This window comes from Pseudomonas sp. UMAB-08, assembly GCF_900095225.1.
GTDB lineage: Bacteria > Pseudomonadota > Gammaproteobacteria > Pseudomonadales > Pseudomonadaceae > Aquipseudomonas.
This window is the reverse complement of record NZ_LT607414.1, coordinates 620,451-715,926: the sequence shown is the minus strand read 5'-3', so window position 1 is coordinate 715,926 and position 95,476 is coordinate 620,451. Positions and strand designations below refer to the sequence as shown.

The following is a 95,476-nucleotide window of genomic DNA, read 5'->3' as shown; positions in this document are numbered from 1 at the left end:
GCCTTCGCGGCGGGTTTGGTTGTCAGGCTGCGACGTTCAGGTGGTTGCCGATGGGCTTGCTGCCGTCGGTTTCATAACGTTGGCTCAGCGCAGCGACCATCTTGCTCAACGCTTCGGCAGCGGCCGTTTTGGCGCTGGCGCTTTGCCCGGTGATGTCGGTGCTCAACGCAGAGGTCAGTTCGTCGAGGCTGACACTGCCGCTGCTGTCAGCATCAAGGTTACTGAACAACGTGCTGGCGTCAGACGTACTGGTGCTGGTACTGGTGGAAGAGCCCGTGGTACTGGAGTCTTGCTCGGCGGGTGGCGGTGGTGGCGCGGGCTGCAGGCTGGCGGTCAGCTCGTCAAGGCTGATAGTCCCATCCTTGTTGGTGTCCAGCGCCGAAAATACTTTTGAACTGTCAGCGCTGCTGCTGTCAGTGCTGCTCAAACCGGTACTCAGCTCATCACTGCTGACGGAACCATCGCCATTGCTGTCCAGGTAACTGAGCACTTTTTCAGCGACGTCCGTGGACGGCTCGGCGGGTGGCTGCGGTGGCTGGGCCATGGCCGACAGTTCGGTGGCGTCCAGGCTGCTATTGTCATTGCTATCGAGGCCGCTGAACGCTTTGCTCAGGCTGACCACTACGCCATCGTTGCTGTTCGACGACAGGGCTGAACTCAGTTCATCCTTACCGATACTGCCATCACCGTTAGTGTCCAGTTTGGCCAGCAATTCTTCCTGGAATTTCTTGCTGTTCGCGCTGGCCGTTGTGCTCGCGCTTGAGCTTGTATAGCTCGAATAACTGTTACTGACGCCACTGATCATCGGCTTGACTCCACAGGTTGTTTGGGCCGGTGGCAGTGCACCGGCTTATGAAGCCTCGGGGCGTCAAGTGTCGGGGGTATTCGGGATTTGTATCGAGGCTGACACGCACAGTCGGCGCGTCGGATTTTACCGGCGGGGCAGGTCGATGACGACGGTCAGGCCGCCCCCCTGAGTGTCTTCCAGGCGTAGGTCGCCGCCCATGCGCCGGGCGGCTTCGCGGGCGATGGTCATGCCCATGCCGATGCCGCCGGAGTTGCGATTACGTGAGCCTTCGACGCGATAGAACGGCTCGAATACCGCCTCGCGCAGACCAGCAGCGATCCCCGGTCCTTGATCGCTGACCCGCAGTTGCACCCGTTGTGGATGATCCTGAATGTCGACATGCGCGTGCCCCGCATAACGCAGGGCATTATCGATCAGGTTACCCAGGCATGAACGCAACGCCATCGGCTGCGCCATGAGCGGCTTGCACTGGCCGCTGCTGTGTACGTCATCGCCCTGATCCTGGGCGTTTTCGGTCAGGGATTCGACCAGTGCCTGCACATCGAAAAGCTGCAACGCCTCGCTATTACGCTGTTCGTGCAAGTAGGTCAGGGTGGCATCGAGCATGCCGATCATGTCGTCCAGGTCCTGGCTCATCTGCCCGTGCAGCTTCGGTTCATCAATCTGTTCGACGCGCAGTTTCAGGCGCGACAGTGGTGTGCGTAAGTCATGGGACATGGCCGCGAGCATGCGTCCGCGTTGCTGGACCTGTTCACGGATGCGCTGCTGCATCAAGTTGAACGTCTGCGCCGCCTGACGCGCCTCACGTGGGCCGCTGACTTCAAGGGGTTGGCTGTCGAGGTTCTCGCTCAAGCGCTCGGCGGCCTCGCTCAAGCGCTGGATCGGTCGGCTGAGGGCTTTGGCTCCATACCAGGCGGCGACCACCAGGGTAATTAATTGAAATATCAGCGGCACGACGGGGCCCCCGAACAAGGGTGGCCTTCCTGGTGGGCGCTGCATGGGGGGGTGTGAAGCGTCGAAACCGGGGGGCGGCTGACCGAACGCGTCTGGCATAGGGGGAGGCGGCGGGGGCGGTCCGTAATGCATGAACCACATGAACGCCAGCACATGCGCCAACAGGATCGCGAGCAACGCCCCGCCGAACAGACGGGCGAACAGTGTGTCGGCCGAGCGGATCAACCGATGTCCCTGGCGTCGAACAGATAACCTTCGCCGCGTACAGTTTTGATCAGTTGCGGCGCTCTCGGGTCGTCTCCGAGCTTCTGTCGCAGGCGCGATACCAGTAAATCGATGCTGCGGTCGAAAGCTTCTATGGTCCGGCCGCGTGCTGCATCCAGCAATTGCTCACGATTGAGCACACGCCGTGGGCGCTCAAGAAACACGCGCAGCAGGCGGAACTCGGCGTTGGACAGGGGCACCACCAGGCCATCGGGCGCGGTCAACTGGCGCATTACGCTGTTCAGGCGCCAGGCGTCGAAACGGATGTTGTTGCGCGGTTCGCTTCGGTCGTCGCGCACCCGGCGCAACACAGTCTGGATGCGTGCTACCAGCTCGCGGGGTTCGAAAGGCTTGGCCATGTAGTCGTCGGCACCCAGTTCCAGACCGATGATGCGGTCGGTGGGCTCGCAACGGGCGGTTAGCATCAAGATAGGAATGTCCGATGTACCGCGTAGCCAGCGGCACAGCGAGAGGCCGTCTTCACCGGGCAGCATCAGGTCCAGCACGACCACGTCGAAGGTTTCTTCGCCGAGCGCCTGGCGCATGGCGCTGCCATCGGTCACGCCACGGCAGTGGATGTTGAACCGGGCCAGGTAATCGCAAAGGAGTTCGCGTATGGGCACATCGTCGTCAACGATCAGGGCGCGGGTATTCCAGCGGCGCTCATCGGTCGGAGCGTTGTCGATACTGATAGGGGGGACTGCTTGCATGGTACGACTGTCGCCTGAGGGTGCCGCCATCACTGGCCGCGATTGAAGAACAACGCTGCCCGCCATGCTACTTCGCTCGCGCGCGCGGCGGAAGGCTGTTGTGTCCACGTGTCCGGCGGTTGTCTGGAATGTATCGGGTTTGATACAAGGCCCCTCGGTCCTCCTGACGCCCCCTGTAAATCCCACTCTTTACGCTTTCTTTATGCCCATCAGGGTTCGTCGATCTCGTTCCTTTACACCCTCCCTGCGGACAATGGCTGACACGCGGCAGTTGCCGTACGACGGAGAATTTCCATGAGCGTTCTGGACGGGGTGTCACTGCTGTTGGCAGCAGGGCTGTTCATTTACTTACTGGTGGCGCTGTTACGCGCCGGCCGGAATTAGGAGCCGCCATGCACAGTTATGACTATCTACTGATCCTGGCTTTTTTTGTGCTGGTGCTGCTGCCAGCGCCATGGCTGGGGCGTTTTTATTACCGGGTCATGGAGGGTGAGCGTACCTTTTTGAGTCCGGTATTGGGGCCGGTCGAGCGCATCTGTTATCGCCTGTCCGGCGTTGATCCGCAGACCGAACAGAGTTGGAAAACCTATGCCCTGGCCTTGCTCGCCTTCAACCTGGCGGGTTTCCTCCTGTTGTTCGCGATTCTGCTGTTCCAAGGCGCTCTGCCGCTCAACCCGCAGCAACTGCCGGGAATGGAGTGGTCGCTGGCGTTCAACACGGCAATGAGTTTTGTCACCAACACCAACTGGCAGAACTACAGCGGCGAAGCTTCGCTCAGCTACTTGAGTCAGATGGCTGGCTTGACCGTGCAGAACTTCGTCAGTGCCGCCACTGGCATCGCGGTGCTGGTCGCGTTTTGCCGTGGCATCAGCCGCCGTTCGACGCAACACCTTGGCAACTTCTGGGCCGACATGACACGCGCCACCCTCTATGGGCTGCTGCCGTTGTGTCTGGTGCTGGCATTGTTTTTGGTCTGGCAGGGCGTTCCGCAAACTTTCGCTCATTACGTTGACGCAGTGACTCTGCAAGGCGCCAATCAGAGCATCCCGTTGGGGCCGGCAGCCAGTCAGATCGCGATCAAGCAACTGGGCACCAACGGCGGTGGTTTCTTTGGAGTCAACTCGGCGCATCCGTTCGAGAACCCGACCGCCTGGAGCAATCTGTTCGAACTGGTATCGATCATCCTGATTCCGGTCGCGCTGGTGTTCACCTTCGGTAACTACGTTAAAGACATGCGTCAAAGCAAAGCCATTATTGCGTGCATGTTGACCCTGTTCTTGATCGGCGGTGCGACGGCGATGTGGGCTGAGTATCAACCGAATCCGACTCTGAACATCGTGTCGGTCGAACAAGCCGCACCGATGGAAGGCAAGGAAACCCGGTTCGGCACCAGCGGCACGGTGCTCTGGACTGCGACCACCACTGCGGCGTCCAACGGCTCGGTGAATGGCATGCACGACAGCCTTAACCCACTGACCGGGATGGTCGCGCTGGTCAACATGATGGTCGGCGAAGTGATCTTCGGCGGGGTCGGGGCGGGCCTGTACGGCATGTTGCTCAATGTGTTGATTGCGGTGTTTCTTGCCGGTTTGATGATTGGCCGCACACCTGAATACCTGGGCAAGAAGCTGCAAGCCCGGGAAGTGAAACTGTTGGTCGCGACCTTGCTGGTGATGCCCGTTGGTGTGTTGGTGTTCGGTGCTCTGGCGGCGAGCTTGCCGGGACCGATGGCGGCGGTGAGCAATCCCGGTCCGCATGGTTTCAGTCAGCTGCTGTACGCCTACACCTCAGCCACCGCCAATAACGGCTCGGCGTTCGGCGGTTTCAGCGCGAACACCTTGTTCCATAACTTGATGCTCAGCCTGTCGATGTTTCTCGGTCGCTTCGGCTACATCCTGCCGGTGCTGGCATTGGCGGGCAGTCTGGCGATGAAAAAGACCGCACCTCAGGGCCAGGACAGCTTTCCAACCCATGGCGTGCTGTTTGTGACCTTGCTGACCGTGACCATTTTGCTGGTCGGTGGTTTGACCTTCTTGCCGACCCTCGCGCTGGGGCCGATTGCCGAACACTTGAGCATGGGCTTCTGAGGAGCAGATCATGAATATGCCAATTCCTGTAACAAAGAACGTCGATAAAAGCCGCGCGACCGAACAGCCAGCGACAGCCATCTCGTCGCTGTGGCGCCCGGCACTGGTACAAGCGTTCGTCAAACTTGACCCGCGCCAGTTGCAACGCGCGCCAGTCATGCTGGTGGTCGAGCTGACCGCCATCTTCACGACTGTTCTGTGCCTGATTCCTGACCCGCAGGTGCCGACGTCGGTGGCGGTGCAGATCGCTCTTTGGCTGTGGTTCACCGTACTGTTCGCCAACTTTGCCGAAGCCCTGGCTGAAGGTCGCGGCAAGGCCCGCGCCGACAGCCTGAAAGCTGGCAGTGAAGGTCTGAAAGCGCGACGCAAGGACGAAAACGGAAGCTTTCACGTGGTCGATGCCAGCCGCTTGCGCAAGGGCGATGTGGTGCGGGTCGACGCGGGGGAAATGATCCCTGGCGACGGCGAGGTCATCGAAGGCATCGCGGCGGTCAACGAAGCCGCGATTACTGGCGAATCCGCGCCGGTGATTCGTGAGTCGGGCGGTGATCGTTCTGCGGTTACCGGCAACACGCGGCTGGTGTCCGACTGGTTGCTGGTGCGTATCACCGTCAACCCGGGTGAGTCGACGCTGGACCGCATGATTGCACTGGTGGAAGGTGCCAAACGGCAGAAAACCCCCAACGAAATTGCGTTGGATATTCTGCTGATCGGCCTGACCCTGATCTTTCTGTTGGTGGTGGTCACCCTGCAACCGTTCGCCCGCTTCGCCAATGGCAGCCTGCCGCTGGTGTTTCTGGTGGCGCTGCTGGTGACTCTGATTCCTACAACCATTGGCGGCCTGTTGTCGGCCATTGGTATTGCCGGGATGGACCGTCTGGTCAGGCTGAACGTGATTGCCAAATCAGGTCGTGCAGTGGAAGCCGCCGGTGACGTGCACGTGTTGCTGCTGGACAAGACCGGCACCATCACGTTCGGCAACCGTCGCTGCACCGCGATTCACCCCGCGCCGGGTGTCAGCGCCAAGGAGCTGGGTGAGGGCGCGTTGTTGGCCTCGCTGGCGGATGATACGGCTGAAGGCAAGTCGATTGTCGAATACCTGCGTGAGCTGCACCCGATGATCGAACCCAATGTAGCAACGCTGACACCGGTAGCGTTCAGTGCTGAAACCCGCTTGTCCGGGGTCGACTATCAAGGCCGGGTTTACCGTAAAGGCGCGGTGGATTCGCTGCTGGCGTTCATTGATGTCAAGCGCACGGACCTGATGCCAGCGCTGGTCCGGGAAGTCGAAAAAATCGCCAAAACCGGGGGCACGCCGCTGCTGGTGTGCGTGGACGGCAAGTTACTGGGCGTGATCCACCTCAAAGACGTGGTCAAACCGGGCATCCGCGAGCGGTTCGCTGAATTGCGCAAGCTGGGGATTCGCACGGTCATGGTGACCGGTGATAACCCGCTGACGGCGGCTGCGATTGCCGCTGAAGCCGGGGTCGATGACGTCTTGGCCGAAGCCACCCCAGAGAAAAAGCTGGAGCGTATTCGTCTGGAGCAGAACGACGGTCGTTTGGTCGCAATGTGTGGCGACGGTGCCAATGATGCCCCTGCCTTGGCGCAGGCTGACGTCGGGATGGCGATGAACGATGGCACTCAGGCGGCGCGCGAGGCGGCGAACATGGTCGATCTCGACAGCGACCCGACCAAGCTGCTGGATGTGGTGCAGATCGGCAAAGAATTGCTGGTGACACGCGGCGCCTTGACCACGTTCTCTATTGCCAACGACGTGGCCAAGTACTTCGCGATCCTGCCTGCGTTATTCGCGGCTATCTATCCGCAGTTGGGGGTGCTCAACGTCATGCACCTGGCCAGCCCGCAGAGCGCGATCCTCTCGGCCATTGTCTTCAATGCCCTGATCATCGTGGTCCTGATCCCGCTGGCATTGCGCGGCGTGCGCGTGCAGGCAGCCAGTGCGGCGCACCTGTTGCGTCGGAACCTGTTGATCTATGGCCTGGGCGGGATTGTTGTGCCGTTCGTGGGGATCAAGCTGATCGATATGCTGCTGACGGGCCTTCATCTGGTTTAAGCGAGCGACTGTCGTCGCGCTCGACAGGGCGCGACATTCACACTGATTGAGGATTCGATGATGTCGACTGTATTGCGTCCGGCCCTGAGCCTGATTGTGTTAATGACCTTGATCACCGGCGTGGCGTACCCGCTGGTGGTCACCGGTATTGCCCAAGTGGCGTTCCCTGATCAAGCCAATGGCAGCCTGTTGCGCGACGCCACTGGCAACGTGCGAGGTTCGGAACTGATCTCGCAGAATTTTACCGGTGATGGCTGGTTCCATTCGCGTCCCTCTGCCGGGGACTTTGCCACGGTGTCCAGTAGCGCCAGCAACCTCGGGCCGAGCAACCCGGCACTGGCCGCACGGGTCACAGAGGCTGTCGCCAGGGAACGGGTTGCGGGGCAGGGCGCGGTACCCCTGGCCTTGCTGACCACCTCTGGCAGCGGTCTTGATCCACACTTGCCACCTGCAGCCGTGGCCTATCAAATGGTGCGGGTGGCTGCTGCACGCAATCTGTCGGTAGAGACCCTGCAACGGTTGGTGGATGAAAACACCTATCGGCCACTGATTGGTCCACCCGTGGTAAACGTGTTGACCTTGAATCAAACCTTGAATGAGTTACCGTCTGCGCAATTGTGATGCGAGAACAAACTATGAGTAACGCTGGTCGAGCCGATGCACTGTTAGCTGATCTGCCCAAGGAGGGACGGGGGCGGCTCAAGGTGTTTCTCGGCGCCGCGCCGGGGGTGGGCAAGACTTACGCCATGCTCCAGGCAGCCCATGCACAGTTGCGCCAGGGCGTGCAGGTCGTGGCGGGGGTGGTGGAAACCCATGGCCGTGCCGAAACCGAAGCATTGCTCAGCGGTTTGCCACAACAACCGATGCTGCGTTCGGAATACCGTGGCGTCACCCTGGAGGAGATGGACCTGGACGGCCTGCTCAAGGCCGCACCGACACTGGTGCTGGTCGACGAGCTGGCGCACAGCAATGCTCCGGGCAGCCGCCACACCAAGCGTTGGCAAGACATTCAGGAATTGCTCGCGGCGGGGATCAACGTCTACACCACCGTCAACGTCCAGCATCTGGAAAGCCTTAATGATCAGGTGCGGGGCATCACCGGGGTGCTGGTCCGCGAAACATTGCCTGACTGGGTGTTGCAGGAAGCCTATGAACTGGTGCTGATCGACCTGCCTCCGCGTGAGCTACTGGAGCGGTTGCGTGACGGCAAGGTCTATGTGCCGGAGCAGGCCCGCGCCGCCATTGATGCGTTCTTCACCCAGACCAACCTGACGGCGTTGCGCGAGTTGGCGATGCAGACTGCGGCAGCTCAGGTCGATGATGACCTGGCCTTGGGTTACCGTCAGTTGGGTCAGGCCGCCCCCGCAGTACGCGGTCGACTGCTGGTTGGTATCGACGGTGATGCCCAGGCCGAGCGTCTGGTGCGACATGCCAGTCGCGTTGCGCAACGTCGGCATCTGCCCTGGAGCCTGGTGCATGTCGATAACGGCAAGGTCATCGATGAACAGGCCCGGATGCGCCTGCAAAATGCCCAACTACTGGCAGAGCGCCTTGGCGGCGAAGTGGTATTGCTGCGAGCAGGCGAAGTGGCAAGAACCCTGATCCAGCATGCAGCCGAGCGGCGTGCAAGTCTGGTGCTGGTGGGTCAATCGCGCCCGCGTTTGCGCAGACGGCTGTTTGGCGGTGGTCTGGCGACGCGCTTGCTGCGCGATGCCCATGGCCTGGAAATCAATGTACTCGACAGTGAGGCTCAGCACGATCAGCCGCGCTTGCATTCGACCCGCGCAGTCGCCTGGTTCGATTATGGTCTGGCATTGATTGCCACGGTTCTGGCCAGCGCCTTGGCCTGGGGGGTGGCGAGTGTGCTGGCGCTGCCGAACATCTCCTTGGTGTTCCTCGCGGCAGTGTTGCTGGTGGCGGTGCGCAGCAGTCTCGGTCCGGCGCTGGCCTGTGCGGCGTTGTCGTTCCTGGCCTACGACTTTCTCTTCATTCCACCGATATTCTCGTTCAGCATCCAGCGTGAAGAAGATGTGCTGACGCTGTTGTTCTTTCTCTTGATGGCGGCCTTGACCGGCAACCTGGCGGCCCGGCAGCGTCGGCAACTGCAGGCCTTGCGCGACACGCAGGAGGAAACCAGCGAACTGCTCGACCTGTCGCGCAAACTCACGGCCGCCACTGATCGTCAGGCGGTGTTGAGCGCCGCCGAGCAACATTTGAATGGCTGGAAAGAGCTACAGGTGTGCCTGCTCGATCGAGACGGGCAGGACGGCTGGAAGATCGAAGTCGGCAGCCCCTTGCAGCTTTCCGAGGCCGAACGCGCCGCAGCGGATTGGGCCTGGCAACACGATCAACCTGCTGGGTTGGGGACTGGCACTTTACCGCTGGGTCGTTGGTGGTGGTGGCCGTTGTCGATGGAAGAGGGGCCTTTGGCATTGCTCGGCGTCTGCCCACGTGAGGGGCAGCCATTTACCGACCAGCGTCGGCGCCTGCTGACCGCACTCAGCCAGCCGCTGGCGCAGGCGCTGGCCCGGGCGCAACTGGCTGATGAGCTGGAGGCTGCGCGTTTGCACGGTGAAACCGAACAGCTGCGCAGCGCTTTGTTGGCCTCGGTGTCCCACGACCTGCGCACCCCGTTGACCGCCATGCGCGGCGGGATCGACAGTTTGCTGGCATTGGGCGAGGCGATTTCGCTGGAAGACCGCCGCGAGTTGCTTGAAGGCACTCGTGACGAGGCCGAGCGTCTGGATCGTTATATCCAGAACTTGCTGGACATGACACGCCTGGGCCATGGCGCGTTGAAGCTGGCGCGGGATTGGGTGTCTCCTGGCGACATCGTCGGCAGCGCCCTCAACCGCTTGCGCACGGTGCTGGCGCCCTTGCAGGTCAGTACCCACGTGCCAGCGGAGTTGCCGCTGCTTTTCGTGCACGCCGCGTTGATCGAGCAGGCGCTGGTCAACGTGCTGGAAAATGCCGCACGTTTTTCGCCGTCGCAGGGTCGTTTGCGGGTGGAGGCTGGTGCCAGTGACAGCGAGTTGTTCTTCTCGGTAAGCGACGAAGGACCGGGAATTCCCGAAGCTGAGCGGGCGAAGATTTTCGATATGTTCTACACCGCTGCACGGGGTGACCGGGGTGGGCAGGGTACGGGCCTGGGCTTGGCGATCTGCCAGGGTATGGTGGGTGCTCACGGTGGAAGAATTACCGTCGCGGAAGGCATCGACGGGCGGGGTACCTGTATCACTTTGCACCTACCCCTGCAGACCCAGCCTGAAGCAGAAATAGAGCACGCGCGGTGATGGCGTCTTGGGTTACGCTTGTTTTTTATTGTGAAACGGCAAGGCAACCATGAGCCAGACCTCGACCATCCTGGTGATTGATGATGAGCCGCAGATACGCAAATTTCTGCGTATCAGCCTGGCCTCGCAAGGTTACAAAGTGCTTGAAGCCGGCAGCGGTACCGAAGGCTTGAGCCAGGCGGCGCTGAACAAACCGGACCTGCTGGTGCTTGACCTCGGCCTGCCGGACATGGACGGCCAGGACGTGCTGCGGGCGTTTCGTGAATGGTCGACAGTGCCGGTATTGGTGCTGTCGGTACGTGCGAGCGAGGGACAGAAAGTCCAGGCGCTGGACAACGGCGCCAACGATTACGTGACCAAACCGTTCGGTATTCAGGAGTTTCTGGCGCGGGTCCGCGCATTATTGCGTCAGGCGCCCAGCGGTGAGGCACAGGAAGCAGCGCTGACATTCGGCCCGCTGACGGTAGACCTTGCCTATCGGCGGGTGTTGCTCGACGGCGTTGAAGTGGGGCTGACCCGCAAGGAATACGCGGTGCTGGCGCAACTGGCCCGGTATCCAGGGCGAGTCATCACCCAGCAGCAGTTACTCAAGGATATCTGGGGCCCAACCCATGCCGAAGACAGCCACTACCTGCGCATCGTCGTCGGCCATCTGCGCCAGAAACTGGCCGACGACCCGACTAATCCGCGTTTCATCGTGACTGAAGCCGGGGTGGGGTATCGGTTGCGGGAGCGTTAAATCTGCGGTGTCTGCAAGGACCTTTCGCCAACACGTTGGCTGCTCCGGCCAGAATCTGACTCCGCACTCTGGAACTGCGCCCTGTAACAATGCACCCGAACCATAATCAAGCATCTTCGTAACTCGGCGGGTTCGAACATGCATAGCTCCCTCAAGATCGCTTCAACCTTGGGCAACGATCGATCCAGCGGATGGGCCCGCTCAATACCGGAACCCGGAAGCAATAATCCTGTGCAACCGGGCAACTCTCGGAAAGCCTCAATACCAGGCTTGTCGATACTGATGGGTGATCTGTTCTAGCACCTCCCGCTCGTCGGCATCGCGAAGGCTGATCAGCGACAGGCCTTGTCGGTGGTATTGATCGGGATCAGCAGGGGGATGCTCTTCAAGTGCATCCATCTGTGCCCTGACCTGCGACGTCGCGTGTTCGACTTGCACCGCATTTTCAGCACGCAAGCGGGCATTCCACAACCGGTCGTTCACGGCAAAATCGAGAAACGCTGGCCCGGCTTCACGCTCAAGAATCAAACGTCTGGCGTCGAGTATCGCTTGAGGCGCGACATTGCTCAGTCCCTCCCACACCATACGCAGCGGTTGGCCGGGTAATGCCAGATATGAAGCCAGCCCGATGCGATAAGCCAGACGTACCTCGGCCTGATCGACGTGAACGCCGGTGGAGGTCTGTCGCCTGATCTCCACGTCAGCAATGGACCGAACCTGATCAAGCCGGAACATGCTTCTGATCACACTGAACAGTCGTTCTGTCTGCTGCTCGGCGGGCACACCCAGCAAGGCCGTGTGGGCGTAAACCGCTACTTGCATGTCACTGAAAATCAGTCTGGCACCGTCCTGGCAGGTCTGGTCAGGACCGAATAATCGATCACTGGCCATGATTTCAAGCTGCCCGCGCAATGGCGTATCGTCGGCGGCCGCTTCCAGCACGGTCATCACATCGTTAGCCAACTCCTCATGAAATTGCTGAAAGTCTGCGGTTTCTCTTAACCTGTGCAGCAGGTTCATCAAATTCGGCGCGTCGCCTTGCGTGTGGACCCGTTCCCATGCCGAGCGAATTCGCGAGTTGAGTTCGGCTCGCCCCTCAACAATCCAGCTATCGACGCAGGGCGGTGTTGTGTCGAACTCGGCACCACCAATCGAATGTGAATGAGTCGTGAACGGGCTGCCCGTCGAGCTTTGGCGGTCGTTGCTGTGCGCAGAGGGCAGGGCACGAATCTCCTCGGGAAACTCGAACTCCAGGGTGTACCGGCGGCCATACCCGGCGTTCAGCCAGTAAGCACGCAACTCGTCGGTATTGATCGGGTTGCCAGCAGCGAAAATTGTCGTGTGGTGAAAAGGGTCGAGCACGTTGTCGAGAATAACCTCAGGCAGCGAGGTGATGAGATTGTCACTGACATCCAGCTCCCGCAAATTCAACGCATCCACCCAGTGCGGCCAGCGCGTCAGCCCTGTGTCCCCCAGCGTCAGCTCGCTAAGTCGCAAGCGGCTTGTGTCGGTGAACTCGCCGACCACGTTGCCACGCAGGTTGAGCGATGACAGCTGGGGGATATCCATCAACAGGTTCATGGCGGACTGATCGATGGCAAGACCCTGCCCCGCCACCGACAGACTGTACAAATGCTCCAGTACGGCCAAGGCAGTTGGCAGTTCTTGCAATCCGCCGTCAACTATTGCCAGTCGAGTAAGCCCGCTGAATTGGCGCAACAGGCTGTCGAGCTGTTCGACATCCCCCAACATCGCTCGCAACGTGAGGAAGCGGATCTGACTGTACTGCGAAGGCAGATCAGGCAAATCTGCAAGATGTGTGAGGTCCAGGGACTCCAACAACAAGATGTCGGGCCCTCGGGGGGCGTCATCGTCGCTGTAGCGCCACGCCTGACACAGCGCGTCGGCAAATGTCTGGCGAGTCTGGCGAGCTTGCTCACTGATCGGCACAGAGTGATTGCCTGACGGCACATTCGCAGGCATAGGCTCCACCCACGCGTCCAGCGCTGAATGCAAGGCCTGGTAGTCTTCAAGCCTGCGTTGCGTTGACAGGGTCAGCGTCTCCAGGTCCTCTCCGATCATCACAAACCAATCCACATGCGCCTGGACATTGGTGACCTCGGGAAACAGTGCAGTCATTGCATTGATCAGGTTTTGCTGAGGGTCCGCATGCCAGCCCGTTGCACCTCGACCTCGCCCACTCAGCAGATACCCCAGACGCCCGTCCGGCAGACGCGTCGGCATTTTAAACGCGGGCTTGGGTATCGATGGGGGAACGGCTGCTGGCGCATGGCTCAAGCGCGTCACGCCGTCGCGAGAACGGGCCGTGACCATTGCATCAATAAAAGAAGACGCTTTGATCGGCGGCACAAGCCCCGTTGACAATAAAGCAGCCCTGGACAATAACGCGGTCATGGCGACTGACTCCGCCACGCTGCTCAAATGCTCAAGTGCTTCAGTCATCTGGCCATGACTCCAGGCGTCAATGCCTTCAAATGTCTCCACCAGCCACTGACTGCCCGCCATGAGCAACATCGCCTCGCCCAGACCCGGTAAAACGATGCTTGCCAGGTTAAGCACGTCCATACCGTTTTCCAAAAAGCTCGCCAGCCGCTCCTTTCGCGACTTTTCGTTTTCATCACCGGTTGGCACTGCCAGGGCCCGTGCATCGTCCTTGATGCGCAGCATGTGCTGGAGATAAAAATAATCGGGCAGCTCACCTGCGATAGCGTTTTTTACTGCATTGAGATTAGCGCGCAGGTTTGGTTCACGCGCTTTGATCCTGGGTTTGATCAGGCCGCTGCTTCCCGGGATGGATCGTGTGACGTAGGGGTTCAGACAGTTTTCCAGACGGGCGAAAAACAGCGCCCTGCTGCGCAGCGGTATCAATTGCTTGAGATATTGGCGGTACTGCGGTGTTCTGGCGTTTTCCCGCAGTTGGTCCATGAACTCGCCGAAATGGGCGAACTCCTTCAGCGGCTCTGACGGCTGCGAAGGCATATAAACCACGCAAGCGTTTTGCCCGCGCCCCTGAAACACAAGCACGCCACGCAAACTGACCCCAAGCACCGTGAAGTACTGCAGCACGAAAGGTTTTCCACCCACTGTGGGCTTAACACCCGGCGTGTCCAGCGCCAAGATTGCGGTGTGAAAGGGCTTGGAAATCAACTCTTTCATGTAGGCGATATTTGCCTCCACTCGCAAGACGTCACGCTCGCGATTCACAAACAACGCTTTTACCTGCTCAAGATCAGGCTGCGACAGCTTGCTCTCCAGATAACGCTGGTAGCGCCCGCCCAAGTCTAGGCGTCGACACACCTCAATGAATTTTTTCGGGCTGACGCTCGCCGGTTCGACGCTCGGTAGATCCACCTCTCGCAATGCTGGATCGCGGTGATAGATCACCGAAGTCGATTCTTTCCCGGCCTCAATCGCTTCTTTCGCCTCAAAGTTTTGCAACGCTGCCTGCATCAGCGTTTGAACCCTTGATCGGTCAGGCGACCGACGTCCGTTCAATGATCCTTTTTTAAAACGTGCCTGAAAAAAACGGGCCTGTTCAGGATCCAGCCCCGGCCCAAACTCGTCGTCCAGCGCTTGGGTCAGCAGCGGTCGGGAGAACTCGAGCACACTCAGAACACCCGCTGAAAATTCGGCAAGCTGCGCCCGTGAAAGATGACTGGCCACCATGCTCTGCGTCAGAAGCCGCCGTTGCTGAGGGTGTGCTTTGATAAACCAGGGCGCGAGTCGTTCTTGAATGAATGCCTGATGAGGCTGTGGCTCCAGAGAGCGCATGGGCAATGTCCTTATTGCGTTGATTGAGCCGGTAGTCAATCAGGACACTGACGCAAAAAAGCTTAAATAGTTACCGTCGGCTGTCACGGCGATCACCTGGGATGCCGGGTTAATTGCGTGCAGGGTTAACATGCGCGGTCACGTCGTAGCCGAGCTCTGCATGACCATGACCCAGCACGCCCGGATAGAGCTGCACTCGTACCTGCAAACCGCACAGTGGTGGATTTCGCGCAGCGGCACGGCATTCAGATCACCTCATGCATGACGCTAGCCTACGGCGGAGTGCTGAAAGACCCGGTGCTCAGCCCTGGCAGCCTTGCGCCAAAGTCGGATTGATCGGCGGCGTCAGGCGCTTTTTATTCTGACCGGCGCAATTTTCTGTAGAGCCAACTTGTTGGAGAAGGGCTTGACATGGTCCATCTGATTCAACGATTACGTTCTTGTTCATACCGATCCAGCGTGTCCCGAGCGATCTCTCGCCCTAACGCGATCAGCTCCGGTGCTTTGTAGAACTCAAAGAACCGACACACGCGTTTGGGGACGTTGATCAGGATATCGGGCGGGTAACCGGCGATCTTGTACTGGGCCAGTGAGGTTTGCATAACCTCGAAACTCTGGTTGATCAAATCCAGCAAAGAGGCAGGGCCAACGTTGTCGATGATGAACGAACCACTGGCTGACTTCGGTGCCGGTCCAGCAGCGGGCTCGGCCTCCGGGGCTGCGGCGGGCTGCTGAGCTTGAGGGTCGGCGGCTTCCAGCCAAGGGTTGGGAAGCGTCGCAGAACTGGATTTGAGGCTGTCCTGTTCGAGTCGCAACACGTCGAGGTCCGTCGAGGGTTCGAGCTTGCGCCGGAACGGCAAGTGCGACCCCAACGAGTTGATCAGGTTGTCGAAACGCTTCTTCACCGCAGGCGCCCGTTCGATCACGGGTAGCTGATAGTGCTTCTGGTTGGTCGAGTTGAGGTTGACCGCAACAATCAGGTCACAGTGGCTCGAGACCACGGGCACGATGGGCAGCGGATTGAGCAGGCCGCCATCGACCAGCATCCGATTGCCCTGCATCACTGGCGTGAACAGGCTGGGGATCGCTGCAGAGGCACGCATGGCTTGGTGCAGGCAGCCTTCCTGAAACCAGATTTCTTGCTGATTGGTCAGGTCGGTGGCGACGGCGGTATAAGGAATTCGCAGGTCTTCGATATTGATTTCACCGACGATGTCACGAATCTGGCCGAACACTTTTTCCCCGCGAATCGCCCCCAGGCGGAAGCTGACATCCACCAGGCGCAGTACGTCGAGGTAATCCAGGCTTTCGATCCATTCACGGTATTCCTTGAGTTTGCCAGCGGCGTAGATACCGCCGACCACCGCACCCATGGAACAACCCGCTATGCAGGCGATGTCGTAACCGCGCCGTTCGAGCTCTTCAATGACCCCGATGTGTGCATAACCGCGTGCGCCACCAGACCCGAGCACCAGTGCTATTCGTTTGTTCATGTATGCTTTCCTGGTTGCAGTTGTTCCACCATACGCCCGAAGCGATCCCGCTGGAACTGGGTTACCCTTGCCAGCGCTTGGCCTGCGGCACTTTTTGCTGCCCGCACCGTCAAAGCCCGCACAATCGATTTTTATTTTTTTGAGGTAACACCGATGAAAGCCTGGATTTGCATACCATTGATTGCTTTGGTTCTCGCAGGTTGTGCCGGTAATAAAGCCGCGTATCGCGACAGCTGTGCGACCCAGATCGACGCCGCCTGGCACGAGCTGGACTTGGCCAAGGCTGAAGGCTTTGCCGGTACCGTCAGCTACTCCAAGGCACTGTCGCTGTTGACCGGGGCGAAAACCCAGCAGCAATTTGAAGCGTTCGAAGGCTGCGCCACTAAAGCCGAGAAAGCCCGTTTCTACATTCGTGAGTCTCGCGCCGGTCGCTAAACCACCTGCTAACCTCTCTACCAAAGCCATCGAGCGCTATCCGCGCTCGGTGGCTTTTGTGTTTAGGGTCTGGTTAAACAGGCCGGGCTGACCGTAAAGTGGCCACACATCTGGCATTGATTGCAGTGTTACCGCCACGACAGTCGTCTGGAGAAGCTTTTCGATGGTCAGAAAACTCGATGCGTGCCTCAACGCCGTGAATGAAGTGGTACTGGGCAAGGAAGCTCAGGTGCGTTTGGCCCTGACCTGTCTGTTGGGCGGTGGGCATTTGCTCATTGAGGATCTGCCGGGCATGGGCAAGACCACCCTTAGCCAAACCCTGGCCAAGGTGCTGGGGCTGAGCTTCCAGCGGATTCAATTCACGTCTGATTTGTTGCCCGGTGACATCCTCGGAACATCGGTCTTTGATCGGGAAACAGGGCAGTTTACCTTTCATCCAGGACCGATCTTCGCCGAACTGGTGTTGGCCGATGAAATCAACCGGGCCACGCCAAAAAGCCAGAGTGCATTGCTCGAAGCCATGGAGGAGGGCCAGGTGACTATCGAAGGCGCAACGCGGCCGTTGCCCGATCCTTTTTTTGTCATTGCCACACAGAATCCTTTCAGCCAAGGGGGCACTTTCGCCTTGCCTGAGTCGCAGCTGGATCGTTTTCTCATGCGTCTGTCTTTGGGGTATCCGGCCAGGGCTGCGGAGAAAGCCTTGTTGCAGGGCGAGCCCCGGCGTGATCTGTTGCCGCGCCTGCAAGCAATCCTCAACCATACTGAGTTGGCGGCCTTGCAAGCCGAAGCCCGGCAAGTGCGCGCCAGTGACGCGCTGGTCGACTATGTGCTGCGTCTGGTAGACGCCACCCGCAGCCAGCCACAGTTCGCTTGGGGCCTGTCGCCCCGCGCGAGTTTGGCGATTTTGGCGGCTGCGCGGGCCTGGGCCTTGTTGACAGGTCGTGACTATGTGATCCCTGAAGATGTTCAGGCGGTGCTGCCGTCAGTGATCAGTCACCGTTTACGCGAACGTTCCGATCCCACCGGGCATGGCGGCGGGGCCTTGGTTCAATGGTTATTGCGCGAGGTGCCGGTGCTTTGATCGAACAGCTCAAACCGTTTTGGCAGCGCTGGCTGGTGCGGCGGATTCCCCCAGCCTCGCGTGTTGAATTGAACCACCGCCGAATCTTCATCATGCCCACCCGCGCCGGAGCGATCTTTGCGCTGGTGCTGATCCTGATGCTGTTGGTCGCGATCAACTACCAAAACAGCCTGGCCTACGGTTTGACCTTCCTCCTGCTGTCGGTGGCGGTGCTGGCCATTCTGCACACGTACCGTAACCTCAGCGGCCTGGTCCTCAGCTCAGGTGCCGCCCGTTCGGTGTTCGTTGGCGAGCCTCTGTTGCTGCGCCTGCGCCTGGAAAGCATCGGCCAGCCGCATCAGGCGATTGCCGTGGGTTGGGATGTCAGTCAGTTGCAGGCATTCGATGTACCTGGCGCCGGACGGGTCGATGTTGAAGTCGGCCTGCCTGCCGTCGCGCGCGGTTGGCTGCGCGCGCCCCGGCTGCGGGTGGAAAGCGGCTTCCCGTTGGGCATTTTTTGCGCCTGGAGCTGGCTGGATCTGCAACAGTCGGTATTGATCTATCCACGGCCCTTGCCCGGCGCCATGCCGTTGCTGGTAGGGGCGCAACCCCATGCCGACGATCTGGGCCAGATAACGCAGGGCCCCGGCGTGGATGATTATCAAGGCCTGAAAGCGTATCAGCCGGGCGATTCACGGCGGCGCCTGCACTGGAAAGCCTACTCCCGCGGACAGGGCCTGCTGATCAAGGATTTTACTGACGTCAGCGGCCATGACTTGTGTCTGGACTTCATGGCCTTGGGCGGCGATATCGAAGAGCGCTTGTCGCGCCTTTGCTATTGGGTGCTGGAGTTATCCCAGCGTCACCAGCCTTTTGCATTGCGCCTGCCCGGTTTCCTCTTGGTGCCGGGCAGCGGCGATGAGCACCGAGAGGCCTGTCTGCAAGCATTGGCTTTATTTGGTAGTCGTCCATGAGCCGGAATCTGCCGATCCCGCGCTCCAGCCTGATCTGGCTGTTGGTGGCGCAGGCATTGGCAATGGTTCCGTATTTGCCGCACCTGCCGATCTGGATGATTGGTTTGTGGGTCGGTTGCAGTCTTTGGCGGGTGCAGATCGTGCGCATGCGCGCCGAGTACCCAGGCACGCTGGTTAAATGCACGCTGTTGCTGGCGACCGCTGCCGGAGTGTTTTTCTCACGAGGCAGCCTGATCGGCCTGGATGCGGGTGCCGCGTTGCTGATGGCGGCCTTCATTCTGAAACTGCTCGAAATGCGTACTCGTCGTGATGCGCTGGTGCTGATTTTTCTTGGATTCTTTTGCGTGGTGGTGGGCTATCTGTTCGAGGACAGCCTGCTCTGGGCCGTCTTCACATTGCTCACGGTCAGCACGCTACTGGCGGCATTGATTGGCCTGCAACAGGCCGCGTTGGCGAGTAAACCGGTCAGCACCCTGAAACTGGCGCTTAAGCTGTTGCTACAGGCCGTGCCGTTGATGGTGCTGTTGTTCCTGTTCTTCCCCCGCCTGGAACCGCTGTGGTCACTGCCGCAGCCCAGCAACAAAGGCATCACAGGCCTGTCCGACAGCATGGCGCCGGGTGATATCGCACAGCTGAGCCGGTCGGCGGCGCTGGTGTTTCGTGCCAGCTTCGAGGGGCCGATACCACCGCACAGTCAGCTGTACTGGCGCGGCCTGAGTCTGGAGCAGTTCGATGGTCGACGCTGGTCCCAGTCGGGCAGGGCGATGGTCAGTCAGGCGCCAGACTGGCAAAAGCGCGGTGACCCGGTCACGTACAGCATCGTCATGGAGCCCAGCGGGCGACCCTGGTTACTGGCGTTGGACATTGGCGAAACCCGTCTGGCAGACGTACGTCAGATGAACGATTTTCGCCTGCAGCGTCGCCACCCCATCGAGCAGACCTTGCTGTATGGCGTCAGCTCGTGGCCGAACGCGGTTCGCGAAACGCAGCTAAGCGAAGGCGCCGTACGCCAAAATCTGCAACTGCCACCTCGCGGCAATCCCCAGGCCCGGCAATGGGCTGCAGATTTGAGCCGCCGTCATCCGCATGCCGACGCGTTGGTCGACGCGATGATGGCGCATTTCAGCGATGAACCCTACCACTACACCCTGAAGCCGCCGGTGCTGGGCGCAGACAGCATCGATGACTTTCTCTTCAGCAGCCGCAGTGGTTTCTGCGCCCATTACGCGGGTGCAATGACCTTTGTCCTGCGTGCGGCGGGGATTCCGGCACGGGTAGTGGCCGGCTATCAAGGCGGTGAGCTTAATCCGGACGGCCAGTACCTGAGCGTGCGCCAGTTCGATGCCCACGCCTGGGTTGAATACTGGCAACCGGGGGTCGGTTGGCGAAGCGTGGACCCCACAGCCGCCGTCGCCCCGCAACGGATTGAGCAGGGTCTGGAGCAGGCCCTGGCCGCAGATGAGCCGTTTCTCGAAAATGCGCCTTTTTCAACCCTACGTTACCGAAACTTGCCATGGCTCAATTCGCTGCGATTAAGTTGGGATAGTCTCAACTATGGCTGGCAGCGCTGGGTGCTGGGTTATCAGGGGCAGCAGCAAGTGCTGGTGCTCAGTCGCTGGTTTTCTGGGTTCGACGGTGCGGCGTTTTTCGGCGGTGCTGCAGCGATCATAGGGCTATTGGCCCTGTGGTTGTTCAAGCCCTGGCAGCGCGAAAGCGACCCGCAACTCCGATTATTCAAGGCATTTGAGCGATTATTGGCGCGACACGGTGTGCGTCGTCGGCAAGCAGAGGGTGCACATGATTTTTCCCGGCGAGCGGCCCTGCAGTTTCCGGCGCACGCTACGGCTATCCTGGCCTTCGTCATCGAATTCGAAGCCCAGCGTTATGCTGGCAAGACGCAGTCGTTGACACCACTGCGGCGACAATTGAAGCAATTACGGCGAAGTCTGCCATGGCGATTTTCAACAATAAAAGTCGAAGAGGAGCAATAGCATGTCTGAACGGGTGGATCGTCTTGTCGCTCAGGTGTTGACCCTTGAGGTCAAACTCATGGCCTGTCATGCGCGGTTGACCGCCGAGACGGACAGTGAGGCGCTGCATGACCTGCGGATCACCGTACGGCGCTTGCGCAGCCTGTTGCGACCGTTGCGTGACTTGCCGGGCGTAGAACAGCTCGAAGCTGCGGCCAAAGAGGTGGGGCAGTTGACCACGCCGTTGCGTGACAAGGAGGTGCTGGCCGCCTGGCTGCATCAACAGGGCATGATTCAAGCGGCGAAACAGCGTAGCGATTCATTGAGCGAAGCCTATGCCTCCGTCGCAACCTCTCCGGCACTGGCTCGACTGTTTAGCGTGCTGGAGGCTTTCCCTCGTTTTGTTCGCGCGTCACAGCATCAGAAGTTATTGGGTGGTTTGCACACGCGTATTGAAAAGCGCCTGAACAAACAATGGAAGAAGCTCAGGGCCGCGATGAATGATCCTGAGCATGATCGCCATCGTCTGCGCCTGTTGATCAAGCGCGTGCGCTACGGCGCCGAGGCGTACCCGGACTTGACCCATTCCAGCAAAAAAATCCAGGCCAGCCTGAAGGCTGCGCAGGGTGAACTGGGCACCTGGCACGACCATCTGCAATGGCTGACGCGGGCCGAGCAAGAACACGATCTGGCACCGTGTGTGGTGGGGTGGCATTTGGGGATTGTGCGTGCGGAACGCAAAGCCGACGCGGCGCTGGAGCGCTTGGGTCGGGTGTGTTTTGGTCGTTAGGTCGAATTCAGGCCGCAGTTTGGCGTAAATGAACCCTGCGGATCGGCACCGTGCTGGTTAAGATCCATGCAGCGTTTTTTATCCCGTTTACAGGCATGAGGTCTGCATGAGCTTTTCTGACTTGGTTGACGCCGTACGTGACAATCCCCTGTCCGTGGTCATTCCCGCTGAATGGTCGCAAGGTCGCGCCTGTTTTGGCGGGTTGATGGCCGCGTTGCAGTTTGAGGCAATGCGCGCAAAGGTCCCGGCGGATCGGCCGATTCGCTCATTGGCTATCACATTTGTCGGTCCTGCCGAGTCGGGTGTGCCGATCAGCTTCGACGTGGAAGTGTTGCGTGAAGGCAAAGCGGTCAGCCAGGTGCTGGGGCGTGCCACTCAGAACGGTCAGGTCATGACCCTGGTTCAAGGCAGCTTCGGCGCGCCCCGTGAGTCGACGATTGCAGTCCAGTCTTTGCCCGCACCCACCCTGAAACCGATGGAAGACTGTCAGGAGTTGCCCTTTATCAAGGGTGTAACGCCTGAGTACCTGCGCTTTATGGCCATGCGCTGGGGCCTGGGCGGCTTGCCTTTCAGCAATACACCGTCGATGGAAATCGGTGGGTATGTGCGTATGCGCGGTGAGGTCAAAGAAGAGTGCCTGACCGAAGCGCATCTATTGGCGTTGGTCGACACGTGGCCGCCTGCTTTGCTGCCGCATTTGAGTAAGCCTGCGCCCGGAAGCTCACTGACCTGGACCATCGAGTTCGTGCAGCCGCTGCCCGTGGTAAGCACGTTGGAGTGGTGTGTGTATCGGGCAGTGATCGAGCATGCCCGCGATGGTTACGGGCATACCGCTTCTGCATTGTGGTCGCCTCAGGGTGAGTTGATCGCGATCAGCCGGCAGACGGTCACCGTGTTTGGCTAAGTTTGTTTTAACCGCTGACGTCAATGACGGTGGCGATGGCGTTCTTTCCAGGCTCGCCACCAGCCGCCGCTGAGCACGAAGCGTGGGAAGGTCACGAGCTGCTCGACCAGCAAACGCTGGAGCGCATCGTTGCGATCAGTGAAAGGCTCCGGCGATTGCGCTTCAAGTGAATGGCCGTGGCGCTGAAAACCCAGCGCCGCGATCAGGCCGATCACTCCAATGGCAATCGATGAAAAGCTTAGGCCGAGCAGCCCGTCAACGATCAGTAGCGCCGCAATAATGAACAGCGGCACGGCGATCAAATGCAACGCCAGATTGGTCGGGTGCCGATGGTTATCGGCATAACCGCGCCATTGCCACGTGCGGAGATTGGGAAGTCGCTTGCCCATGCTGCAGTCCTCTTCGAAACACCGTTCAGATGCTCGAAGAATAGGCTGCGCCCCGGTTGTCAGCGAATCAAACCTGACTATGAGGCTCATAGCGTGGGCGTAGGCGCTAAAGCTTGAGCTGGCCGATGGCGCGGTTCAGCTCGCCTGCCAGGGTGGCCAGCTCGCCGCTGGTTGTGGCTGACTCGACGGTCTGTTGCACGGTTTGTTCGGTCACATCGCGAATGCTCACCACGGCCCGGTTCATTTCTTCTGCCACTTGGCTTTGCTGCTGGGCTGCCACGGCTATCTGGGTATTGCTTTCGCGCATTTGTGCCACTGCGCCAGTGATAGCCTCCAGCGCGTCCCCGGCTTCCTTCGCCTGTTGCACGCAGTCATCGGCCTTGAACGAGCTTTCTTGCATGAAGTCCACCGCGTCACGGGTGCCAGCCTGTAGGGCGGAGACCATGCTGGTGATCTCATCGGTCGAGGTCTGCACCCGTTTGGCGAGGTTACGGACTTCGTCGGCAACTACCGCAAATCCACGGCCCATCTCGCCGGCGCGCGCGGCTTCGATGGCGGCGTTGAGGGCCAGCAGGTTGGTCTGTTCGGCGATGCTGTGGATGACGTTAACCACACCGTTGATTTTCTGACTGTCCTGAGCCAGTTGCTGGATCATCTCTGCAGTCTGCTGCACCCCGTTGGAGAGCCCGGCGATTGACAGCTGTACACGATTGACCACTTCTCTGCCGCTGCCGGCCAGTGAATCGGCAGTCTGTGACTGGTCGCGGGTAGCGTTGGCGTGCTGAGAAATATGAAACACCGTGGCGGTCATTTCGTTGATCGCCGTCGCAACCTGATCCGTCTCGCTTTGCTGGCCGAGCATGCCGTGGCGGACTTCGCTCATGCCTGCCGCCAGACGTCCAGCGCCCTCATCAAGGCGTGCCGCCGTCTGGGCCACGGTATTGACCACGCGTTGGTAGCCGGCTTGCATTGCATTGAATGCCTTGGCCATCTGGCCCACTTCATCTTCGCCGATCAAGGGCACGCGAGCAGACAGGTCGCCGCTTTTTTCTACGTGCAGCATCACGTCCTTGAGGGTGTTGAGGTGGCTGAGCAGAAAACGGATCAGCAACTGCGAGGCCCCCAGCATGGCCAGTGTCAGGATGAACACAGCGATGGCGTACTGGGCGAAGCGATCTGCCAGAACTTGCATCAGACTTGGCGCGAAAGCCAGCACCGCCAGCTTTTGACCATCGGGTCGCGTGACCACTTGAGCACCGATCAGTGGATCGTCCCCCACCAGCGGCTGGTGGCTTAACTCGATCCAGCCGTTGGCATTGCTCAACTCAGGCAAAGCTTGCCCTTTCACGCTGGGAGCTTGACCCTGGGTATAGACCAGCAGATTGGCGCCGGTGGGCAGCGCTTGAGTGCCAGGCCAGGCACTGAGCAGGTGAGCCTGAGCCTGGGCTGAACCTTGCGCATCCTCCACCCGGGCTTGTTGTTCAAGCTGCAAGGCGTACTGCACCAACATCAACGTGGTGATAAAAGCGACCGCGTTCACGGCCCAGAACTTGTACTTCAAAGAAACGTTGCTAAGCCAGGCGCCCATGAGAGGTCTTCTTTTTGATTCGCGGAAATGAATTTAGGCAAGGTGCCAGCATTGTGCCGCCAATCTTTAGACGATCATTTGATATGGGTCAAGCAAATACTAGGGCTTAGTAGGCCCGGGGCTATCGGTCAGCTTCGACGCTGTCCGGTTCTATCCATGTCGGCAAGGCAAAAAAGGTGCGGGCGCACGCGGTGGTATGGGCGGAAAGGTCTTCCAGGCTTTCGCCCCGGTGCAACGCAACTTCACGCAGTACTTCAGGCAAGTAGGCGGGTTCGTTGCGTCCACTTTTCGGTTTGGGTCGCAGGCTGCGCGGGAGCAGGTAAGGGGCATCGCTTTCCAGCATCAACCGGCCACGGGGGATTTCCCGGACCAATGGGTGCAGATGAGTGCCGCGTCGTTCATCGCAAATCCAGCCGGTGATGCCGATGTGCAGGTCCAGGTCCAAATAGCTGAACAGTGCACGTTGCTCACCCGTGAAGCAGTGCACCACGGCAGCAGGCAGGCGGTCGCGATAATCGCGGAGGATCTCCAGCAAGCGCTGGTTGGCATCGCGCTCATGCAGGAACACTGGCAATTGCAGCTCTACAGCCAGGGCCAGATGTTCTTCGAGGACTTTTTCCTGCTGTGGACGCGGCGAGAAATCGCGGTTGAAATCCAGCCCGCATTCGCCGACGGCCCGCACTCGATCTTCTTTTAGCAAAGCACGCAACTGGCGCTCGGTATCGGAGGTCCAATCGCTGGCTGCGTGGGGGTGAATCCCCGCCGTGGAGAACAACCGTTGCGTTGTTTCGTCCAATTGTTCACAGAGCTCAAGGGCCTGTTCGCTGCTCTCGACACTGGTCCCGGTCAACACCAGTTGGCACACGCCGGACTGGTAGGCGCGATCGAGTACGGCCTGCTGTTTATTGGCAAAGCTTGAGTTAGTCAGATTGACGCCGATGTCGATGAGTTGCATGGTGCTACCTCAGGCCTAAGACTGATGAGAATATCAGAGCTTTGCCGATATAAAAAAATCCAGTTAATACAGCTGGTTATAAAAACTTATTGAAGTGTTTTCACCGCTGCGGTTCGCCGTCACTCCGCAGATATCACAGGCTTTGGACTTTTTGCGGCTTCTTTTTTGGCACGCATTCCCCTGGAGAACGGATGACGCGACCCTCATTATTGATCGTGCTTTGTTTGTTGGCGTTGCTGCCACTTCCTGCGGCTGCGCGACTTGCCGGGCCGCCTGTGGTGGTGCACAAAAGCCAGGTACGCGATCTGGCGGCTATCCGTAGCAGTAAGGTGCTGCGGGTGCTGGTCAACCAGAGTCGTAACAGCTCCGGTGAAGTCCAGGGCGAGGCGATTGGGGGTGAATATCACCGGCTGCGCGCCTTCGAGCAATACCTCAATGGCCATTCGCGTGACGGGCAACAACTCACGCTGCAAATCATCCCCAAATCCAAGGATCAATTGCTCGCGGCATTGCAACGCGGTGAAGGCGATCTGGTCGCGCCGGGAGAGTTGCTCAACACCAGCGCTGCACGGAATATTGATGCCAGTGACCCGATTGTCAGCCATGTGCCGCTGATCGTGGTCGGTATCAAGGGTGAGCGCGGTTTCAAGCACGTCGAGCAGTTGTCCGGACACACGCTGACGCTGTCCACTGGCAGCGCGGCCGACGAGGCGGTTCATCAGCTCAACCAGAAGCTGGCATTGCGCAAACTGCCGCCGATCAAGATCGAATGGGTTGATCCCAGCCTCGCGGTTGAAGATGTCCTGGAAATGATCCAGGCCGGAATCTTTCACCTGACGGTTGTCGAACAGCCGATTGCCGAGCGCTGGGCCAAGGTCCTGCCCAAGCTGCGAGTGGATCGGACGTTGGTTTTGAGCACCGGTGGTGACATGAACTGGTACGTGCGCCGCGACGCATCAATGTTGCGTGCGAGTATTGACCGCTTTCTCAAGACTTACCGTGTTCCGGCGGATCAGGATGCGGCGTTTCAGCGGGTCTACCAACGTCTGTATCAGGTGCACAATCCTTTGGCTCGCGACGACCGTCAGCGGTTGGAAAAACTGCGGCCGATCCTGCAGCGCACTGCGGACGAGCAGGGCATGGATTGGCTTAACCTGGCCGCCTTGGCCTTCAAGGAGTCGGCGCTGGACCCCGCTGTGAAAGGGGGCAGCGGCGCAACGGGGTTGCTGCAAATCACCCCGTCGGCGGCGCAGCGAGTGGGCGTGGACAATATTCAAAGCGTGGACAGTAATGTTCAGGCCGGTGCCAGGTACCTGACCCTGATCCGACGCAAATTTTTTTCCAGCTCCCGCGTCAACGAACGTGAACGCATGGCGTTCGTCCTGGCGGCTTACAACCTTGGGCCGGAGAGAGTGCAGAGCATGCGTACCGAAGCGCGACGACGTGGGCTGAATCCGAATCAGTGGTTTTTTCAGGTTGAGCGAATCGCCATGGAGCAGGCGGGAGTGGGCGTCGTCAGCTATGTTAACAGCGTCAACAAGTATTACCTGGCGTTTGATCGCGAGCGGGAGGCTTTGGAGGCGCAGCCGCAGAAGGGCGAGATGAGAACGCTTACGCCACGTAAATGATCGATATGGTCGATGTTTATGCTGCTATTTTTAGGGTTTTAACATTGGCTGATTTGATTATTATGGCGGCCAACACACTTCTCCTACAAAGGAATGAACGCGATGAACACACTGATTAAAACCGTTTTCGCAACCCGTGCCGGTTACGGCCTGACTGTCCTGCGTATTTTTGTGGGCATCATTTTCATCGGCCACGGTGGGCAGAAACTCTTCGGCCTGTTTGGCGGTTATGGCTTGGCGGGTACCGCGCAATACATGGAAAGCATTGGTCTGGCGCCAGGCTATCTGATGGCGACGCTGTCCGGCGGTTCCGAGTTTTTCGGCGGCCTGGCACTGGTCATTGGCCTGCTGGCGCGTCCAGCCGCGGCCTTGTTGGCGGTGCTGCTGGTGGTCGCGATTTTCTCTGTGCACATCGGTAATGGTCTGTTCATGGCCAACAATGGTTATGAGTTCGCTCTGGCACTGCTGGGAGGGGCGATCGCCGTGTTGATCGAAGGTGCTGGCAAATTGTCGGTGGACAAGGCCATCGCTGATTGAGCGATCACCGTGACGAACAAGGCCCGCAATGTGCGGGCCTTGTGTTTTTGCGACTTATGCCGCCTTGACAGTTCACAGGCAGCTTCTCTAGGATGCTGCTCATGCGCCGATTTAAACAGCTACTTGCGGGGCGCCAGGTGAGGTTGAACCCTTACCGACTGAAGTCTTCACAGACTTTGAAATACCGCTAAAGCGCTGGTTCGGTGTTGCCTCTCACCGCTGCCCAGCGGGATTTTTGAGGCTGAGATAAAACACCATGAGCTGTCCGCGTCCCCTGATACGACTGTCCCCCTTTACGTCACCTCTGACTCGCCGCAACCCAAGGATTCTGCTGGGAGGCTCGCATCAGCCGACGCTGCTGCGCTATCTCGAAGGCTGGCCAAAACGCAACGGTAAGCCGGCGGCCTTTCTGATCGAGTTCATCGACCATTCTGAATCCCTGTCGCGCTTTGCCAATGACCGTTTTGACCTTGCGGTGGTCCAGGCGCCAAGTGCCGACGAGGCTGAAGACTTCATTAAGCACCTGACGCGTGTTGCCCGGCAGGGGCTGATTACTCGTGGTTGAACATGAGCGTTGGGTGTTTATTTTTTTCCGGCTTTGATGAGGTTGGCATGAGCGCAGTTATAAATAATTTTACTGCGCAGAGACCAGTCTGTATTGATGATGTGAAAGTTCTGGATATAGCTGTTTTCGTCTTTGGATTCGAACCAGTCATCGATTTTTTCACTAAAATCGTCGGGTACATGAAAGGGCAGAACGTATTTGGCGCACTGGATGGATTGTAACCCATAATCCGGCTTTCTCTGGTCGGCGCGGGTGTCCATGAACAGCTTTAACTGCGCAGTGGTATTTAGATTGTCCCCGCTCCAGACTTGATCAACACCCGGCCAGAACATCTCACTTGAGGTGTTTCTGTTGTAAGCGGCCACCACTGTTTTCCATGGATGGTTATTCCACAGCTCTTCGACAGTCAACGCGTGGTGGTAATAGGGAATTAACCGATGGTTGAGCTGCGAGGTCACCAGCGTCTGCAACTCCTCATGAGCAAGTTCGTTAAAGTTTTTGAATTCATGAAAATCCAGAATGATGATCTCTTTCTGGGTGTCGTTGGACTCCAGTATGCCTTGATAGAACTTTTCAAGCATTTCAATAATGTCGACAGCGACGTTTCTGCCTGAGGACGTCAGGTGAAACAGTTGAAATCGGCGTGGGTCGCCTGGGGGGTGGTTTTCATAATACGAAACCCGCAAATCCAAGGCTCTGATGCCCGCCTCGACCTGCTTGGCTGGTGACACATCTTGAGTGTACTCCTGAGGCAGGCTTAAGTTAGGAGACTCTTTATCGCTACCGGAGTCATGAGTTCCCGGAAGAATCAGTTCGTCTACACGTAGCCGTCCCAGGTGGGGGATTCTGTGCATCCAGTTATGTTTTGCGTGGGGAGGTACTGTGTTCATACATGCCATCCTTGACATAAATGTGTGGTCAAAACATCGCCGCACGAATCGTGCTGACACTACGAGTTTGGATTAAAATACCCTGTCGTCAATGTTGAACGTGTTACTGAATACTATAGGTCGGTACGCAAGGCTCACTCATGGGAAGCGCACCCGGAAAGTAGATATGAATATTAGCGCAGGGGCCAGTTAAGCGAGTGGTCAGAAGTATTCGATCGCGACGATGTAACTGGTCTGTTCACCGACGGGCGTTTGAACTCGAACTTCTGTATCCAGCGCTTTACCAATCAGAGCGCGAGCCAGCGGTGAGTCGATACTGATCAGGTTTTGCTTGAGGTCCAATTCGTCGGGGCCAACAATTCGGTAACGAGCTTCTATGCCGTCTTCGTCTTCGACAGTGACCCACGCGCCAAAGTAGACTTTGTTCCGATCGCTGGGGTGTTCGCTGACCACCTTCAAACTTTCGAGACGTTTGGTCAAAAAGCGTACTCGGCTATCGATCTCGCGCAGCATCTTTTTGCCGTAAGTATATTCAGCATTCTCTGAGCGATCCCCTTGAGCCGCGGCTTCACTCACAGACTGCGTGACCTGAGGGCGGCGTACATGCCAGAGTTCGTGCAGTTCGGCGCGCATCCGCGCTTCACCTTCAGGGGTGATCAGCGCGGTGCCGGCGGAGCGAGGAGGGCGGTAACGGCTCATGGTCTGTCGCCTGGCGATTAGGATGCGCCAAGTTTATCAGCCATCACGCAGCACCGTCAGTGGGCTGACATTCAAGGCGCGGCGGGTGCCGAACACCCCGGCGCCGCCTACCAGTAGCGCACCGATGATGGGCAGTAACAGCAGCCAGATGTGGGGGTGCCATTGAAGGTCGAAAGCATAGCGGTACAGCGCAAAGCTCACTAGTTCGCAACCCAGTGCAGCCAGCACACCGCTGGCTGCGCCTAGCAGGCCAAACTCGATGCGTCGCGCCTTGACCAGCAGTGCTCGCTCGGCGCCAAGTGCGCGCAGCAGGGCGCCTTGGCGGATGCGTTCGTCGAGGGTTGCTTGCAGGCCGGAGAACAAAACCGCAAGCCCCGCCGCCAGCACGAACAGCAGCACGTACTCCACCGCGATCGTTACCTGAGCGAGAATGCTCCGAAGTTGCTCCAGCAGCGCTTCGACTTGAAGGATGGTCACCGCTGGAAAGGCGCGAGACAGCTCGACGATCTGTTGGTCGTTCCCGGGTGCCAGGTAGAAGCTGGTCAGGTACGTGGTCGGCAAATCCTTGAGCGTGCCGGGCTGGAAGATCATGAAGAAATTGGGCTGGAAGTTGTCCCAATTCACTTCGCGCAAACTGGTGACCTCAGCTTCTCGGATGACCCCGCCGATGATGAAACTCATGCGGTCACCGAGTTTGAGTTTCAGGCTTGTTGCCAGCTTCGATTCCACGGACACCCCGGGAATTTGCTCGGCAGTGGTCGTTGCGCTGCTGTTGGTATTCGGCCACCAGTTTCCTGCGCTCAGGCGATTGCCCTGCGGCAGTTCGGCAGCCCACGTCAGACTGAGGTCGCGTTCAGTCGCGTTTTCGCCACGCGAGTCCTTGCTCACGATGTTGCGTACGGGCTCGCCATTGATGCTGATCAAGCGTCCAGGCACGACCGGATAAAGCGGCGCGGCATGGGTGGAGAGGTTAGCCATCCGCTCGGTGAAGGTATCTTTGTCAGCCGGGAGGATATTGAGCGCAAAATAATTTGGTGCATCTTTGGGTAACTGGTTTTGCCAGGTGTCGAGCAACTCTCCGCGCAACAGGGCGATCAGCCCCATGGACAACAGAATCAGTCCAAATGCCAGCGATTGCCCGGCGGCTGCCAAAGGATGGCGCAGCAGTTGGCCCAGACCCAGGCGCCACGGTAGCGACGCACCCGCCAGCAGACGACGCAGGCTTTGCAGCGCGAGCAGCAGCAGGCCACCTAAAACGACAGCAGCAATGATTCCTCCGCCAAGCAGGGCAAAGGTCAACACCAGGTCGAGACTCAAGCGCCACATGATCAGGCCGAGCGCTAGCAGCGCGGCACCGTAGACCAGCCACGAACTGGGAGGAATGGGCAGCATGTCGCGGCGCAGGACACGCAGGGGCGGCACGCGGCCTAGCGCGGCCAGGGGTGGCAACGCAAAGCCCGCGAGCGCGACGAGGCCGGTACCGATTCCCGCAACGGCCGGTAGCAGGCCTCCGGGCGGGACGGCGGCAGGTAGCAAATCGTGCAGCAGGGCGAACAGACCCAGTTGTGCGAGCCAGCCCAGCAGCGCGCCGGTGATGCTGGCCAGCAGCCCAAGCATCGCGAGTTGCAGGCTGAATAAAACCAGTGTTTCTCTGCGCGACAGACCCAGGCAGCGCAGCAGGGCGCTGGCATCGAAGCGTCGTGTCGCAAAACGGGCGGCCGACAGGGCCACGGCCACACCGGACAGCAAGACTGCCACCAGGCTGGCCATGTTCAGGTAGCGCTCGGCCTTGCCCAGTGCACCACCAATTTGCCGATTGCCGTCGCGAGCGTCCTGTATGCGTTGATTAGCGGCCAATTCCGGGGTGATCGCCTGACGGTAGGCTTCCAGAGACTCATGACTGCCGCGCCAGAGCTCACGATAGCTGACCCGGCTGCCGGGCTGGACGACGCCTGTCGCTGCAAGGTCCGTCAGATTGATCATCACTCTGGGCGTCAGGCTGTAGAAGTTGCCGGCGCGGTCGGGTTCGTAGGTCAGTACCCGACTCAGACGAAGGGTTTTCGAGCCGACGTCGATGCTGTCGCCAACTTTCAGATTCAGCGCTGCAAACAATCGTGACTCGGCCCAGGCTTCACCCGGATTCGGTCGGCCACCGGATGCCTCTGTTTGATAGGGCGCCTCGGCGCTCTTTAGCTCGCCGCGCAGGGGGTAAGCCGTGTCGACCGCTTTAACGCTCGCCAGTTGAATGCCGCTGTCAGTGGCAATCACGCTGGAGAATTCGACCACCTGTGCGTGGTCCAGCTTTAACTGCTTGCCTGCTTCGATCTGCGTCGGTTGGGCGGGGCTGGTGCCTTCGAGAATCAGGTCCGCACCGAGAAACTCGGTGGCGCGCAACAGCATCGCCCCGTTGAGTCGAGCTCCGAAGTAGCCAATGGCGGTGCTTGCTGCCACGGCAACCAGCAAGGCGAAAAACAACACCCGCAACTCTCCGGCGCGTGCGTCGCGCAGGAGTTGGCGAGTCGCAAGGCTCAACAGACGAAGAAGCGGCAAGCGTGCCATCAAGGCTCCAGAGGGGTGACCAATCGGCCACCTTCAAGACGGATCATGCGCTGGCAGCGATGCGCCAGACGTTCGTCATGGGTGACGAGCACGAGTGTCGTGTGACGCTCTTTGTTCAGCTCGAACAGCAAGTCGCTGATCCGTTCACCGGTGTTGCTGTCGAGGTTGCCTGTGGGTTCATCGGCAAACAGCACGTCGGGATCAGCCGCAAAGGCTCGGGCAATGGCCACCCGTTGTTGCTCACCACCGGAAAGCTGGCGCGGCGAATGCGTCAGGCGTTGGCCCAACCCCACGCGTTCGAGCAAAATCCGGGCGCGCTCGCGGGCGTCCTTGCGGCCTTCGAGCTCCATGGGCAGCATGACGTTTTCCAGCGCATTGAGACTGTCGAGCAGTTGAAATGACTGGAAGACGAATCCGACATGCTCTGCGCGGATGCGCGCACGCTGGTCTTCGTCCAGGTCGCTGAGGTTGCGTCCGGCCAGTGTGACCGCTCCTGCGCTGGGCAAGTCGAGTCCGGCCAGCAGGCCGAGGAGGGTGGATTTGCCCGATCCGGAGGCGCCGACGATGGCCAGACTGTCGCCCTTGTTCAGTTCCAGGGAGAGTTCGTGCAGGATGGTCAGGTCACCTTCGGTGCTGGGGACCACTTTGCTAAGGTTCCGAGCACTGAGAATACTTTCGCTCATGGAGAATCCGATGCGTGCGTGGTTTTTAAGTGCTGGCCTGGTTTTGCTGTTGCTGTCTCAAGGAGCTGCGGCGGGCACAGTGCTGATCGTTGGCGATAGTATCAGCGCTGCTTTCGGCCTGGATACCCGGCTGGGCTGGGTATCATTGCTGGAGCAGCGCCTGCAGAAGGAGGGTTTCACCGATAAGGTGGTCAATGCCTCTGTCAGTGGCGACACCAGCGCTGGAGGCCAGGCGCGGCTGCCAGCGCTGCTTGCAGAGCATAGACCGCAGTTGGTAATCCTGGAGTTGGGCGGTAATGACGGCCTGCGCGGACAGCAACCTGCGCAATTGCAACAAAACCTTGCGGGCATGATTCAGCAGTCGCAAAAGGCGGGGGCCAAGGTGCTGCTTTTGGGGATGCGCTTACCGCCCAATTATGGCGCCCGCTATACCCAGGCTTTCGAGGCGGTCTACAGCAATCTGGCAGAGCAGGAAAAAGTCCCGTTGGTGCCGTTTTTCCTCGAGGGTGTGGGCGGTATTCCCGAGTTGATGCAGGCCGATGGTCTGCACCCGGCTGTCGCAGCACAGGGCAAGTTGCTGGAAAACGTCTGGCCGACGCTAAAACCGCTGCTTTGACGCTTTTCTAGCGGCGTACTTTGGGCTAAGGTGGCGCCCCGATTTGGAGCCCCCGATGCCGCGTCCCGCCTGGTCTTTATTTGCCTATCAACTGATCGAGCCTGATGAGCAACTCGACTTGTTCGCGTGCCAGGAAGTGCGGGTGCATCTGGTCGCGCGCCAGCTTGAGTTGGGCGGCTCGATCGACCGCACATTGTGTGGCACGTTGTTGCCAGCCCAGCCGCGCTGGTCGGGTGTCAATTCGGCAAAGCTTCGTGATGAGCGCCTGTGTTCGCTGTGCCGGGCGATTCTCGAGGCTCAAAAACGAGGCACGCGTCCTATTTGGCCAGAGCTTCGATTCAGTCAGTGAATCGTTAGCTACCTCCCGATTTTATGGTCGGCGGTGTACAATTCCGTCACTTTACTTCCCGTCGCTTTTCCCAAGGATTTCCCGGATGTTGTCGCGCATTCCTGCCGTCGCTCGCTGTCTGTCACTTGCTGCGCTCTGTGCGGCAGGCCCCGTCGCTGCATTAGAGTTCCCTCTGCCCCCTCCGGGCGAAGATATTGTCGGTCAGGTTCAGACCGTGACCGCTAAATATGAAGATACCTTCGCCGACTTGGGTACCCGCTACGACTTGGGTTATCTAGAGATGATCGCGGCTAACCCTGGTGTCGACGCATGGTTGCCCGGGGCTGGTACCCAGATCGTATTGCCGACGCGTTTCGTGCTGCCGCCTGGTCCGCGTGAAGGCATCGTGATCAACCTGGCCGAGTACCGTCTTTACTATTACCCCAAAGGCTTGAACGTGGTTCATACCTATCCGTTGGGGATTGGTCGTGAAGGTTGGGGTTCGCCTCTCGCGTTGACCAAAGTGACGGCGAAGACCCCGAATCCAACCTGGACGCCGCCCGCTTCGATCAAGGCCGAGCACGCAGCGGATAATGATCCGCTGCCTAGCGTCGTACCGGCCGGTCCTGACAACCCGTTGGGGCCGTTCAAATTCAGTCTCGGCCTACCGGGTTACCTGATCCACGGTTCGAACAAGAAATTCGGTATTGGCATGCGTACCAGTCACGGCTGCTTCCGCATGTACAACAACAACGTGCTGGAGATGGCAGGTATGGTGCCGATCGGTACGCCGGTGCGAATCTTGAACGAACCCTACAAATTCGGCATCAGTGGCGGCAAGGTCTATCTGGAAGCGCATACGCCGCTGGACGACAAGGGCAATCCATCGGTCGTCGACAAGCACACCGCAGTGATCAATGCGTTGCTCAAACGTGAGGATCTGGCCAACAACCTGCGTATGAACTGGGACGTGGTGCGGGACGTGGTAGCTGCTGAGGATGGCATGCCGGTTGAAATCGCGGTGCCGAGCGGGTCGGTGGTATCGAGCGAACCGCTCAATATGCAGTAATCTCTTGCAAGCGAACCCGTCTGCCGTGCCTTGAACGCGAAGGCTGGGTAGGCGGGTTTTTTATTGCCTGGAGTAAAACCAAGGCAATAAAAAAGCCGATCCAGAACTGGATCGGCTTTTCAATAATCTCGAAAGATTATTACTTACGGCTTGCTTTGTCCAACATACGCAGAGCGCGTTCGTTGGCTTCGTCAGCAGTTTGCTGAGCTTTTTGAGCAGCAGCCAGAGCTTCATCAGCCTTGCGATAGGCTTCATCAGCGCGTGCTTGGGAGCGAGCGGCTGCGTCTTCGGTAGCAGTCAGACGAGCTTCGGTTTCTTTGGAGACGCTGCTGCAACCAGTAGCCAGAATTGCGGCCAGAGCCAAAGCAGAGAATTTCAGAGCGTTGTTCATCGTGTTCACCTTCCAGGACTTTCTAATGAATAGTCATCTCTCGAAAGTGAGAAAATGACCGCGGTACATACTACCCATTGTTTGTAGTAAGTAAACTGAGGAAGCGCAAGAAGCGGGCAAATTTCTTGTGTTTTAAACTGTTCCGAACAACTTCTCGGGGAATTTGTATGAAAATTATCCAATCGTCAGCATCAACTTGGTGGCGTTCGTTCTGAATCGGGCAGGGCTCAAGGACGCCCTAGACCGGGTAAAGAAGAGAATAGACGATTTGCGGGCTAGTATATGGCGCCTCCCCACCGGGCCCATGTTCCGTGTCAGTCATGAGTTTGCTTTTTTGCGCGGGTACGCGGGTGACTTTCTCATCGCGAACTCGTCTCAATCGACAGCATCCGGCAATGTTCACATCTACTGTCGGAGCGACCGTCGGATTTTTTAGCGCCTCCCCTGCAACAGCTTGAGCAAATACCGAAATGACGCCTACTATTTGCAGGTGCTCGTGTGCAGGAGAATAGCAAAGCTGTTCTCGATGTCCAAAACAGGCACAGGGGTGGCGTAGAGGTTCCTTCGCCGGAAAAACATCGGTAAGGTAGGGGTCTAATTTCAAGACCCGCGAGGAGCAGTGATGAGCGAGGCGTTGTCCATCCACCATGACCATGTTGGCCATCAGTTCGAGACCAATGTGGACGGCCATCGTGCCTATCTGACTTATATGGACCTAGGTAAGCAGACCCTGGATATCTATCGGACGTTTGTGCCCAATGCCCTGCGAGGCCGAGGTATCGCTGCTGCATTGACCGAGCAGGCGCTCGCGTATGCCGACAGCATGGGCTACACAGTGATTCCTTCTTGCTCGTATGTTGAGCGGTACATGGAACGTCACCAGCGACATGCGGCAAAAATCTGATCAGGATGCCGCCACGATAATGAAAAACGCCGAGCATTTGCTCGGCGTTTTTGTTTCGGCAGCAATCAGTCGCGTTGGCGCTTGGGCAGCACGTCCTTGAGTTTGGCATGCATGCTGCGCAGGGTTTTCTCAGTGTTTTCCCAATCGATGCAGGCATCGGTGACGGACACGCCGTATTGCAGCTCTTCGAGGTTTTTTGGGATCGACTGGCTGCCCCAGTTCAAGTTGCTTTCAACCATCAGGCCGATGATTGACTGGTTGCCTTCGAGGATCTGGTTAGCAACGTTTTCCATTACCAGCGGTTGCAGGGCCGGGTCCTTGTTGGAGTTGGCGTGGCTGCAGTCGACCATAATGTTAGGGCGAATACCGGCCTTGTTCAGCGCCTGCTCGCATACGGCGACACTGACCGAGTCGTAGTTAGGCTTGCCATTGCCGCCGCGCAAAACCACATGACCGTAGGCGTTGCCTTTGGTGGTGACAATGGATACCCCGCCTTCCTGGTTGATGCCCAGGAAGCGATGGGGGCTGGAGACCGACTGCAAGGCGTTGATGGCAACGGTCAGACCGCCGTCAGTGCCATTCTTGAAGCCAACGGCTGAAGACAGGCCGGAAGCCATCTCGCGGTGGGTTTGTGATTCAGTGGTGCGTGCGCCGATGGCCGACCAACTGATCAAATCCTGCAAGTACTGCGGGGAGATCGGGTCAAGGGCTTCAGTGGCTGCTGGCAGGCCCATTTCAGCCAGATCAAGCAGCAGCTTGCGACCAATGTGCAGACCGTCCTGAATCTTGAACGAGTCATCCATATACGGGTCATTGATCAGGCCTTTCCAGCCCACGGTTGTGCGCGGTTTCTCGAAATACACGCGCATCACCAGGTACATGGTGTCCGACACTTCAGCGGCAAGGGCCTTGAGGCGATTGGCGTATTCGTGGGCAGCCTTGATGTCATGGATCGAGCACGGCCCGATCACGACGAACAGGCGGTGATCCTTGCCATCGAGGATGTTGCGGATCACTTCGCGGCCCTTGGTCACCGTACGCAGAGCAGCTTCTGTAAGCGGGAGTTCGCGCTTGAGCTGATCTGGTGTGATCAGGGTTTCATTGGAAGCAACGTTGAGGTCGTCAATCGGTAAATCAGCCATCGTGTTACTCGTCAGGTCACGGGTGCTGGCCGCCAACGATCCCCGTGCGGCGGAGCCCAGCACGATTGAGCACAGCGGGGACCGGAACCTTAGCGCGTTATCCGGTTGTTCGACAATGGGCAAACGCGGCTTTAATCCCGGCGGCATGGCCTGATCGCTATCTTTGGCGGACAGATGTGGTGTCGAAAAAGACTAGGCCGTACGCGATTCAAAGAGGAATTTGCAAGCGGGCCCGTCGGGACGGATAGTGTGCAGCCAGTCTTCAGGAGGTCTTTTGTGAACGAATTGGAACTGACCGACTTCGATGTAGATCAGCGTTTGCTGACGTTGCCGGGCACCTCGCTGGTCATTTTTACCAGCGTCGGGTGTGCCAGTTGTCGCTGGGCCAGGGACGCGTTGCCCCGCCTCGATCTGCCTGTCGAGCGTGTGTGCTGGATTGACGCCGCTGAAAATGGGGGCGTGGTTCAGCGTTATCAGGTGTTCCATCTGCCGGCGTTGTTTGTGGTGCGTGACGGTGAATTCTATGGGGCTTTGCATGCCCGATTGACGTTGTCCGAGCTCCGCGCGGGCTTGAATCGGGTGTTGAGTATTGATGCTGAAGAGTTGCCATGACGGGGAGTTGCCAGGGTGAGTAAAGCGATACGGGTACGGATCGGAATTATAGGCACCGGTGCGATTGGCGGTTTTTACGGTTTGATGCTGTCTCGCGCCGGCTTTGATGTGCATTTTCTATTGCGCAATGAGTTTGCGGCGGTGGCACACAATGGCCTGCATCTGGACAGTGCCGTTCATGGTGCTCTGACCTTGAATCCGGTGCAGGCTTATTCCTCGGCTGCGGATATGCCGCCTTGTGATTGGTTGCTGGTCGGTACTAAAACCACCAGCAATGCGGACCTTGCACCGATCATCACCCAGGCTGCAGCGCCCGGCGCGAAAGTCCTGTTGCTGCAAAATGGTCTGGGTGTCGAGGACGATCTGCAGTCATTGTTGCCAGCGTCGCTGCACCTGTTGGGTGGTTTGTGCTTTGTTTGTGTCCACCGAACTGCGCCGGGGGTTATCACGCATCAGGCGTTGGGTGCGGTAAATCTCGGGTACCACAGCGGTCCGGCAACTGACGCGGCATCTCGGCTGAGCATCACCGAGGAGGGGGCCGAGCTGTTTCGCAAGGCCGGGCTGGAATCCCAGGCGACGCCCAGCCTGGCTCAGGCGCGCTGGCAGAAACTGGTCTGGAACGTCCCGTATAACGGTCTGTCCGTGCTGCTGAGGGCGAGCACCACGCCGTTAATGGGCGACGCGAATAGCCGCGAGTTGATTCAGGCAGTGATGAGCGAAGTGGTGCAAGGGGCTCGGGCATGTGGGCATGCCTTGCCCGAGGGGTACGCCGAACATTTGTTTGCCGTGACAGAAAAAATGCCGGATTACAGACCAAGCATGTACCTTGATTTTCTGGAAAAACGACCCCTGGAGTTGGAAGCTATCTATGCCAAGCCATTGGCGGCAGCGCTGAACGCCGGGCATGAGATGCCCAGGATTCGCGCGTTGTACCAGGCATTGGCCTTCATCGATAGGCGTAACGGCTGACACAGCCAGGCAGGGTGATATATGGCTACAGGTCTAGGTAAAAAATTGGTCCTGGCGATTTCATCGCGAGCGCTATTCGATCTGCGCGAAAGCCATGCGGTGTACGAGACTGAGGGTGTGGGGGCGTATCGCCAATACCAGATCGAGCATGAGGATGAGATCCTCGAACAGGGCGATGCCTACCTGTTGGTGGAGAAACTCCTTAGCCTGAATGCGAGGCTGGAGACGTCGCGGGTCGAAGTCATTCTGGTTTCGCGCAACAGCGCCGATACGGGGCTGCGGGTATTCAACTCGATCCAGCATTATGGCCTGGACATCACGCGTGCTGCTTTCGTCGGAGGGCGTAGCCCTTATCCGTATCTGGCGGCGTTTGGCTGTCATTTGTTTCTCTCGACCCACGCCGAGGATGTGCGCAGCGCTCTGGACGCCGGCTTTGCCGCAGCGACGATTCTGTCTGGCGGCGCACGCCGTGCGGCCAGTGCCGAATTGCGCATTGCGTTTGATGGCGACGCGGTGCTGTTTTCCGACGAGTCCGAGCGAGTCTATCAATCCGACGGGCTGGAAGCGTTTCAGGCCAGTGAGCGTGAGTCAGCGCGCGAGCCGTTACGTGGAGGTCCGTTCAAGCCCTTTCTTGCCGCGCTGAACCTGTTGCAGCGCGAGTTTCCCGAGGACGCTTGCCCGATCCGTACCGCGCTGGTTACCGCGCGCTCTGCGCCAGCGCATGAGCGGGTGATTCGCACATTGCGGGAATGGAATATTCGCCTGGACGAGTCGCTGTTTCTGGGCGGTCTGGAAAAATCGGCCTTTCTTGAAGCCTTCGCCGCCGATGTGTTTTTTGACGATCAGCCTGGGCATTGCGAAAAGGCGCGTGATGTCGTTGCGACGGGGCATGTGCCGCACGGCATCAGCAATGAAGTAAAACCGTGAGCCTTTGTTTCCTCGTGAGATAGCGGCCGCCGCAGTCGTCAAGGCGCTGCTAAGCTCAGTCAATCTCCGCCACTATTGGCAATCGAGGAGGTCGTATGATTCGTTCAATGCTGTATGCCACTGACCTCGGTCTTTATGCGCCTTATGTCTTGCAACATGCCTTGGCGCTGGCGCGAACCTTCAATGCCGAGCTGAATGTGATCCATGCGGTGGAGCCCATAGGGTTGTTCGCCGAGTCGGTTTTGCAGAGCTATCTTGATGAGGACACGTTGAAAGAGTTGCACACCCAAGGCTTGAACACCGTCATGGAAACGATTGAGCAGCGCGTTCTGAATGGCTTTCGAGACGAGTTAGGCGAAGGTCATCAGGACCTGGCGTTGATTCGCACGGTGCGGGTGATTCAGGGGGATCCTTCCAATGTGATCCTCGAGCAAGCGCAAAAGCTGGCCGTCGATCTGTTGATCGTCGGCAGCCACAGCCGTGGCACAGAAGGCGATACGCCACTGGGCCGTACCGTCGCCAGGGTTCTGCAGTTGTCGGAGGTTCCGGTCTACATGGTGCCCATGCATCGTGGGCGCGAATAAGTCTGTGTATCGCTGAAATTGAGCGTGCCATTGCTCTGTAAAAGTGATAAAAAGTTCTAGCTTTATCGGTTCAACCATTAATATAGTTATATACCGTCGCTGATGACCGTGGCGTCTACTGCTTTGAGGGATACATATGAAGCTTCAACAATTGCGCTACATCTGGGAAGTGGCGCACCACGACCTCAACGTTTCCGCGACGGCTCAGAGTCTGTATACCTCGCAGCCAGGGATCAGCAAGCAGATTCGCTTGCTGGAAGACGAACTGGGCGTCGAAGTCTTTGCTCGCAGCGGCAAACACTTGACCCGGGTCACGCCGGCCGGTGAAAGAATCATTACTACCGCTGGCGAGATCCTGCGCAAAGTCGAGAGCATCAAGCAGATTGCCCAAGAGTTTTCCAACGAGAAAAAAGGCACGCTGTCGATTGCGACCACTCACACCCAGGCGCGTTATGCCTTGCCGCCGGTGATCAGCAGTTTCATCAAGCAATACCCGGACGTCGCGCTGCACATGCATCAGGGCTCGCCGATGCAGATCGCCGAAATGGCCGCAGATGGCACTGTGGATTTCGCTATCGCGACTGAAGCGCTGGAGTTGTTCGGTGATCTGGTGATGATGCCGTGCTACCGCTGGAACCGATGCGTCGTCGTGCCACAAGGCCATCCGCTGACCAAGGTGCCAAAGCTGACACTGGAAGTGCTGGCCGAATACCCTATCGTGACCTATGTCTTTGGTTTTACCGGTCGGTCAAAGCTGGACGAAGCGTTCAGCCACCGTGGCCTGACCCCTAAAGTGGTGTTCACTGCCGCCGATGCTGACGTGATAAAAACCTACGTCCGTCTGGGCCTGGGTGTCGGTATCGTGGCGAAAATGGCAGTAGACGCCAAGCTCGATAGTGATCTGGTGGTGCTTGATGCCAGCGAACTGTTCGAAGCGAGCATCACCAAGATCGGTTTCCGTCGCGGTACCTTCCTGCGTGGTTTCATGTGCGACTTCATCGAGAAGTTCGCGCCGCACCTGACTCGCGAAGTGATGGCCAAAGCCATCCAGTGCCATAACAAGCAAGAGCTCGAAGAGTTGTTCGAGGGTGTCGAATTGCCAGTGCACTGATTGCGATCAAGGCGGTGTGCCTGGCACACCGCATCAAACCCTTCGCGAGTAGATTCGCGAAGGTGGTGTCAGCCTTACACCTTGGCGATCAGGTTCCCTGAGTGCAGTCCGCACTCTTTCTGCGTGGACTCTTCCCACCACCAACGGCCTTCGCGTTCATGCTGGTTCGGCAGCACGGGGCGCGTGCAAGGCTCGCAGCCGATGCTGATGAAGCCGCGCTCATGCAAGGTGTTGTAAGGCAACTCCAGCATGCGGATATAACCCCAGATCTCTTCGCTGGTCATTTGCGCCAACGGGTTGAATTTGTACAGCGCACGCTCAGGGGTGGAGAAGGCGCTGTCGATTTCCAGGACGGCAACCTCGCTGCGGGTGCTCGGGCTCTGGTCCCGGCGTTGACCGGTGGCCCAGGCCTTGACCCCTGCCAGCTTACGGCGCAACGGCTGGATTTTGCGGATACCGCAGCATTCGCCATGGCCATCCTTGTAGAAACTGAACAAACCCTTTTCCTTGACGAACGGTTCGAGCACGCGCTGATCCGGCGAAATCAGCTCGATATCAATTTTGTAATGCTCACGCGTCTGTTCGATGAACCGATAGGTTTCCGGGTGCAGGCGCCCCGTGTCCAGGCTGAACACTTTGACGTTCTTGTTCAGCTTCCAGGCCATGTCCACCAGCACCACATCTTCGGCACCGCTGAATGAGATCCACAACTCATCACCGAAATGCTCGAAAGCCAGTTTCAGGATGTCCTGTGCAGATTTGTTGGCGTAAGTCGCTGCAAGTTCGGCGACGTTGAAGGGTTGGCTCATCAGGCGGCTTCCTAACAGGTATGGCGCTTCGCGCTCGTAATGGTTGCAATAGTAACAAAATCTTTTGGGCAATTGCCGGTTGGCGTAGGTGCTGCGCTGCTGGAAATAATTGATCAGACGACCTAAAGTGCCGCTTCTTTTTTGAAGTCCCCTCTAGGAGTGTTCTGTGGAAATTGCCTGTCTCGACCTGGAAGGCGTGCTGGTCCCGGAGATCTGGATCGCCTTTGCTGAAAAAACCGGTATCGAATCGCTGAGGGCGACCACCCGGGATATTCCCGATTACGACGTACTGATGAAGCAGCGTCTGCGGATTCTCGATGAGCACGGCTTGAAGCTTTCTGATATTCAGGAAGTGATCGCGACCCTCAGCCCGCTGGACGGCGCCATCGAATTCGTCAACTGGCTGCGCGAGCGTTTCCAGGTGGTGATTCTGTCGGACACCTTCTACGAATTTTCTCAGCCACTGATGCGTCAGCTGGGCTTCCCGACCTTGCTCTGCCATCGTCTGATCACCGACGAGACGGACCGTGTCGCCAGCTATCAGCTGCGTCAGAAAGACCCGAAACGTCAGTCGGTTCTGGCGTTCAAGAGTCTGTACTATCGTGTCATCGCGGCCGGTGATTCGTACAACGACACCACCATGCTCGGTGAGGCAGACGCAGGCATTCTGTTCCATGCGCCGGAAAACGTGATCCGCGAATTTCCGCAGTTTCCAGCCGTGCACACCTTCGAGGACCTGAAGAAAGAATTCCTCAAGGCGTCGAACCGTGAATTGAGTCTGTAAGGCTGCACCGGTAGCGCGCTGGTCGCAAAGGCCAGCACGTTACGCTTAAAGAGCCTGCAACGTATCGAGCAGCACTCGCACCTTGGTGATTGACTCTTGGTATTCGGCTTCGCACTCCGAATCGGCGACAATGCCGCCGCCGCCCCAGCACGAAACACGTCCATCCTTGACCAGCAGGCTGCGAATGGCGATGGAACTGTCCATCTCTCCACGCACATCCAGATACATCAATGATCCGCAGTACAGCGTCCGACGCGTGGGCTCCAGCTCGTCGATAATCTGCATCGCTCGAATTTTCGGCGCGCCGGTGATCGAACCTCCGGGGAAGCTGCCGGCGATCAGGTCCAGCGAATCCTTATCCGCAGCCAGTTCTCCCGTCACGCTGCTCACCAAGTGATGCACGTTCGGGTAACTTTCCAGGCTGAACAGTTCCGGGACTGTCACCGAGCCAGTCTTGCAACTGCGGCCCAGATCATTTCGCAGCAAATCGACGATCATCAGGTTTTCGGCACGGTCCTTCGGGCTGTTCAGCAACTCGGCGGCATAGGCGGCGTCTTGCGCCATGTCCTTGCTACGCGGGCGGGTACCTTTGATCGGGCGGGTTTCCACTTTACGGTGACTGACTTGCACAAAACGTTCCGGAGACAGGCTCAGCAGGGCGTTGTTGTCAGGCAAGGTCATGAAGCCGGAAAAGGGCGTCGGGCAGGCCCTGCGCAAGGCGCAGTAAGCCGCCCAGGGGTCGCCTTGGCAATCGGCCTGGAAGCGTTGGGCAAAATTGACTTGATAACAGTCGCCGGACTGGATGTAGGCCTGAATGCGCATAAACGCGCTGCGGTAATCACGTTCAGTCAGGTCGGCCTTGAAGGCACCGATCAGTTTGAAGGTCGCCGAGTCAGCGGCAGGCACGTGTGAAAACAGCGTGAGCAAGCGCTGCCGTTCGCTGTCGGGCAATGCAGGATGGAACACCAATTGACTGGTGCCTTGCTGGTGATCGCTGATCATCGCCCACGCATAAACACCGAGGCGCGCATCAGGCAGTTGCAGATCATCGATGGCGTGGGCGGGCAGAGGCTCCAGACGCCGACCAAAATCGTAACTGAGGTAGCCGATCAACCCACCTGCAAATGGCAGTGGACAGTCTTCGGGCAGTTGCGCGGTGCCTAGCTGCTCGAGACTTTGACGCAGGCGTTGGAGGAAGCCGCTGCCGGTTTCCTCAGGCTGCACCAGCAACTGCTCTACAGGCCATGCGCTGAGCAGATCGAACAGTCCGCGGTCGGCGGTCGGCCTGCCGCTGTCAAGCAGCACGGCCCCCGGAGCATGGCGAACTCTCGAGAAATACTCGGCGGGGTTGGCGCGGTACGGCAGCGGGTATACGGAACAGGTCAGCATTCGCAGAAAATCGGTCATCGGTGTGAGGGCGGGGATTGTAATCCTCTACCGAGCGGTGTCCTAGGGGCATCTCGCAGAGGGTTCGGCGCCAAAATGAAACAGACGTGCCGCATCGGAGAAACTATTGCCGTTAAGCCGCCATGTCTAACCGCAGGTTTCGACGTCGTATGGGCGCTGCAGGACCTTACCGTTCAGCGGAATTCACTCGGAAAGACGGCCTACCTGTCATTTCTGACAGTATCCAGCGGAAGTAATCGGCGTTCTAATTTCGATCAGGTCTTGACCGACCTGGCAGCGCGGTATGTTTGCAGTTGCCTCCTTTCTACCGCGTTGCATCGAACAGCCATGGGCTCAGGTATGGCTGAAATGGACTTGCAGGGAGCATTCAACATGGCACTTTCGAAAAAAAAACTAAACGCAGAAGAGGCACGCCGAAATTATTGGCAGAGCCGGGCTGAAACCAGGGCTGATCTTACGGTGCCTGAGGTAAGTGGAATCATAGATGCCACGGACGGTACGTTGGATTCGACCGTGCTTGGAGACGATCTGGCGGTAAAAATCCCGGCATGGAAGGTTTTGCCGGAGTACCCTGAAGACGTCGACAATGTCACCTTGCAGTGGGCTTATGTAAACCCCGATGACACTCTAGAACCCTATGTTGACGTCGGCACAGCATCTTTTCCGGGACCACTGACGTCAGCCGATTTCCCACAGGAGATGTCAATTCCGAAGCGACATCTGGCAGATGGCCGTTATCAGCTCCGCTATAAACTCGAGTCTTGGATTGGCGGCGCTCCCAACTTATCGGTTGTGCTCCCCTTGATCTGCGACAAGACAGCCCCTTATGGCGACGACGAGCCTCCTTCTTTGGTATTGCCGGAGGACACCATTACCGACGGGTATCTGGAGGACAACGGCGATCAGGTCATCGGCACCGTGCCCGGCTATCCAGACTGGCAAGACGGGGACACCGTTTCATTCTGGTGGGAAAAGTCACCTCTGCCCAGCGATCCCGATTTGTCACCTGTTGCTACCATTCGCGTGGTCGGGCCGGCAAATACCGACCAAGAGGTCATTTTTCCAGCGGACTATATCAAGGAAAAGGGTGATGGCGCTGTAGTCGCCTTTTATTCGTTGCACGATAAGGCTGGCAACCGGAGCCGTTATCCAAAGACACTCACCCCCACGAGCGTTGCGCTCGGCCCTATACCGCTCGACCTGCAAGATCCGGTAGTGCCCTTTGCAGACGACGATGGCCTGATTGATCTCAATGATGCGATCGCGAATGTGAGGGTGCAGATACCTGCGTTTACCGGCTTCCATGTGGGTGGAGACGACCAGATTGAACTCACGTGGGGAACGACAGAGGTAGCGCTTTATCCGGTCGGAGCTTCTCCTGTATTCCCTTTGGAGATCTCAGTACCTGCACAAATACTCCGGGCTGAATATGGTTCAGCCAGCGGCGCGTTAACCACGAATGTCAGCTATCGGGTAATGCGCGGCACTCAGCCCAGTGAGCAAACACCAGAGACGACAGTCGACGTCGACTTTTCAGTGATAGGTCCGGCAAGGCCTGACGATGATCCTGAGTGGCCAAATCCGGTTAACACAGCCCTTCCCGTGGCCGTCGTCAGAGGTAGAGTGTCAAATACCCCAGACAAACTGACAGAGGCCGACAAAGATCAACCTGCTGACCTCGAATTTGATTTGTATGGCCCTTTGAACGCGGGCGAATACATTGAATTTTATTGGGACGCAGAGCTGGTCAGCGAAGCGACCTATACCATTGCCCCTGGCGATGCCTCAGGCGGTTTTAAGAAAGTTACCATTCCATGGTCTTACATCCAGCACGCCGGCAATAAACCGGTACCGGTGCACTACCGCATCGGCAGTCCGGGTTCGACCAATGAACAACAGTCGGAAACTACCGTTGTCGAGGTCACTGCCGTCGTTATCACTCCGGACGCGCCCACGTACCCGGATCGTTATCCTGGCAACGGTTATCTCAATTGCAGCTCATTGGATGGGCCAGATCATGCCATACGGGTACAAGTCCCTGACCTGTCTGTCTATTTGAAGTCTGGCGATACGGTGACCCTGATTTGGGAACCGTATTCGAAGCGAACCGGAGGAGTGTTGATTAATGACGCGGTTAAAACAGAAGAGATCGAACTCACTGCGGAGACTGTCAAAGGTTTTATCTGGAGGGTTCAGCCCTACAGTGACCATATTGCACCCATCTATCTTGTCGGTGGTTCAGCGGGTCTTGGTCGGACAAGGTATGAGTTCAAACTGAACGGGGTAGACGTCGTCTCGGAAACAGAACAAGCCGTTGTTGGCATGTTTGATGGAAGCGGTGTCTGCGAACTTTCTTGAAGCGTTTTCCAGTGTGGTGTTGGGGCTGATTAGGCGCAATAAAGCGGCGGAAGAAGTTTCCTACTTATCTGTAGGAAGATGCCTACATTTATTTGGGATATTAAAATGTAGGCTCTCCGCCGCTGCAGTTCGGCCTGAGTGATTTTTGTCGGGTTGGACTCTTTCGACGTCAATCATCGACTCCAGGGATGATCAACAATGCCACGATCCATTCAATACACTTACGCACCGCTGGCGCGCGCGCTGAAGATGATTTCCATTGCGCCGTTTATGGTGATGAGTTCACAGGGGTTGGCGACACCGATTACCGGCGATAGAACCATCGACAGTTCTTACGCCGTTGACAGTTATGAGGTGAGTGCAGGTGGCATCCTGACCGCCAACGGCGCGAACACCTACGCTATCAGTGCGTTGGATTCGACCATTTATCTCAATCACTCGGTTGTCACGGCAACCAGTGCCTTTGGCGTAACGCTGACCGGGAGTAAGGCCACTATTGTCGGCGGCAGTGTCAGCGGTACCGGTACGGGGTTACGTTTAAATTCCGGTGGTTTGAAAGCCGCTTCGGCAGACGTGAGCGGTAGCAAGATCATGGGGGGTGTATCGGGTGCGTTGATCGGTGAAGGCAACTCTCTGACGTTGCATGACACTCAGGTCACAGGCACCAATGAAATCAGTACGGGCATACAAGTGTTTGGCGCTACGCTCAAGGCCACATCGAGTACGATTATTGGCGGCACCAACGGTATGAGCTTGCGCTCTGTCTCCGCGAGCACCCCTGCCAGCACGGTGACACTGGACGACACCAAGGTCGTGGGCCAGAACGGCTCGGCCATTGTTGTACGGGGTGATGCCGCAGGGGGCGGAATAGCAGCGAATATCACGGTGAGCAACGGTTCGAGCCTGACCGGTGGTAATGGCGTCATGCTGGATGTGCAGCGCGGCGGTGTTTTGAGCCTGGCCGTTAATAACAGCGCGCTGACCGGTAATATCCAGCTAACCGGCAACAGCACGGCCAAGGTCACTCTTGACCAAAGCACTATGCTCGGTGACGTGACCGCCGAGGCTGGCAGCACGGCGAATGTTGTGCTCAAGAATCAGTCGGTCTTGACCGGACGGCTGGAGAACGTGGCCAGCCTGAGCGTAAACAGTAACGCCCAATGGGTAATGATTGGCGATGGCTCGGTAGCCGACGTGTCGATGAATGGTGGCTCGATCAAATTTGGCGATCCGACGGCGTTTCACACCCTGTCAGTGGGCACCTTGTCTGGCAGCGGTACGTTTGTGATGGATGCCAATTTCGCCACGGGTCAGGCTGATTTTTTGAACGTTACCGGCACCGCGTCGGGCAACCATAACCTGCTGATCGGCAGCAGCGGCAATGACCCGCTGACCGACAACAGGCTTCATGTAGTGCATATCGCCGGTGGCGATGCCCAGTTTTCATTGCTCAACGGCCCGGTCGATCTGGGCACATTTTCCTACGGGCTGACACAGCGTGGCGATGATTGGTACCTCAATACGCAAACTCGGGCTATCAGCCCTGGCGCGCGTTCGGTGCTGGCATTGTTCAATGCCGCACCCACCGTCTGGTACGGCGAGCTCAGCACACTGCGCAGCCGCATGGGCGAAGTGCGCATGGACGCTGGCAAGACGGGCGGCTGGATACGTGCCTACGGTAATAAATACAATGTATCTGCGGTTTCCGGAACAGGTTACCAGCAGACTCAGCAGGGGATTTCCTTCGGTGCAGATGCACCGTTGCCGGTGGGTGACGGCCAGTGGCTGGCGGGCTTGATGGGCGGATACAGCAAGTCCGATCTGGATTTACAGCGCGGCACATCCGGTACGGTCGACAGTTATTATGTGGGTGCCTACACCACCTGGCTCGATGAACAGAGCGGTTATTACTTCGATGGCGTACTCAAGTTCAACCGTTTCCAAAATGAGTCCAGCGTGGCGTTGAGCGATGGTCATCGTGCAAAGGGCGATTACGATAATAATGGCGTGGGCGCATCGCTGGAGTTTGGTCGGCATATCACGCTTGATAACGACTACTTCATCGAACCTTATACCCAATTGTCCGGGGTGATCATTCAAGGCAAGGATTACAACCTCGACAATGGTTTGTCCGGGCAAGGCGATCGCACGGGCTCCCTGCTGGGTAAGTTGGGCTCCACCGCTGGGCGTAACTTCAACATGGGGAACGGTCAGGTGATCCAGCCCTATGTGCGTATTGCCTACGTTCATGAGTTTGCCGACACTAACAAAGTGCACGTCAATGACAATGTTTTCAATAATGACCTGTCTGGCTCGCGGGGTGAGTTGGGCACGGGTATTGCCGTGTCGTTGGCCGACCGGTTGCAAGTGCATGCCGATTTTGACTACAGCAATGGCGACAACATTGAACAGCCTTGGGGTGCCAACGTCGGGGTTCGTTATAGCTGGTAACTGACTGCGTCATGGAGGGCCATGATGGCCTTCTGTTTATTCAAGGAGAGCAGATAATGCACAGTTCCGATAATCGAGGCGACGATAAGGCCCTTAAGCTCCCGAGTGTGGGGGCCATCCTTGGCAATATTCCTGGCGGGCAAGAAAACCTGTTGCCCGCCAGCGCACTGCAAGACCCCTTGCGCGTTGATGTTCCCATGTGGTTGAACTCGGAACCGGCGCCCGATGAGCCGGAACATCTTTACCTGTATTGGAATGGCGATAAGGTCGCCGAAAAAACCTGGACCAAGCCCGTTCTGCCTGGCGAGCTTTTCTTGATGGTTGAACCACGGTATTTGAGCGCAGCAGGCACGCATCGTCTGCACTACGAAGTAATGACGTTCAACGGCGGCTTAGCCTCTTCTGACCCGCTGGTGCTCACCATCGCCTCTTCCCCCGCCCTTGGCGGTGATCAGGGGCGATTGTTGTTTGATAAAGAGGTCGTCAGCGGCGGGGTAACGGCCCACTACCTTGAGACGCACGGCGACAAAGTCCTGGCTGAAGTGCCCACTTACAACAGGGTTTGGGCAGGCGATACCCTGAGCTGGTACTGGGATCAGAAGCTCTACACTGACGAATGGGTCGGTTCAAGAACATTGACCCAAGCCGATACCTTGAAGCCGTTACTTCTCACGTTTGAAGGCAAAATGATTCGTGAGCGTGGTGAGGGTGATCGATTTGTGCATTATAAGGTAGAGGATCGGGCGGGTAATAACAGCGGGCACTCGCGCCCCGCTAACGTGGAGGCCGTTCCCGCTCCGCGTGACCTGCCCTGGCCTGTTGTCGACGGCGCGACGGGCACTGGACAGGAGGTGGTGCTGGACCCGTTCGATGCAGAGGAAGGCGCGACGGTGGTGATAGCGGATACGGTGGTCATCAAGCCGAACGAGCAGCTATGGGTGCAGTGGGGCGAGCCAGGCAGTTTGGGGGCTTTTCGAACGGCGACACCCATCGTCGCCGGTGCGCGTCGCTATTACATTCCAAAAGAATATGTTGCGCGACACATCGGCAAGGCGCTGTCGGTGTACTACGACGTTGTGGGTCCCGAGGGGACGTTACGGTCCGAGATTCGTCAACTAAAGATAACAACGCTCGATCCTGGGGTACTTCCGATCACTCAATGCAGCCACGTCATCTACCAAAATGGGCAAGCAGTGGTGAACTGGCGGGATATCCCCTCCGAAGGCCTGAAGCTGACGCTGAAACCCTGGCCCTTGATGACGAGGGACCAGCATATCTGGATCAGGGTGTTTGGGCAGACGATTATGGGGTGGCGTGAATGGGTTGCAGTCCATAAGCGCCCGCTCGCGGCCCAGGAGTTGGTTGCAGGTGTCGGTGGGACAGACAATCTGACGGTATCAAAATCGTGGCTTGGGGGTCTGATCCCTGATCAAGGGTTCTTGGTCTTGGTGTATGTGAGTTTCGATTCCGGGATTACCTGGCCGGACAGCTCGAATTTTCCAACGCTGCACGTTGTGTTCTCTACCGATTAGCTTTGTAGGGGGGGGCAGATTCTGTATGGCTCGAGTTTGCTCGGTACAGCACCGGGACGGCAGTTCTCGGATTGGCGTCTCGACAGGGGCATTGTGCGGAGGGGCGGGGAGCAACAATTATTTTAAACCAAACAGTTCCTGCACAAAGCGCACCCGCTCTTCCACGGTTTCCTGCTCGCCATTCAGCGCCAACTGCTCGAGGCGAGCTTCGACGGCATGAGCCCGGTGGGTCAGACCGCAGTCGTTGGCGATCTGGATATTCAGGCCCGGGCGGGCGTTGAGCTCGAGAATCAGCGGGCCTTTATCCTGATCCAGGACCATGTCGACGCCGATGTAACCCAGTCCGCACAGCTCATAACAGCCCGCGGCGAGTTTCATGAAGCCGTCCCAGTTCGGCAACTGCACGCCATCCACGGAATTGGTGGTGTCCGGGTGTTTGCTGATGATGGTGTTCTGCCAGGTGCCGCGTAATGTCAGGCCGGTGGCGAGGTCGACACCAACGCCGATGGCGCCCTGGTGCAGGTTGGCCTTGCCATTTGACTGACGCGTCGGCAAGCGCAGCATGGCCATGATCGGGTAGCCCATCAGCACGATGACGCGGATGTCGGGCACGCCTTCATAGCTGATGCTCTTGAAGATCTGGTCCGGTGTGACCCGGTACTCGATCAGGGCGCGATCACGGTGCCCGCCCAGTGAGTACAGGCCGGTAAGGATGCTGGACACCTGATGTTCGATCTCTTCGTGGCTGATGATTCTGCCCGAAATCGTGCGAAACCGGTCTTCGAATCGGTCAGCAATCACCAGAATACCGTCGCCACCCGCGCCTTGGGCGGGCTTGATCACGAAGTCGTTGCGCCCGCCGATGATCTCGTCGAGTTTGTCGATTTCCTTCTCGGTGGAAATGACCCCGTACATCTCCGGCACATGGATGCCGGCCATGATCGCCCGTTCTTTGGTAATGATCTTGTCATCGACGATCGGGTACAGACTGCGCTTGTTGTACTTGAGCACGTAATCCGCGTTGCGCCGGTTGATACCCATGATGCCCTTGGCTTCCAGGGCCTTCCAGGTCTTCCAGAAGCCGATCATTTTGTCTCGTCCTTAAGGAACGCCTTGAAGCGCATCAGCTCGGTCAGGCGGTAGCCGCGATAACGTCCCATCGCCAGCATGAAGCCCACCAGAATCAACAGTACGGCAGGGAAGGTGAAGACGAAGTAGGTCAGCTCTGGCACGCTCATGATCAGGTGCGCCAGGGAGGCGGCGAACAGTGTACCGATGGCGACTTTCATTGCATGGCCGCTGCCACGCTCTTCCCAGGTGATCGACAGGCGCTCGATGGTCATGGTCAGAATCACCATCGGGAACAGCGCCACCGACAAGCCACGCTCAAGGCCGAGCTTGTGGCTGAACAGGCTGATGGCCGCGATCAGCACCACGACAAAGGTCAACACCACCGACAATCGCGGCAGCATTTGCAGTTTCAAATGCTCAAGATAGGAGCGCAATGACAGGCCGAGCGCGGTGATGATCGTAAACAGCACGATACCAAAGCCCAACTGTGTCTCTCGGAACGCCAGGGCGATCAGCACCGGGGTGAAGGTGCCGAGGGTCTCCAGGCCGACAAGGTTGCGCAAGATCAGGATCACCAGCACGCCAATCGGGATCATGACCATGATCATGAACGTCTGCTGGGTTTGTAGCGGCAGCCCGTATAGCGAGTAGCCGAGGAAGTGATCGTCAGTGTTTGCATCGGTCAGCTTGGCCAGGCGGATCGCGTTCATTTCACTGTTGTTGAGGGTGAAGTTGACCGTGGCTTTTTTCCCGCCTTCGACGCTGACCAGGTTCTCATCGCCGATCCACCACGTCAGCCGATCTGTCGGCAGACCTTGTTCGCCGTTGTCCGGGTTGAAGTACAACCAGTCTTTGCCATTGAAGCTGCGCAGCCACAACTCGGGGGTCTGAGGCTGATCGGTCGTCAGGCGTATGGTGTGCAGTTTTTCGACCGGCACGTGGGCAATGGACAGCAATAACTCAGTGATTCGAGCCTTGTTCGAGGTCGATGTGTCACCCGCCAGCAGCAGCTTTACGTTGTCGTCGCTGAGATTATTGACGCGCTTGATGGCTTCGGTGACAAAGGTTTCGATATCCGCCGAGTGCTGGCGGATAGGTTCGAGCAGGGCTTCGGCGGCAATTTTTTCCGGGCCTTCGATGGCGATGCTGTCACGGAAAACCGAGCCTTTGATCTTGGGTTTGTCGCCGCTGTAGCGTTTGGTCAATACCAGGCGGTAGTAAAGTGTCTGATTACCAGTGGCGCGTCGGGCCGACCAGGTGACTTTGCGGTTGCCGTCGACGCGGTTGACGCTGACACCGTAATTGTTGGAGATGAAGCTCTCGTTGAGGCTGACGTAGTCGTGGCTCAGGGGCGGCACGAACATCTGGATCTTGACCGGGTCTTTGGTGTTGGCGACGAACTCGACTTTGGCGTCGATGTTCCACAAGTCGTCCGTTTCATCCTCGGTCACCGGAATGCCGAGAACGAAAATCTGATAAGCCGTGATCGCGATCCCCAGTGTCACCAGGACAGTAATCAGGATTTTCAGATGGAGGGTAATCGAGCGCATGGGTATTACTCTGCGGTATGAGCGTCGGTGGCGCAGGCAGGCTTGCCCGCTGCGTATTTAAGACTCGGATCGACCAGCGCATCAAAGCGTTTGAGTGCTTCGGAGCCTATCAAAAGCGGGTATTGGAATGCACTTCGGTCAGTCAAGTTCACTTCGATGCTGCGAATAGCCGTCCCCATGCACACATCCAGGTTGATAACCGGGCGCGCGGTGTACTTTTTTTCATCGTCAGGGTCGTAATCGCCGGCGCGGCGCTTGATCTTGCTGACCCGGGCCAGCGGTCGCTCGATCGGGTGGGCGTGGGCATCGTCGATGGCCAGATAGAAGCGCACCCAGGTTTCGCCATTGCGTTTGAAACGCTTGATGTCGCGGGCGCTGAGGGAGGCGGTTTTTGCGCCGGTGTCGAGTTTTGCCGCGACTTGCAGATCGATGTCGGAGAGTGTGGCGTATTCGTTAAGGCCATACACAGTCTTGTCAGCCGCAGCGCTTACACCGGGTAAAAGGAACAAACAGAATAATGTGGGGAAGGGCTTGAGTCTCATAAATCCTGGCGCGGTGAAAGGACGATCTTCGGGGCAAGGGCGGTTTTCACGTAGCACGCAAGCTTCCTCGTGCGCCTGACATACAGGTAGACGGGTATTGGTACCGGTTCCAGTCGACAGAGGCGCGCGGCATTCTAGCATGAAGGTTTTGCGCCGTGAGCATAGTGCGCATCCGTCAAACGCTGTGGGAGAAGTCCTTGTCTACGACGCGCCACACGCAGTGCTCATTAGACGATTGTCGACAATATTGTATTTTTAATTGACTGAACTGGCCTTTTTGGCTAGTTTCTAGGCGATAGATGTTGACAATGTAGTGATTTTGATCGATGCGGCGAGTCTCGCGTGAGACGATTGCGAGACCCTGCCCGAGAGCGTGTTGCGACCTATTCAGTGGGCCGTCGTGCAGCGCCGTTTTGTACCTGTTGAGCAGCGTTAATCAATCCTCCTATTTATAGAGAGCGTCGAAAACACCATGAGTGCCAACGTTGATCTGAACAATCGCCCGGACTACGACAAGGTCTTGCAAGATATCGCGGACTACGTTCTGAACTTCAAGATTGAGTCCAGAGAAGCGCTGGACACTGCGCGCAACTGCCTGATGGATACCTTGGGCTGTGGCCTGTTGGCGCTGCGATTCCCTGAGTGCACCAAGCACCTTGGCCCAATCGTCGAGGGGACTGTAGTGCCGTTCGGTGCGCGTGTTCCGGGTACCCGTTTCAGTCTGGACCCGGTAAAAGCGGCTTGGGACATTGGTTGCATCGTGCGCTGGCTTGATTACAACGACACCTGGCTGGCAGCTGAATGGGGGCACCCGTCTGATAATCTCGGCGGCATTCTCGCCGTGGCGGACCATCTGTCGCAAAAGCGCGTTGCCAGCGGCGATGCTCCATTGACCGTGCGAGCAGTGCTTGAAGCGATGATCATGGCTCATGAAATCCAGGGTGTTATTGCGCTGGAGAACTCTTTCAATCGCGTCGGTCTTGACCACGTGTTGTTGGTGAAAGTGGCGTCGACTGCCGTCACCGCCAAGCTGATGGGCGCAAATCGCGAGCAGGTGCTGGCCGCGCTGTCCCATGCGTTCGTTGATGGTCAGGCGCTGCGCACGTATCGTCACGCACCTAACGCAGGCTCTCGTAAGTCCTGGGCGGCGGGGGATGCCTCAAGTCGTGGCGTGCGTCTGGCCGATATCGCCATGCGCGGCGAGATGGGTATTCCCGGGGTGCTGAGTGCGCCGCAGTGGGGCTTCTACGATGTGTTGTTCAGTCACACCAACAAGGACCTGGCGCTCAAGCCAGAGGGCAAGCGCGAATTCGCCTTGTCCCAGCCATACGGCACTTACGTGATGGAAAACGTGCTGTTCAAAATCAGCTTCCCTGCCGAGTTCCACGCGCAAACTGCGTGTGAAGCCGCTGTAACCCTGCATCCGCAGGTCAAGGATCGTCTGCACGAGATAGAGAAAATCGTCATCACGACCCACGAGTCGGCTATCCGGATCATTTCCAAGCAAGGCAAACTGGCTAACGCGGCAGATCGCGATCACTGCATTCAATGCATGACGGCGGTGCCGCTGGCGTTTGGCAACCTGGTTGCCGAGCAGTACGAAGACGACTTCCACGCCGCTCATCCGATCATCGACGAGCTGCGCGAGAAGATGGTGATTGTGGAAGATGCACGCTATACCCGTGAATACCTGGAGGCTGACAAACGCTCCATCGCCAATGCGATTCAAGTGTTCTTCACGGACGGTTCCAGCACTGAGCAGGTTGTGGTCGAGTACCCGATTGGTCACCGTCGTCGTCGCGTCGAAGGTATTCCGTTGCTCGAGGACAAGTTCAAGGCCAACCTGGCAACCAAATTCACCGCCCAGCGCACCAGTGAAATTTTCGCCCTGTGCAAGGATCAGGCAAAGCTGGAGGCTACGTCCGTTAACCGGTTTGTTGATTTGTTCGTGATCTAGCGGTATCCCACAGGAGACCGCCTGGCGCTATGGGCCTGTTATTTGAACCGTCGCTCGACGCCTTTTTCTACGAGGATTTTCGCTGAGATCTCTTCAACCGAAAAGTGCGTGGAGTTGATGTGCGGGATGTTTTCGCGGCGGAAGAGGCTTTCTACTTCGCGGACTTCGAACTCGCATTGGGCATAGCTGGAGTAGCGGCTATTGGGTTTGCGTTCGTTGCGAATCGCCGTCAGTCGGTCCGGGTCAATGGTCAGGCCGAACAGTTTGTTTCGATGCTGCTTGAGCGCAGCCGGCAATTGCAAACGCTCCATGTCGTCTTCGGTGAGCGGGTAGTTGGCCGCACGAATGCCGAATTGCATGGCCATGTATAGACAAGTTGGCGTCTTGCCACAGCGCGAGACACCCACCAGGATCAGATCGGCTTTGTCGTAGTAGTGCGTACGCGCGCCGTCGTCATTGTCGAGTGCGAAGTTAACCGCCTCGATCCGCTCCATGTAGTTGGAGTTGTGCCCGATAGAGTGGGATTTACCTACTGAATACGAGGAGTGTGAACTAAGCTCCAGCTCCAGCGGGGCGAGAAAGGTTGAGAAGATATCGATCATGAAGCCGTTTGAGGTCGCCAGGATTTCGCGAATTTCCTGGTTGACGATGGTGTCGAAAATGATCGGTCGTAGTTCGTCCTTATCGGCGGCGCTGTTGATTTGTTGTACCATGGCGCGCGCCTTTTCCACGTTATCGATGTACGGTCGCGTGAACTTATTGAACGTAATGTTTTCGAACTGCGCTAACAGGCTTTGGCCGAGTGTCTCGGCTGTGATGCCAGTGCCGTCGGAGATGAAGAAAGCAGATCGTTTCATTTGCGCCATGGGCCTTAAGCTGGTGACGAATCTTGGATATGATAGGCCCGCTTGCGGACCTTGATGGCCAGCATTCTCACTTATTTTCCAGGTCCAGGCCACAAACGCTCGGAACCGCTCTTAATAGATGTTTCAGCGCCCTGAGCTTTTCCCAACACAGTTAGTGGAGAGATCACCTTGGTAGAGTACGTAGTTTCCCTCGATAAGCTCGGCGTCCATGATGTGGAGCACGTGGGGGGCAAGAACGCATCCCTCGGCGAGATGATCAGTAACCTCGCGGGCGCCGGTGTTTCGGTCCCCGGTGGCTTTGCCACTACGGCTCAAGCGTATCGTGATTTTCTTGAGTTGAGCGGTTTGAACGATCAGATCCATGCCGCCCTTGATGCGCTTGACGTCGATGATGTCAACGCGCTGGCCAAGACGGGTGCGCAAATCCGCGCCTGGATCATGGAGGCCGAGTTTCCCGAGAAACTCAACGCTGAAATTCGTACGGCGTTCGCTGAGCTGTCGGCCGGCAACCCGAATCTGGCTGTTGCCGTGCGTTCTTCGGCCACCGCTGAAGATTTGCCCGACGCATCGTTCGCCGGTCAGCAAGAAACCTTCCTTAATATTCGCGGCGTCGAAAACGTCATCCGCGCTGCAAAGGAAGTGTTCGCCTCGCTGTTCAATGACCGCGCTATTTCCTATCGTGTGCACCAGGGCTTCGATCACAAACTGGTCGCTCTGTCTGCAGGCGTGCAGCGCATGGTTCGCTCGGAAACCGGCACTGCTGGCGTGATGTTCACGCTGGATACCGAATCCGGTTTCCGTGACGTGGTGTTTATCACCGGCGCTTATGGCCTGGGTGAAACCGTGGTTCAGGGCGCGGTCAACCCTGACGAGTTTTACGTCCACAAAAACACCCTTGCAGCCGGTCGCCCAGCGATTCTGCGCCGCAACCTGGGCAGCAAAGCCATCAAAATGATTTACGGCGACGAAGCCAAGGCTGGCAAATCGGTCAAGGTTATCGACGTAGAGCCGGCTGATCGTGCGCGCTTCTGCCTGACCGACGCCGAAGTCAACGAGCTGGCCAAGCAGGCGATGATCATCGAGCAGCACTACAAGTGCCCGATGGACATCGAGTGGGCCAAAGACGGCGATGATGGCAAGCTTTACATCGTTCAGGCCCGCCCTGAAACCGTGAAAAGCCGTACGTCGTCCAACGTCATGGAACGCTACCTGCTCAAGGAAACCGGCACTGTGCTGGTGGAAGGTCGCGCTATCGGTCAGCGCATCGGCGCTGGCAAAGTACGGATCATCAAAGATGTATCCGAGATGGACAAAGTGCAGCCGGGCGATGTGTTGGTCTCCGACATGACCGACCCGGACTGGGAGCCGGTGATGAAGCGCGCCAGCGCCATCGTCACTAACCGTGGTGGACGTACCTGTCACGCGGCGATCATCGCTCGCGAACTGGGTATCCCGGCCGTGGTCGGTTGCGGCAACGCCACCGAAGTGTTGCAAGAAGGGCAGGGCGTGACCGTTTCCTGCGCTGAAGGCGATACCGGCTACATTTTCCAGGGCGAACTGGGCTTCGACATCAAGAAGAACTCGGTCGATGCCATGCCTGATCTGCCGTTCAAGATCATGATGAACGTCGGTAACCCTGATCGCGCGTTCGATTTTGCCCAGTTGCCCAATGCCGGTGTCGGCCTGGCGCGTCTGGAGTTCATCATCAACCGGATGATCGGCGTGCACCCCAAGGCGCTGCTTAACTACGCCGGTCTGCCGCAAGATATTAAAGCCAGCGTCGACAAGCGCATCGCTGGCTACGACGACCCGGTCGGCTTCTACGTCGAGAAACTGGTTGAAGGTATCAGTACTCTGGCAGCGGCGTTCACGCCGAAAAAAGTCATCGTGCGCCTGTCGGACTTCAAGTCCAACGAATACGCCAACCTGATCGGCGGCAAGCTGTACGAGCCGGAAGAAGAGAACCCGATGCTGGGCTTCCGCGGCGCTTCGCGTTACATCAGCGAAAACTTCCGTGACTGTTTCGAGCTCGAATGCCGCGCCCTCAAGCGCGTGCGCAATGAGATGGGCCTGACCAACGTCGAAATCATGGTGCCGTTCGTGCGCACCTTGGGCGAAGCCAGTCAGGTCATCGATCTGCTCGCGGCTAACGGTCTGGTCCGTGGCGAGAACGGTTTACGCATCATCATGATGTGCGAGTTGCCTTCCAACGCGATCCTGGCCGAGGAGTTCCTTGAATTCTTCGACGGCTTCTCGATTGGTTCCAACGACCTGACTCAGCTGACCCTGGGCCTGGATCGCGACTCAGGGATCATTGCTCACCTGTTCGACGAGCGTAACCCTGCGGTCAAAAAGCTCCTGTCGAACGCCATTCAGGCGTGCAACAAGGCTGGCAAGTACATCGGTATTTGCGGTCAGGGTCCTTCGGATCACCCTGATCTGGCCAAGTGGCTGATGGAGCAGGGCATCGAAAGTGTTTCGTTGAACCCTGACTCCGTGCTGGAAACCTGGTTCTTCCTGGCTGAAGCTCAGGCACCGGTCTGATGTGATGAGTGAAGCGTCGGCCTGCTTTGGCAGGTCGGCGCTTCGTCGCGTTTTCTTGGGCGGTTTTCTCAAAGAAACCGCCTTTTTTGTGCAAGAGCAATATGCAAAGCAGCAGCAATCTCTTTCCTGTGGCCTTGATCAGCGCCGAACGCCGTGGCGATCTGATCGAGGACGTGTACCGTTTGAAACCCGCCAACAGCCCGGACATCAGTGTCGAACTGGCCGTGACCCGTCTCGGACTGGCCGAACAGCCCGATACACGCGGCATTCCGGTGGTCCTGTTGCACGGCAGCTTCTCCAACCGCCGCTTCTGGTATTCACCCAAAGGCATTGGCCTGGGCGCGTATCTGGCGCGCGCGGGCTTCGATGTGTGGATTCCAGAAATGCGCGGGCATGGCCTGTCTTCGCGCAATCAAGCGTACCGGCACAACCGGGTGGCCGATTACGCGCGCTATGACCTGCCGGCTATTGCCGCCTTTGTGCGAGAGCAAAGCGGGCAGATCCCGCACTGGATTGGCCACTCGCTGGGCGGTATCACGCTCGCGGCCGCGCTTGGCGGGCATTACCTTGACGCGGAGGGCGTGGCCTCGGTTGCGCTGTTCGGCAGTCAGATCAGTCGTACGTATTGGCCGTTGAAGATCCCGCCAGTTGAGTGGGGCGGGCGCCTGTTACTCAAGCGTTTCAGGCATATCTCCGGCTCGCGGCTGAAGCGAGGACCCGAAGACGAGCCTATTGGGTTGGCGTTGGAAAGCATGCGCTGGTATGGGCTTTTTCGCCGCTTCGGCGATGCCGAGCGAGATTGGTGGGCGGGGTTGAGCGAGGTTCAAGTGCCGGTGCTGGCGGTTGCCGCCACGGGTGATGATCAAGACCCGGTCTGGGCTTGCCGTAAGCTATATGAGCAGTTCGGTTCCGAGCGACGTCAGTTTCTCTGTCTCGGTCGTGATCAGGGCTTTACCGAAGATTTTGGCCATGTCGAAATGCTCGTCAGCAGGGGCGCACAAACCCAAGTCTGGCCGTTGGTAGCGAGTTGGTTGCGGGATCCATCGGTGCTCCTGACCGAGCAGTAACCACTACGCGGTTTGGCGATGAAGCGCTGAGACAGAGCGGTCGGGCGGTTTCGCTAAAGTAGCGTTGCGGCTAAGCTATGACGCATTAAACTGCTTCAGCCACTTTCGCTTTCCGGGCCTGCATTTATGTTCGTGCCACTTGAGCGTCTGATTAATTTGAATGAAGGCTACCGGCGAACCTTCAAGGTCGCTGGGCGAGATCTGTTGCTGATGGTGGTCGATAACCAGCCGCTGCTGCTCGAAGATAGCTGTCCACATCAAGGCGCGCCCTTGCACAGCGGTACTCTTGTGGGTACGGTCTTGCGATGCAAGCGTCATGGCATTGAGTTCCAATTGCCCAGCGGGCGTCCCTTGCAGGCGTCATGCCCGGGTCTGAAATTTTTTACCCTGGCCTATGAGGGTGATCGAATGGGTATCGATGTCTAGCCGCGCCAGCGTGCCCACGGCTTAACATAGGCGCCAGCATGACGTTTTTCTAAAGAGCCATTGATTTGAAACAGTCGAATGGCTCGTAACACCTGAGATCCTCTTTTTTTAATGATAGGAGTTCACCCATGCATTACCTCACCCCCGATTTGTGCGATGCCTACCCGGAACTGGTGCAGGTCGTTGAGCCGATGTTCAGCAATTTTGGTGGCCGCGATTCCTTTGGTGGTGAAATCGTCACCATCAAGTGTTTCGAGGACAACTCGTTGGTCAAAGAACAGGTCGATCTCGACGGCAAGGGCAAAGTGTTGGTAGTCGACGGCGGAGGCTCGCTGCGCAAGGCGTTGCTGGGTGACATGCTCGCCGAAAAAGCTTCAAGGAATGGCTGGGAAGGCCTGGTGATTTACGGTTGCATCCGCGACGTCGACGTCATCGCGCAAACCGATCTGGGCGTGCAGGCACTGGCCAGCCACCCAATGAAAACCGACAAGCGCGGTATCGGCGACCTTAACGTGGCGGTGACATTCGCGGGTGTGACCTTCCGTCCGGGCGAGTACGTATACGCTGACAATAATGGCGTCATCATCTCCCCAAGCCCTTTGAAGATGCCGGAATAAACAGGACACCGAATGTTCGACGAAGCAAACGCGCAATGGGGGCTGGTACATGCCCTGGTGCTGGATGGTAAAGGCGGGGCGCGTTTCATTGCTCGAACCGAACTGGATGACCTTCAATTGCAGCCAGACGAAAGTGTCTGGCTGCATTGGGATCGCGGTCATCCGCAAACCCAGACCTGGTTGCGCTCCTCCAGCGGGCTGAGCGAGTTCAGCTGTGATCTGCTGCTTGAAGAGAACACGCGGCCGCGTTTGGTGCCATTGCCAAATGCCGAGGTGCTGCTGTTTCTGCGCGGGGTCAACCTCAATCCTGGTGCCGAGCCTGAGGACATGGTGTCGGTACGCATTTTTGCCGCGGCGCAGCAGGTGATCTCCCTGCGCTTGCGTCCCTTGCGTGCTACCGATGAACTGATCGAACACTTGAATCAAGGCAATGGTCCGAAAACCGCCTCTGAATTGATCCTTTATCTCGCTCAATACCTCACTGACAAGGTCCAGACACTGGTCGGTGAACTGACGGAACTGGTCGATGAAGAGGAAGAAAAGATAGATGCCGACGAGCGGTATGCTTCCGATCATGGCGACATGTTGCATATCCGTCGACGTGCAGCCGGTTTGCGCCGTTTTTTGGCGCCGCAACGCGAGATTTACGCGCAATTGACCCGCAACAAATTGCCTTGGTTTGCCGATGACGATGCGAGTTACTGGAATGAACTTAACAACAGCTTGACCCGCTACCTGGAAGAGCTGGAGTTGACCCGCGAGCGTGTCGGTCTGGTCCTTGAATCCGAGGACCGGCGCATGCGCGAGGGGATGAATCGGGTGATGTATCGCTTCGGTATTATCACCGGGATTTTCTTGCCGATGAGCTTCCTGACCGGTTTGCTGGGTGTCAACGTGGGGGGCATACCGGGTTCTGGCAGCCCTTACGGGTTTCTGATTGCTTGCTTGATAATGGCTGCCGTGGCGGTTGGCCAATGGTGGTTGTTCCGTCGTTTACGTTGGGTTTGATTGGGCCGATTCTTTCGATGGCAAAAGGCTCATTTGTGACTCGGTCGATTCTTGTCGCGTCTTTCAGTGACATTGCGTGAGGTTACCTATGCACGATCCGTTCGAACAATCACTGCGCGACATGCTCAATTCTTCATCCTCCAGTCGGGATGACGATGCTTGCCTGGGCCGTGTTTTGAAAACCGCCAACCGCCAGGTCGGTGCGGGGGATTTGTTCAGCTTGCTCGGCCGCTGGTCGCAAGCATTGATGATCGGCCTGAATAACGGTTCGGCGCATATAGCACCTGTTTCGCGTAACACGCTTTCCTCTGCTCGCCCTGCTGATAAGGCTGATTGAACATGGAATTGAATCTCTGGACGCAGAGCCTTGTGACCGCAATGACTGTGTTGTGGACCAAAGTAGCAAACTTCATTCCGAACCTGTTCGGCGCGCTCATTGTGGTGCTGCTGGGCTTTGTCGTTGCCAAATTACTCGACACACTGCTGTCCAAATTGCTCGCCAAGCTGGGTCTGGATCGCCTGATGGGCGGCACCGGGTTGACCAAGTTGATTGCACGGGCGGGTGTTCAGGTACCGATTTCGACCCTGGTCGGCAAAATCGTCTATTGGTTCGTGTTACTGATTTTTCTGGTGTCGGCCGCTGAATCCCTCGGATTGGAGCGCGTGTCCGCGACCCTCGACATGTTGGCCCTGTACCTGCCGAAGGTGTTTGGCGCGGCATTGGTGCTGCTTGTGGGCGTACTGCTGGCGCAATTGGCCAATGGCCTGGTGCGCGGCGCTGCGGAAGGCGTAGGGCTCGACTATTCCGCTGGCCTTGGGCGCATCGCTCAAGGGCTGGTCATTATCATTAGTATTTCTGTCGCAATCAGCCAGTTAGAGGTCAAAACAGACCTGCTTAATCACGTGATTGTGATCGGTTTGATTACCGTTGGTCTGGCCGTTGCGTTGGCAATGGGGCTGGGAAGTCGTGAAATCGCCGGACAGATTCTGGCGGGAATTTATGTGCGGGAGTTGTATCAGGTTGGGCAACAAGTGCGTGTGGGCGAGGTCGAAGGGCAGATCGAAGAAATTGGCACGGTGAAAACAACCTTGCTGACCGATGAGGGAGAGTTGGTGTCATTGTCCAACCGAATCCTCCTCGAACAGCGAGTGAGCAGCCGCTAACCCGGCGAATCCTGCTAATGTATGCCGCCACCAAATTGCCGGAAACATCGGCAGTGGCGGACATTGACCTGACTGTCGGCACGACTTGTTTTGAATAAACCCCAATCGCTGTCCATGCGCTACGACCCCCGCGAGCTCTCCGATGAGGAGTTGGTGGCGCGGGCGCACGTCGAGCTGTTTCATGTGACGCGCGCATACGAAGAGTTGATGCGGCGCTACCAAAGGACCCTTTTTAACGTGTGTGCACGTTATTTAGGGAACGATCGCGATGCTGACGATGTCTGTCAGGAAGTGATGCTTAAGGTGTTGTACGGGCTGAAAAATTTCGAAGGTAAATCGAAGTTCAAGACCTGGCTCTACAGCATCACTTACAACGAATGCATTACGCAGTACCGAAAGGAACGGCGAAAGCGTCGCTTGATGGACGCGTTAAGCCTGGACCCACTTGAGGAGGCGGCCGAAGAGAAGGCGCCTACTCCTGAAGAACGGGGCGGTCTTGATCGCTGGCTTGTGTATGTGAACCCGATTGATCGGGAAATTCTGGTGCTACGTTTTGTCGCAGAGCTGGAATTTCAGGAGATCGCGGATATCATGCACATGGGCTTGAGTGCCACAAAAATGCGCTATAAACGCGCGCTTGATAAATTACGTGAGAAATTTGCAGGTGTTACCGAAACTTAACTCGGAGCAAATAACTCTAACGTGCTGGCAAGTTCTGATAGACTTGCCGACGAGTTCTCCTTCGGTACGAAGGATTGCTTAACAATCACCAGATGGGGATTTAACGGATGAAACTGAAAAACACCTTGGGCTTTGCCATTGGTTCTATTGTTGCCTTGACTTCATTCGGCGTATTGGCGCAAGGCCAAGGCGCTGTCGAGGTGGAAGGCTTCGCCAAAAAACAACAGTACGACAGCGATCGCGATTTCAAGAACAATGGCAACCTGTTCGGCGGTTCGATTGGCTACTTCCTGACCGACGACGTTGAATTGCGTCTGGGCTACGACGAAATCCACAACGTTCGCTCCGATGACGGCCGCAACGTCAAGGGCGCAGACACTGCTCTGGACGCTCTGTACCACTTCAACGCTCCGGGCGACATGTTGCGTCCGTACGTTTCTGCCGGTTTCTCTGACCAAAGCATTGGCCAGAATGGCGGTGGCGGTCGTAACCGTTCCACCTTCGCTAACGTTGGCGGCGGCGCGAAACTGTACTTCACTGAAAACTTCTACGCCCGTGCTGGTGTTGAAGCTCAGTACAACATCGACCAAGGCGACACCGAGTGGGCTCCAAGCGTCGGTATCGGTGTGAACTTCGGCGGCGGCAGCAAGAAAGCCGTTGAAGCAGCTCCAGCTCCAGTAGCTGACGTCTGCACCGACAGCGACAACGACGGTGTTTGCGACAACGTCGACAAGTGCCCGAACACACCAGCCAACGTAACTGTTGATGCTGATGGCTGCCCAGCAGTAGCTGAAGTGGTTCGTGTTGAATTGGACGTCAAGTTCGACTTCAACAAAGCCGTTGTTAAGCCTAACAGCTACAGCGACATCAAGAACCTCGCTGACTTCATGAAGCAGTACCCACAGACCACCACCACTGTTGAAGGTCACACTGACTCCGTCGGTCCTGACGCTTACAACCAAAAACTGTCTGAGAAGCGTGCAAGCGCTGTCAAACAGGTTCTGGTTAACCAGTACGGTGTTGGCGCTAGCCGCGTGAATTCGGTTGGCTACGGCGAAACCCGTCCAGTTGCTGATAACGCAACTGACGCTGGTCGCGCTGTAAACCGTCGCGTAGAAGCTGAAGTAGAAGCCAAAGCTAAGTAATTAGCCCGCGCCTCAAGAAAAGCCCGGCTTAGGCCGGGCTTTTCTTTGTCTGCGATTTGAGGTTTTAGTTAGCTATCAGGTCAGACTAATCAGCCGCTCGCCAACACGTTGGCTGCCGCCAGGCCTTGATTCGCTGTAGTTGAAGCCCCTGATACATCCTGCGCACGGGCTGCCACTTCTCCGATCACCAGAATCGCCGGGCTTTTCAGTTCGAAGGCGACAGCGTCCAGCTGCATGTCAGTCAGCGTGCTGCGGCATTCGCGTTGATGGGGCAGAGACGCATTTTCGATCATGGCCACAGGCGTGTTCGCAGCCAAGCCGCCCGTGAGCAGGTTGTCGCGTATTTCTGATAGTTTGGCGACGCCCATATAGACCACCAGTGTCGTGCCACTTTGTGCCAGCGCTGGCCAATTAAGGCTGCTGTCGTCCTGCGTGTGAGCAGTGACCAGGGTCACGCCACGACTGACACCGCGCAAGGTCAGCGAAATACCGCACTGAGTTGCCCCGGCCAGTCCGGCAGTGATGCCGTTGACCAGTTCGACCTCCACCCCTTTCGCCCTCAGCCACTCGGCTTCTTCGCCACCGCGTCCGAAGATGCACGGGTCGCCACCTTTAAGCCGTACCACGCACTTGCCTTGGCGGGCGTAACGCAGCATGAGTCGATGGATGAAGGCCTGAGGTGTCGAGCGACAGCCGCCGCGCTTACCGACGGCGATCACTCGAGCTGTAGGGCAGTGTTCCAGTATTGCAATATTGACCAGGTCATCGATCAACACCACCTGGGCTTCGTGCAAGGCCCGTACGGCCTTGAGCGTAAGCAGTTCAGGGTCACCAGGGCCTGCGCCCACCAGCCAGATTTTTGCGCTCATGCTGCAGCCCTCATTAGCTGATTGCCATTGGCAGCGGGTTGGCCGCCAGCAATCGTTTGATTTCCGGTACACAGGAGCCACATTGGCTGCCGCAGCCCAGTTGTGTTTTCAGTTCAATCAGATCAAGCCCGCGACCAATTCCGGCCAGCACGGCGCTTTCGCTGACATTCATGCAGTTGCACAAGGTTTTGCTGCTGTGAGGCGTGGCCGCTGCGTTACCGGGTGGGGTGCTGATCGGCGCCAGAAGCCAGCGGCGCAGTTGTTCATCGGCGCGGCCTTCCAGCCACAGGCTTTGCAGCCAATGCTGGGCGATGGTTTCCCCTGCCAGGCGGATGGCGGTGATCCGGCCATTTTCGATGCGTACCCGTTTGCCAATAGAGCGGCGTGGGTCGTCATAGGACAGTACCGGGCCCTCATTCAGGCCAAGTAGCTGGTCGATCTGTGTGAGTAATTGATTGTCCGGCGCCTGGGCGCTGGCAGCGCGGATCAGCAAAGCAGGACGCTCGCGACCGGCCAGGCTGAGGCTGGCGTAAGCAAAGCTTTCGCACAGCGGGCGCAGGGCTTCGAGATGGGTTTGTACGTCACCTTCGACCAGTGCGAACAGTTGCCACGGCAAGGTCACGGCCTCGATGCGCACGCCGGCGTGCTTGAGCTCCGGTTGCTTGGAGAGCGGGTCGAACGCGGGTTGCGTCAGTACGTTAACGCCGCCCTTGAGAAAGCGATCACCCCAGTGCATCGGCAAGAACGCTTGACCTGGTCGCACGCTGTCATCGCTGCTGACGGGCACGATCAAGCTACCGCGACGACTTTTCAGGCTCACCAGATCGCCCGCTTGTAGGCGATGACGGCGCATCTCGTCAGGGTGCAAGCTCAATACGGCTTCGCTGACATGGCCGAACAATCTTGCAGCGGTGCCTGTGCGGCTCATGCCGTGCCATTGATCACGCAGGCGGCCTGTGTTCAGGGTCAGCGGGAAACGTGCGTCACGCAGCTCTTTGGCGGCTCTGTAGGGCTCGGTAATGAAATTGGCGCGGCCCGACTCGGTGGGGAAGATGCCATCGCCATATAAGCGAGGTGTTCCTGTCTGGGCACCGGTTGGGAAGGGCCATTGTTGTGGGCCTTGTTGATCGAGCACGGCATAGCTGATGCCCGACAGATCCAGATCACGCTCGCGCGTCAGCTGTTTGTACTCGTCGAACAGCGCTTGTGGTTGATCAAACGCGAACAGGCTGGGCGCGCCTGGACGTAGCCGTTGTTCCAGGCGCTGAGCGAAGTCCACGGTAATCGCCCAATCCGCGCGCGCCTGGCCGGGGGCCGGTATCGCCTGGCGCACGTGAGAGATGCGTCGTTCCGAGTTGGTGACCGTGCCTTCCTTTTCGCCCCAGCTGGCCGCAGGCAACAGCAGGTCGGCAAAGCGGCAGGTTTCGGTGGTGCGAAAGGCTTCCTGCAGGACCACAAACGGGCAAGTGGTCAGCGCTTGCTGAATCTTTTGTTGATCGGGCAGCGACTGCGCCGGGTTAGTGCAGGCGATCCAGAGGGCTTTGATCTTGCCTGTCTGCAATTGCTCGAACAACTCGATGGCGGTCAGCCCGGTAGAGGCGGGTAACGCATCAACCCCCCAATACTCGGCAACCTCTGCGCGATGCGTGGCGTTGGCCGCTTCGCGATGGCCCGGCAGCAAATTGGACAAACTTCCTGTTTCACGGCCGCCCATGGCGTTCGGCTGACCGGTGAGAGAGAAGGGGCCTGCGCCGGGGCGTCCGATTTGCCCGGTTGCCAAATGCAGGTTGATCAGTGCGCTGTTCTTGGCGCTACCCGCCGTGGACTGATTCAAGCCCATGCACCACAGCGACAGAAAACTCGGGGCGGTGCCAATCCATTGCGCGCAGGCGTGCAGTTGCTCCACGGGAATGCCGCAGATCTCGGCGACCATTTGCGGGGTGTAATCGCGCACCAGGGTCTTTAGCTCGGCATAGCCTTGGGTGTGCTGATCGATAAAGCTGCGATCAATCCAGTCTTCCCAGAGCAGCAGATGCAGGATGCCGTGAAACAGCGCGACATCGGTGCCGGGCTGGATCGCCAAGTGCAGGTCCGCCAGTTCGCACGTGTCTGTGCGGCGCGGGTCGACCACGATGATCTTCATGTCCGGCCGCTGGCTTTTCGCTTCTTCCAGGCGACGGAACAGCACCGGATGGGCGTAAGCCATGTTGCTGCCGACGATCAGCACGCAGTCGCTAAGCTCGATGTCTTCGTAGTTACACGGTGGCGCGTCGGCACCCAGGCTGCGTTTGTAGCCGACCACTGCGGAAGACATGCACAGCCGCGAATTACTGTCGATATTGTTGGTGCCGACCAGTGCTCGGGCCAGTTTGTTGAATGCGTAGTAGTCCTCGGTCAGCAGTTGCCCGGAAACGTAAAACGCAACGCTGTCCGGGCCGTGTTCGCGAATGGTGTCAGCGAACACGTTGGCAGCATGGTCAAGCGCTGTGTCCCAATCGGTGACGCTGCGCGCCAGGGATTTACCCAGGCGCAGTTCCGGGTACAGCGCCCGAGCCGTCAAGTCGCCGGTCAGGTGCAGGCTTGAACCTTTGCTGCACAGTTTGCCGAAGTTGGCCGGGTGCCTAGGATCGCCGCTGACGCCGAGAATGCGCTCATTGTCGTGCTCGATCAGCACGCCACAGCCGACTCCGCAATAGCAGCAGGTCGACGCGGTGATCTGCGTTGTAGCGGCGGGTGGGCGCATTATGCTGCTTCCTTCAATGCCAGTTGCACGCGGCCGTTCTCTACGCGGGCCAAGTGTTTGTGTGTGCAGCCCACGTCGGGCGCTTGCGCTTCACCCGATTCCAGGTCGATCTGCCAGTTGTGCAGCGGGCACGCCACGCGCTTCCCGTAGATCAACCCCTGAGACAATGGGCCGCCTTTGTGTGGGCAACGGTCGTCGAGGGCGAAGACTTCATCGTCGCTGGTGCGGAAAATGGCGATGTCCCCCTTGGGCCCTTCGATGATGCGCGAGCCCAGCGGGTTGATGTCTTCCAGGGCGCAGATATCGAGCCAGTTCATGCCAGCACCTCCACAGGGATGCGTTCGAATTCTTTTTTCAGCAGCGGTTGCTCGATGCGCTCTTTCCAGGGGTCCTGCTCGAATGACAGTGAGAACTGCAATTTCGCGTTCAGGGCCCGGCGGTTGTCGTGATCTTCCAGCACCGCTTTTTTGATGTGCTCCATACCGACCCGTTGCAGGTAGTGCACGGTGCGCTCCAAGTAGAAGGCTTCTTCGCGATACAGTTGCAGGAAGGCGCCGTTGTATTCGCGGACTTCTTCAGCGGTTTTCAGCTTGACGAAGAATTCGGCGACTTCGGTCTTGATCCCGCCGTTGCCACCGATGTACATCTCCCAGCCGGAGTCGACGCCGATGATGCCAACGTCCTTGATCCCGGCTTCAGAACAGTTACGCGGGCATCCGGACACGGCCAGTTTGACCTTGTGCGGTGACCACATGTTGAACAGGTCGTGCTCCAGTTCGATGCCCAGTTGGGTCGAATTCTGTGTGCCGAAGCGGCAGAACTCACTGCCGACACAGGTCTTCACCGTGCGGATCGATTTGCCGTAGGCGTGGCCGGAAGGCATGTCGAGGTCTTTCCAGACGCCTGGCAAATCCTGTTTCTTGATCCCCAGCAGATCGATACGTTGCCCGCCGGTGACCTTGACCATGGGCACGTTGTACTTGTCGGCGACATCGGCAATACGGCGCAGTTCGGACGGGTTGGTCACGCCGCCCCACATCCGTGGCACCACCGAATAAGTGCCGTCTTTTTGAATATTGGCGTGAGCGCGTTCGTTGATCAGACGCGATTGCGGATCGTCCTTTGCCTCGCCTGGCCAGGTGGAAATCAGGTAATAGTTCAGCGCAGGACGGCAGGTGGCGCAGCCGTTGGGGGTGCGCCAGTTCATGTAGCTCATGGCGCCTGCGATGGTCAGCAGATGCTGGTCGCGAATGGCCTTGCGGATTTGCCCGTGGTTCAGGTCGCTGCAACCGCAGATGGCTTTTTCGCTCTTCGGTTTGACGTCCGCTGCACCGCCCACGGTGTTGATCAGAATCTGCTCCACCAGACCGGCGCAAGAGCCGCAGGAGCTCGCTGCCTTGGTGTGCTTCTTCACGTCATCGACGCTGAACAGGCCATGTTCCTGAATCGCCTTGACGATGGTCCCTTTGCAGACGCCATTGCAGCCGCAGACTTCGGCGCTGTCGGCCATGCTCATGGCTTTGTCCTGACCCTGGTGGCCGACATCGCCCAAGGCGTTTTCGCCGAACATCAGGTGGTCGCGGATTTCATTGATCTGATGGTTTTCGCGGATTTGCCGGAAGTACCAGCCGCCGTCTGCGGTGTCGCCATACAGGCAGGCGCCGACCAGGACGTCATCCTTGATCACCAGCTTTTTATAGACTCCACCAATCGGGTCGGACAGTGTGATGGTTTCAGTGCCTTCGCCGCCCATGAAGTCGCCAGCGGAAAACAGGTCGACGCCGGTCACTTTCAACTTGGTCGAGGTCACCGAGCCTTGATAGCGCGCAAAGCCCAGTTGTGCCAGGTGGTTGGCGCAGACCTTGGCCTGTTCGAACAGCGGCGCCACCAGCCCGTAGGCAATGCCGCGATGGCTGGCGCATTCGCCGATGGCATACACGCGCGGGTCGTAGGTTTGCAGGGTGTCGTTGACCAGAATCCCCCGGTTGCAGGGGATGCCAGCCTGTTCGGCCAATTCGGTGGCGGGGCGGATACCGGCGGCCATGACCACCAGATCGGCAGGGATCACATCGCCGTTCTTGAATTGCACGGCTTTCACCCGGCCTTTGCCGTCATCGAGCAGTGCCTGGGTCTGTTCTTTCAGGCGGAACGTCAGGCCGCGCTTTTCCAATTCCATTTGCAGTAAATGCGCGGAAGTCTGGTCTAGTTGGCGTTCCAGCAGCCATTCGCCGATGTGCACCACGGTCACGTGCATGCCGCGCAGCTTGAGGCCGTTGGCGGCCTCGAGGCCGAGCAGGCCGCCACCAATCACCACTGCGTGGGTGTGGGTCTTGGCGGTGTTGATCATGGTCTGGGTGTCGGCGATGTCGCGGTAGCCGATCACACCCTGCAGGTCATTGCCGGGGATGGGCAGAATGAAGGGGGTCGAGCCGGTCGCGATCAGCAAACGATCATAGTGGGCTTCAGTGCCGTCGTCGGCGATTACCAGGCGCTTGGCGCGATCAATCTTCACCACTTTACGGTTGAGCAGTAGCTGAATGTTGTTTTCCAGGTACCAGCTCAAATCGTTGAGCACGATCTCATCGAACGTTTGCTCGCCGGCCAATACTGGCGACAGCAGAATGCGGTTGTAATTGGGGTGTGGCTCTGCGCCGAACACGGTGATGTCGTACAGGTCGGCGCTCAGTTTGAGCAGCTCTTCGAGGGTGCGAACACCGGCCATGCCGTTGCCAATCATCACCAGTTTGAGTTTTTTCATAGTGCCTCCGAGAGACCACGAGGGGCGTGCTCGACAAGTTCCGCGCAAACAAAAAAAGGCGTCCCGCTAGTCACCTAGCGAGGACGCCTTTGTCCAGTCCCGTTCTCTCGGGAAGTGCCACTTTCGTCGTTGAAAGCGGGCACTTTATAAATTGCTTGGTGAAACTAATGCAGTGGTTGTGCCAAGTCGGTGGGCGCCCGTGATTACTGGGGTTTTCCAGGCGTTGTGCTGGGTTGATTGCACTCTTTTAACGCGGATTGCCCGCAAGTGGTGCGATCTTGGGTCGCCACCTCATCCACGCAATATCCAGATAATCAGTATCAGATTCACCAGCAACGACGTCAGCGCCAGTGTTCGCCATACCTTCAGCGGCTCGCGTTCCAGTAGCGGCCTGGGTTTGACCTTGAGCGTGGTCAGTTCGGCCTGTTCCAGTTCCAATAACCACTCTTCGGCGGTTTCATAACGCTGGGTCGGGTCTGCACTCAGCGCCCGGCTCAGGTTGCGCTCCAGCCAGTCCGGTACGTCCGGTCGATAGCGACTGGCCGGAACCGCCACGCCAAAGTGCGGGTGTTGAAACGCTTCGATTTCGCCATAGGGATAGTGCCCGGTGAGCAGGTAATACAGGGTTACTCCGGCGCTGTATAAGTCCTGCTGTCCACTGGGGGCTATGCCGTCAAAGGCTTCGGGGGCGATGAAGCTGGGTGTGCCGGGTAAGTCGTTGGCGGTATCGACTGACAGGCCGGGGCAATAAGCCAGGCCGAAATCCAGCACGCGCAGCTCGCCACCGTCATCAAGCAGCAGGTTCTCCGGCTTGATGTCGCGATGCACGATGTTGCGTCGATGCAGTAGACCCAAGGCGCGCAGCAAGCTTATGGCCAGATCCTGCCATTGCGGCAACGGCAGTGGACCGTTTTCCTCGAACACCTTGGCCAGGGTCTGGCCGGGGTATTCGCGCATCACGTAATACAAATGCTGACGTTCGGGGGCGGGATGAATCTCAGGGAAAAACCGTCCGGCCACGCGCCGCAAGAACCACTCTTCCAGTAGCAGGCTTTGTCCTGCATGGCTTTCGGCATGACGACTTGCAGGCAGGGTTTTCAGTAGCCAGGTCTGTTGCTGCTGATCGCGTACCCGGTACAGCAGGGATTGCCGCGACTGCCCGAGAACCGTTTCCACCTGCCAGCCTTCGAACCGTTGGCCCGGCTTCAGCGCGGGAGGTATTGGCCATTGCTGAAGCTGGATCAGGGTGTCGCCAAGGTTATCCTGCCCCAGTCCATCGACTTGAATCAGCAGGGCGCTGGCGTTGTCTTGACTGCCCGCCAGATGCGCGGCGCTGACCAGGGTCTGCACCGCGTTATCGAGATTGTCCTGCTCGCGCAGGATTGAGCTGATGCTGGCTTCGCTGAGCGTCGACCACACGCCGTCACTGAGTATCAGCCAGCGCTCGCCCTCGCGCAGTTCGCCGTCAAGGTAGTCCATGACCACGTATTGATCGAGCCCCAGCGCACGCTTGAGGACGTGTTGCATGTCCGGTTGTTCCCAGACGTGGTCCTCACTGACGCGCAGCAGTTGCCCTGCGTACCAGCGGTAAACCCGGCAATCGCCGACATGGGCCAGGGTGAAACGCCGGCCCCGTAAGACGATGGCACTCAAGGTAGTCAGCAGGCCATTGGCCTGTAGCCAGCGATTCTGTGCCAGCAACAGGCGGTCCAGCGACTGCGCGACACCCCAGGTTTCCGGGGTGGCGTAGTAATCCAGCGCCAGCGCCTGCAAGGTCGAGCGGGCCGCCAGCCCGCCGTCGGCACAATGGCTGACACCGTCGGCGAGGGCGAACAAGTAGCCCTTGCTCGCCGCCAATGCCGGCATCGGCGTCACCAGGCGACCTGCATCCTGATTTTCCGTGCGCGGACCACTGGCGCTGAAATGGGCGAAACTCAGTTGCAAGCTCATCGGGGAGGTTAAACCCGTGCCGCCGTCACTGCTGCCGAGCCCCATGTGGTTCTCCAGCGGCGTTTGACGTTATGCAGGCCGAACCAGGCCAATACGCCGAGGCTGGCGAACAGCCACAGACCCATTTGGTAATCGCCTGTGTTCTGCTTGATTGCACCCAGACCGGCTGCCAGGAGGAAACCACCCACGCCACCGGCCATGCCGATCAAGCCCGTCATCACACCGATTTCCTGACGAAAGCGCTGCGGTACCAGTTGGAATACTGCGCCGTTGCCGGCACCCAGGCCAAGCATTGCCGAAACGAACAGGGCCAGGGCAGCCCAAGAGCTGGGCAGGTTAAACCCGACAGCCGCAATACAGATGGCCGCCACTGCGTACATCCCCGACAAGGTACGAATCCCGCCGAACCGGTCCGCCAGAGCACCGCCCAGTGGGCGCATCATGCTGCCACCGAACACGCAGGCTGCCGTGTAATAACCTGCAGTCACCGGGCTCAGGCCGTATTGGTCGTTGAAATAGCCGGGCAGGGCGCTGGCCAGGCCAATAAAGCCGCCGAAGGTCACTGCGTAGAAGAACATGAACCACCAGGTGTCACGGTCGCCCAGGGCTTTCATGTAGTCAGCCATGGATTTGGTTTTTGCCCGTTGCGGCGAGTTGCGGGCCATCAATGTAAAAACGATCAGGACCAGGATCAGCGGAATCAGGGCGAAGCCGAACACGTTGGTCCAGCCAAAGGCCAAGGCCAGTGCAGGGGCGATCAGTGCGGCGAACACGGTGCCGGAGTTGCCTGCACCGGCAATGCCCATGGCCTTGCCTTGATGCTCTGCCGGGTACCATTGCGAGGCCAGCGGCAGGGCGACTGCGAACGCGGCGCCTGCCATGCCGAGGAATACCCCGAGCAGCAAGGCTTGCTCATAGCTGTGGATGCCCAGCTGCCAGGCCGCCAACAATGCACCAATGACGATCACTTGACCGATGATGCCCGCTGTCTTTGGCGACAACTTGTCAGCCAGCAGGCCCATGAGTACGCGCAGAAAAGCCCCGGCCAGAATCGGCGTCGCTACCATCAATCCGCGCTGCTGGGTGGTCAGGTGCAGATCGCCGGCGATCTGTACGGCCATTGGGCCGAGCAGGTACCAGACCATGAAACTCAGGTCGAAATACAGGAAGGCTGCGAACAGAGTCGGCTTATGGCCGGCTTTCCAGAAGCTTGTATTCATTGAACACCTCATCTGCAAAAAAGAGTTGTTGCTGAGTTCGAGCGCGGCTTGAAGCTCAACGGGGTAGGGACGTGCAGGTGGAGCATCCATATCCGGGGGCTCCACCAGCCCCAGGCGCTGGGGCCAAAACGCAAAAAACGCCGCAACCCGATTCGCGTTTGCGAGAGGGGTATGCGACGTCTTTGTCGTAAGTGGGGCAGCCGCCGTTGGCTACCTGTGTAATCTCTAAAGCAAAAGCCGGGCCATCATCAGAGGATTGCTCTCGCGCGACACGTGAGAGCGATCAATTCATCCCAGTAATTCACTCATGGCAATGATCTGCTCAGCCACCTGAATCAGCTTCTGCTGGCGGCTCATGGCTTGGCGGCGCATCAGGGTGTAGGCCTCTTCTTCTTTGCAGTCCTTCATCTTCATCAACAGGCCTTTGGCCAACTCGATGCGTTTTCGCTCCACCAATTGCTGGTCGCGTGCCTGTAATTGGGCACGCAGCGCTTGATCGCTCTCAAAACGGGCCATCGCCACGTCCAGGATCGGTTGCAGGCGTTGGGCATTGATACCTTCAACGATGTAGGCACTGACCCCGGATTTGATGGCCTGGCGCATGACGAGCGGGTCGTGCTCATCGGTGAACATCACGATAGGGCGCGGCAGATCGCGGGTGACCAGCACCACTTGCTCCATCACGTCTCGGCCGGGGGACTCGGTGTCGATCAAAATGACGTCGGGGCGCACGGCCTCTACCCGTGCAGGCAAGTCGATGGTCAGCCCAGACTCGTCGATCACCTCGAAACCGGCTTCGCTGAGTGCGGCCTTGAGGCGTCCGACTTTTTTTGCCGTGTCATTTATCAGCAGGATACGCAGCATGTTCGCGACTTCCTTCAGCGACTGACACGGGTGGGTACGGCATCGGCCAACGCGTGCAGCTTGAAGCTGTGTGCATAGGCTGTGGGATCGCTACCGTCCCAGACTTTGCCATCAATCAGCTGGCTGCTGCGCATGGCGGACTCAGGGACTGCAATGCCGAGAGCGGCCGCTGCCTGGCTGTACAGCTTCAGTTGCTGCACTTGCGTGGCGATCCCAAGGTAGTCAGGGTCTTCGCGCAACAGCCCCCAGCGCCGAAACTGGGTCATGAACCACATGCCGTCGGACAGGTAGGGCAGGTTGACTTCGCCCGCGCCGTGAAAGCGCACGGCGTGTGGGTCATGCCAGTGGTTGCCGAGACCGTCGGCATAATCCCCCATGAGGCGTGGTTCTATGCAATCCACCGGCGTATTGAGGTAATCGCTGCCGCTGAGCAATTGCGCGGTACTGCGCCGGTTTTCATCGTTTTGTTCAATAAAACGGCTGGCTTCCAGCACTGCCATGACCAGCGCCCGTGCAGTGTTGGGGTACTGCTCGACAAACTCACGCGTGCAGCCAAGTACTTTTTCCGGGTGATCGGGCCAGATCGCCTGCGTCGTCGCCAAGGTAAAGCCAAGGCCTTGATTCACCGCGCTGGCGCACCAGGGTTCGCCCACGCAGCAGCCGTCGATACGCCCGGCTTGCAGGTGCGCGACCATTTGTGGCGGCGGTACGACCACGCTATTGACGTCGTTCAGCGGGTGAATGCCTTGGCTCGCGAGCCAGTAATACAACCACATCGCATGTGTGCCGGTGGGGAAGGTCTGGGCAAACGTCAGTTTTGTACGGCTTTGGTGCACGTACCGATCGAGTGCCTCAGGACTGGTCACGTTCGCGTCCTGCAACGCTTTGGATAAGTTAATGCTTTGCCCGTTCTGGTTCAGGCCCATCAGCACCGCCATGTCGGTGCCCACGGAGCCGCTGATTCCCAATTGCACCGCATAAATCAGCCCGTAAAGGCTGTGAGCGGCGTCCAGTTCGCCACTGACCAGCTTGTCGCGCAGGTTGGCCCAGGACGATTGGCGTTTCAGGTTCAGGGTCAGGCCATAGGGCTGAGCAAACCCTTGGGTGGCGGCAACCACCAGTGGCGCGCAGTCGGTCAGGGCCATGAAGCCCAGGTCGATGGTGTTTTTTTCAGGCGCGTCGCTGCCCGCGACCCAGGCCAGAGTGTTGTTCGGTAGTGTGTTCATGCCGATTTATTCATGGTCAAAGCGCCATCCATAAAAAAGCGTCGCGCAGTCTTCCGCACAAGCAAAGACCGTCACGACGCCATTGTCCGATGCCTCGCTCCGCCGTTGGAGGGAGTGCTGATCAACGGTATCAAGCAAGGCATATGCCATGAGTGGGTTGCCGGGTGTGGGAGCAGGGGGACGCCTAGTTCTTGCCTGCGAAAGCGGTGGTACCGAATGGCGGTGACGAATGGCAGGGTGAAGACAGTTGCTCGTGTTGATCTGCTGCAGTTCGAACTCGCCTACAACCCCTCGGCCCGTCTATAATCGCTGCCCTGAATTCAGCCGCTCACGAGCCAATCCCGCCCATGTATAACCTGGCCCGCCAGTTATTGTTCAAACTTTCCCCGGAAACGTCCCATGACCTGTCGCTGGATTTGATCGGCGCCGGGGGGCGTTTGGGGCTCAATGGCTTGTTTACCAAGGCACCTGCGCAGTTGCCGGTAACGGTCATGGGCCTGAACTTCCCTAATCCGGTCGGGTTGGCAGCGGGGCTGGACAAAAATGGCACGGCGATCGATGGGTTTGCGCAGCTGGGCTTTGGTTTTGTCGAAGTCGGCACCGTGACCCCGCGCCCACAGCCGGGCAATCCGAAACCACGGATTTTTCGTCTGCCGCATGCCGAGGCCATCATCAACCGGATGGGTTTCAATAATCTGGGTGTCGATCACCTGATCAGCCGGGTACAGGCTGCCAAGTACCGCGGCATCCTCGGGATCAACATCGGCAAGAACTTCGATACCCCGGTAGAGCGCGCCGTGGACGACTACCTGATCTGTCTGGATAAGGTCTATGCCCATGCCAGCTACGTGACCGTGAATGTCAGTTCGCCGAACACGCCTGGCTTGCGCAGCTTGCAGTTCGGTGACTCGCTCAGGCAATTGCTCGAAGCCCTGCGCCTGCGTCAGGAGGACCTGGCGCAAAAACACGGCAGGCGCGTGCCGCTTGCCATCAAGATTGCGCCTGACATGACGGATGAAGAAATTGTGCAGGTCGCTGCTGCGCTGATTGAATCAGGCATGGATGCGGTGATTGCGACCAACACCACGCTCAGTCGCAAAGGTGTTGAAGGGTTGCCCCATGCGGACGAAGCTGGTGGCCTGTCGGGCGCGCCGGTTCGTGAAAAGAGTACCCATACGGTCAGAGTGCTGGCGGGTGAATTGGCCGGGCGGTTGCCGATCATTGCGGCGGGCGGGATCACAGAAGGCAAGCACGCGGCTGAGAAGATCGCCGCAGGTGCGAGTCTGGTGCAGATCTACTCGGGCTTTATTTATAAAGGACCGGCGTTGATTCGCCAGTCGGTTGATGCGATAGCGGGGATGTCGCCCCGGCACAGTGCATAAAAAAGGGGTTCCTTGACGGAACCCCTTGGGCTTTAGCCCGCCGCCCGGGTGGGGCGTGCATGGTTTAGGTCATCTTTCAAACATTTAAAAAAACTTGATCGGAATGTACCTGATTAGCCGACCGCGTGAAGTTCGTTGAGTCTGTGGATACCCGCAGTGCCGGTCATACCGTCCCAGTTGTCGCCGCGTCCTTCTCGCCAGCCATTGATCCAGGCTTGGCGTACCGACGGTAGAGTAAAGGGGCAAAGCTCACGGGATTTGCCATGAACACCAAATTGATATCCGCGTAAAAATGCTCTTTCCAACGGATCACGCTTAAGTCTTCTCATAGGGTGTTGCCCTCGTTTGTTGACTGTAATGTCCCTGAGGACCTCATGTTGAGGTCGGGCAGAATCTTCTGCCGTTGGTACCCGCTGCCGGCGTCGCGGGCTTGGTGTTGTCATCGTTGCGGTGACAACCTGTGGTGAGTTCTAACCAATGCGCTTGGCTCTGTGAATGATCGTTTTGTCATAAGAACGTAACTATTGGCGTGGTAATGCCATAAGCAGCACATTCATTCGCAGGGATTTTTTACCACAGCCCCCCTGACCTGAGGCTTTGAATGAAGGCTGACGCGGTTTTTCAAACGCGAATGATGGCGGATTGCTTTCAGCCGTAAAACGACGAAGGGTCGGGATGTGACTTTTTATTACAACGATCTTTAGCCTAAATGGGCGATGATCGAACGATCAATTGTCTTTTGGCCGCCAAGCTGATGGACTGACTGCTGCATCGACGCAACGCGCCGATGACGGTGGACCGGCACAATATGTGTGCCACGCAGGCGCTCTCCAAGAAAGGCGCTTGTTTAAAATCTGGTCGGGCAATGCGTTGCCCCGCCGCTTATCGCTTAAGGCCCTGGATTACCCATGTCGGACCGTTACGAACTCTTTCTTACCTGCCCCAAGGGCCTCGAAGGTTTGCTCGCTGAGGAAGCCACCGGGCTTGGCCTTGAGGAGACCCGCGAACACACCTCGGCCATTCGTGGCATGGGCGACATGGAGACGGCCTATCGGCTGTGCCTCTGGTCGCGACTGGCCAACCGCGTGTTGCTGGTGCTCAAGCGGTTCCCGATGAAAGATGCCGAGGACCTGTACCACGGTGTACTCGATGTCGAATGGGAAGATCACCTCGACGCTGAAGGCAGTCTCGCGGTGGAGTTCAGCGGTAACGGTTCGGGGATCGACAACACTCACTTCGGTGCGCTGAAGGTCAAGGATGCGATCGTCGATAAACTGCGTACCCCGTCGGGTCTGCGTCCTTCTGTCGATAAGCTCAATCCGGACTTGCGCGTTCACCTGCGCCTGGACCGCGGCGAAGCGATTCTGTCATTGGACCTGTCTGGTCACAGCTTGCACCAACGCGGTTATCGCTTGCAGCAGGGCGCGGCACCGTTGAAAGAAAACCTGGCGGCAGCGATTCTGGTGCGGGCCGGCTGGCCGCGCATCGCTGCCCAAGGCGGCGCGCTGACAGACCCGATGTGTGGCGTCGGTACCTTCCTGGTGGAAGGGGCGATGATGGCTGCGGATATCGCACCAAACCTCAAGCGCGAACGCTGGGGTTTTTCGGCCTGGCTCGGGCACGTCCCTGCCTTGTGGAAGAAGCTGCACGACGAGGCGCAGGCGCGGGCCGATATCGGTCTGGCCAAGCCGCCGCTGTGGATTCGCGGTTATGAAGCCGATCCACGCCTGATTCAGCCCGCCCGCAACAACATTGAACGCGCTGGCATGAGTGAGTGGGTCAAGGTGTATCAGGGCGAAGTCGCGACGTTTGAGCCGCGTCCGGATCAGAACCAGAAAGGGTTGGTCATCTGTAACCCTCCTTACGGCGAACGTCTGGGTGATGAGGCGAGCTTGCTCTATCTCTACCAGAACCTCGGCGAACGTCTGCGTCAGGCGTGCCTGAACTGGGAAGCGGCGGTGTTCACCGGCGCGCCGGATCTGGGCAAGCGCATGGGTATTCGCAGCCACAAGCAATATGCCTTCTGGAACGGCGCCTTGCCGTGCAAATTATTGCTGATCAAGGTGCAGCCGGATCAGTTCGTCACCGGCGAGCGCCGCACACCTGAGCAGCGTCAAATTGAGCGTGAGCAGGTCGAGGCGGATGTATCGGTTGAAGTCGAAGCGCCCGGCAAGTACGAAAAGTACAACAAGAACGGCAATCCTATTCGCAAACCTGAACCGGTCATTGAACAGGCACGGTTGAGTGAAGGCGGGCAGATGTTTGCCAACCGCTTGCAGAAAAATCTCAAATTGCTGGGCAAGTGGGTCCGTCGTGAAGGCATCGATTGCTATCGGGTCTACGATGCCGACATGCCCGAGTACGCGTTGGCTATTGATCTGTACCACGATTGGGTTCACGTTCAGGAATACGCAGCGCCCAAGACTATCGATCCGGAAAAGGCGTCGGCCCGTCTGTTCGATGCGCTGGCAGCGATTCCCCAGGCGTTGAATATCGACAAGAGCCGGGTGGTGATCAAGCGCCGTGAGCGCCAGAGCGGCACCAAGCAGTATGAACGCCAGAGCGCACAAGGACAGTTCCTCGAGGTCAACGAAGGCGGCGTCAAGCTGCTGGTGAACCTGACCGACTATCTGGATACCGGGCTTTTCCTCGATCACCGGCCGATGCGCATGCGTATTCAGCGTGAGGCAGCGGGCAAGCGCTTCCTGAACTTGTACGCCTACACGGGGACCGCGAGTGTCCATGCGGCAAAGGGCGGCGCACGTACAACCACCAGTGTCGATCTGTCCAAGACCTACCTGGATTGGGCACGGCGCAACCTGTCACTCAACGGTTTCTCTGACAAGAACCGTCTGGAACAGGGCGACGTCATGGCGTGGCTGGAAGCAAGTCGTGACGAGTACGACCTGATTTTCATCGATCCGCCGACGTTCTCCAACTCCAAGCGCATGGAAGGGATCTTCGACGTGCAGCGTGATCAGGTGCAGTTGCTGGATCTGGCGATGGCGCGACTGGCCCCGGGCGGCGTGTTGTACTTCTCCAACAACTTCCGCAAGTTCCAGCTCGACGAAAACCTCGGCGAGCGCTATGCGGTCGAAGAAATTACCGCACAAACCGTTGACCCGGACTTTGCTCGCAACAGCAAGATCCACCGGGCCTGGCGTATTACGGCTCGCTGAACCCGCGATGTCCCACCCCTGACTTAATTAGTTAGGGGTGGGACGCAAGTGGGGCTAGGCAAGCTAGTGGCAAATAGCTATAACTGAGCCATGGCCACGGTTGCACCACAACGTTGGCGTATGAGTTCTGCTTATGTCGCCAAACAGCATTCGATCCAGAATTCTCGGCTTGATCCACGAAGACGCGCTTGCGCCGTCCGCAGCGACCCTGGCTTTTGCGGCAGGCGCTGTGCTGACCGCGATGCTCGTGTCGGCCAGCGCCGATATGCACCAACGCCGACTTGATCAGCGTTTCAATCTGTTGGCCAGCGAACGCTTCAGTCGCATTCAGGAGCGCTTCGACGATCAAGTCCAGCGCCTGGATGGCCTTCGCCGCTTCTTCGTCTTTTCCGACCAGATCACTCAAGCGGAATTCGATGGTTATGCGGCGCCTTTACTGGCGCTGACGCAGGCGTATTCCTGGGCGCCAAGGGTCTTTGGCGCAGAGCGCTCGCAGTTTGAGGCGCACGCGCACGCACAAGGGCTGACCGACTTCACCGTTCGCGAGCTGAACCCCAGCGGTGAGCTAAAGCCAGCTGTTGATCGCCCTGAGTACTTTCCGGTCCTGTATACCCAATCCAGAAGCACAGAGCCGCTGCCGCTGGGTTTTGATGTGATGTCTGAAAGCATTCGCCGAACCACGCTTGAGCGTGCCTTGCAGCGGGGCAGCATGGCCGTGTCGCCACGGATGGATCTGGTGGGGCTTGAGCCCGCGAATACCAGTGGTCTATTGCTGGTGGCGCCCGTGCTGTTATCGGTGGTCGATGGCGGAGCGAAGAAGCAGGCATTGTCTGGGTACGTGATGGCGGTGATCGGCCTGCGCACATTGATGTCCGAAGGGTTGCCCGCCCAGGATCGCGACAACCTGGCGCTGCAGCTGTTCGACCTTTCTTCACCAGAGCAGCCCGGGCTGCTGTATCAGTCGGCAAACCAAACGGTGGAAAGCAACCTGCGCATCAGTACGCTGTTGAGCATGGCTGACCGACGTTACCTGCTGGAACTTCGTCCATCCGCTGCTTTTGTTGCTGCCAACCAGTCCTCGTCGACCAGCGTGATTGTGTTGGGGGGGTTACTGAGTCTGATCCTCAGCGCGTTGCTGTATAGCCTGGTCAATCAGCGTCAGCGCGCCTTACTGCTGGTCGAGCGGCGTACGGCCGAGTTGCGCAGCGTGCTAAACGCTGCGACTCAGGTGGCGATCATTGCGACGAATCTGCGCGGCGTCATCAGTACCTTCAACGTGGGTGCACAAAGGATGCTCGGCTACAGCGGCGATCAAGTACTGGGGCAGTTCACGTTGGGGGATCTGCACCTTGGCACCGAGCTTTTGGCCCACGGCGAGCAGTTGAGCCGGCGTTATGGTCGCGAGGTGCCCACTGCCGAGGCGATGTTGGTCGAAGCGATGGAGGAGGGTACTCATCCTGCACGGGAATGGACACTGGTGCGTCGCGACGGCAGCTCTCTGGTGGTCAATATGCTGGTCACTGCGGTGCGCGATGAACGCCAGCAATGGGTGGGTTACCTTGCAATCTGCATCGATGTCACTGAAGGCAAACGCGCTCATCAAGCCTTGGCTGCGCGCGATCAATTGCTGGAAAAGCTCAGTGCGCAGGTGCCCGGAGGGATTTATCAATACCAACTGAACAGCGATGGCAGTTCCTTTTTTACTTACGCCAACAGCGGCATGTGGCGGATTTACGAGCTGCCTCATGATTTAAAGCAGCAAGGTGTCGAGGCAGTGCTCGATCGGATCCACCCCATGGATCTGCAGCGAATCAAGAAGTCGATCTGCTATTCCGCCGAGCACCTGACGCCGTGGCGTGAGGAGTATCGCGTTGAACTGCCACGCCAGGGCCAGCGCTGGTTGCAGGGCGAGGCGATGCCTGAGCGATTACCCGACGGCGGGGTGCTGTGGCATGGTTTTATCTCCGATATTTCTGACTTGAAGCGTGTTGAGGATGAACTGCGCGCGCTGTCAGTGACGGACGTGCTGACGGGCGTGTACAACCGTCGTTATTTTCAGGAGCGGCTCAAGGCCGAACTCTCTCGGGTTCACCGGCATGGTGGGGAGTTGTCGGTGATCATGCTCGACATCGATCACTTCAAGCGCATCAACGATCAATTCGGTCATGCGATGGGCGACCATGTGCTGCAAGGGCTTTGTCAGCGGATCAATCAGCGCTTGAGGCAAGATGATGTGTTCTGTCGGCTAGGAGGCGAGGAGTTCATGGTGTTGTGTCCCAATGCTACTGGGGAAAACGCGCATGCGCTCGCACTTGAGTTGTGGCAGGTGTTGCGGGGGGAGCCCATTGAGGGTGTGGGCGTGGTGACGGCGAGTTTCGGTGTTGCCAGCTGGCGACCTGTTGAAGGCGGTGATTCACTATTGCTACGGGCAGACTCGGGCGTTTATGCCGCCAAACAGGCTGGGCGTGATCGCGTCGAACCCGAGTTGTCATGAGGCAAAACAGTTGTGTCGCGTGATACGCCACCTTCACGCAGGCAAGCCTGCGTGAAGGTGCGGGGGCGTCCGAGCGACGCGGTATCAGGATTACTGTTGCAGCGAAATGGCAGTGTTGACCAGCTTCGGTTGGCGATACAGGTCGAGCAGGACTTCATCGAGCACCGAAGATGTGCCGCCTACGCGTGAGTCATTGAGGATCGCGACCACCGCCCAGGTATTGCCGTTGATGTCGCGGCTGAAACCGGCAATTGCGCGAACGGTATTCAGTGTGCCGGTCTTGATGTGCGCTTCACCCCTCATCTGTGTAGTTTTGAGGCGCTTGCGCATGGTGCCGTCCATGCCCGCCAGCGGCAGAGAGCTCATGAATTCCGCTGCGTAGGGGCTGCGCCAGGCAGCTTGCAGCAAGGTCGCCATTTCACGTGCGCTGACCCGTTCGGCGCGCGACAGGCCCGAGCCATTCTCCATCACCAGGTGCGGCGCAGTGATGCCCTTCTTGGCCAGCCACTGACGAACCACGCGTTGCGCGGCTTTGGCATCATCGCCGTCTGCTTCATTGCGGAACTTCGCGCCAAGGCTCAGGAACAGTTGCTGAGCCATGGTGTTGTTGCTGAATTTGTTGATGTCACGAATGATTTCCGCCAGATCCGGGGAAAACGCTTTGGCCAGCAGCTTGGCGTTACCGGGCACGATATCGACCCGGTCCTTGCCCAGAATGGTGCCGCCCAGTTCCTGCCAGATTGCGCGTACCGCGCCCGCTGCATAGGTTGGATGGTCCAGTAGCGACAAATAGGTCTGCGAGTTGCAGCCTTCGCCCAACTGACCGTTGACCACCACAGTAATGCTGCCATCGGCCTGGGTTACCGGGTTGTAGCGCATGTCTCCGGTGCATTTGTTCGAGGCCAGCGCCTTGACCTGATTATCGATGTGAATGCTGGCAATCGGTGGCTCTACAGACACCAGCACTTTGCCGGAGTCGTTGCGCGCGACAAAGCGCAAGGCCTTGAGGTTAATCATCAGTGAGTCGGGCTTGACCAGGAATGGCTTGTTCTCATCATTGCCGTCGTCGTTGAACACCGGCAATTGCGGCTGGATGAAATGGCTGCGGTCCAGGACCAGATCGCCAGTCACCTGTTGCACACCATTGGCACGCAGGTCACGCATCAGAAGCCAGAGTTTTTCCATGTTGAGCTTGGGATCACCGCCACCCTTGAGGTAGAGGTTGCCATGCAACACGCCATTGTTCAGGGTGCCGTCAGTGAAAAATTCGGTTTTCCATTGATGCGTAGGGCCGAGCATTTCCAGCGCCGCATAGGTGGTGACCAGTTTCATGGTCGACGCCGGGTTGACTGAGACATCGGCATTGAACACAGTCGGGGTGCCGGGACCATTGAGCGGCAGCATCACCAAGGACAAGGCATCATTCTGCAGTTTGGCGGCTTTGAGGGCTTGTTGAACCTTGGGCGGCAGCGAGGTGTTGATGGGGGCCGCAATGACAGGCATCGCCAAGGGCAAAAAAAGGCCGGCGAAAAACAAGTGACGTAAAGATTTGATCATGTGAAATAAAACCCTGCTATTGAGGAGGGGAAAAATGGAGGGCATGGATGGATTCCCTCGTTCATCGCAACATCGACCGGAATGAAAGCGGCGATTAAATACCCTGTTTCACCGACAGATGAATGGTCGGTACTTAAAAAGGTTCGATATTGAGCGGCATTATGCCCCAAGCGCGGGTGACTTGCGCCGTGGCATAGCCGTCCAACCGGCTATTTTTTACCGTTGATGGGTTATTTTGCTGTGGCGGGCCCTACGGCACGCAAACATTGGCACGGAGGCGGGCATTTAATAGCCCGAACTGGTAAAGTGCCGCCCGTTATTACTTATGAGGATTGTTCCATGGCCACTAACCGTTCCCGCCGTCTGCGCAAAAAACTCTGCGTGGATGAATTCCAGGAGCTGGGTTTTGAGCTGAACCTGGACTTCAAACAAGACCTGGACGATCAGGCTATTGATGCCTTCCTCGACGCTTTCCTGACAGATGCCATGGAAGCCAACGGTTTGAACTATGTTGGCGGCGATGACTTCGGTCTGGTTTGCTTGAGCAAACGTGGTTCGGTCAACGAAGAGCAGCGTGTCAAGGTCGAAGCCTGGCTGAAAAGCCGCAGCGAACTGACAGAATTGACCGTCAGCCCGTTGATCGACGTGTGGTACCCGGAAAAGTCGATCAATCCGGTAGTTTGATGGTGTAAGAAGAGGCAGGCTTCAGGGCCTGCTTTTTTCGCCGAGTGCAACGCTCTGGCGCTGATGTCCCGTTTATCCCTGTGTGCTCAATCCGGCTTTCGCCAAAATACTGCTTTTGTCGACGGCATCGATTTGTTGCGGCTGCAGAAAATCAGAGGCGTAGTGCTGATAGATTTCCGTCTGGACAAACAACTGAAACAGTTCCGGGTCGATATGCGCATCGCGACACATCTGCGCCATGATCGTGAGTGCTTCGCTCAGGCTTTTGCCTTTTTTATACGGTCGATCGGCCGCTGTCAGGGCTTCGAAAATGTCAGCGATGGCCATCATTCGCGCTGCCAGACTCATTTCGTCGCGTTTCAATCGTTTCGGGTAACCCGTGCCGTCCATTTTTTCGTGATGGCCGCCAGCGATTTCGGCGACCCCCTGCAGATGGCTGGGGAAGGGTAGGCGGCTCAGCATCAGAATGGTCTGCACCATATGGTGGTTGATGACGTAGCGTTCCTCACGAGTCAAGGTGCCCCGGGTGATGCTCAGGTTGTACAACTCGCCTCGGTTGAATTTGTACTGTGGAACCTCAAGCTTGAAGCCCCAGCGGTTGTCGGCGGGGATATTTTCGGCCGCCGCCCGTTCGAACAAATGCTCAGACCGGTCAGCCAGCAGAGGTTCGCTGGCAGGCAAGTCCGGTGACGGGCTTCGGGCCTGGCGTTTGTTTTCTTCCCAGGACACGCCGATCCGGTCGTCCAGCGTACGCATCCAGGTCCGTGCAGCAATCGTCTGCAAATGTTCTAAATCTGAATCGGCCATGGCTTCGCTGCCCAGATTGCAGACGGCGACAAACCTGAAATCATCATCCAGTTCGTTGAGCTGAGTATCGCGGGCAGCGGCCAATGACACTTCGTCGCCGTCCTGCGCTTTGGCTTTCCAGTAGTCGACCCAGGCGTCGCGTTTCAGTACTTCGAAGCGGGTGCGGACTTCATGGATGCGGTCGTACAAGGTTTCCAGCTTGGTGGCCTTGTCCACGACATACTCGGGCGTGGTGACCTTGCCGCAGTCGTGTAGCCAGGCAGCAATATGCAAGGTCTCCCATTCGTCCTCGGTCGGCTGGTAATTACGAAAAGCCGGTTGTTGGCTGGCGGCGGCCGCGCGAGCAAGCATGAACGTAAGTACCGGCACGCGCTGGCAGTGGCCGCCGGTGTAAGGGCTTTTGGCGTCGATGGCACCCGCGATAATCTGGATGAAAGCGTCCAGCAGCATTTTTTGTCTGGCTTGCAGGCGCTGGCTTTCGATGCATAGGGCCGCTGCGCCGGAGACTGCCTGGATGAACGCAATACGATCAGGGCTGAGCTTTTCAAGATCGGTCTCGGTGCCAGTATCCGTATGTATGAGGGTGAGGACGCCGATGGTTTCCCCTCGCTGATTACTCAATCGGATGCCCAGCAGGTGTATCCGCGGCGCCTCCAGCGCGCTCATCAGGCTTTGTAAATCGAGTGCCTGATCAAAGCCAAGCGCGACCACGCAGTGGTCTTTTTTCATGGCGAGGTCTTGCAGCCAGACGGGCGTCTCACTGGCTTGCGGGTCGTGAGTGGCGATGCTGTATTGCTGCGGGTCGTGTTTGACACCCTTGACGATCAGGCCCTGGGGTTCAAGGTGCCCGCTGTCACTGTCGAGCAAATAAATCAGCCCTGCCTGTGCCTGATTGATATTGACGGTTTCGAACAGAACACGTTCCAGCAGTGTCTCAAAGCGGGTTTCGGCCGACAGGCTGGCCGTGATCTCGAGAAAGCTGGCCAGTGTTTCCTTCATGCGGGCCATGGACAGTGAAAGTTGATCGACCTCCAGCACCCATGATCGATGGCTGGTCGGATGTTTGAAGTCGAAGCTGCGAATCGCATCCGCTTCGCTGACCAGCGCCCGTAAGGGTTTGACCATGATTCGCGACATCAGCCAGCCGAGTGGAAGACACAGCAACAACGTGGTCAATGTCACCAGCGCCCCTTCCCAGCGCAGGCGCAGGGCGTCGGCCAGCAATTCGTCTTCCGGCACTAACAGCGCCAACTTCAGCCCCTGCGGGCCCCCTTCCTGCAGGGTGCTTTGGGCCACGACCCATGAGCGCTTTCCTACGTTCAAGTGGTTGTTGGCGTCAACGCCATTGTCGAGCAGGCGAGCGAGGGCCGGGCTCAGGTCACGTGCCTTTGCCAGGTGTGCAGTGCCGCTTTCTACTATCAGTTTTGAGCTGTCTTGGTAGGCCACGGCATTTCCGCTGGCATCGAAGAGCACGACTTCGGTGCCTGCGGTGACCTGATGCTTGGCCAGTGTCGACGACAGGGACGCGAGTGTCAGGTCGGCAGCGATCACTGTGCCGTCGCTGCTGCGACGAGCAAGCGTGGTGCCCACGTTGCGACTGGAGAAAAATACGTAGGGCGCTGTGGTGATCTGATCGGTGTCGCTAAGCGCGCTCTTGAACCACACGCGTTGACGCGGATCGTAATGTTCATTGAGGTTGTCGCGGTGGCTGATCAGGGCCAGTGAATCGTCGAAAAAAAGTGATTGAGAGCGCAGGCTGTCGTTGACGTGTTCAATGCTCCAAACCTGATAAGCCGCCTTGGCAGGCGCTTTGAAATAGCGTTTCAGGGTATCGCTGCGCAAGGGGCGGACCATGAAGAAATCGCCGTTCGCATACCCGATATACAGCGACGCCAGATTCGGGTTGTCCCGCAACGATTGAGAAAACGGTTTGAGCAGCGGCAGCCGCTGCTCCAGCGTGCTGTACTGATGTGCGTCGTAGACCGCCAGCAGGCTGAGCAGGCTGTGGATAGGCTGATAGGTGCGCTGTAAATCGACTTGCACATCCTGGGCAATATTGCTGAAAAGCTTCTCACTGCTCGACAGGATTATCTGTGACGTTTGCAGGTAGTTGAAAATGCCCAGCACGACGCCTGTGAGCAGGAGCAATACGGTGAACATGACGCTGATATGCACATGCAGAGGATAGCGGCGTTGATTGGGCCACGGATGACTGGGCATCGCAAATCTCTCCATAGTCGTGCGGTGCATTGCTCGTGACTCCAGCATAGCCAAGGCTTGCTGGAGTTGCTGAGTGACGAGGTGCTTTCTTTGCGACGTAAAAAAGGAGGATATCGCTAGAGTAGTGGCTATTCGATACCTTGCCTGCCGTTCAGTCCAGACGTTTGCCCAGGGTTATTTCGTACGGATCAAGTCCGCACATGCCGTAGAGCCCAAGCCCTGCTTTGTTTTGCGCGAATACATTCAACTCGATACGTTTTACCCCGTTGGCGCGTGCCCAGCGTTCGACCTGTTCCAGTGCTTTTTTTCCGTGGCCACACCGCCGTGCTTGAGGGTGGATCTCGAGGTCATAAATGAAGAGCTTCTTGATCCCGTAGGCCGAATCAATTCCGAACCACAACACCCCAACGTCTTCACCTGATGAGGCTCTCAAGCTGAATAGGTGATGGCCGGAGGTATTTAGCCCGTCTGGCAGCAACTCGTTAAAGCCCTCAGTAGCTTGCTCCAGCGCGAGGCTGGGCGTTAGCCCGTAAGTCTGCTCAATGTCTTGTGCATAACCTGCAATCGAGTGAGCCGCGAAGGTTTTAAGTTGTTCCTCGCTCATCGTGATCAAGCGCACCATTTGGTTGTAAGCCTGTGTGATTGAGTGGGCTGCTGCTGACTCATGTACCGTCAACCTGTTGTGCGCGCAACGCGGTTTCAAGCTCGATCATTGCGGCGTCGATTGCCTGATGACGCGCCGTGATGACCTCGGCCGACGCTGCTTCGTTGCAGGCATCTTCCAGCGCCTCGCAGTGTTCGATCACTTCGCTGGCCTGGATGATTCGGGCTGCGCCTTTGATTTTATGGGCCATGTCGCTAAGGCTCTGCCGATTGCCACTTTCCATGGTTGCCGCGAGCTCCTTGCGGTCTTCCTGACTGCTGAGAAGCAACTGAGCGAGCAAGCGTTGAATCATTTCCGGACGTCCGCCGGTCAACATGTTCAAGCCGTCAACGCTGAAGGCAGCAAAAATATTTTGTCGCGGACGCTGGGGCAGGGGATTTACTTTTGCCAACTCTTCATGGAGCGCGGTCAGGCTAATGGGTTTGAACAGGCAGGCGTCCATCCCGGCATTTCGGCAGCGCAGGAACTCTTCGGGTTGCGCATTGGCCGTGAACCCGAAAATGGTGCAGCGAGGGCGTGATTTTTCCTGCTCATGGGCGCGGATCGCGCGGGTCAAGTCGTAGCCATTCATGATGGGCATGTTGCAGTCGGCAATGATCAGATCGAAATGGCCGTCCAGCCAGATTTTCAAGCCGGCAGCGCCTTGCTCTGCGGCTTCATAGCGATAACCCAGGAAGCCGAGTTGTTGGCACAGCAAGAGCCGGTTGGCGGGGTGATCGTCGACCACCAGGATATTCAATGGGGTACTGATATTGGGGCGGAGTTCAATAGGTTGCTCGATGACCTGGGTCTGCTCCAGCGTCGTCAGGGTCAACTCAACCTGAACGTGTGTGCCTTTTCCTGGCTGGCTGCTCAGGGTCAAGTGGCCCCCCATCATTTCACACAGACTGCGGCATATGACCAGACCCAGGCCTGCACCGCTTCGTGCCAGTTGGCCGGAGTTATCGGCTTGGGCAAAAGGCTCGAACAGCCGCTGCTGATCTTCTTCACTGATGCCGATGCCGCTGTCCTGGATCCCCATAGTCAGGTGCAGTTGTTGCGAGTCAGGGGTGTCATCGATGCGCAGGCTGATCTTGATTTGGCCCTGCTCGGTGAACTTGATCGCGTTGCTGATCAGGTTGGAAATAATCTGCTTGAAGCGCAGCGGGTCGAGCAGCACGTCGGCGTTGATACCACTGTCGAAGTCCAGTAACAGGGTCAGGCTTTTTTGGCGGGCCAGACCATCGAAAACGCGCACCACCGACTCCACCAGTTCCCGCAGATTGGCCCGTTCGGGGCTCAGGCTGAGGCGACCGGATTCGATCCTGGCAATATCGAGAATATCCCCGATCAGCTCCAGCAGGTCTCGGGCCGAGTTGTAGGCGACCTCAATGGCTGGACGATCAAGATGTCCTTGGTCTGCGCGTTTGAGGGCCAGTTCGAGCATGCCGATCACGGCGTTCATCGGTGTACGGATTTCGTGACTCATGGTCGCCAGAAACGTACTTTTGGCGCGGTTGGCATCATCGGCCAAGTCCTTGGCGGCATGCAGATCTTCGATCAGTTGGCGTCGCTCGCTGATGTCGATCCAGCCACCAATAATGCCTTGCACCTCACCCAGCGAGTCCCTGAAGGGCAGGGTCCAGTGGTAAATGGTCAGGAAGCGATCACCGATCTGCAGCGCGCGATCAAGAATCAGCGGTGTGCCATCGGCCATTACCCGTTGGTAGTCGGCGGCATATTCCCGGGCCTCAAGCGTACTGCTCAGTACGCCGTCCATGACACTTTTGCCAATGACGTCTTCGCGTCGGGTCGAGAAGGCCTCCAGATAGCTGTCATTGCAGGTTTGCAGCAGGCCGTCACGGTCGCGAACGTAGATGGGGTGAGGCGTGCCATTGAGCAGGACGCGCATGAACTCGAACTGGTCATTCAGGGCGCGCTCTGCCGTTTCACGCTGTTTTATCTGGCGGCGCATGTAGGCGTTCCAGGCCAGCGAGCCCAGCAACAACAGCCCGGTGCCGAACACGATCTGATAAATCAGCTGATGGTAATTGCGCCAGTAACCCGTCCCTTGTGGGGTATAGGTTCGCCAACGGTTGTTGATCACGGCCAGGTCTTCCGGGGCGATGCTCAATAATGCTTTATCCAGGATCGAACTCAGCTCTGTGGCATTCCGAGCGGTTGCCATGGAGATGCGAGCCTGATCGTCGCCGACGGTGTCACTCATCTGTAATTTGTCGTCGAACAGCTGCGAGGACAGGAAATAGTTGGCACTGGGGAGTGAGGTGATTGCGCTTTGAACCTGTCCCTGGGCCAGCATGTCCAGCGCCCGGAAGGGGTTGTCCGTCTCCACCAGGGTTATGTGTGGGTACTCGCGCTGAAGGTAGGGCATGGTCGGGCTGCCCCGGCTAACGGCCAGGCGCTTGCCTGCAAGCTGATCCAGATGGGTCGGACTGGAAGGTTCTGTGCTGGTCACCAGAACAAAAGAGGTGTCCAGATAAGGGCGGCTGAAGCTGAGTTGGCTTTCTCGCTCGTTACTGGGAATCATCGCGCCAATCAAGTCGGCCTGTCCCTCAATGACTTGCTTCATCATTTCGGTCATGCCCTGAACGCGTTTGATCTCGAAATTCAGGCCTGTGCGCAGGCGGACCAGCTCAAGCAGGTCGGCTGTAATCCCGCGGAAGTTGCCGTTAGCGTCCAGAAACGTCAACGGCGCGTACGCCTCGTTGATGACGACGCGCACCACCGGATGCTGGGTAATCCAGCGCTCTTCGCGCTGGGTCAATTGCAACTTTTGATCGGTGAGCAGCACGTCGCTGCCAGCGCTCCAGCGTTTGGAAATGCTGACCCGTTCATCAATAGGGATGGCTTTCAGTGTCTTGTTGACCACATCGAGCAGTTGGGTGTCATCGCTGCGCACGGCGAAGCTGAAACCGTCAGCCTCATGTTTCCCGAAATTGGCCATCTGCACGTTGCTCAGATAGCGCTTGTTGATCAGGTAGTGGGTCGAAATGGTATCGCCAAGGAATACGTCTGCCTGGTTGAATGCCACCGCGTTTATTGCGCTTTGAAAGGAGGGGTACGTCTGAAGGGCCGCGTTCGGGTAGAGCGCTTTGACCTCCTCCAGCGGCAGATAGTGGTAAACCATGCTCAAGCGCAAGCCGGCCAAGCCCTCGGTGAGTGGACGGGTTTCCCCCACTCGGGTTACCAGCACGGGCTGATCCACGGCATAGGGCGCCGACAGAGTGATGTTCTTGCCCTTGGCCTCGAAACCATTGGCGCTGCCGAGAAGGTCGATCTGCCCCTCAGCCAGGGCTTGAATGGCCGCGTCCCGGGATTCGAAGCGCTGGACCTTGATCGGCGTGTCCAGAGCGTAAGCAAGAATGCCTGCGTAGTCGGCGGTAAATCCCTCGTAATCGTGACCCGTGCTGGTCATGTCAAAAGGCGGGTAATCCGGGGCTGAAGTGCCCAGCCTCAATTCACGTTTGTTTTGCAGCCACTGCCATTGAGCCCGGTCCAGCCGGGTTTCCATATGGCTGGGGCTGGAACGGCTGAGCAACGTGTAGTTTTGGGACGCAAGCTCGGCCGCCTGCACATTCATGCTCAAGCAAGCGCCTGCCCCTAGCCTTAAATAATCCATTAAACGCTTCGACATCCGATATCTCACACTAGCGCATTGCGTTTTGCCATCTCGATAAGTTCTACCAAGGTTTTTGCCCTGAGCTTCTGCATGAGCCGAGTCTTGTAGGTGCTGACAGTCTTATTGCTGAGAAACATGCCTTTGGCAATTTCTTTGTTGGTTCTGCCTTGTGCGAATAGTTGCAGCACCATCAGTTCTCGGTCATTGACCAGTTTGAAGAGCTCGATTTCAGAAGGAGGACCGTCTGCGCGAGAAGCAGGATTCAGGGCCTGGCTTGGAAAGTAATTGTAGCCGGATAATACGGCCTTCACCGAACTTAGCAGTTCACTCAGGTCTTCTTGTTTGCACACATAACCTGCGGCCCCCGATTGCATGCAGCGGATGGCGAATAAATTGGGGGTCTGTGCAGTGAGTACCAGGATTTTTGACGGTAAGTTCATCGCGTTGAAGCGGGCCAGTACTTCCAGGCCGTCCAGCTTGGGAATGCTGATGTCGAGGATGATCAGGTCGGGCGTGCATTCGCGGACCATTTGCATGGCATCCACACCGTTGTCCGTTTCGCCAACGACATCGTAATTTTCATTTTCCAGTAGCATGCGTACCGCGAGGCGAATAACGGGGTGGTCGTCGACAATAAAAACCGAGTTCATAATTCTATTCCATACAAGCAGTGAAGAAAGCGCGCACCTTAGCTCAGATGTTCAGGCAGGCACATGAACCGATAGGGCTGCCAAGTGGATATAGGAAAGTTCCTACAGGAATTAACGTATTAGCGTACGTAAATGTCCAAAGATCATCAGGCGACGTTTAAAATGATGAATAATTCAACTGTGTAGATTGGCTATTAGTGTGTGCGCTGTTTATAGCGTTTCGGAATTACCCTACAGTGAATTCAGGGCTTGCTTACACGATGGCAACTTGTTTATTCACTGGCTTCAAACGGATGTTTATTCGGTGTTTAAGCTTTTTCGCAAAAGCCGCTCGCGGCGAGCAATTCAGTCAGGGCCTGGACATCCAAGGGCTTGCTCAAGCATCCCAGGAGCGGCAGTTGGCGTTTATCTGCACTGCGTTCCAACGCGTCCAGTTGCTCTTGGCTCAAACCACTGAGCACGACCGCCCGGTGAATCAGGCCTCGCTGGCTTGCCAGATCTATCAGCTCAAGGCCCAGCATATCGGGCAGGCATTGATCACATAGCAGCACGTCGAAGGGCTCTGTTGCTGCTTCCATTGCCGCCAGCGCTTCAGCCGCGGTCAGCACCGGGGTCAGTCGGTAATAGCCTTGATTGTTCAGCAGTATCTGGGTGGCAATCAATTGGAAAGGATGATCTTCCACCAATAAAATTCGCAGATTATTTTTTGACATCAGGATCTTCCGGGCAAAAGCGACGGCGCCACATGCGCAAATCAAACCTGCGGGGCAGGGTCACGCTCACTCAAGAGCGCCCCCGACAGGGAACAGCCTGGATTTGAGCCGAAGGTGCCAAGTGGCCTCAGGTTGATAGGTGTTCTCGCCAGCAATGGCCAAGAACTGGAGCCGAATTATTCGGCAGCCCGGCATCTCAAGCGATAGGGCTTTTCTGTTCTGAGCGTAGGCTCCCTCTTTAATTACAACGCGGGCGGGCATACCGCAGATCTGCAGCCAGATGAGTGACCGGGCGTTCACTCATCTGGTCATGGGGGTTGCAGGCGTTAAACCGGGCTTGAGAGACCGGTCATTTCTCGGGCCATCTCGCTGGCATAGCTGTCGGTCATGCCAGCGATGAAA

The 95,476-nt window shown here is 57.9% G+C and carries 78 protein-coding genes; 42 read left to right on the top strand and 36 right to left on the bottom strand.

The genetic code is table 11. The annotated features are described in order from the left end of the window. Positions 1-22: 22 nt before the first annotated feature. The 3 genes from xopAW to K0F75_RS03040 form a co-directional block, all read right to left on the bottom strand. Positions 23-805 carry a XopAW family type III secretion system calcium-binding effector gene (gene xopAW, locus K0F75_RS03050; protein ID WP_219060316.1) on the bottom strand — a complete coding sequence of 261 codons (783 nt, stop codon included), beginning with the start codon at positions 803-805 and terminating at the stop codon, positions 23-25. 126 nt (positions 806-931) lie between these two features. After that, positions 932-1,987: a HAMP domain-containing sensor histidine kinase gene (locus K0F75_RS03045; RefSeq protein WP_219060314.1), complete on the bottom strand. Its 1,056-nt coding sequence runs from the start codon at positions 1,985-1,987 to the stop codon at positions 932-934. Next, a complete protein-coding gene (locus tag K0F75_RS03040; protein WP_219060312.1) occupies positions 1,984-2,736 on the bottom strand; it encodes a response regulator in 753 nt (250 codons plus the stop codon). The genes K0F75_RS03045 and K0F75_RS03040 overlap by 4 nt, the downstream gene beginning before the upstream one ends. A 294-nt stretch (positions 2,737-3,030) precedes the next feature. Here K0F75_RS03040 and kdpF point away from each other — a divergent pair, with 294 nt between their 5' ends. Genes kdpF through K0F75_RS03010 form a run of 6 tightly spaced genes read left to right on the top strand, consistent with a single transcriptional unit; the run spans position 3,031 to position 10,932 of the window. Then, positions 3,031-3,120, top strand: coding sequence for a K(+)-transporting ATPase subunit F (gene kdpF / locus K0F75_RS03035; protein WP_219060310.1), 90 nt, complete (start codon positions 3,031-3,033; stop codon positions 3,118-3,120). An 8-nt stretch (positions 3,121-3,128) separates the two neighbouring features. Then, on the top strand, positions 3,129-4,823 hold the full coding sequence (gene kdpA, locus K0F75_RS03030) for a potassium-transporting ATPase subunit KdpA (protein ID WP_219060308.1): 1,695 nt from the start codon (positions 3,129-3,131) through the stop codon (positions 4,821-4,823). Between the two features lie 10 nt (positions 4,824-4,833). Beyond that, positions 4,834-6,900 (top strand): potassium-transporting ATPase subunit KdpB, encoded by a 2,067-nt coding sequence (gene kdpB, locus K0F75_RS03025; protein WP_219060306.1) that lies wholly within the window; start codon positions 4,834-4,836, stop codon positions 6,898-6,900. Between the two features lie 60 nt (positions 6,901-6,960). Further along, complete coding sequence (gene kdpC / locus K0F75_RS03020; RefSeq protein ID WP_219060305.1) at positions 6,961-7,521, top strand: potassium-transporting ATPase subunit KdpC; 561 nt, start codon at positions 6,961-6,963, stop codon at positions 7,519-7,521. A gap of 14 nt (positions 7,522-7,535) precedes the next feature. Beyond that, positions 7,536-10,193: a sensor histidine kinase KdpD gene (locus K0F75_RS03015; RefSeq protein ID WP_219060303.1), complete on the top strand. Its 2,658-nt coding sequence runs from the start codon at positions 7,536-7,538 to the stop codon at positions 10,191-10,193. Positions 10,194-10,242: 49 nt separating this feature from the next. Next, complete coding sequence (locus K0F75_RS03010; RefSeq protein WP_219060300.1) at positions 10,243-10,932, top strand: response regulator; 690 nt, start codon at positions 10,243-10,245, stop codon at positions 10,930-10,932. A 258-nt stretch (positions 10,933-11,190) separates the two neighbouring features. On the opposite strand, the gene K0F75_RS03005 is transcribed toward K0F75_RS03010, so the two are convergent. Beyond that, positions 11,191-14,724 (bottom strand): NEL-type E3 ubiquitin ligase domain-containing protein, encoded by a 3,534-nt coding sequence (locus K0F75_RS03005; RefSeq protein ID WP_219060299.1) that lies wholly within the window; start codon positions 14,722-14,724, stop codon positions 11,191-11,193. A 425-nt stretch (positions 14,725-15,149) separates the two neighbouring features. Beyond that, positions 15,150-16,217 carry a patatin-like phospholipase family protein gene (locus tag K0F75_RS03000; protein WP_219060297.1) on the bottom strand — a complete coding sequence of 356 codons (1,068 nt, stop codon included), beginning with the start codon at positions 16,215-16,217 and terminating at the stop codon, positions 15,150-15,152. 153 nt (positions 16,218-16,370) lie between these two features. Here K0F75_RS03000 and K0F75_RS02995 point away from each other — a divergent pair, with 153 nt between their 5' ends. From K0F75_RS02995 to K0F75_RS02970, 6 genes are all read left to right on the top strand, one after another. Beyond that, positions 16,371-16,652: a hypothetical protein gene (locus tag K0F75_RS02995; RefSeq protein ID WP_219060295.1), complete on the top strand. Its 282-nt coding sequence runs from the start codon at positions 16,371-16,373 to the stop codon at positions 16,650-16,652. Positions 16,653-16,815: 163 nt separating this feature from the next. Next, positions 16,816-17,733, top strand: a complete 918-nt coding sequence (locus K0F75_RS02990; protein WP_219060294.1) for a MoxR family ATPase — start codon at positions 16,816-16,818, stop codon at positions 17,731-17,733. Continuing rightward, positions 17,703-18,686, top strand: coding sequence for a DUF58 domain-containing protein (locus tag K0F75_RS02985; protein ID WP_219060293.1), 984 nt, complete (start codon positions 17,703-17,705; stop codon positions 18,684-18,686). Before K0F75_RS02990 ends, K0F75_RS02985 begins: the two co-directional genes overlap by 31 nt. After that, the gene (locus K0F75_RS02980; RefSeq protein ID WP_219060292.1) at positions 18,683-20,677 is read left to right on the top strand and encodes a DUF3488 and transglutaminase-like domain-containing protein; all 1,995 of its coding nucleotides are present in this window, start codon (positions 18,683-18,685) and stop codon (positions 20,675-20,677) included. The genes K0F75_RS02985 and K0F75_RS02980 overlap by 4 nt, the downstream gene beginning before the upstream one ends. 1 nt (position 20,678) lies before the next feature. Then, positions 20,679-21,446, top strand: a complete 768-nt coding sequence (locus tag K0F75_RS02975; RefSeq protein ID WP_219060291.1) for a CHAD domain-containing protein — start codon at positions 20,679-20,681, stop codon at positions 21,444-21,446. A gap of 106 nt (positions 21,447-21,552) precedes the next feature. Further along, complete coding sequence (locus tag K0F75_RS02970; RefSeq protein ID WP_219060290.1) at positions 21,553-22,350, top strand: acyl-CoA thioesterase II; 798 nt, start codon at positions 21,553-21,555, stop codon at positions 22,348-22,350. A 20-nt stretch (positions 22,351-22,370) separates the two neighbouring features. Here K0F75_RS02970 and K0F75_RS02965 read toward each other — a convergent pair whose 3' ends face one another. From K0F75_RS02965 to K0F75_RS02955, 3 genes are all read right to left on the bottom strand, one after another. After that, a complete protein-coding gene (locus K0F75_RS02965; RefSeq protein WP_219060289.1) occupies positions 22,371-22,739 on the bottom strand; it encodes an Mpo1-like protein in 369 nt (122 codons plus the stop codon). Between the two features lie 106 nt (positions 22,740-22,845). Then, entirely contained in the window at positions 22,846-24,327 is a 1,482-nt protein-coding gene (locus K0F75_RS02960) for a methyl-accepting chemotaxis protein (protein WP_219060288.1), read from the bottom strand. 121 nt (positions 24,328-24,448) lie between these two features. Next, positions 24,449-25,282: a TatD family hydrolase gene (locus K0F75_RS02955; protein ID WP_219060286.1), complete on the bottom strand. Its 834-nt coding sequence runs from the start codon at positions 25,280-25,282 to the stop codon at positions 24,449-24,451. Between the two features lie 191 nt (positions 25,283-25,473). On the opposite strand from K0F75_RS02955, the gene K0F75_RS02950 reads away from it, so the two are divergent. The 3 genes from K0F75_RS02950 (at position 25,474) to K0F75_RS02940 (ending at position 28,012) form a co-directional block, all read left to right on the top strand. After that, positions 25,474-26,910: a transglycosylase SLT domain-containing protein gene (locus tag K0F75_RS02950; protein WP_219060283.1), complete on the top strand. Its 1,437-nt coding sequence runs from the start codon at positions 25,474-25,476 to the stop codon at positions 26,908-26,910. 102 nt (positions 26,911-27,012) lie between these two features. Beyond that, on the top strand, positions 27,013-27,447 hold the full coding sequence (locus tag K0F75_RS02945) for a DoxX family protein (protein WP_219060282.1): 435 nt from the start codon (positions 27,013-27,015) through the stop codon (positions 27,445-27,447). A 256-nt stretch (positions 27,448-27,703) separates the two neighbouring features. After that, positions 27,704-28,012, top strand: a complete 309-nt coding sequence (locus K0F75_RS02940; RefSeq protein ID WP_219060279.1) for a class I SAM-dependent methyltransferase — start codon at positions 27,704-27,706, stop codon at positions 28,010-28,012. A 17-nt stretch (positions 28,013-28,029) separates the two neighbouring features. Here the strand turns inward: K0F75_RS02940 and K0F75_RS02935 are convergent, their stop codons facing one another. The 4 genes from K0F75_RS02935 to K0F75_RS02920 all read right to left on the bottom strand — a co-directional run bounded on the left by K0F75_RS02935 (position 28,030) and on the right by K0F75_RS02920 (position 32,843). Beyond that, entirely contained in the window at positions 28,030-28,902 is an 873-nt protein-coding gene (locus K0F75_RS02935; RefSeq protein ID WP_219060278.1) for a hypothetical protein, read from the bottom strand. A 201-nt stretch (positions 28,903-29,103) separates the two neighbouring features. Next, complete coding sequence (gene greB / locus K0F75_RS02930; protein ID WP_219060276.1) at positions 29,104-29,601, bottom strand: transcription elongation factor GreB; 498 nt, start codon at positions 29,599-29,601, stop codon at positions 29,104-29,106. Positions 29,602-29,637: 36 nt separating this feature from the next. Then, entirely contained in the window at positions 29,638-32,160 is a 2,523-nt protein-coding gene (locus K0F75_RS02925) for an ABC transporter permease (RefSeq protein ID WP_219060274.1), read from the bottom strand. Continuing rightward, positions 32,160-32,843, bottom strand: coding sequence for an ABC transporter ATP-binding protein (locus K0F75_RS02920; RefSeq protein WP_219060272.1), 684 nt, complete (start codon positions 32,841-32,843; stop codon positions 32,160-32,162). The genes K0F75_RS02925 and K0F75_RS02920 overlap by 1 nt, the downstream gene beginning before the upstream one ends. 10 nt (positions 32,844-32,853) lie before the next feature. Between K0F75_RS02920 and K0F75_RS02915 the strand changes: the two genes are divergently transcribed. From K0F75_RS02915 to K0F75_RS02905, 3 genes are all read left to right on the top strand, one after another. After that, positions 32,854-33,459, top strand: coding sequence for an arylesterase (locus K0F75_RS02915; RefSeq protein WP_219060270.1), 606 nt, complete (start codon positions 32,854-32,856; stop codon positions 33,457-33,459). Positions 33,460-33,514: 55 nt separating this feature from the next. Further along, positions 33,515-33,808 carry a hypothetical protein gene (locus K0F75_RS02910; RefSeq protein WP_219060268.1) on the top strand — a complete coding sequence of 98 codons (294 nt, stop codon included), beginning with the start codon at positions 33,515-33,517 and terminating at the stop codon, positions 33,806-33,808. A gap of 85 nt (positions 33,809-33,893) precedes the next feature. Continuing rightward, positions 33,894-34,856 (top strand): L,D-transpeptidase family protein, encoded by a 963-nt coding sequence (locus tag K0F75_RS02905; RefSeq protein WP_219060266.1) that lies wholly within the window; start codon positions 33,894-33,896, stop codon positions 34,854-34,856. Between the two features lie 139 nt (positions 34,857-34,995). Here K0F75_RS02905 and K0F75_RS02900 read toward each other — a convergent pair whose 3' ends face one another. Then, positions 34,996-35,247, bottom strand: coding sequence for an Lpp/OprI family alanine-zipper lipoprotein (locus K0F75_RS02900; protein WP_219060265.1), 252 nt, complete (start codon positions 35,245-35,247; stop codon positions 34,996-34,998). Between the two features lie 622 nt (positions 35,248-35,869). Here K0F75_RS02900 and K0F75_RS02895 point away from each other — a divergent pair. Beyond that, complete coding sequence (locus K0F75_RS02895) at positions 35,870-36,151, top strand: GNAT family N-acetyltransferase (RefSeq protein ID WP_219060263.1); 282 nt, start codon at positions 35,870-35,872, stop codon at positions 36,149-36,151. 65 nt (positions 36,152-36,216) lie between these two features. On the opposite strand, the gene K0F75_RS02890 is transcribed toward K0F75_RS02895, so the two are convergent. Then, positions 36,217-37,293, bottom strand: a complete 1,077-nt coding sequence (locus K0F75_RS02890) for a 3-deoxy-7-phosphoheptulonate synthase (protein WP_219060261.1) — start codon at positions 37,291-37,293, stop codon at positions 36,217-36,219. A 276-nt stretch (positions 37,294-37,569) separates the two neighbouring features. On the opposite strand from K0F75_RS02890, the gene K0F75_RS02885 reads away from it, so the two are divergent. The 5 genes from K0F75_RS02885 to cysB all read left to right on the top strand — a co-directional run bounded on the left by K0F75_RS02885 (position 37,570) and on the right by cysB (position 41,496). Next, positions 37,570-37,905 carry a co-chaperone YbbN gene (locus K0F75_RS02885; protein ID WP_257604241.1) on the top strand — a complete coding sequence of 112 codons (336 nt, stop codon included), beginning with the start codon at positions 37,570-37,572 and terminating at the stop codon, positions 37,903-37,905. A gap of 15 nt (positions 37,906-37,920) precedes the next feature. Next, positions 37,921-38,874, top strand: coding sequence for a putative 2-dehydropantoate 2-reductase (locus K0F75_RS02880; protein ID WP_219060257.1), 954 nt, complete (start codon positions 37,921-37,923; stop codon positions 38,872-38,874). A gap of 21 nt (positions 38,875-38,895) precedes the next feature. Beyond that, entirely contained in the window at positions 38,896-39,801 is a 906-nt protein-coding gene (locus tag K0F75_RS02875; RefSeq protein WP_219060255.1) for a 5'-nucleotidase, read from the top strand. Positions 39,802-39,896: 95 nt separating this feature from the next. After that, complete coding sequence (locus tag K0F75_RS02870; RefSeq protein WP_219060253.1) at positions 39,897-40,385, top strand: universal stress protein; 489 nt, start codon at positions 39,897-39,899, stop codon at positions 40,383-40,385. Positions 40,386-40,521: 136 nt separating this feature from the next. Further along, the gene (cysB, locus tag K0F75_RS02865; protein WP_219060251.1) at positions 40,522-41,496 is read left to right on the top strand and encodes an HTH-type transcriptional regulator CysB; all 975 of its coding nucleotides are present in this window, start codon (positions 40,522-40,524) and stop codon (positions 41,494-41,496) included. A 74-nt stretch (positions 41,497-41,570) separates the two neighbouring features. Here cysB and K0F75_RS02860 read toward each other — a convergent pair whose 3' ends face one another. Continuing rightward, positions 41,571-42,305 carry a phosphoadenylyl-sulfate reductase gene (locus tag K0F75_RS02860; protein ID WP_219060249.1) on the bottom strand — a complete coding sequence of 245 codons (735 nt, stop codon included), beginning with the start codon at positions 42,303-42,305 and terminating at the stop codon, positions 41,571-41,573. Between the two features lie 166 nt (positions 42,306-42,471). Here K0F75_RS02860 and thrH point away from each other — a divergent pair, with 166 nt between their 5' ends. Beyond that, positions 42,472-43,089 carry a bifunctional phosphoserine phosphatase/homoserine phosphotransferase ThrH gene (gene thrH, locus K0F75_RS02855; protein ID WP_219060247.1) on the top strand — a complete coding sequence of 206 codons (618 nt, stop codon included), beginning with the start codon at positions 42,472-42,474 and terminating at the stop codon, positions 43,087-43,089. Positions 43,090-43,134: 45 nt separating this feature from the next. Here thrH and pabB read toward each other — a convergent pair whose 3' ends face one another. Further along, positions 43,135-44,478 (bottom strand): aminodeoxychorismate synthase component I, encoded by a 1,344-nt coding sequence (gene pabB, locus K0F75_RS02850; RefSeq protein WP_219060373.1) that lies wholly within the window; start codon positions 44,476-44,478, stop codon positions 43,135-43,137. A 357-nt stretch (positions 44,479-44,835) separates the two neighbouring features. On the opposite strand from pabB, the gene K0F75_RS02845 reads away from it, so the two are divergent. The 3 genes from K0F75_RS02845 to K0F75_RS02835 all read left to right on the top strand — a co-directional run bounded on the left by K0F75_RS02845 (position 44,836) and on the right by K0F75_RS02835 (position 50,837). After that, positions 44,836-46,854 (top strand): hypothetical protein, encoded by a 2,019-nt coding sequence (locus K0F75_RS02845; RefSeq protein ID WP_219060245.1) that lies wholly within the window; start codon positions 44,836-44,838, stop codon positions 46,852-46,854. 198 nt (positions 46,855-47,052) lie between these two features. Then, positions 47,053-49,305, top strand: coding sequence for an autotransporter outer membrane beta-barrel domain-containing protein (locus K0F75_RS02840; protein WP_219060243.1), 2,253 nt, complete (start codon positions 47,053-47,055; stop codon positions 49,303-49,305). Positions 49,306-49,361: 56 nt separating this feature from the next. Beyond that, positions 49,362-50,837, top strand: coding sequence for a hypothetical protein (locus tag K0F75_RS02835; protein ID WP_219060241.1), 1,476 nt, complete (start codon positions 49,362-49,364; stop codon positions 50,835-50,837). Positions 50,838-50,954: 117 nt separating this feature from the next. Here K0F75_RS02835 and K0F75_RS02830 read toward each other — a convergent pair whose 3' ends face one another. From K0F75_RS02830 to K0F75_RS02820, 3 genes are read right to left on the bottom strand one after another with little or no spacing between them, the layout of a single operon-like run. Beyond that, entirely contained in the window at positions 50,955-51,923 is a 969-nt protein-coding gene (locus tag K0F75_RS02830) for an alpha-L-glutamate ligase-like protein (protein WP_219060371.1), read from the bottom strand. Next, positions 51,923-53,458, bottom strand: a complete 1,536-nt coding sequence (locus K0F75_RS02825; RefSeq protein WP_219060240.1) for an inactive transglutaminase family protein — start codon at positions 53,456-53,458, stop codon at positions 51,923-51,925. The genes K0F75_RS02830 and K0F75_RS02825 overlap by 1 nt, the downstream gene beginning before the upstream one ends. A 5-nt stretch (positions 53,459-53,463) precedes the next feature. Further along, on the bottom strand, positions 53,464-54,000 hold the full coding sequence (locus K0F75_RS02820; protein ID WP_219060369.1) for an ATP-dependent zinc protease: 537 nt from the start codon (positions 53,998-54,000) through the stop codon (positions 53,464-53,466). A gap of 472 nt (positions 54,001-54,472) precedes the next feature. On the opposite strand from K0F75_RS02820, the gene prpD reads away from it, so the two are divergent. Beyond that, positions 54,473-55,957 (top strand): 2-methylcitrate dehydratase, encoded by a 1,485-nt coding sequence (gene prpD, locus K0F75_RS02815; RefSeq protein ID WP_219060238.1) that lies wholly within the window; start codon positions 54,473-54,475, stop codon positions 55,955-55,957. A 38-nt stretch (positions 55,958-55,995) separates the two neighbouring features. On the opposite strand, the gene K0F75_RS02810 is transcribed toward prpD, so the two are convergent. Next, positions 55,996-56,814 (bottom strand): pyruvate, water dikinase regulatory protein, encoded by an 819-nt coding sequence (locus K0F75_RS02810; RefSeq protein ID WP_219060236.1) that lies wholly within the window; start codon positions 56,812-56,814, stop codon positions 55,996-55,998. Between the two features lie 177 nt (positions 56,815-56,991). On the opposite strand from K0F75_RS02810, the gene ppsA reads away from it, so the two are divergent. The 9 genes from ppsA (at position 56,992) to K0F75_RS02765 (ending at position 65,475) form a co-directional block, all read left to right on the top strand. Beyond that, the gene (gene ppsA / locus K0F75_RS02805) at positions 56,992-59,367 is read left to right on the top strand and encodes a phosphoenolpyruvate synthase (protein ID WP_219060234.1); all 2,376 of its coding nucleotides are present in this window, start codon (positions 56,992-56,994) and stop codon (positions 59,365-59,367) included. A gap of 101 nt (positions 59,368-59,468) precedes the next feature. Then, positions 59,469-60,434, top strand: a complete 966-nt coding sequence (locus tag K0F75_RS02800) for an alpha/beta fold hydrolase (RefSeq protein WP_219060233.1) — start codon at positions 59,469-59,471, stop codon at positions 60,432-60,434. A gap of 126 nt (positions 60,435-60,560) precedes the next feature. Then, the gene (locus K0F75_RS02795) at positions 60,561-60,860 is read left to right on the top strand and encodes a Rieske (2Fe-2S) protein (protein ID WP_219060232.1); all 300 of its coding nucleotides are present in this window, start codon (positions 60,561-60,563) and stop codon (positions 60,858-60,860) included. Positions 60,861-60,988: 128 nt separating this feature from the next. Further along, positions 60,989-61,477, top strand: coding sequence for a ribonuclease E activity regulator RraA (rraA, locus tag K0F75_RS02790; protein WP_219060230.1), 489 nt, complete (start codon positions 60,989-60,991; stop codon positions 61,475-61,477). Positions 61,478-61,489: 12 nt separating this feature from the next. Continuing rightward, a complete protein-coding gene (locus tag K0F75_RS02785; RefSeq protein ID WP_219060229.1) occupies positions 61,490-62,485 on the top strand; it encodes a zinc transporter ZntB in 996 nt (331 codons plus the stop codon). An 88-nt stretch (positions 62,486-62,573) separates the two neighbouring features. Then, entirely contained in the window at positions 62,574-62,822 is a 249-nt protein-coding gene (locus tag K0F75_RS02780) for a CrfX protein (RefSeq protein WP_219060227.1), read from the top strand. A gap of 2 nt (positions 62,823-62,824) precedes the next feature. Then, positions 62,825-63,649, top strand: coding sequence for a mechanosensitive ion channel domain-containing protein (locus tag K0F75_RS02775; protein ID WP_219060226.1), 825 nt, complete (start codon positions 62,825-62,827; stop codon positions 63,647-63,649). A 90-nt stretch (positions 63,650-63,739) separates the two neighbouring features. Next, the gene (sigX, locus tag K0F75_RS02770; protein WP_219060224.1) at positions 63,740-64,330 is read left to right on the top strand and encodes an RNA polymerase sigma factor SigX; all 591 of its coding nucleotides are present in this window, start codon (positions 63,740-63,742) and stop codon (positions 64,328-64,330) included. A 107-nt stretch (positions 64,331-64,437) separates the two neighbouring features. Continuing rightward, the gene (locus K0F75_RS02765; protein WP_219060223.1) at positions 64,438-65,475 is read left to right on the top strand and encodes an OmpA family protein; all 1,038 of its coding nucleotides are present in this window, start codon (positions 64,438-64,440) and stop codon (positions 65,473-65,475) included. Between the two features lie 89 nt (positions 65,476-65,564). Here K0F75_RS02765 and cobA read toward each other — a convergent pair whose 3' ends face one another. The 8 genes from cobA to K0F75_RS02725 form a co-directional block, all read right to left on the bottom strand. After that, a complete protein-coding gene (gene cobA / locus K0F75_RS02760; protein ID WP_219060222.1) occupies positions 65,565-66,344 on the bottom strand; it encodes a uroporphyrinogen-III C-methyltransferase in 780 nt (259 codons plus the stop codon). A gap of 13 nt (positions 66,345-66,357) precedes the next feature. After that, positions 66,358-69,087, bottom strand: a complete 2,730-nt coding sequence (locus K0F75_RS02755) for a nitrate reductase (RefSeq protein ID WP_219060221.1) — start codon at positions 69,085-69,087, stop codon at positions 66,358-66,360. After that, a complete protein-coding gene (nirD, locus tag K0F75_RS02750; RefSeq protein WP_219060220.1) occupies positions 69,087-69,404 on the bottom strand; it encodes a nitrite reductase small subunit NirD in 318 nt (105 codons plus the stop codon). The genes K0F75_RS02755 and nirD overlap by 1 nt, the downstream gene beginning before the upstream one ends. Continuing rightward, on the bottom strand, positions 69,401-71,845 hold the full coding sequence (nirB, locus tag K0F75_RS02745; protein ID WP_219060219.1) for a nitrite reductase large subunit NirB: 2,445 nt from the start codon (positions 71,843-71,845) through the stop codon (positions 69,401-69,403). Before nirB ends, nirD begins: the two co-directional genes overlap by 4 nt. Positions 71,846-72,136: 291 nt before the next feature. After that, positions 72,137-73,795: a bifunctional protein-serine/threonine kinase/phosphatase gene (locus K0F75_RS02740; protein ID WP_219060368.1), complete on the bottom strand. Its 1,659-nt coding sequence runs from the start codon at positions 73,793-73,795 to the stop codon at positions 72,137-72,139. 8 nt (positions 73,796-73,803) lie between these two features. Further along, positions 73,804-75,015, bottom strand: a complete 1,212-nt coding sequence (locus tag K0F75_RS02735) for a NarK/NasA family nitrate transporter (RefSeq protein WP_219060218.1) — start codon at positions 75,013-75,015, stop codon at positions 73,804-73,806. A 288-nt stretch (positions 75,016-75,303) separates the two neighbouring features. Beyond that, entirely contained in the window at positions 75,304-75,879 is a 576-nt protein-coding gene (locus tag K0F75_RS02730) for an ANTAR domain-containing response regulator (protein ID WP_219060217.1), read from the bottom strand. Between the two features lie 14 nt (positions 75,880-75,893). Beyond that, on the bottom strand, positions 75,894-77,105 hold the full coding sequence (locus K0F75_RS02725) for a CmpA/NrtA family ABC transporter substrate-binding protein (RefSeq protein ID WP_219060216.1): 1,212 nt from the start codon (positions 77,103-77,105) through the stop codon (positions 75,894-75,896). A 347-nt stretch (positions 77,106-77,452) separates the two neighbouring features. Here K0F75_RS02725 and K0F75_RS02720 point away from each other — a divergent pair, with 347 nt between their 5' ends. After that, positions 77,453-78,487 (top strand): quinone-dependent dihydroorotate dehydrogenase, encoded by a 1,035-nt coding sequence (locus K0F75_RS02720; RefSeq protein ID WP_219060214.1) that lies wholly within the window; start codon positions 77,453-77,455, stop codon positions 78,485-78,487. Between the two features lie 113 nt (positions 78,488-78,600). Here K0F75_RS02720 and rmf read toward each other — a convergent pair whose 3' ends face one another. Continuing rightward, complete coding sequence (gene rmf / locus K0F75_RS02715; RefSeq protein ID WP_080290409.1) at positions 78,601-78,816, bottom strand: ribosome modulation factor; 216 nt, start codon at positions 78,814-78,816, stop codon at positions 78,601-78,603. Between the two features lie 579 nt (positions 78,817-79,395). Here rmf and rlmKL point away from each other — a divergent pair. Both rlmKL and K0F75_RS02705 read left to right on the top strand, forming a co-directional pair. After that, positions 79,396-81,666, top strand: coding sequence for a bifunctional 23S rRNA (guanine(2069)-N(7))-methyltransferase RlmK/23S rRNA (guanine(2445)-N(2))-methyltransferase RlmL (gene rlmKL, locus K0F75_RS02710; RefSeq protein WP_219060213.1), 2,271 nt, complete (start codon positions 79,396-79,398; stop codon positions 81,664-81,666). A gap of 133 nt (positions 81,667-81,799) precedes the next feature. Further along, positions 81,800-84,160: a diguanylate cyclase gene (locus tag K0F75_RS02705; RefSeq protein ID WP_219060212.1), complete on the top strand. Its 2,361-nt coding sequence runs from the start codon at positions 81,800-81,802 to the stop codon at positions 84,158-84,160. A 90-nt stretch (positions 84,161-84,250) separates the two neighbouring features. On the opposite strand, the gene dacB is transcribed toward K0F75_RS02705, so the two are convergent. Continuing rightward, on the bottom strand, positions 84,251-85,717 hold the full coding sequence (gene dacB, locus K0F75_RS02700; protein ID WP_219060211.1) for a D-alanyl-D-alanine carboxypeptidase/D-alanyl-D-alanine-endopeptidase: 1,467 nt from the start codon (positions 85,715-85,717) through the stop codon (positions 84,251-84,253). A 339-nt stretch (positions 85,718-86,056) separates the two neighbouring features. Here dacB and K0F75_RS02695 point away from each other — a divergent pair, with 339 nt between their 5' ends. After that, on the top strand, positions 86,057-86,401 hold the full coding sequence (locus K0F75_RS02695) for a YggL family protein (RefSeq protein ID WP_219060210.1): 345 nt from the start codon (positions 86,057-86,059) through the stop codon (positions 86,399-86,401). 72 nt (positions 86,402-86,473) lie between these two features. Here the strand turns inward: K0F75_RS02695 and K0F75_RS02690 are convergent, their stop codons facing one another. The 6 genes from K0F75_RS02690 to K0F75_RS25555 all read right to left on the bottom strand — a co-directional run. Further along, positions 86,474-89,428, bottom strand: coding sequence for an HD domain-containing phosphohydrolase (locus tag K0F75_RS02690; RefSeq protein ID WP_219060209.1), 2,955 nt, complete (start codon positions 89,426-89,428; stop codon positions 86,474-86,476). Positions 89,429-89,579: 151 nt separating this feature from the next. After that, entirely contained in the window at positions 89,580-90,050 is a 471-nt protein-coding gene (locus tag K0F75_RS02685) for an N-acetyltransferase (protein ID WP_219060208.1), read from the bottom strand. Positions 90,051-90,090: 40 nt separating this feature from the next. Next, complete coding sequence (locus K0F75_RS02680; RefSeq protein WP_219060207.1) at positions 90,091-93,726, bottom strand: transporter substrate-binding domain-containing protein; 3,636 nt, start codon at positions 93,724-93,726, stop codon at positions 90,091-90,093. A gap of 8 nt (positions 93,727-93,734) precedes the next feature. Then, a complete protein-coding gene (locus K0F75_RS02675; protein WP_219060206.1) occupies positions 93,735-94,361 on the bottom strand; it encodes a response regulator transcription factor in 627 nt (208 codons plus the stop codon). A gap of 308 nt (positions 94,362-94,669) precedes the next feature. Next, positions 94,670-95,074, bottom strand: coding sequence for a response regulator (locus K0F75_RS02670; RefSeq protein WP_219060205.1), 405 nt, complete (start codon positions 95,072-95,074; stop codon positions 94,670-94,672). Between the two features lie 326 nt (positions 95,075-95,400). Further along, positions 95,401-95,476, bottom strand: a 76-nt coding sequence (locus K0F75_RS25555) for a hypothetical protein (RefSeq protein ID WP_257604249.1), incomplete at its 5' end; no start/stop codon positions are given.

Excerpts from the sequence above, each read along its gene's own strand:
- K0F75_RS03005 (WP_219060299.1), bottom strand. The coding sequence starts at position 14,724 with ATGCGCTCTCTGGAGCCACAGCCTCATCAGGCATTCATTCAAGAACGA.
- rraA (WP_219060230.1), top strand. The coding sequence starts at position 60,989 with ATGCATTACCTCACCCCCGATTTGTGCGATGCCTACCCGGAACTGGTG.
- K0F75_RS02935 (WP_219060278.1), bottom strand. The coding sequence starts at position 28,902 with ATGAACACAGTACCTCCCCACGCAAAACATAACTGGATGCACAGAATC.
- K0F75_RS02950 (WP_219060283.1), top strand. The coding sequence starts at position 25,474 with ATGACGCGACCCTCATTATTGATCGTGCTTTGTTTGTTGGCGTTGCTG.
- K0F75_RS02985 (WP_219060293.1), top strand. The coding sequence starts at position 17,703 with ATGGTTATTGCGCGAGGTGCCGGTGCTTTGATCGAACAGCTCAAACCG.
- kdpB (WP_219060306.1), top strand. The coding sequence starts at position 4,834 with ATGAATATGCCAATTCCTGTAACAAAGAACGTCGATAAAAGCCGCGCG.
- K0F75_RS02720 (WP_219060214.1), top strand. The coding sequence starts at position 77,453 with ATGTATAACCTGGCCCGCCAGTTATTGTTCAAACTTTCCCCGGAAACG.
- K0F75_RS03015 (WP_219060303.1), top strand. The coding sequence starts at position 7,536 with ATGAGTAACGCTGGTCGAGCCGATGCACTGTTAGCTGATCTGCCCAAG.
- K0F75_RS02820 (WP_219060369.1), bottom strand. The coding sequence starts at position 54,000 with ATGAGACTCAAGCCCTTCCCCACATTATTCTGTTTGTTCCTTTTACCC.
- K0F75_RS02975 (WP_219060291.1), top strand. The coding sequence starts at position 20,679 with ATGTCTGAACGGGTGGATCGTCTTGTCGCTCAGGTGTTGACCCTTGAG.
- K0F75_RS02835 (WP_219060241.1), top strand. The coding sequence starts at position 49,362 with ATGCACAGTTCCGATAATCGAGGCGACGATAAGGCCCTTAAGCTCCCG.
- K0F75_RS02925 (WP_219060274.1), bottom strand. The coding sequence starts at position 32,160 with ATGGCACGCTTGCCGCTTCTTCGTCTGTTGAGCCTTGCGACTCGCCAA.
- K0F75_RS02905 (WP_219060266.1), top strand. The coding sequence starts at position 33,894 with ATGTTGTCGCGCATTCCTGCCGTCGCTCGCTGTCTGTCACTTGCTGCG.
- K0F75_RS02685 (WP_219060208.1), bottom strand. The coding sequence starts at position 90,050 with ATGGTGCGCTTGATCACGATGAGCGAGGAACAACTTAAAACCTTCGCG.
- K0F75_RS02990 (WP_219060294.1), top strand. The coding sequence starts at position 16,816 with ATGGTCAGAAAACTCGATGCGTGCCTCAACGCCGTGAATGAAGTGGTA.
- K0F75_RS02735 (WP_219060218.1), bottom strand. The coding sequence starts at position 75,015 with ATGAATACAAGCTTCTGGAAAGCCGGCCATAAGCCGACTCTGTTCGCA.
- K0F75_RS02915 (WP_219060270.1), top strand. The coding sequence starts at position 32,854 with ATGCGTGCGTGGTTTTTAAGTGCTGGCCTGGTTTTGCTGTTGCTGTCT.
- K0F75_RS02755 (WP_219060221.1), bottom strand. The coding sequence starts at position 69,087 with ATGCGCCCACCCGCCGCTACAACGCAGATCACCGCGTCGACCTGCTGC.
- K0F75_RS02960 (WP_219060288.1), bottom strand. The coding sequence starts at position 24,327 with ATGGGCGCCTGGCTTAGCAACGTTTCTTTGAAGTACAAGTTCTGGGCC.
- K0F75_RS02680 (WP_219060207.1), bottom strand. The coding sequence starts at position 93,726 with ATGTCGAAGCGTTTAATGGATTATTTAAGGCTAGGGGCAGGCGCTTGC.
- K0F75_RS02695 (WP_219060210.1), top strand. The coding sequence starts at position 86,057 with ATGGCCACTAACCGTTCCCGCCGTCTGCGCAAAAAACTCTGCGTGGAT.
- prpD (WP_219060238.1), top strand. The coding sequence starts at position 54,473 with ATGAGTGCCAACGTTGATCTGAACAATCGCCCGGACTACGACAAGGTC.
- K0F75_RS02845 (WP_219060245.1), top strand. The coding sequence starts at position 44,836 with ATGGCTGAAATGGACTTGCAGGGAGCATTCAACATGGCACTTTCGAAA.
- kdpA (WP_219060308.1), top strand. The coding sequence starts at position 3,129 with ATGCACAGTTATGACTATCTACTGATCCTGGCTTTTTTTGTGCTGGTG.
- K0F75_RS02860 (WP_219060249.1), bottom strand. The coding sequence starts at position 42,305 with ATGAGCCAACCCTTCAACGTCGCCGAACTTGCAGCGACTTACGCCAAC.
- nirD (WP_219060220.1), bottom strand. The coding sequence starts at position 69,404 with ATGAACTGGCTCGATATCTGCGCCCTGGAAGACATCAACCCGCTGGGC.
- K0F75_RS02765 (WP_219060223.1), top strand. The coding sequence starts at position 64,438 with ATGAAACTGAAAAACACCTTGGGCTTTGCCATTGGTTCTATTGTTGCC.
- K0F75_RS02795 (WP_219060232.1), top strand. The coding sequence starts at position 60,561 with ATGTTCGTGCCACTTGAGCGTCTGATTAATTTGAATGAAGGCTACCGG.
- K0F75_RS02940 (WP_219060279.1), top strand. The coding sequence starts at position 27,704 with ATGAGCTGTCCGCGTCCCCTGATACGACTGTCCCCCTTTACGTCACCT.
- K0F75_RS02775 (WP_219060226.1), top strand. The coding sequence starts at position 62,825 with ATGGAATTGAATCTCTGGACGCAGAGCCTTGTGACCGCAATGACTGTG.
- K0F75_RS02705 (WP_219060212.1), top strand. The coding sequence starts at position 81,800 with ATGTCGCCAAACAGCATTCGATCCAGAATTCTCGGCTTGATCCACGAA.
- K0F75_RS02730 (WP_219060217.1), bottom strand. The coding sequence starts at position 75,879 with ATGCTGCGTATCCTGCTGATAAATGACACGGCAAAAAAAGTCGGACGC.
- xopAW (WP_219060316.1), bottom strand. The coding sequence starts at position 805 with ATGATCAGTGGCGTCAGTAACAGTTATTCGAGCTATACAAGCTCAAGC.
- K0F75_RS02945 (WP_219060282.1), top strand. The coding sequence starts at position 27,013 with ATGAACACACTGATTAAAACCGTTTTCGCAACCCGTGCCGGTTACGGC.
- K0F75_RS02800 (WP_219060233.1), top strand. The coding sequence starts at position 59,469 with ATGCAAAGCAGCAGCAATCTCTTTCCTGTGGCCTTGATCAGCGCCGAA.
- cysB (WP_219060251.1), top strand. The coding sequence starts at position 40,522 with ATGAAGCTTCAACAATTGCGCTACATCTGGGAAGTGGCGCACCACGAC.
- kdpF (WP_219060310.1), top strand. The coding sequence starts at position 3,031 with ATGAGCGTTCTGGACGGGGTGTCACTGCTGTTGGCAGCAGGGCTGTTC.
- rlmKL (WP_219060213.1), top strand. The coding sequence starts at position 79,396 with ATGTCGGACCGTTACGAACTCTTTCTTACCTGCCCCAAGGGCCTCGAA.
- kdpC (WP_219060305.1), top strand. The coding sequence starts at position 6,961 with ATGTCGACTGTATTGCGTCCGGCCCTGAGCCTGATTGTGTTAATGACC.
- pabB (WP_219060373.1), bottom strand. The coding sequence starts at position 44,478 with ATGCTGACCTGTTCCGTATACCCGCTGCCGTACCGCGCCAACCCCGCC.
- K0F75_RS02675 (WP_219060206.1), bottom strand. The coding sequence starts at position 94,361 with ATGAACTCGGTTTTTATTGTCGACGACCACCCCGTTATTCGCCTCGCG.
- K0F75_RS02810 (WP_219060236.1), bottom strand. The coding sequence starts at position 56,814 with ATGAAACGATCTGCTTTCTTCATCTCCGACGGCACTGGCATCACAGCC.
- K0F75_RS02840 (WP_219060243.1), top strand. The coding sequence starts at position 47,053 with ATGCCACGATCCATTCAATACACTTACGCACCGCTGGCGCGCGCGCTG.
- K0F75_RS02980 (WP_219060292.1), top strand. The coding sequence starts at position 18,683 with ATGAGCCGGAATCTGCCGATCCCGCGCTCCAGCCTGATCTGGCTGTTG.
- K0F75_RS02995 (WP_219060295.1), top strand. The coding sequence starts at position 16,371 with ATGAAAGCCTGGATTTGCATACCATTGATTGCTTTGGTTCTCGCAGGT.
- K0F75_RS02875 (WP_219060255.1), top strand. The coding sequence starts at position 38,896 with ATGGCTACAGGTCTAGGTAAAAAATTGGTCCTGGCGATTTCATCGCGA.
- greB (WP_219060276.1), bottom strand. The coding sequence starts at position 29,601 with ATGAGCCGTTACCGCCCTCCTCGCTCCGCCGGCACCGCGCTGATCACC.
- K0F75_RS02670 (WP_219060205.1), bottom strand. The coding sequence starts at position 95,074 with ATGTCAAAAAATAATCTGCGAATTTTATTGGTGGAAGATCATCCTTTC.
- K0F75_RS03000 (WP_219060297.1), bottom strand. The coding sequence starts at position 16,217 with ATGAACAAACGAATAGCACTGGTGCTCGGGTCTGGTGGCGCACGCGGT.
- K0F75_RS02870 (WP_219060253.1), top strand. The coding sequence starts at position 39,897 with ATGATTCGTTCAATGCTGTATGCCACTGACCTCGGTCTTTATGCGCCT.
- K0F75_RS02955 (WP_219060286.1), bottom strand. The coding sequence starts at position 25,282 with ATGCAACTCATCGACATCGGCGTCAATCTGACTAACTCAAGCTTTGCC.
- K0F75_RS02965 (WP_219060289.1), bottom strand. The coding sequence starts at position 22,739 with ATGGGCAAGCGACTTCCCAATCTCCGCACGTGGCAATGGCGCGGTTAT.
- K0F75_RS02890 (WP_219060261.1), bottom strand. The coding sequence starts at position 37,293 with ATGGCTGATTTACCGATTGACGACCTCAACGTTGCTTCCAATGAAACC.
- K0F75_RS02740 (WP_219060368.1), bottom strand. The coding sequence starts at position 73,795 with ATGAGCTTGCAACTGAGTTTCGCCCATTTCAGCGCCAGTGGTCCGCGC.
- rmf (WP_080290409.1), bottom strand. The coding sequence starts at position 78,816 with ATGAGAAGACTTAAGCGTGATCCGTTGGAAAGAGCATTTTTACGCGGA.
- nirB (WP_219060219.1), bottom strand. The coding sequence starts at position 71,845 with ATGAAAAAACTCAAACTGGTGATGATTGGCAACGGCATGGCCGGTGTT.
- K0F75_RS02785 (WP_219060229.1), top strand. The coding sequence starts at position 61,490 with ATGTTCGACGAAGCAAACGCGCAATGGGGGCTGGTACATGCCCTGGTG.
- K0F75_RS02910 (WP_219060268.1), top strand. The coding sequence starts at position 33,515 with ATGCCGCGTCCCGCCTGGTCTTTATTTGCCTATCAACTGATCGAGCCT.
- cobA (WP_219060222.1), bottom strand. The coding sequence starts at position 66,344 with ATGAGCGCAAAAATCTGGCTGGTGGGCGCAGGCCCTGGTGACCCTGAA.
- K0F75_RS02920 (WP_219060272.1), bottom strand. The coding sequence starts at position 32,843 with ATGAGCGAAAGTATTCTCAGTGCTCGGAACCTTAGCAAAGTGGTCCCC.
- K0F75_RS03040 (WP_219060312.1), bottom strand. The coding sequence starts at position 2,736 with ATGCAAGCAGTCCCCCCTATCAGTATCGACAACGCTCCGACCGATGAG.
- K0F75_RS02825 (WP_219060240.1), bottom strand. The coding sequence starts at position 53,458 with ATGCGCTCGATTACCCTCCATCTGAAAATCCTGATTACTGTCCTGGTG.
- K0F75_RS02690 (WP_219060209.1), bottom strand. The coding sequence starts at position 89,428 with ATGCCCAGTCATCCGTGGCCCAATCAACGCCGCTATCCTCTGCATGTG.
- K0F75_RS02895 (WP_219060263.1), top strand. The coding sequence starts at position 35,870 with ATGAGCGAGGCGTTGTCCATCCACCATGACCATGTTGGCCATCAGTTC.
- K0F75_RS02780 (WP_219060227.1), top strand. The coding sequence starts at position 62,574 with ATGCACGATCCGTTCGAACAATCACTGCGCGACATGCTCAATTCTTCA.
- K0F75_RS02970 (WP_219060290.1), top strand. The coding sequence starts at position 21,553 with ATGAGCTTTTCTGACTTGGTTGACGCCGTACGTGACAATCCCCTGTCC.
- K0F75_RS02900 (WP_219060265.1), bottom strand. The coding sequence starts at position 35,247 with ATGAACAACGCTCTGAAATTCTCTGCTTTGGCTCTGGCCGCAATTCTG.
- dacB (WP_219060211.1), bottom strand. The coding sequence starts at position 85,717 with ATGATCAAATCTTTACGTCACTTGTTTTTCGCCGGCCTTTTTTTGCCC.
- K0F75_RS02725 (WP_219060216.1), bottom strand. The coding sequence starts at position 77,105 with ATGAACACACTACCGAACAACACTCTGGCCTGGGTCGCGGGCAGCGAC.
- K0F75_RS03010 (WP_219060300.1), top strand. The coding sequence starts at position 10,243 with ATGAGCCAGACCTCGACCATCCTGGTGATTGATGATGAGCCGCAGATA.